General features: G+C 71.4%; 101 protein-coding genes and 1 riboswitch (2 of these 102 only partly in view). Of the genes, 60 read left to right on the forward strand and 41 right to left on the reverse strand.

Features of this window, described 5'->3' with window-relative positions; all coding sequences use genetic code 11:
• A protein-coding gene (locus tag K4B79_RS06375; RefSeq protein ID WP_232025258.1) for an SRPBCC family protein crosses the window boundary here: on the forward strand, window positions 1–428 show its 3' portion. 316 nt of this gene lie to the left of the window's left edge; 428 of the gene's 744 nt are visible here — the last part of the coding sequence; its start codon lies beyond the left edge, outside the window; it ends in the stop codon at window positions 426–428.
• 11 nt (window positions 429–439) lie between these two features.
• Here the strand turns inward: K4B79_RS06375 and K4B79_RS06380 are convergent, their stop codons facing one another.
• Window positions 440–2,269 carry an endonuclease/exonuclease/phosphatase family protein gene (locus K4B79_RS06380; protein WP_232025259.1) on the reverse strand — a complete coding sequence of 610 codons (1,830 nt, stop codon included), beginning with the start codon at window positions 2,267–2,269 and terminating at the stop codon, window positions 440–442.
• Window positions 2,270–2,545: 276 nt separating this feature from the next.
• Between K4B79_RS06380 and K4B79_RS06385 the strand changes: the two genes are divergently transcribed.
• The 16 genes from K4B79_RS06385 to K4B79_RS06460 all read left to right on the forward strand — a co-directional run bounded on the left by K4B79_RS06385 (window position 2,546) and on the right by K4B79_RS06460 (window position 22,736).
• Window positions 2,546–3,973, forward strand: coding sequence for a hypothetical protein (locus tag K4B79_RS06385; RefSeq protein ID WP_232025260.1), 1,428 nt, complete (start codon window positions 2,546–2,548; stop codon window positions 3,971–3,973).
• A gap of 126 nt (window positions 3,974–4,099) precedes the next feature.
• Entirely contained in the window at window positions 4,100–4,867 is a 768-nt protein-coding gene (locus tag K4B79_RS06390; protein ID WP_232025261.1) for a Crp/Fnr family transcriptional regulator, read from the forward strand.
• A gap of 117 nt (window positions 4,868–4,984) precedes the next feature.
• Complete coding sequence (locus K4B79_RS06395) at window positions 4,985–6,268, forward strand: hypothetical protein (protein WP_232025262.1); 1,284 nt, start codon at window positions 4,985–4,987, stop codon at window positions 6,266–6,268.
• 67 nt (window positions 6,269–6,335) lie between these two features.
• On the forward strand, window positions 6,336–6,821 hold the full coding sequence (locus tag K4B79_RS06400) for a hypothetical protein (RefSeq protein ID WP_232025263.1): 486 nt from the start codon (window positions 6,336–6,338) through the stop codon (window positions 6,819–6,821).
• Between the two features lie 164 nt (window positions 6,822–6,985).
• Complete coding sequence (locus K4B79_RS06405; protein ID WP_232025264.1) at window positions 6,986–8,428, forward strand: alkaline phosphatase PhoX; 1,443 nt, start codon at window positions 6,986–6,988, stop codon at window positions 8,426–8,428.
• 100 nt (window positions 8,429–8,528) lie between these two features.
• A complete protein-coding gene (locus K4B79_RS06410) occupies window positions 8,529–9,080 on the forward strand; it encodes a hypothetical protein (protein WP_232025265.1) in 552 nt (183 codons plus the stop codon).
• 21 nt (window positions 9,081–9,101) lie between these two features.
• A complete protein-coding gene (locus K4B79_RS06415) occupies window positions 9,102–13,184 on the forward strand; it encodes a hypothetical protein (RefSeq protein WP_232025266.1) in 4,083 nt (1,360 codons plus the stop codon).
• Between the two features lie 435 nt (window positions 13,185–13,619).
• Window positions 13,620–15,200 carry a TROVE domain-containing protein gene (locus K4B79_RS06420; protein ID WP_232025267.1) on the forward strand — a complete coding sequence of 527 codons (1,581 nt, stop codon included), beginning with the start codon at window positions 13,620–13,622 and terminating at the stop codon, window positions 15,198–15,200.
• Window positions 15,201–15,322: 122 nt separating this feature from the next.
• A complete protein-coding gene (locus K4B79_RS06425) occupies window positions 15,323–15,970 on the forward strand; it encodes a GntR family transcriptional regulator (protein WP_232025268.1) in 648 nt (215 codons plus the stop codon).
• A 13-nt stretch (window positions 15,971–15,983) separates the two neighbouring features.
• Window positions 15,984–17,018, forward strand: coding sequence for a 1-aminocyclopropane-1-carboxylate deaminase (locus tag K4B79_RS06430; protein ID WP_232025269.1), 1,035 nt, complete (start codon window positions 15,984–15,986; stop codon window positions 17,016–17,018).
• A gap of 224 nt (window positions 17,019–17,242) precedes the next feature.
• Window positions 17,243–18,289 carry a LacI family DNA-binding transcriptional regulator gene (locus K4B79_RS06435; RefSeq protein ID WP_232025270.1) on the forward strand — a complete coding sequence of 349 codons (1,047 nt, stop codon included), beginning with the start codon at window positions 17,243–17,245 and terminating at the stop codon, window positions 18,287–18,289.
• A gap of 265 nt (window positions 18,290–18,554) precedes the next feature.
• Window positions 18,555–19,862: an ABC transporter substrate-binding protein gene (locus K4B79_RS06440; protein ID WP_232025271.1), complete on the forward strand. Its 1,308-nt coding sequence runs from the start codon at window positions 18,555–18,557 to the stop codon at window positions 19,860–19,862.
• Window position 19,863: 1 nt separating this feature from the next.
• A complete protein-coding gene (locus K4B79_RS06445; RefSeq protein ID WP_232025272.1) occupies window positions 19,864–20,886 on the forward strand; it encodes a carbohydrate ABC transporter permease in 1,023 nt (340 codons plus the stop codon).
• On the forward strand, window positions 20,876–21,748 hold the full coding sequence (locus tag K4B79_RS06450; RefSeq protein WP_232025273.1) for a carbohydrate ABC transporter permease: 873 nt from the start codon (window positions 20,876–20,878) through the stop codon (window positions 21,746–21,748). The genes K4B79_RS06445 and K4B79_RS06450 overlap by 11 nt, the downstream gene beginning before the upstream one ends.
• Before the next feature lie 43 nt (window positions 21,749–21,791).
• Window positions 21,792–22,094: a hypothetical protein gene (locus K4B79_RS06455; protein WP_232025274.1), complete on the forward strand. Its 303-nt coding sequence runs from the start codon at window positions 21,792–21,794 to the stop codon at window positions 22,092–22,094.
• 72 nt (window positions 22,095–22,166) lie between these two features.
• Complete coding sequence (locus tag K4B79_RS06460; RefSeq protein WP_232025275.1) at window positions 22,167–22,736, forward strand: TetR/AcrR family transcriptional regulator; 570 nt, start codon at window positions 22,167–22,169, stop codon at window positions 22,734–22,736.
• A 213-nt stretch (window positions 22,737–22,949) separates the two neighbouring features.
• On the opposite strand, the gene K4B79_RS06465 is transcribed toward K4B79_RS06460, so the two are convergent.
• The 8 genes from K4B79_RS06465 to K4B79_RS06500 all read right to left on the reverse strand — a co-directional run bounded on the left by K4B79_RS06465 (window position 22,950) and on the right by K4B79_RS06500 (window position 31,304).
• On the reverse strand, window positions 22,950–23,459 hold the full coding sequence (locus K4B79_RS06465) for a GNAT family N-acetyltransferase (RefSeq protein WP_232025444.1): 510 nt from the start codon (window positions 23,457–23,459) through the stop codon (window positions 22,950–22,952).
• 264 nt (window positions 23,460–23,723) lie between these two features.
• Entirely contained in the window at window positions 23,724–24,962 is a 1,239-nt protein-coding gene (locus tag K4B79_RS06470) for a TerD family protein (RefSeq protein WP_232025445.1), read from the reverse strand.
• A 199-nt stretch (window positions 24,963–25,161) separates the two neighbouring features.
• Window positions 25,162–26,151 carry a zinc-dependent alcohol dehydrogenase family protein gene (locus tag K4B79_RS06475; RefSeq protein WP_232025276.1) on the reverse strand — a complete coding sequence of 330 codons (990 nt, stop codon included), beginning with the start codon at window positions 26,149–26,151 and terminating at the stop codon, window positions 25,162–25,164.
• The gene (locus K4B79_RS06480; protein ID WP_232025277.1) at window positions 26,148–26,999 is read right to left on the reverse strand and encodes a carbohydrate ABC transporter permease; all 852 of its coding nucleotides are present in this window, start codon (window positions 26,997–26,999) and stop codon (window positions 26,148–26,150) included. The genes K4B79_RS06475 and K4B79_RS06480 overlap by 4 nt, the downstream gene beginning before the upstream one ends.
• Window positions 26,996–27,934: a carbohydrate ABC transporter permease gene (locus K4B79_RS06485; protein WP_232025278.1), complete on the reverse strand. Its 939-nt coding sequence runs from the start codon at window positions 27,932–27,934 to the stop codon at window positions 26,996–26,998. Before K4B79_RS06485 ends, K4B79_RS06480 begins: the two co-directional genes overlap by 4 nt.
• Window positions 27,931–29,301: an ABC transporter substrate-binding protein gene (locus tag K4B79_RS06490; RefSeq protein ID WP_232025279.1), complete on the reverse strand. Its 1,371-nt coding sequence runs from the start codon at window positions 29,299–29,301 to the stop codon at window positions 27,931–27,933. The genes K4B79_RS06485 and K4B79_RS06490 overlap by 4 nt, the downstream gene beginning before the upstream one ends.
• 99 nt (window positions 29,302–29,400) lie before the next feature.
• On the reverse strand, window positions 29,401–30,168 hold the full coding sequence (locus K4B79_RS06495) for a DeoR/GlpR family DNA-binding transcription regulator (RefSeq protein WP_232025280.1): 768 nt from the start codon (window positions 30,166–30,168) through the stop codon (window positions 29,401–29,403).
• A 326-nt stretch (window positions 30,169–30,494) separates the two neighbouring features.
• A complete protein-coding gene (locus tag K4B79_RS06500; RefSeq protein WP_232025281.1) occupies window positions 30,495–31,304 on the reverse strand; it encodes an NAD-dependent epimerase/dehydratase family protein in 810 nt (269 codons plus the stop codon).
• A 211-nt stretch (window positions 31,305–31,515) separates the two neighbouring features.
• Between K4B79_RS06500 and K4B79_RS06505 the strand changes: the two genes are divergently transcribed.
• The gene (locus tag K4B79_RS06505) at window positions 31,516–32,457 is read left to right on the forward strand and encodes a 5-dehydro-4-deoxyglucarate dehydratase (RefSeq protein WP_232025282.1); all 942 of its coding nucleotides are present in this window, start codon (window positions 31,516–31,518) and stop codon (window positions 32,455–32,457) included.
• A 33-nt stretch (window positions 32,458–32,490) separates the two neighbouring features.
• Entirely contained in the window at window positions 32,491–33,651 is a 1,161-nt protein-coding gene (locus tag K4B79_RS06510; protein ID WP_232025283.1) for a hypothetical protein, read from the forward strand.
• Here K4B79_RS06510 and K4B79_RS06515 read toward each other — a convergent pair.
• Window positions 33,588–34,832 (reverse strand): MFS transporter, encoded by a 1,245-nt coding sequence (locus K4B79_RS06515; protein WP_232025284.1) that lies wholly within the window; start codon window positions 34,830–34,832, stop codon window positions 33,588–33,590. The two genes, K4B79_RS06510 and K4B79_RS06515, sit on opposite strands and share 64 nt — an antisense overlap.
• A 204-nt stretch (window positions 34,833–35,036) precedes the next feature.
• Here K4B79_RS06515 and K4B79_RS06520 point away from each other — a divergent pair, with 204 nt between their 5' ends.
• The 22 genes from K4B79_RS06520 (at window position 35,037) to K4B79_RS06625 (ending at window position 59,594) form a co-directional block, all read left to right on the forward strand.
• Window positions 35,037–35,627: a TIGR03086 family metal-binding protein gene (locus K4B79_RS06520; RefSeq protein WP_232025285.1), complete on the forward strand. Its 591-nt coding sequence runs from the start codon at window positions 35,037–35,039 to the stop codon at window positions 35,625–35,627.
• A 102-nt stretch (window positions 35,628–35,729) separates the two neighbouring features.
• On the forward strand, window positions 35,730–36,512 hold the full coding sequence (locus K4B79_RS06525) for an MBL fold metallo-hydrolase (protein ID WP_232025286.1): 783 nt from the start codon (window positions 35,730–35,732) through the stop codon (window positions 36,510–36,512).
• 148 nt (window positions 36,513–36,660) lie between these two features.
• Window positions 36,661–37,329 carry a GntR family transcriptional regulator gene (locus K4B79_RS06530; RefSeq protein ID WP_232025287.1) on the forward strand — a complete coding sequence of 223 codons (669 nt, stop codon included), beginning with the start codon at window positions 36,661–36,663 and terminating at the stop codon, window positions 37,327–37,329.
• Entirely contained in the window at window positions 37,326–38,234 is a 909-nt protein-coding gene (locus K4B79_RS06535; protein ID WP_232025288.1) for a dihydrodipicolinate synthase family protein, read from the forward strand. The genes K4B79_RS06530 and K4B79_RS06535 overlap by 4 nt, the downstream gene beginning before the upstream one ends.
• Window positions 38,231–39,967: an L-arabinonate dehydratase gene (gene araD / locus K4B79_RS06540; protein ID WP_232025289.1), complete on the forward strand. Its 1,737-nt coding sequence runs from the start codon at window positions 38,231–38,233 to the stop codon at window positions 39,965–39,967. The genes K4B79_RS06535 and araD overlap by 4 nt, the downstream gene beginning before the upstream one ends.
• A 188-nt stretch (window positions 39,968–40,155) precedes the next feature.
• The gene (locus tag K4B79_RS06545; RefSeq protein ID WP_232025290.1) at window positions 40,156–41,091 is read left to right on the forward strand and encodes a carbohydrate ABC transporter permease; all 936 of its coding nucleotides are present in this window, start codon (window positions 40,156–40,158) and stop codon (window positions 41,089–41,091) included.
• Window positions 41,088–41,987 (forward strand): carbohydrate ABC transporter permease, encoded by a 900-nt coding sequence (locus K4B79_RS06550; protein WP_232025291.1) that lies wholly within the window; start codon window positions 41,088–41,090, stop codon window positions 41,985–41,987. The genes K4B79_RS06545 and K4B79_RS06550 overlap by 4 nt, the downstream gene beginning before the upstream one ends.
• Entirely contained in the window at window positions 41,984–42,244 is a 261-nt protein-coding gene (locus tag K4B79_RS06555) for a hypothetical protein (protein WP_232025292.1), read from the forward strand. Before K4B79_RS06550 ends, K4B79_RS06555 begins: the two co-directional genes overlap by 4 nt.
• Window positions 42,241–43,530 carry a pectate lyase family protein gene (locus tag K4B79_RS06560; protein WP_232025293.1) on the forward strand — a complete coding sequence of 430 codons (1,290 nt, stop codon included), beginning with the start codon at window positions 42,241–42,243 and terminating at the stop codon, window positions 43,528–43,530. The genes K4B79_RS06555 and K4B79_RS06560 overlap by 4 nt, the downstream gene beginning before the upstream one ends.
• Window positions 43,527–44,690, forward strand: coding sequence for a Gfo/Idh/MocA family protein (locus K4B79_RS06565; RefSeq protein ID WP_232025294.1), 1,164 nt, complete (start codon window positions 43,527–43,529; stop codon window positions 44,688–44,690). Before K4B79_RS06560 ends, K4B79_RS06565 begins: the two co-directional genes overlap by 4 nt.
• Entirely contained in the window at window positions 44,690–45,535 is an 846-nt protein-coding gene (locus K4B79_RS06570) for a DUF6807 domain-containing protein (RefSeq protein ID WP_232025295.1), read from the forward strand. The genes K4B79_RS06565 and K4B79_RS06570 overlap by 1 nt, the downstream gene beginning before the upstream one ends.
• A 14-nt stretch (window positions 45,536–45,549) precedes the next feature.
• Window positions 45,550–47,049: a glycoside hydrolase family 43 protein gene (locus tag K4B79_RS06575; RefSeq protein ID WP_232025296.1), complete on the forward strand. Its 1,500-nt coding sequence runs from the start codon at window positions 45,550–45,552 to the stop codon at window positions 47,047–47,049.
• A gap of 29 nt (window positions 47,050–47,078) precedes the next feature.
• Entirely contained in the window at window positions 47,079–49,067 is a 1,989-nt protein-coding gene (locus K4B79_RS06580; protein WP_232025297.1) for a pectinesterase family protein, read from the forward strand.
• Window positions 49,068–49,183: 116 nt separating this feature from the next.
• A complete protein-coding gene (locus K4B79_RS06585; protein ID WP_232025298.1) occupies window positions 49,184–50,527 on the forward strand; it encodes an ABC transporter substrate-binding protein in 1,344 nt (447 codons plus the stop codon).
• Between the two features lie 180 nt (window positions 50,528–50,707).
• Entirely contained in the window at window positions 50,708–51,508 is an 801-nt protein-coding gene (locus K4B79_RS06590; RefSeq protein WP_232025299.1) for a rhamnogalacturonan acetylesterase, read from the forward strand.
• Window positions 51,509–51,558: 50 nt separating this feature from the next.
• Complete coding sequence (locus K4B79_RS06595; protein WP_232025300.1) at window positions 51,559–52,881, forward strand: pectate lyase family protein; 1,323 nt, start codon at window positions 51,559–51,561, stop codon at window positions 52,879–52,881.
• A 78-nt stretch (window positions 52,882–52,959) separates the two neighbouring features.
• A complete protein-coding gene (locus tag K4B79_RS06600; protein ID WP_232025301.1) occupies window positions 52,960–54,081 on the forward strand; it encodes a pectinesterase family protein in 1,122 nt (373 codons plus the stop codon).
• Between the two features lies 1 nt (window position 54,082).
• Window positions 54,083–55,144 (forward strand): pectinesterase family protein, encoded by a 1,062-nt coding sequence (locus K4B79_RS06605; protein ID WP_232025302.1) that lies wholly within the window; start codon window positions 54,083–54,085, stop codon window positions 55,142–55,144.
• A 4-nt stretch (window positions 55,145–55,148) separates the two neighbouring features.
• Complete coding sequence (locus K4B79_RS06610; RefSeq protein ID WP_232025303.1) at window positions 55,149–56,396, forward strand: pectate lyase family protein; 1,248 nt, start codon at window positions 55,149–55,151, stop codon at window positions 56,394–56,396.
• On the forward strand, window positions 56,389–57,543 hold the full coding sequence (locus tag K4B79_RS06615; RefSeq protein ID WP_232025304.1) for a dienelactone hydrolase family protein: 1,155 nt from the start codon (window positions 56,389–56,391) through the stop codon (window positions 57,541–57,543). Before K4B79_RS06610 ends, K4B79_RS06615 begins: the two co-directional genes overlap by 8 nt.
• Before the next feature lie 49 nt (window positions 57,544–57,592).
• Complete coding sequence (locus K4B79_RS06620; RefSeq protein ID WP_232025305.1) at window positions 57,593–58,702, forward strand: right-handed parallel beta-helix repeat-containing protein; 1,110 nt, start codon at window positions 57,593–57,595, stop codon at window positions 58,700–58,702.
• A gap of 94 nt (window positions 58,703–58,796) precedes the next feature.
• Complete coding sequence (locus tag K4B79_RS06625; protein ID WP_232025306.1) at window positions 58,797–59,594, forward strand: HAD family acid phosphatase; 798 nt, start codon at window positions 58,797–58,799, stop codon at window positions 59,592–59,594.
• A 3-nt stretch (window positions 59,595–59,597) separates the two neighbouring features.
• Here the strand turns inward: K4B79_RS06625 and K4B79_RS06630 are convergent, their stop codons facing one another.
• Window positions 59,598–61,796 carry a family 43 glycosylhydrolase gene (locus K4B79_RS06630; protein ID WP_232025307.1) on the reverse strand — a complete coding sequence of 733 codons (2,199 nt, stop codon included), beginning with the start codon at window positions 61,794–61,796 and terminating at the stop codon, window positions 59,598–59,600.
• A 202-nt stretch (window positions 61,797–61,998) separates the two neighbouring features.
• Here K4B79_RS06630 and K4B79_RS06635 point away from each other — a divergent pair, with 202 nt between their 5' ends.
• A complete protein-coding gene (locus K4B79_RS06635) occupies window positions 61,999–63,114 on the forward strand; it encodes a right-handed parallel beta-helix repeat-containing protein (RefSeq protein ID WP_232025308.1) in 1,116 nt (371 codons plus the stop codon).
• Window positions 63,115–63,237: 123 nt separating this feature from the next.
• Here the strand turns inward: K4B79_RS06635 and K4B79_RS06640 are convergent, their stop codons facing one another.
• The 3 genes from K4B79_RS06640 to K4B79_RS06650 form a co-directional block, all read right to left on the reverse strand.
• Entirely contained in the window at window positions 63,238–64,068 is an 831-nt protein-coding gene (locus K4B79_RS06640; protein WP_232025309.1) for a pectate lyase, read from the reverse strand.
• A gap of 83 nt (window positions 64,069–64,151) precedes the next feature.
• Window positions 64,152–65,000 carry a hypothetical protein gene (locus K4B79_RS06645; protein WP_232025310.1) on the reverse strand — a complete coding sequence of 283 codons (849 nt, stop codon included), beginning with the start codon at window positions 64,998–65,000 and terminating at the stop codon, window positions 64,152–64,154.
• Window positions 64,997–65,563, reverse strand: coding sequence for a SigE family RNA polymerase sigma factor (locus tag K4B79_RS06650; RefSeq protein WP_232025311.1), 567 nt, complete (start codon window positions 65,561–65,563; stop codon window positions 64,997–64,999). Before K4B79_RS06650 ends, K4B79_RS06645 begins: the two co-directional genes overlap by 4 nt.
• Before the next feature lie 249 nt (window positions 65,564–65,812).
• Here K4B79_RS06650 and K4B79_RS06655 point away from each other — a divergent pair, with 249 nt between their 5' ends.
• On the forward strand, window positions 65,813–67,270 hold the full coding sequence (locus K4B79_RS06655; RefSeq protein WP_232025312.1) for an NCS2 family permease: 1,458 nt from the start codon (window positions 65,813–65,815) through the stop codon (window positions 67,268–67,270).
• A gap of 82 nt (window positions 67,271–67,352) precedes the next feature.
• On the opposite strand, the gene K4B79_RS06660 is transcribed toward K4B79_RS06655, so the two are convergent.
• The 5 genes from K4B79_RS06660 to K4B79_RS06680 are packed head-to-tail and all read right to left on the reverse strand — an operon-like array spanning window position 67,353 to window position 72,084.
• Window positions 67,353–68,804: a peptidoglycan D,D-transpeptidase FtsI family protein gene (locus K4B79_RS06660; RefSeq protein WP_232025313.1), complete on the reverse strand. Its 1,452-nt coding sequence runs from the start codon at window positions 68,802–68,804 to the stop codon at window positions 67,353–67,355.
• Between the two features lie 54 nt (window positions 68,805–68,858).
• Entirely contained in the window at window positions 68,859–69,512 is a 654-nt protein-coding gene (locus tag K4B79_RS06665) for a response regulator transcription factor (RefSeq protein ID WP_232025314.1), read from the reverse strand.
• A 10-nt stretch (window positions 69,513–69,522) separates the two neighbouring features.
• Window positions 69,523–70,791: a sensor histidine kinase gene (locus K4B79_RS06670; RefSeq protein WP_232025315.1), complete on the reverse strand. Its 1,269-nt coding sequence runs from the start codon at window positions 70,789–70,791 to the stop codon at window positions 69,523–69,525.
• Window positions 70,792–70,836: 45 nt separating this feature from the next.
• Window positions 70,837–71,307 (reverse strand): GNAT family N-acetyltransferase, encoded by a 471-nt coding sequence (locus K4B79_RS06675; protein ID WP_232025316.1) that lies wholly within the window; start codon window positions 71,305–71,307, stop codon window positions 70,837–70,839.
• Between the two features lie 3 nt (window positions 71,308–71,310).
• Window positions 71,311–72,084 (reverse strand): IclR family transcriptional regulator, encoded by a 774-nt coding sequence (locus K4B79_RS06680; protein ID WP_067430247.1) that lies wholly within the window; start codon window positions 72,082–72,084, stop codon window positions 71,311–71,313.
• 121 nt (window positions 72,085–72,205) lie between these two features.
• Between K4B79_RS06680 and K4B79_RS06685 the strand changes: the two genes are divergently transcribed.
• Window positions 72,206–73,735: an aldehyde dehydrogenase (NADP(+)) gene (locus K4B79_RS06685; RefSeq protein ID WP_232025317.1), complete on the forward strand. Its 1,530-nt coding sequence runs from the start codon at window positions 72,206–72,208 to the stop codon at window positions 73,733–73,735.
• Window positions 73,736–73,853: 118 nt separating this feature from the next.
• Complete coding sequence (locus K4B79_RS06690; RefSeq protein WP_232025318.1) at window positions 73,854–74,462, forward strand: DUF1349 domain-containing protein; 609 nt, start codon at window positions 73,854–73,856, stop codon at window positions 74,460–74,462.
• Here the strand turns inward: K4B79_RS06690 and K4B79_RS06695 are convergent.
• Window positions 74,428–75,804 carry an MFS transporter gene (locus tag K4B79_RS06695; RefSeq protein ID WP_232025319.1) on the reverse strand — a complete coding sequence of 459 codons (1,377 nt, stop codon included), beginning with the start codon at window positions 75,802–75,804 and terminating at the stop codon, window positions 74,428–74,430. The genes K4B79_RS06690 and K4B79_RS06695 overlap by 35 nt on opposite strands.
• Window positions 75,805–75,874: 70 nt before the next feature.
• Here K4B79_RS06695 and K4B79_RS06700 point away from each other — a divergent pair, with 70 nt between their 5' ends.
• The 5 genes from K4B79_RS06700 to K4B79_RS06720 all read left to right on the forward strand — a co-directional run bounded on the left by K4B79_RS06700 (window position 75,875) and on the right by K4B79_RS06720 (window position 80,869).
• A complete protein-coding gene (locus K4B79_RS06700; protein ID WP_232025320.1) occupies window positions 75,875–76,846 on the forward strand; it encodes a GlxA family transcriptional regulator in 972 nt (323 codons plus the stop codon).
• A gap of 418 nt (window positions 76,847–77,264) precedes the next feature.
• Window positions 77,265–77,981 (forward strand): DsbA family oxidoreductase, encoded by a 717-nt coding sequence (locus tag K4B79_RS06705; RefSeq protein WP_232025321.1) that lies wholly within the window; start codon window positions 77,265–77,267, stop codon window positions 77,979–77,981.
• 117 nt (window positions 77,982–78,098) lie between these two features.
• Window positions 78,099–79,151 carry an aminotransferase class V-fold PLP-dependent enzyme gene (locus K4B79_RS06710; RefSeq protein ID WP_232025322.1) on the forward strand — a complete coding sequence of 351 codons (1,053 nt, stop codon included), beginning with the start codon at window positions 78,099–78,101 and terminating at the stop codon, window positions 79,149–79,151.
• A 58-nt stretch (window positions 79,152–79,209) separates the two neighbouring features.
• Window positions 79,210–79,815 carry an RNA polymerase sigma factor gene (locus K4B79_RS06715; protein WP_232025446.1) on the forward strand — a complete coding sequence of 202 codons (606 nt, stop codon included), beginning with the start codon at window positions 79,210–79,212 and terminating at the stop codon, window positions 79,813–79,815.
• Between the two features lie 34 nt (window positions 79,816–79,849).
• On the forward strand, window positions 79,850–80,869 hold the full coding sequence (locus K4B79_RS06720; protein WP_232025323.1) for a maleylpyruvate isomerase family mycothiol-dependent enzyme: 1,020 nt from the start codon (window positions 79,850–79,852) through the stop codon (window positions 80,867–80,869).
• 54 nt (window positions 80,870–80,923) lie between these two features.
• Here K4B79_RS06720 and thpD read toward each other — a convergent pair whose 3' ends face one another.
• The 5 genes from thpD to K4B79_RS06745 all read right to left on the reverse strand — a co-directional run bounded on the left by thpD (window position 80,924) and on the right by K4B79_RS06745 (window position 85,590).
• Window positions 80,924–81,820, reverse strand: a complete 897-nt coding sequence (thpD, locus tag K4B79_RS06725) for an ectoine hydroxylase (protein WP_232025324.1) — start codon at window positions 81,818–81,820, stop codon at window positions 80,924–80,926.
• A 7-nt stretch (window positions 81,821–81,827) separates the two neighbouring features.
• Window positions 81,828–82,232 (reverse strand): ectoine synthase, encoded by a 405-nt coding sequence (locus K4B79_RS06730; RefSeq protein ID WP_067430215.1) that lies wholly within the window; start codon window positions 82,230–82,232, stop codon window positions 81,828–81,830.
• Between the two features lie 74 nt (window positions 82,233–82,306).
• Complete coding sequence (gene ectB, locus K4B79_RS06735) at window positions 82,307–83,578, reverse strand: diaminobutyrate--2-oxoglutarate transaminase (protein ID WP_232025325.1); 1,272 nt, start codon at window positions 83,576–83,578, stop codon at window positions 82,307–82,309.
• 28 nt (window positions 83,579–83,606) lie between these two features.
• Window positions 83,607–84,125: a diaminobutyrate acetyltransferase gene (gene ectA, locus K4B79_RS06740; RefSeq protein ID WP_232025326.1), complete on the reverse strand. Its 519-nt coding sequence runs from the start codon at window positions 84,123–84,125 to the stop codon at window positions 83,607–83,609.
• Between the two features lie 343 nt (window positions 84,126–84,468).
• Window positions 84,469–85,590 (reverse strand): pyridoxal-phosphate-dependent aminotransferase family protein, encoded by a 1,122-nt coding sequence (locus K4B79_RS06745; protein WP_232025327.1) that lies wholly within the window; start codon window positions 85,588–85,590, stop codon window positions 84,469–84,471.
• Between the two features lie 218 nt (window positions 85,591–85,808).
• Here K4B79_RS06745 and K4B79_RS06750 point away from each other — a divergent pair, with 218 nt between their 5' ends.
• The 7 genes from K4B79_RS06750 to K4B79_RS06780 all read left to right on the forward strand — a co-directional run bounded on the left by K4B79_RS06750 (window position 85,809) and on the right by K4B79_RS06780 (window position 92,159).
• On the forward strand, window positions 85,809–86,666 hold the full coding sequence (locus K4B79_RS06750) for an ABC transporter substrate-binding protein (protein WP_232025328.1): 858 nt from the start codon (window positions 85,809–85,811) through the stop codon (window positions 86,664–86,666).
• A complete protein-coding gene (locus K4B79_RS06755; protein ID WP_232025329.1) occupies window positions 86,663–87,520 on the forward strand; it encodes an amino acid ABC transporter permease in 858 nt (285 codons plus the stop codon). Before K4B79_RS06750 ends, K4B79_RS06755 begins: the two co-directional genes overlap by 4 nt.
• Window positions 87,517–88,320 carry an amino acid ABC transporter ATP-binding protein gene (locus K4B79_RS06760; RefSeq protein ID WP_232025330.1) on the forward strand — a complete coding sequence of 268 codons (804 nt, stop codon included), beginning with the start codon at window positions 87,517–87,519 and terminating at the stop codon, window positions 88,318–88,320. Before K4B79_RS06755 ends, K4B79_RS06760 begins: the two co-directional genes overlap by 4 nt.
• Window positions 88,321–88,387: 67 nt before the next feature.
• Entirely contained in the window at window positions 88,388–89,179 is a 792-nt protein-coding gene (locus K4B79_RS06765) for a PIG-L deacetylase family protein (protein ID WP_232025331.1), read from the forward strand.
• Window positions 89,180–89,229: 50 nt separating this feature from the next.
• A complete protein-coding gene (locus K4B79_RS06770) occupies window positions 89,230–90,321 on the forward strand; it encodes an amidohydrolase family protein (protein WP_232025332.1) in 1,092 nt (363 codons plus the stop codon).
• Window positions 90,322–90,464: 143 nt separating this feature from the next.
• Window positions 90,465–91,370, forward strand: a complete 906-nt coding sequence (locus K4B79_RS06775; RefSeq protein WP_232025333.1) for an SCO1860 family LAETG-anchored protein — start codon at window positions 90,465–90,467, stop codon at window positions 91,368–91,370.
• Window positions 91,371–91,508: 138 nt separating this feature from the next.
• Complete coding sequence (locus tag K4B79_RS06780; protein ID WP_232025334.1) at window positions 91,509–92,159, forward strand: hypothetical protein; 651 nt, start codon at window positions 91,509–91,511, stop codon at window positions 92,157–92,159.
• Here K4B79_RS06780 and cobC read toward each other — a convergent pair.
• The 6 genes from cobC to cobM are packed head-to-tail and all read right to left on the reverse strand — an operon-like array spanning window position 92,083 to window position 98,472.
• The gene (cobC, locus tag K4B79_RS06785; protein WP_232025335.1) at window positions 92,083–93,168 is read right to left on the reverse strand and encodes an Rv2231c family pyridoxal phosphate-dependent protein CobC; all 1,086 of its coding nucleotides are present in this window, start codon (window positions 93,166–93,168) and stop codon (window positions 92,083–92,085) included. The genes K4B79_RS06780 and cobC overlap by 77 nt on opposite strands.
• Window positions 93,158–94,090, reverse strand: a complete 933-nt coding sequence (locus tag K4B79_RS06790) for a sirohydrochlorin chelatase (protein WP_232025336.1) — start codon at window positions 94,088–94,090, stop codon at window positions 93,158–93,160. Before K4B79_RS06790 ends, cobC begins: the two co-directional genes overlap by 11 nt.
• Window positions 94,087–94,722, reverse strand: coding sequence for a precorrin-8X methylmutase (locus K4B79_RS06795; protein WP_232025337.1), 636 nt, complete (start codon window positions 94,720–94,722; stop codon window positions 94,087–94,089). Before K4B79_RS06795 ends, K4B79_RS06790 begins: the two co-directional genes overlap by 4 nt.
• Entirely contained in the window at window positions 94,719–96,410 is a 1,692-nt protein-coding gene (cobJ, locus tag K4B79_RS06800) for a precorrin-3B C(17)-methyltransferase (RefSeq protein WP_232025338.1), read from the reverse strand. The genes K4B79_RS06795 and cobJ overlap by 4 nt, the downstream gene beginning before the upstream one ends.
• Window positions 96,407–97,657 (reverse strand): precorrin-6y C5,15-methyltransferase (decarboxylating) subunit CbiE, encoded by a 1,251-nt coding sequence (gene cbiE / locus K4B79_RS06805; protein ID WP_232025339.1) that lies wholly within the window; start codon window positions 97,655–97,657, stop codon window positions 96,407–96,409. Before cbiE ends, cobJ begins: the two co-directional genes overlap by 4 nt.
• The gene (gene cobM, locus K4B79_RS06810) at window positions 97,654–98,472 is read right to left on the reverse strand and encodes a precorrin-4 C(11)-methyltransferase (RefSeq protein ID WP_232025340.1); all 819 of its coding nucleotides are present in this window, start codon (window positions 98,470–98,472) and stop codon (window positions 97,654–97,656) included. Before cobM ends, cbiE begins: the two co-directional genes overlap by 4 nt.
• Before the next feature lie 144 nt (window positions 98,473–98,616).
• Here cobM and K4B79_RS06815 point away from each other — a divergent pair, with 144 nt between their 5' ends.
• A complete protein-coding gene (locus K4B79_RS06815; protein ID WP_232025341.1) occupies window positions 98,617–99,345 on the forward strand; it encodes a ZIP family metal transporter in 729 nt (242 codons plus the stop codon).
• A gap of 17 nt (window positions 99,346–99,362) precedes the next feature.
• Here the strand turns inward: K4B79_RS06815 and cobI are convergent, their stop codons facing one another.
• From cobI to K4B79_RS06865, 10 genes are all read right to left on the reverse strand, one after another.
• Window positions 99,363–100,109, reverse strand: a complete 747-nt coding sequence (gene cobI, locus K4B79_RS06820) for a precorrin-2 C(20)-methyltransferase (protein WP_232025342.1) — start codon at window positions 100,107–100,109, stop codon at window positions 99,363–99,365.
• On the reverse strand, window positions 100,094–101,563 hold the full coding sequence (locus K4B79_RS06825; RefSeq protein ID WP_232025343.1) for a cobyrinate a,c-diamide synthase: 1,470 nt from the start codon (window positions 101,561–101,563) through the stop codon (window positions 100,094–100,096). The genes cobI and K4B79_RS06825 overlap by 16 nt, the downstream gene beginning before the upstream one ends.
• The gene (gene cobO / locus K4B79_RS06830; RefSeq protein WP_232025344.1) at window positions 101,563–102,162 is read right to left on the reverse strand and encodes a cob(I)yrinic acid a,c-diamide adenosyltransferase; all 600 of its coding nucleotides are present in this window, start codon (window positions 102,160–102,162) and stop codon (window positions 101,563–101,565) included. The genes K4B79_RS06825 and cobO overlap by 1 nt, the downstream gene beginning before the upstream one ends.
• Window positions 102,162–104,189, reverse strand: coding sequence for a putative cobaltochelatase (locus tag K4B79_RS06835; RefSeq protein ID WP_232025345.1), 2,028 nt, complete (start codon window positions 104,187–104,189; stop codon window positions 102,162–102,164). Before K4B79_RS06835 ends, cobO begins: the two co-directional genes overlap by 1 nt.
• A complete protein-coding gene (gene cobN / locus K4B79_RS06840) occupies window positions 104,186–107,839 on the reverse strand; it encodes a cobaltochelatase subunit CobN (RefSeq protein WP_232025346.1) in 3,654 nt (1,217 codons plus the stop codon). Before cobN ends, K4B79_RS06835 begins: the two co-directional genes overlap by 4 nt.
• Window positions 107,836–109,347, reverse strand: coding sequence for a cobyric acid synthase (locus K4B79_RS06845; protein WP_232025347.1), 1,512 nt, complete (start codon window positions 109,345–109,347; stop codon window positions 107,836–107,838). Before K4B79_RS06845 ends, cobN begins: the two co-directional genes overlap by 4 nt.
• On the reverse strand, window positions 109,344–110,285 hold the full coding sequence (locus K4B79_RS06850) for a cobalamin biosynthesis protein (RefSeq protein ID WP_232025348.1): 942 nt from the start codon (window positions 110,283–110,285) through the stop codon (window positions 109,344–109,346). The genes K4B79_RS06845 and K4B79_RS06850 overlap by 4 nt, the downstream gene beginning before the upstream one ends.
• Before the next feature lie 101 nt (window positions 110,286–110,386).
• Window positions 110,387–110,525: riboswitch (cobalamin riboswitch) on the reverse strand.
• Between the two features lie 153 nt (window positions 110,526–110,678).
• Entirely contained in the window at window positions 110,679–110,900 is a 222-nt protein-coding gene (locus K4B79_RS06855; RefSeq protein WP_232025349.1) for a hypothetical protein, read from the reverse strand.
• A gap of 54 nt (window positions 110,901–110,954) precedes the next feature.
• On the reverse strand, window positions 110,955–112,190 hold the full coding sequence (locus K4B79_RS06860) for an inorganic phosphate transporter (protein ID WP_232025350.1): 1,236 nt from the start codon (window positions 112,188–112,190) through the stop codon (window positions 110,955–110,957).
• A gap of 153 nt (window positions 112,191–112,343) precedes the next feature.
• A complete protein-coding gene (locus K4B79_RS06865; protein WP_232025351.1) occupies window positions 112,344–113,093 on the reverse strand; it encodes a lysozyme in 750 nt (249 codons plus the stop codon).
• Between the two features lie 196 nt (window positions 113,094–113,289).
• Between K4B79_RS06865 and K4B79_RS06870 the strand changes: the two genes are divergently transcribed.
• Both K4B79_RS06870 and K4B79_RS06875 read left to right on the forward strand, forming a co-directional pair.
• Complete coding sequence (locus K4B79_RS06870; protein ID WP_232025352.1) at window positions 113,290–114,021, forward strand: class II aldolase/adducin family protein; 732 nt, start codon at window positions 113,290–113,292, stop codon at window positions 114,019–114,021.
• Between the two features lie 433 nt (window positions 114,022–114,454).
• Window positions 114,455–115,343 carry the 5' portion of an alpha/beta hydrolase gene (locus K4B79_RS06875; protein WP_232025353.1) on the forward strand. It continues 290 nt past the right edge of the window, so 889 of the gene's 1,179 nt are visible here — the first part of the coding sequence; it begins with the start codon at window positions 114,455–114,457; the stop codon falls past the right edge of the window.

Here is a 115,343-nt window from a genome sequence, read left to right on the forward strand (position 1 = left end):
TCGACGACTGGGACAACCAGTACGACGGCGCCGCCAAGCACACCGACTTCTACCTGCACACCCTGCGCGAGTACCTGGTCCACTTCGCGCCCCGCCCGGCCGCCTTCGCCACCTTCGACGGACCCGAGGCGTCCAAGGCCGCCGACGCCCTGGCCGCCGTGGGACGGGCGCTCGGCGTCGGGGAGGACGTGGCCGCGGGCACCCGCGTGACGGTCCACGGGCCCGACGCGTTCGAGGCCGTGGTCGACTACCGCGACCCGTACTTCATCGGCCTGCGCACCGACCGGGGCCTCACCCGGATCTTCGGCCGCAACCACTGGGGCCACCCGGTCGGCATCTCCCTGCACGACTTCACTCCGGGCACCGACATCAAGGAGTGCGAGTCGGAGTGGCAGGGCTGGCTGAACGGCGTGTTCAGCCGGCCCTGACCGGTCCCTGCCTACGGCTCGAAGCGCAGCACCTGCGGGTCGTGGTCGCTGATCTGGTCGTGGAACTCCGAGTTGACGTGCACGCTGTCGTACTCGAAGTCGCAGGACGTCCGGATCGACGGGCTGACCAGGATCTGGTCCAGGACCTGCGCGTTGCCCTGGTAGACGTAGGAGTAACGCTCGCTCTTCGGCAGCGACTTGATCGCCGACCAGAGCGCGCCGTCGGACTCCAGGATCTTCGCGGTGTCGGAGAACTCGAAGTCGTTGATGTCGCCGAGGGTGACGACGTCCGCGTTCTTCTGGGTGGCCAGGATGTCCTTGACGAAGGCGTTCACCAGCGTCGCCTGCTGGTGGCGCTGGACCTCCGAGCTGCGCGCCACCGGCTGGTACTGCGAGGTCAGCCCCTGGTCGCCGCCCTTGGAGTTGAAGTGGTTGGCGATCACGAAGACCGTCCGGCCGCGGAAGACGAACTCGCCGGCCAGCGGCTTGCGGCTGTTGGCCCAGGCGGCGTTCGCCGGCTCGATACGGCCGGGGGAGACCGTCAGCGCGGCCTTGCCCTTCTCCTTGGTGACCCCGACGGCGGTGGTGGCGTCGCCGCCCGCGCGGTCGGTGAAGGAGACCCGCTCCGGGTTGAACAGGAACACCTGGCGGATGTTGCCGCCCGGCTCGCCGCCGTCGGCCTTGTCGACCGGGTCGATCGAGCGCCAGTCGTACGTCGGGCCGCCGGCGGCCGCGATCGCGTCGATCAGCTTCTGCACCGTCCGGTCGGCGGCGACCGTGCCGTCGTTCGTCGCGCCGTTGTTGTCCTGGATCTCCTCCAGGGACACGATGTCGGGCGCCTGGAGGTTGTGGACGATCGCGGCGGCGTGCTCCTCGAAGGTGGCGTCGCCCGGGTCGAGGTTCTCGACGTTGTACGTCGCGACCGCCAGCTCGCCCCTCTTCTGCTTCTCGGTCGTCTCGCGCGCGAGACCGGCGCTCCTGAGCGTGCCGACCTTGTTGGCGACCAGGGTGTAGCCGCCGAACTGGTTGTAGTCCAGCGGGCCCGCCGTGGTGCCGGTGAGGGTGTCCCCGACGTTCGCGGCGGGGAAGTCCGCGGTGGCGCCCAGCGACTGGATCTGGATCCGGCCGGTGTTCTGCGAGGCGTAGGAGCCGTAGACCGTGCCGCCGCGCCGGTTGGCGTTCTCGCGCGGCTTCACCGTGACCCACAGCTCGGTGAACGGGTCGGTGGCGCCCACCACGCGGGCGTCGGCGACCTGGACGTTCATGCCCTCCAGGGACTCGTAGTAGTCCAGGGCGTACTGCGTCGGCCGCAGGGGCAGGCCGTTGATCGAGTTGCCCGCGGCGGGGTCGCCGGCCGGGGCGTAGGCGCTCGGCACCGACCGCGCGGAGACGACGGTGGCGGCCGGGACGGGGTTGCCGCTGGAGACGACGGTCACCGTCGGGCGCACGATTTCGGTCAGTGCCTGGTTGCCGGAGGAGGTGCCGCCCGGGACGTACTCCGAGACGGTGCCGGAGACCGTGACCGCGTCACCGACCGCGACGCCCTTCGGCGTGGAGCTGGTGAAGACGAAGACGCCCTCACTGGTCGCCGGGTTCGCGTCCGGGTTCGGATCCTGGATCCAGAAGCCTCTGGAGGAGCCGTAGGTGCGTATACCGGTGACGATGCCGGTCACGCCCGTGACCGCCTGACCGGCGTACGGGGATATCCGGGTGGTGCCCTGGATGTCGTGAACGGCGACGTCAGCGGCGTGCGCGGGCGAGGTGAGGACGACGGTGGACGCCGCGGAACAGACGGCGGCGACGGTGAGCGCGGCGAGACGCGCGGAAGACTTGCTCGGCAACGGGATCCCTCCGGGGACGTACATGGGCGCCGGGACGAGGGTGGAACGTGGAACCGTGGGAGCCGCACCTGTGGGGCGGTGACGACGCGCGTAGACAATACGGTGAACAGATGTCCGCCAGATTTCTACGCGCGTCAATCTCCTGCCTGGTCAGCCCACTTGTCAAGGTTTCAGCCATGTACGCGGGCCGACCGGGAGATGAACCGGGCGGCATGGGTGGAAATCCGTCTAGGCTGAGCGGCTGAGTGGTAGCACGCGCCCTAGGAGAACCAGCCGATGACAGACAGCTCCCCCTTGCCGCCGGTGCGACTGCACCCCGAAGCGGAGCTGGCGCGGGATGCGCTGTCCACGCCCCTGCTGTCCCGGGCCGCGCGACTGGCTCGCTGGGCCGGCCCGGACACCCGCGTCGACGCCGGGGGCGGACTCGTCGAGGAGCAGCTGCCCGAGGCCGCCGAGGCCCTCGGACTGAGCGGGGACGAGGCCGCCGCGTACGCCAGTGAGGCCTGGCGGGTCGCCGTCGACACCGGGCTCGTCGAGATCGCCGACGAGGAGGCGGGCACCGTGGCGGCCGGCGAGGACCTGGCCCTGCTGACCGGGGGCGCCCCGCACGACGTGCTCGGGGTGTGGCTCGGCGCACTGGAGACCGTGCTCGCCGACGCGAGCGTGCCCGACCTGGACGACATCGTCGGCGCCATGGAGGCGGGCGGCGAGGTCGACCTCTCCGAGCTCGACTGGGACCCGGAGGCCGAGTCCGAGTTCCTGGACGGCGTGCTCGGCAACCTCTACCTGCTCACCGTCACCGAGGACGGACCGGGCGAGGGCCCCGTGCCGCTGCCTGCCCTGGCCGCCTCGATGATCGTGCCCAGTGACATGGGGGAGCCCACCAACGACGTGCTGGAGCAGGTGTCCGACGCGATGATGCGCCTGGACGACCAGTTCCGGCTGCTGGAGCCGGTCGGCCTCGTGGAGTACCAGCCGGTCGACGAGGCGCTGATGGCGGACGCCGACGAGGAGCCCGCGGCTCCGGTCGACGACACCGACGTCTCCCGCTACGGCATGGTCCGGCTGACCCCCCTCGGCCTCTACGGCCTGCGCGCGCGGCTGCTGGACGCCGGCTTCGAGGCGCCCGCCGTCGGAGACCTCGCGGACAAGGGCGCCGACGCGCTCCTCGACGGCACGGCCGGCTTCCCGCCCGCGGCGGCCCAGGCCGAGACCGAGCAGTGGCTGGCCCGCCGCGAACCCCTCGCCGCCACCCGGGAGCTGCTGGCCGCGGCCAAGGGCCTGGACGCCGGGGCGCCGCTGCGCCGACTGCGCTGCCAGCAGGCGCTGTCCCTGGTGGGCGCCGAGGCCGAACCCGCCCTGCGCGCGGTGCTCGACGACCCCGAACTGGGCGGACTGGCCCGCGTCTGGCTCACCGAGCGGGGCGCCTCCGACGTGCCCGCGCCCTCCGAGGACCTGGTGTTCTGGCTGACCGTCGACACGGTCGCCGCGCAGCTCGCCGCCGAGGGCAACTCCGACGAACTGCGGGGCCTGGTCGAGGGGTTGGCCCAGCAGCACAGCGGCTTCTTCACGGCGGCCTGGCGGGTGGACCACCCGGCGACGGCGGACGTGCTGGAGGCGATGGGACGGCTGCACCCGGACAAGCGGGTGGCGAAGGAAGCCAGGAAGGCGGCCTTCAAGGCGCGTTCCCAGCAGGGGAGTTGAGGGAAACCGTGGCCTGACGGTGCCTCAGTCTCTGGACGAGGCACCGCGATTGACCTGTTCCTCCGTCTCCCGACGAGGCACCGCGATTGACCTGTTCCAGGCCCGGAGGTGACACGGACCCGCCGGGTGGGCACCATCCCGGTGCGGGTCACCCTTCGGATCGGCGGAGTGCGCATGGACGCGGCTGCTGCTGAGCGACTGCTCCGGGAGGCGCGCCGCCATTGGCGCGGCGGCAGCTTCCTCGGCGGCCTGGGTCCGGCCGACCAACTCGCCCTCGTCGGACGCGGACAGCGGGCCGTCTATCCGCGCGGCACCCTGCTGATCAGGGAGGGCGAGCCCGCCTCGGACGTCTTCCTGCTGCTCTCCTCCTACGTCAAGGTCACCGCCGCCCTGCCGGGAGGCGGCCGGAGCCTGCTCGCCGTCCGGATCGGCGGCGATCTCGTGGGCGAACTCGCCGGCATGGCCGGGGTGCCGCGCAGCGCGTCGGTGATCGCCTGCGGCAGCGAGCCGGTGACGGCCGTACGGCTCGCCTGGGGCGACTTCGACGAGGTGAAGGACGCCCGTCCGGCCGTACAGCACCGCCTCCAGGAGTCCGTCGGCCGGAAACTGGCGGCCGCCACCCGGCGCCGTATCGACCACAACCGCAGGAGCCCCAAGGGGCGGTTGGCCCGAGTGCTGGTGGAGATGGCCGACGACTTCGGTCAATCGGTGCGCGGGCACGACGTCATCCTTCCGGTGGACCTGAAACAGGTGGAGTGGGGCGACCTGATCGGGGTCTCGGAGAGCACGGCGTACCGGACGCTCAGGGAGCTGCGCGGCCTCGTCGACGCCCAGCACCGGCGGATCATCGTCACGGACCTGCCGGGGCTGCGGACGGTGGCCGGGACCGAGTGACCGGCCGGGGCGCGTCCGGTGGGCCGATCGGCGGAATGACATGGGCCCTGTGCTCGTGCTATCACCGACAGTTACCGAGCTTCATTCCGTCTCCTGCCATGGAGAGGTCCGACGACCTTGACCGACAACCTGTCCGACTCCGCCGCGGGAGCCGGATCCGGCCAGCCCTCCGACCGGGTCTTCCTGGGTGTGGATCTGTGCGCGTACAGCCAGTTGACGGTCCATGAGATGCGCCAGGCGCAGGAGGCGCTGCATTGTGCCCACGAGACGGCGGCCGCGGTGAGCGCCGACCCGCTCGGGGTGCAGCCGCTGGGTGACGGGTTCCTCGCCCAGTGGATCAGCCACCGGGTGAACGACGTCCTGGCGAAGTACGTTCCGGCGTTCTGCGACAGCCTCGCCGAGGAGAGCCGCAAACAGGGCTTCGACCGGCCGCTGCGGGTCCGCCTCGCGGTCGTCACGGGTCTGGTGGCCGACAGCAGGTTGGGGATCGCGGGCCGGGCGGCCGTCGAAGCGGAACGGCTGGTCAACTGCGCCCAGGCGAAACGGGTCCAGCAGGTGCTCACGGAGCAGCCGGTGGTGCTGATCATCAGCAAGCATGTCTTCGAGCAAACGATTCGGCAGGGGTGGACCGACATCGACCCGGGCGGCTTCGCCCCGGTCGACGTGCGGGCCAAGGGCGACGTCGACGAGACGTACAAGGCCTGGATCGGGATGCCCGGGCACTCGGCGGACGAGGTCGCCAAAGCGATGCGGCCGGAGGGGCTCCTCGCCCGGTTCACGCGCTTCCTGGGCCGGACCGTGACGCCCGGGGCCCGCCGCGCCGCCCGGGTGGTCGGGCGGACCCCCAAGCTGCTGGTGGCGACCCTGGTGCCCGCGGTGGCGATCGCCGCGGCCGCCGTCCTGCTGCCCTCCATGGCGTCCTGGTCGTCGGGCAAGGACACCCCGCGTGAGGCCTCGGCCTGGGCCACCGCCACCCTCGCCCCCGACCCCGACCGGCCCGAACCGTCGACCTCGCGCTCCTACGACCGGCCCGGCCTGACCCCCTCGCCCGCCACGGGTCCGGCCGCGACGCCCGCACCGGACACCGGCGTCGGGGGCACGTCCAGGACAGGGGTTCGGGACACGGCCGGGACCGCCCTCCGGGACACGGCCGGTAATGGCGTCCGGCAGGGAGCGGCGGCGGCCCAGGCGCCCGGCACCAGCCACGCGGCACCGCTCACGGGAGGCGGCGTGGCCTGCCGCGGGTTCCTGGTCCAGCGGTACACGACGGTCGTGCACGGCTACGGCACCGCCGTGTTCGGCTCCGGCGTGTTCAGCTCCGACGGGACGCACGTCCGGTGTCCGCGCCCCGCGGGCGCGCCGCCGTACGCGTCCGCGCTCCGGCGCCATCCCGTCACCTGACGGGCGACACGGGACCGTGCCGCCGGCGCCCCGATCCTGGGAGCAGGGGAACGACCAGGGGGAGCCGATGACCGACCACGGGGACGGACGGACCGTCGAGATGGCGCTGGCGGCGGGACTCGGGGCGCTGACCGCGTTCCAGGGATACGTCCAGGAGGCCGACGCGAAGATCAACAGCATGCTCGTCGCGCACACCGGGGGAGTGGTCGCCGTGGTGACCACCCTCGGGGCGCCCGGTGGCCAGCGGTTCGGAACAGTGGGGCGGATCGTGCTGGCCGCGTTCGCCTGTGCCTTCCTCGTCTCCGGCTTCCATCTCGGGCGGGCGATGCGGCCCCGGCTGCACACCCCGCTGCCGCGCAGCCCCTTCGGCTTCATGGGCCTGGACATCCCACCGGCCACCGACCCCCGCAAGTTGTGCGCCCAACTCTGGGACATGGCCCGCCTGTTGGGCTGCATCGCGCACGCCAAGAACCGGCACCTCACCCGGGCCATGCCCTGGACCGGCCTGATGCTGTGCCTGGGCGTGGCGGTGTCCGTGCTGGGCGTCGGCTAGACACTGTCCCCACGTCGACGTCACCCGCCGCCCTTACGGATTAACGCAAGCGGGCCCGGGGACGTCGCCCGGAGTTCAACCGCCGTTCAGCCGCGGGCGGGACGGTGGCGCGGACCGAGGTCCGCCACCCTCCACACGGCATACCCCCCGTCACAGGAGACAGCATGTCGCTCACCCGCAGGGACTTCGCCAGAACGTCCGCGATCACCGGTGCCGGTGTCGCGCTGGCGGGCAGCGTCGGCGCCCTCGCCACCGCTCCGAACGCCCTCGCCTCCGCCGAGACCGAAGGCGCGGACACCTCCGCGGAGACCTACGGCGGCGTCGGCTACGGCCCGCTGCTCCCCGACCCCGACGGCATCCTCGCCCTGCCCGCCGGGTTCCGGTACCGCGTCATCACGTACAGCGGAAGGACCAAACTGGAGTCGGGCGAGTTCACCCCCTCCAACCACGACGGCACCGGCACCTTCGACGGTCCGCGCGGCACCACCCTCCTCGTCAACAACCACGAGCTGAAGGGCCCGCGCGCGAACTGGAAGTACCCCGTCCCGCTCACCGAGGGCCTCGTCTACGACCCCGCCGCGTCCGGCGGCTGCACGGTCGTCGAGGTCCGCCCCGACGGACGGGTCGCCGAATGGGTCGGCATCGCCGGCACCTCCACCAACTGCGCGGGCGGCCGCACCCCCTGGGGCACCTGGCTCACCTGCGAGGAGAACTCCGACCGCGCCGGTACCAACGGCATGACCAAGGACCACGGCTACGTCTTCGAGGTCGACCCCATCGACCGGCGCGCCAACAAGAACCCCAAGCCCCTGAAGTTCTTCGGCCGGTACGACCACGAGGCCGTCGTCATCGACCCCAGGCGCGGCCACGCCTACCTCACCGAGGACGACAGCGAGCCCAACGGCCTCTTCTTCCGCTGGACCCCGCCCAAGGGCTTCGAGCACGGCCGCGGAAAGCTCCGCACCCTCGCCGACGACGCCGGCGTCCTCCAGGCCCCCAAGTGCTTCGACTCCGGCGGCAAGTACGTCGACGACCTCTCCCGCGCCACGAAGACCGGCACGGTCTACGGCGTCGACTGGGTGGACGTACCCGACCGGGACGGCAGGACCGTCGAGGTGCGCAAGCAGTTCGGCGAGGGCGAGATCACCCGCGCCCGCAAGCTGGAGGGCATGTGGTGGGGCGACGGCGGTGCCTACATCGTCTCCTCCTACGCCCGTGACGAGAGCCCCGTCCAGCACGACGGCCAGGTCTGGTTCTACGACCCCAAGCGCCGCACCCTCACCCTGAAGGTGCTCCTCGGCGTCAACCCCGACCCCTCCGTCGACGGTGCCTTCGACGGCCCCGACAACATCACCGTCTCCCCCTACGGCGGCATCGTCCTCGCCGAGGACGGCGAGGGCGTCTCCCACCTCTTCGGCGCCACCGACAGCGGCCGCACCTACCCGATCGCCCGCAACGACCTGAACATCGGCACCGAAGAGGAGCCGGAGTACAGCGAGTTCGCCGGCGTCACCTTCTCGTGCGACGGAAAGACCCTCTACGCCAACATCCAGGACCCGGGAATCCTGGTCGCCATCACGGGGCCGTGGAAGCGGCAGCGCCGCTGACACCGGCCGCCCCGCCCCGGCACCCGGCGCGCGACGGGTGCCCGGGCGGCCCTCCGCCACTACAGTGAGAGCGTCCGCGTCGGACATCGGGGGGTTTCACATGATCGAGGGCGCGATCGCCGGAGTGGTCACCACGACGCTGACCGAAGGGGTCCGGTTCCTCTACCAGCAGGCACAGGAACTGATCAGCTCCTGGCGGCGGGGCAGGACGGCCGAGACCACGGGCACCCCGCCGGAGGGGGTGTTCCTGGGGGAGCTGCGGCTCGTCCCCGACGACCCTTCCGTCCTCGACGAGCACGCCGACGCCTTCGTCGCGCTGCTGTCCACGCCCGGACTCGTCCGGGTGCACGTGGGGGAGTCGGTGGACCCCGAGGACGAGGACCAGCTGCGGGCCGTGGCCGAGCTGCGGGCCCTGCTGGAGCGGGTCTCCGGCCGCCGGATCACCTTCGCGGGCGAGCCGGGCCGGGAGCCCTCGGGCACCACGGTCGTGCGCGGCACCGCCACCGCCGACGTCGTCCACGGACGTCAGGCCGGAGTCGCCGCCGACGAGATCGGCGCGGGCGCGGATGTGACAGGGGAGAGCAGCGCGAAGGACGTGGGGCCGGGCGGAGAGTCGTACGGCGTCCGCGCACGGCGGATCGGCGGCCGGTAGGCACGGGCCCGGTGCCCCGCCATGGAGGACCTGGCCGACTTCGCGGGCCGTACGGATCTCTTCCGTGCCGTCGCCGACTGGCATGCGCACGGCGGTGAACGCTACTTCGTGCTCGGCGGCGGTGTCGGCACCGGCAAGACCACCGCCATGGCCCGCCTGGTCGCTCGCGAACCCGCGGTCACCGCACGGCACTTCTGCGACCCGCGCGACCTGACGACCCGTAACCCGGTCGAGGCCGCCCGCAGCCTGTCGGTCCAACTCGCCGCCCGCATCGGCGGGTTCACGGCCGCGCTGATCGGGCTCGACGCGGCGCCGAGCGCCCCCGTCAAGGTCACCGGCACCGCGCTGGCCGACGAGGTGCACCCCGAGGGCGTCAACGCGGGCGTCTTCATTTCGACGCTCGTGGTCGACGCCCCCTCGGACGAGGCCGCCTGGTTCCGCACGGTCACCGGCCCCCTGCGCAGACTCGTCGCCGACCACCGGCTGCCCCCGGTCCTGATCGCCGTGGACGCGCTCGACGAGGCCGACTTCTACGACGGACGCACCAAGCTGACCGACCTGGTACTGGGCACCGGCGGCGAACTCGCCCCGGTGCGCTGGCTGCTGTCGACCCGTTACCCGGACCTCCTCGCGGAACGGCTGCCCGAGACGGACGTACGGCAGTGGCACCTGTCCCACGGGCCCGGCGGCGACGAGACGCGCAGGGACGTACGGGTCTTCCTCCAGGGCGAGTTGAAGCTGCCGGACGGCCCCGTCCTGGACCTGTCCGACCAGCGCACCGGCGGCAACTTCCTGCACGCCCGTCTGCTCGTGGAGACCGTCCGGGCGGCCGGCGCCCTCGAACCGGCACAGGTGCACAGAGTGGTGCGGGACACCCCGCCCGACCTCGACGGCAGCCAGTACGGCTATCTGCTCAAGATCGTGGACGGCGATCCGGAGATCGGCTGGCAGCACGGCTACCACCCGGTGTTCTCGGCGCTGGTCGCCGTCCAGGAACCCCTCGACCTGCCGACTCTGGTCCGTCTCAGCGGAGTTCGCCCCTCGGTCGCCGCCCGCGTCCTCGAACGCATCGGCCCGCTGCTCAGCCCCGAGGCCGCCACCGCCGGGGAGCGCCACTCCCTCTACCACGCCCAGTTCCGCGCGTTCCTCGCCGACCGCAACCGTGCCCGGCGCTGGTGGTGCGACCCGGAGGAGGCCCACCAGCGCGTGCTGGACGCCTACTGCGAGCGGACCGCCGACTGGACCCGCTGGCAGCGGCTCGACGACTACGGCGCCCGGCACCTCCTCACCCACGCCCGCCTCGCGGGCTGGACGGCGGCCGACTTCGACCGCCTGCTCGTGCCCGGTTGCGCGGCCCGGATCGCCGAGGGACCCGACGCCGCCGCGGCCGTCCTGCGGGCTCTCGACGCCCCGATCGCCGTGGCCCTCGCCGAACCGGACCTCGTCCGGGCCGTCCTGTGGTCCTGGACGGCCCGGAGGATCAAGGGGGCACTGCTCGAACTCCTCGGCGCCGACATGCCCACCCTGCTGGTCAAGGCCGGACACGAGGACCTGGCCCTGGCGGGCCTGAGCCTCACCACCGGCACCGGGCTGTACGGCGGCAGCCGCCTCGCCCACGTGCTGACCGCCCTGGCGGGCGAAGGGCGGTCCGCCGCCGTCCGTACGGTCCTGTCCCTGGCCGGACCGGACGAGCGCCCGCACCTGCTCGCCGTGGCCGCCACGGCCCTCGCCCCGACCGACCCCGACCAGGCCTGGGCCCTCGCCGAGGAGGCCCTGGCCCCGCACGGCGACCCGGACCCGCTGTACCGCGGCGACCGGCCGGTCCTCCTGACGGCCCTGGCGGCGCAGCCCGCTCTGGCCGACCGGGCGCTCGCGCTCGCCGGCGACCGGCGGGAACTGCTGGACGCCGTGGCTGTCGGCCGGGCCCGCTGGGACCCCCAGCGAGCGGCGGACCTGGCCGACGAGGTGAGCGGGCCGGTCCGTGCGACGGTGCTGGAGGCGCTGGCCGCGGTGGACCCGGCACACGCCCACCGGCTGCTCGGCTCCTCGGCGGCGGACGACTGGATCAGGACCCGGCTGAGCTACCGGCAGGCCCTGGCGACGGGCCTGCCCCTTCGCCGGATTCCGGAGAAGACGGCGGACCCGGACGCCCTCCAGGACATCGACCTCCTGCTGCTTGCGGCGGCCCTCACCCACGACCCGGACGAACGCGCGCTGCGAGCGTCCACCGACGTTCTCGCCGGGCTGTCCCGCCCCACCGCCGGAGCACTGGGCGACCTGCCCAGCCCGTGGCCGCGCCTACGGGCCGTCGACCTGGTCGAACTGGACCTCGCAGCCCTGCGGCGGCACCCCCTGGCGGCGCGGCTCGGCGCGTCCGTGGTGTTCCGGTTCCTCCAGGCGGAGAACAACTACCTCCGGGACCCGCCGGACTGGGAGAGGACCGTACTCAACGGTCGTCTGTGCGCCGCACTCGCCGCTCTCGACCCCGACGCGGCGGCCGAGATCGTCGGCGCGCTGACACCCGAACCGAACCCCGGTCGCGACACCTTCGGCGAGGCCGTCGTCGCCCACCTCTGCCCGACGGACCCGGAGCACGCCTGGCGTGTCGCCGAGTGGTTCGACACCCACGGCGTCTACCGGGCCTGGGCCGAGGCACTGCCCGCGGACTGTTCCCGGCAGGGCGTACGCAAAGTGGCCTCCATCGGGGCCGAGTTCAGTGCGACCCGCGCTCAACTGGCCGGACTGCTCGCGCGAAAGCTGCCCCGCGGCGACCGGCAGGGCGCGAGCGAACTGCTCCGACTCGTCTCGCCCATCGCCGAAGGAGCCGCCTTCCGGGCCGAGTACGACGCGATGCGTGCCGCCTTCTCCCCCTCGCCCCCGGACAGCCTCGCCGAGGCTCTGCGGCGGCGCGTCGAACTCCGGCCGGCGGACGAGGCGACCACGGACCCGCCCGAGGGCCCGGGTCTCCGAGCGGCCGCGGAACTGCTGGCCGCCCGGGCCCGGCACCCCGGAGCGGCCCTGCTCGCGGCGACCGCCCTGGCTCTGGATCCCGAGGTGGCGGAGGGCACCGACGGCCCCGCCCGCGATCTGCTCCGGTACTGCCTGGATCCGTCCTACGACAGGAGGGTGGCCCGCCCGCCGACCTGGCCCGGCGTCGCACGGGCGGTGCGGCGGACCTATGGGCTGCTGTCGCCGGACGCGTTCGTGGACGTGGTGACCGGGCGCCTGAGGGGCGAGGACGCGGTCGAGGTCTTGGCGCTGCTCCTGACGGAGCTTCCGGGCACGGATCGCGTCGCCGAGTCCGCCGTGCGACGACAACCCGCCCTCGGTACGGCCCTGGAGGGGGTACGGATGGTCTGCCGGACCGGGCGGTCTCCGTCCGACTGGCTGCGGCGGCAGAACGTTGAGGACCCGTCAGATTCCCTGCAGTGGAAGGCAGTTCACGCAACCATGCTGGCCCTGGCGCGGGTGAACCCGCGGGCCGCCCTCGATGTGCCGGCCGACCCGCCGGGGGAGTGGCCGGCCTGGCTCTTCCCCGTCGTCGAGCGGTCCCGTCTGCTCCTCCACGTCCTCCCCGCCGTCGCGCGCGCCGACCCGGACCTGGCCGTCGCCGCCGCGCGGGACCTCTGCGAGCGGCAACCGGAGGACGCGGTGGGTCGGGACGCCCTGCGCGGGGTCGCCCTGGCCGTGGCCGAGGACGACTGGCACGCCGGGATGCGGATCGCCCGGGCCATCGACGCGGAGGACGTCAGGGGACCTGCCGTGGGAAGGCTCGTCCTCGCGGCGACCCGGCTCGCCCCGGCCGGCGAGCGCCGGCGCGCCTACGCGGTGGCTCTGGAGGAAGTGGAGGGCACCACGCTGGACATCGGCCTCCCCGACCTTCTACAGGACTTCGTCCACGCTCTGGCGGTGGACCCCGATCCGCCCGCCGACATCGTCGCGCGGCTGATTCCCCCGGTGGCGGCGAGGCTCGGCACCGTACGGGAGGACCGGCGGTTCGGGAAGCTCGCGCGAGTCGTGGCCCGTCATTTCCCTGACGGGGACAGCGCATTGCCGGCGCTGCGCACGGCCGTTTCCTTCGTCACCGACGCATGGCGCCTGTAAAAACCCTTGGCGCCCACCGAGGTTCGGCTTCTAAAGTCATTCCTGTCCAGGTGCGAAGGCAGGACCTACTTCCACTCATAATGGGGCGGCCGCGGGTTCGAATCCCGCCACCGGTACAACGCGCCGGTGTAGCTCAGGGGCAGAGCACCTACGTCGGTTCCGCCGGCCTGAACTCTGGACACCACAACTTCACGCACCTCCCGGTGCGACGATTCGATCTCGGGAGGCGCGGCTCATGGTGGGTGCCCGGTGCGCAGGCAACGGTTACTTCACGGGATCTGGCGGTTGCGGGTTCGAGTCCCGTCATCGACTTAGGGTCGGTGCAGCTCAATTCGGTAGAGCACCAGGATAAAGTCCGTCGCCGACTCCTGATCTCGGGCACCCTCCTTCTGTCGCGCCTCCTCCGAAAAGGAAAGGAATTCGGGGGAATTCACCATGGCACGATTCAACACCCGGGCCGCCAAGGCGCAGCCCACGTCGCGTGTGACGTCGACGGGACGGGTGCTCCGTACCTTCGAGGGCGGCCGCGGCCGTGAGCGCGACGCGCGCTCCGAGCTCTTTTTGCTGGCTGTCTCGAATTTCGTCTCCCAGCAGACCTTCTACGAGTCCGGCGACAGCCGTGACGAGCGGTTCGCGCGCCTCGTGCGCGACCTCGCCGTCACCGACGCGGAGTGGACGGCCGGCCTGCTCGGCTGGCTGCGTGCCGAGGGCAACCTGCGCACGGCCGCGGTCGTGGGAGCCGCCGAGTACGTGAAGGCCCGCCTCGACGCGGGCGTCACCGACGGCCCGTCGAACCGGCAGGTCGTCGACTCCGTGCTCCAGCGGCCGGACGAGCCCGGTGAGTTCCTCGGGTACTGGACGGCCACGTACGGCCGTGCCGTCCCGAAGCCGGTCAAGCGCGGCGTCGCCGATGCCGTACGACGGCTCTACGGTGGCAAGTCGCTGCTGAAGTACGACACCGCGTCCAAGGGCTACCGGTTCGGCGACATCCTCAACCTGGTGCACGCGGCGCCGGACCCGGACAAGCCGTGGCAGGGCGAGCTGTTCCGGTACGCCCTCGACCGCCGGCACAACCCGGAGACGGCCGTGCCGCCCGCGTCGAACCGGGTGCTGACCGCGCACCGCGAGCTGATGGCGCTGCCGGTGGCGCGGCGGCGCGCGGTGCTCACCTCGGACGGCGGCGCCGAGCGGCTGGCCGCGGCCGGGATGACGTGGGAGGCGCTGGCCGGCTGGCTCCAGGGGCCGATGGACAAGGCGGCCTGGGAGGCCGTGATCCCGTCGATGGGCCCGATGGCGCTGGTCCGCAACCTGCGCAACTTCGACGAGGCCGGGGTCTCGGACGAGGTGGCGGCCCGGGTCGCCGCCCGGATCAGTGATCCCGCGGAGGTCGCGCGCTCGCGGCAGTTCCCGTTCCGGTACCTCGCCGCGTACCAGCACGCGCCTTCGCTGCGGTGGGCGTACCCGCTGGAGCGGGCGCTCGGCCACTCGCTGGCCAACGTGCCCGCGCTGCCCGGCCGGACGCTGGTGCTGGTGGACCGCTCGGGCTCGATGTGGGCGCGGCTTTCCGACCGTTCGCAGCTCAACCGGGCCGACGCGGCGGCGATCTTCGGTACGGCGCTCGCGCTGCGGGCGGCGGACGCGGATCTCGTCGAGTTCGGCACCACGAGCCGGCGTCTGACGTTCGGCGAGGGCGAGTCGGTGCTCAGGGTCCTCGGCCGCTTCGGCGACCTGGGCGGCACCGACACCACCTCGGCGGTGCGCGCGCACTACCGGGGCCAGGACCGGGTGCTGATCGTCACCGACGAGCAGTACGCCCACAACCACCACGGCGACCCGACCGAGCAGGTTCCGGCCGGTGTGCCGGTCTACACCTGGAACCTCGCCGGCTACCGGGCGGGTCACGGCCCCTCGGGCAAGGCGAACCGGCACACCTTCGGAGGTCTCTCGGACGCGGCCTTCCGCATGGTTCCGCTGATCGAGGCCGCCCGGGACGCCGACTGGCCCTGGGCCGCCTGAGCGGGGTCGGGCCGGACTGGCCGGACCTGGCCGAGCCGGCCGTGAGCGTGGCCCGCACTTCTACGGGGGGTGCGGGCCACACCCTTGCCCGCGTCCAGGATTGACATCTAACATGTCAGTCCATGGAAGCCCTTCGCCCCGTCAGCCGCACCCTGCTCAGGGACCGCGCCTACACCTCCATCCGGGACGCCATCGTCACCGGGGAGATCGAGCCCGGTGCGGTGGTGCGGGACGCCGAGTTGGCCGAGCGGCTCGGGTTGTCGCGGGCGCCGGTGCGGGAGGCCTTCGCGCGGCTGGTGGACGAGGGGCTGCTGGAGAGCAAGCCGCAGAGCTACACCCGGGTGACGCAGGTGGTCGCCGCCGAGGTACGGGACGCCGCCGCAGTGGTCGGGGCCATGCACGAGCTGGTCACCCGGGTCGCCGTGCCGCGGTTGTCCGCCGCCGACATCGACGCGATGCGCGCGGCCAACGAACGGTTCGCGGCCGCCGTCGGCGCCGGTGACGTGGACTCCGCCCTGCACGCCGACGACGAACTCCACGACGTCCTGGTCCGCGTCAGCGGCAACCGCGCGGCAGCCGCCACCACCGCCCGCTACACCCCCCTCATCCGCCGGCTGGAGCGACGGCGCTTCGGCGAGGGCGGCAACTGCCGCTCGACCGGTCTGCACGAGCGACTGATCGAGGCCTGTGCGGCCGGTGACGTGGACGAGGCCGTCCGGGTCACCGCGGAGATCTGGCGAGGCCTGGCCGAGCTCGCCGACAGCGACTGATCCGGGAGGATCCATGGCAACCGCAGCACCCAAGTCCCTCTCCTCGTACGAGCGTTACCCCCTCCTCTTCGGCCCCTCGCCCGTCCACCCCCTGGAACGGCTCACCGCGCACCTCGGCGGCGCCTCCCTGTGGGCCAAGCGCGAGGACTGCAACTCCGGTGTCGCGTACGGCGGCAACAAGACCCGCAAGCTGGAGTACCTGGTCGCCGACGCCCTCGCCCAGGGCTGCGACACCCTCGTCTCGATCGGCGGCGTGCAGTCCAACCACACCCGTCAGGTCGCCGCCTGTGCCGCCCGCGCCGGGCTCAAGTGCGTGCTGGTGCAGGAGAGTTGGGTGGAGTGGCCGGACGCCGTGTACGACAAGGTCGGCAACATCCTGATCAGCCGGCTCGCCGGGGCCGACGTACGGCTGGTGAAGGCCGGGTTCGGCATCGGGTTCAAGGAGAGCTGGGAGCAGGCGCTCAGGGAGGTCGAGGAGGGCGGCGGCAAGCCGTACGCCATTCCCGCCGGTGCCTCCGACCACCCGCTCGGCGGTCTCGGCTTCGCCGGCTGGGCCCATGAAGTCGCCGAGCAGGAACAGGAGTTGGGCGTCTTCTTCGACACCGTCGTGGTGTGCTCGGTGACCGGGTCCACCCAGGCCGGCATGGTCGCCGGCTTCCGGGCGCTGGAGGAGGCCGGCGGGCGGCCCCGGCGCGTGCTCGGCATCGACGCCTCCGCCAAGCCCGCCACCACCCGGGAGCAGATCGCGCGGATCGCCGACCGCACCGGGCAACTCATCGGCGTACAGAAGGAGTTGACGGTGGCCGACGTCGAACTCGACGAGCGCTACCACGCGGGCGTCTACGGCATCCCCGACGAGACCACCCTGGAGGCGATGCGGCTCGCCGCCCGTACCGAGGGCATGGTCACCGACCCGGTGTACGAGGGCAAGTCGATGGCCGGGATGGTCGACCTGGTCGCCCGTGGCGAGATCGACACGGGTTCCACCGTGCTCTACGCCCACCTGGGCGGCCAGCCGGCGCTGAACGCGTACAGCGCGCTGTTCTGAGCGGGGCGGACGGGAGCGGCGACGCTGCCCGCAGCTCGACCGACGTGAGTGCACCAACCCAAGGGGCGCGGGGAACTGCGCGACCAGCCACAGCGCTACCCGCACCCGGCATCGCACAGACCCCCTACGGCGCGACCCCCACCGCCCCCCGCCCGGCAGGGATACCGCACTGTTCCGGCCGCCGCGCCGATCCGCTCTCCCGACGGCCGGATACAGTGCACAGCGTGTGGGCCGACAACGAGCAGCGGGCGCCGCGTGGCGACGAGTCCGGCGGCGGACTCCGTCGGCGGGCGACGATCCATGACGTGGCCCGGCTGGCCGGGGTGTCGCGGCAGACGGTGTCGCGGGCGGTCAACGACAAGGGCGAGATCGACCCGGCGACCAAGGAGCGGGTGCTGGAGGCGGCCCGCATGCTGGACTACCGGCCGAGCCGGTTCGCGCGGGGGCTGGTCCGCAAGGGCACGGTGACGGCGGGGCTGGTGATCCCGGACCTGATGAACCCGTTCTTCCCCGAGGTGGCCGCCGGGGTGCTGGAGGCCGCCGAACAGCGCGGCTGGCAGGTCGTGGTGTGGGACATCCGTACCGACGACGGCCGCGAGCGCGAGGCGCTCGACGTGCTCTCCCACCAGGCGGACGCGGTCGTCGGCTACTTCAAGAACGACGACGACGTCCTCGCCCGACACCTCGGCGGCATGCCGCTGGTGCTGCTGGAACGCGGCCCGCAGCAGACCCGGTTCGCGGCCGTCGGCATCGACGCCGCCGCCGGTCTGGAGCAGGGCATCGCCCACCTCGTGCGCACCGGCCACCGCAGGATCGGCATGCTGGACGGCGACCGGCTCGACGCCCCCGGACCGCGACGGGAGGCCTTCCTGGCCGAGGCGCGGCGGCACCGACTGCCCGTCGACGGGAGCTGGGTCGTCAAGTGCCCCGAGCACAGCGTGGCGGGCGGCGAGGCGGGCATGGAGCGCCTGCTCGCCGCGCGGCCGGAGGTGACGGCCGTCTTCGGCTTCAACGACCTCATCGCCATCGGCGCGATCCGGACCGCCCGGCGCCACGGCCGCCAGGTCCCCGGCGACCTGGCCGTGATGGGCTTCGACGGGCTCTCGCTCGGCGAACTGGTCGAGCCCGCCCTGACCACGCTCCACCTCGACAAACGGCGTCTGGGGCGACTGGCCGTCGAGCAGGTGGCCCGCCTGCGCGCGGGCGAGGAACCGCTGACCGGCGCGGACGCGTGGGTGATCCCCGAGCTGGTGGTACGCACCTCCGCGTGACCGGCCGATCTCCGTCGGCAGCCGCTCGCCGGCAGCCTCCGCTCACCGGCCTGCACCCGCCTCCACCCGCCTTCACGCACCCCACACGCCCCCTGACACGTCGTCGCGACATCACCGATGTACGTGTCTTGACAGTGGTTTTCGGCCGCCTCAATACTCGACGTGAACGTTCCCGTGAACGTTCACGAGCCGCCCCACCGACATCGTTGTCCGCCGTTCTGCGCCTCCCTCCGCTTCCCCCTCCCCGTAAAGCGAGTGCCGCGTGATGGAACACCGAAGGCTGTCCCGCCGACGTCTGCTGGGGGTCTCCCTCGGTGGCGTGGGCGGAGCCCTGCTGGGTCTGTCGGGATGCGGGGCGAGCAGTGGCTCGGCCTCCGCGGGTACCGACCATCTGAGCCTGTGGTACTGGAAGGGCTCCCTGAGCGACAAGCTCCTCGCCACCGCCCGGCGGGGTGTCCCCGGCCGGGCGGGACTGCGGGTGCGGGGTTCGCAGATCCCCGACGGCGACATCGACTCCAAGGTCCGCACCAGCCTCGCCGCCCGCGCCTACGTCCCCGACATCACGGTCGCCAACTCCGACAACCTCGCCACCTTCTTCCCCGACGAGCACGAGTTCCTCGACCTCAGGGAACTCGGCGCGGAAAAGGTCCGCGACCGGTACCTCGACTGGAAGTGGAAGAGCTGCTTCACCCCGTCGGGCCGGATGATCGGCTTCCCCCTCGACGCCGGTCCCACCGCGCTGTACTACCGCAGGGACCTCTTCGAACAGGCGGGTCTGGCGTACGAGCCCGCGGACATCGCCGAGGCGGTCCCCACCTGGGAGAAGTTCATCGCCGCCGGGAAGGGGCTGCGGGCGAAGGCCCCCGGCAAGCCCTACCTGGTGAGCAACATCGGCAACGTCTTCCAGCAGATCCTGCTCCAGAGCACCCGGCAGTTCGTGGACGCCGACAACCGCTTCATCGGCGACCAGGAACACGTCCGACGCGCCTGGGACATCTCCGTGGAGATCCTCCGCCAGGGCCTGAGCGCCCGGATCACGGACGGCACCCCCGACTACAACGCGGCCATGAGCGGCAGCCGGGTCGGCACGATGACCACGGCGGTGTGGGCCGTCAACAGCCTGAAGGAATCCGCGCCGAAGACCTCCGGGGCCTGGCGGCTGACCACCATGCCGGACGGCCCCGGCAACTACGGCGGCTCCTACATGACCCTGACCCGCTACTGCCGGGACCCGGAGGCGGGCTTCGCCTTCCTGACCTGGCTGCTCAGCCCGGAGAACCAGCTCAGGAGCTATCAGGAGATGTCCCTGTTCCCCACCACTCCGGTCGTCTACGCCGACCCCGCGATGCGCACGCCCGACCCCTTCTTCGGCGGCCAGCGGCCCATCGACGTCTTCGGCCCGGCCGCGCGGAAGGCCCCGGTCGTCTACTTCAGCCCCTACGAGGAGAGCGCCAACACCCCGTTCTTCCAGGAGCTGACCAACGTGGAGATGCTCGGCAAGAACCCCGGCCGGGCCTGGCGGGACGCCGTGAACACCGCCGAGACCACGGTGTCCCGGCTGGGGGTGAGCTGACATGGCCACGGTTCTCGACCCGACGGGCGCGCCGGCGGCCGAGGAACGGCGCCCCGACCGCCGTAGCCGGTCCACCGCACCGGGCGGACGCAGGCGGCATGTTCCGCCGCTGCTCGCGATCTCGCCGTTCTATGTGCTGTTCGCCGTCTTCGGGGCCTTCCCGGTGGTGTTCTCGCTGTACCTGTCCTTCCAGGACTGGGACGGCATCGGGGAGATGCGTTTCGTCGGCCTCGAACAGTACGGCTGGCTGCTCGAGGACTCGGTGTTCTGGCACTCGGTGCTCAACACCTTCGAGATCTGGTTCCTGTCCACGGTGCCGATGCTGTTCCTGGCCCTGGTGCTGGCGTTCCTGCTGCACTCGCAGGTGCGGTTCACCGGCGCCTACCGGGTGGCGTACTTCATCCCCAACGTGACCTCGATGGTCGCCATGACCATCGTCTTCGGCTCGGTCTTCGCCCAGTCGGGTCTCGCCAACTCGGCGCTCAGGGCGATCGGGATGGACGGGATCGGCTGGCTGTCCTCCGAGTGGGGCATCAAGTCGTCCGTCTCCCTCATGATCATCTGGCGCTGGGTGGGCTACAACGCGCTGATCTTCCTCGCGGGCCTCCAGGCCATCCCCACCGAGCACTTCGAGGCCGCCCGCGTGGACGGCGCCAACAGTTGGCAGACCCTCTTCCGGGTCGTGGTGCCGCAGCTGCGTCCGGTGATCCTCTTCGCCGCGATCACCTCCACCATCAACGGCCTCCAGATCTTCACCGAGTCGCAGGTGCTCTTCCAGTCGGACGACGTCGGCACCACGGGCGGACCGGGCCAGGAAGGGATGACCATCGTGCTCTATCTGTGGCAGAAGGCCTTCAAGGAGCACCAGTTCGGCTACGGCGCCGCGATGGGCTGGCTGCTCTTCGCGATCATCGCGGTCTTCACGATCATCAACTGGCGCCTGGTGTCCGGCTCCGACCGCGACGAGGGCCGCCCCGGCCTGGCCGGACTGCTGCGCCGGAAGGGGGCCCGCGATGGCCGCTGAGGACAGGACGACCGGCAGCGCGGGCCTGGCCATCGGCTCCGGCAGCAGGCTCACCCGGATCTGCGTGCGGGCGGCACTGCTGCTCGGGGTGCTGATCTCGCTGTTCCCCTTCTACTGGCTGGTGGTGCTCGCCTCCGGCACCACGCAGGACATCTACCGCTACCCGCCCAAGCTGGTGCCGGGCCCGCATCTGCTGGACAACATGGGGCGGGTGCTCGACACCGTCGACTTCTTCGGCTCGCTGTTCAACACGGTCGTGGTCGCCGTGCTCGGCACCGTGCTGGTGCTGTTCTTCGACTCGCTGGCCGCGTTCGCCTTCGCCAAGTACGAGTTCCCGGCGAAGAAGTTCCTCTTCGGCATGCTGCTCGTCACCTACATGATTCCCGCCCAGCTCTCCCTGGTGCCGCAGTTCGTCACCATGGCCGAGTTCGGCTGGGCCGGGTCCCTGAAGGCGCTGATCATCCCCAGCGCCGCCAACGCCTTCGGCATCTTCTGGATGCGCCAGTACGCCCAGAACTCCCTGCCCGACGAGCTGCTGGACGCGGGCCGGATCGACGGCGCCGGCTTCTTCCGCCTCTACTGGACGGTCGCGCTGCCGCTGTTCCGCCCTGCCCTCGCCTTCCTCGGCATCTTCACCTTCATCGGCCTCTGGAACGACTACATCTGGCCCCTGGTCGTCCTCATCGACCCCGACAAGGTCACCCTCCAGGTCGCCCTGGCCAACCTCAACACCCTCTACAACACCGACTACTCCCTCGTGATGGCCGGCTCCCTCATGAGCGTCGTCCCGCTGATCCTCGTCTTCCTGCTGGGCGCGCGGCACTTCCTGCGGGACCTCGCGGCGGGGGCGACGAAGATGTGAGAGGGCGCCGCGAGGGGCCGCCACGACGAGGAGGACTCCGTACATGAACGCACCGGACCCGCAGACGGTCCCCGACCTGCCCGGGGCGCTCGTCCGCTCCGTCGCCGAGAGCATCGCGCGGCGGTCGGCGGGGGAGAAAGGGCCCGTCGGGGCGCTTCAGTCGGTCGTCCACATGGTCGACAACGACGAGGCGGACCTGGCCGTGGACGACCTCGTGCGCGTGATCGCCCACTTCCGTATCGGCGTTCGGCGCGCGGAGTACGACGACATCGTCGCGGCCGCCTCTCGGCTGGACGCCCTGGACTCGCTGGCCGAGGTCGGAGTGGAGCGGTTCGTCGTGGACTGAGGTGCGCCGACACTCGGGGACGCCCGCTGGGTAGGGTGCGGACAGGGGCCCCGGGGTGCGAGGAGTGACGGGATGGCGCAGGTCAGGTCCATGCGTGCGGATGCCCGGCGCAACCATGAGCGGTTGCTGGAGGTGGCGGCGCAGGCGTTCGCCGAGCACGGGGAGGGGGCGTCGCTGGATGAGATCGCGAGGCGGGCGGGGGTCGGGGTCGGCACGCTGTACCGGCACTTTCCCACCCGGCAGGCGCTGCTGGAGGCCGCCTATGTCGACCGTATCGAGGCGATCGCGGGGCGGGCGGAGGTGTTCGCCCGTGCGTTGCCGCCGGGGGAGGCGCTGGTGGCGTGGCTCTACGAGCTGGCCGTCGGGACGATCCAGGTGCGGGGGATGAAGGCGTTGCTGGGGTCGGCCGTCGCGGACGGGGGATCCGCCGCGGCGACGGTGTGCGCGGACCGGATGCGCGCGGCGGCCACGGGGCTGGTGGAAGCGGCGCAGGGGGAGGGGACACTGCGCGGGGATGTCGAGCCGATCGAGGTCCTGCGCCTGACCCACGGGGTGGCTGTGGCCGCCGAGTTGGCGGGGGCGGGGGAAGAGGACGTACGGCGGTATCTGGCGCTGCTGACGGAGGGGCTACGGCGGGGGTAAGCGGTACGGGCTGTTGAGGGTTCGCCTGTTCCCGGTGCTGCGGCCGGGGCGGTGGAAGGCGCTCACCGGCGGTTGCCGGGTGCCGTCCGTCTTCGGGACGGGTGCTGCCCTGGGCGGCACGAACGCCCGCGGCCAGGGCAGCCAGGACAGCGAGTGCGGCCGGCGGCAGCTACGGCGGTTGTGGCCGCCGCGGCTGCCGTCGGCGCCGTCCCGTCAGATGCCGAACGGAGGTGCGTAGCGGATCGTGCCGCTCGGCAGGGGGTGGGCGGGGTCGAGCGTGAGGGCCATCAGGGCCTCGTCCGGGACGTCGAGCGTGACGGTGATGCCGTGGTCGGAGGCCCGGGTGAAGCCGAAGCGGGGGTAGTAGGCCGGGTGGCCGAGGACGGTGACGTAACGCTCGCCCTTGGCCTCGGCGGCCGCCAGCGCGGCGCGGATCACGGCGGAACCGGCGCCGGTGTTCTGGTGGGTGGGCAGGACGGCGACGGGGCCCAGGCAGAGGGCCGGGGTGTCGCCGATGTGGCAGCGGGTCAGGAGGGCGTGGCCGACGAGGCGGCCCTCCTGGTCGGCGGCGACGAGGGACAGGCCGTCGATCCAGGCGGCGTCGGCGCGCAGGGCGTCGACGAGGTCGGCTTCCAGCGGGGTGTCGAAGGCCGCCAGCTCGATCTCGCGGACGGCGGGGAGGTCGGCGCCGGTCTCGGCGCGGGTGATCCAGTCGGTGCGCATGCTCATGACGGGATGCGGATCCGTTTCGTGAAGGTGTTCGTGTGAGTGGACGGGTGTCGAGGTCAGACCCTCGCCCGGGACGTGAGGACGACTCGGGCGCAGCGCACGGCAGGGGCCTTGAACGCGGTCATCAACCTCACCTCTTCCACGGTCAGCACTCGGACGGACACGAACTCCTGGAATCTATCAGCCGGCCCGGGACCGCGGGGGCGGATGCGAACCCCCGCGACCGGACGATCCCGCGGCCACGGACCGGCCGTACGCCTAGAGCGCCTGCGCGGCCGGCTTCACCATGTTCCGTACGGTGCGGGCCTTGACGAAGTCGCCCATCGCCGTCATGTCCCACTCGCCGGTGAACTGCTTGATCAGCTTGGCCATCATCACGCCGGTCTGCGCCTCGGCGTTGGTCAGGTCGAAGCGGACCAGTTCCTCGCCGGTGGCGGCGTCGATGAGACGGCAGTAGGCCTTGGCGACCTCGGTGAACTTCTGGCCGGAGAAGGAGTTCACCGTGAAGACCAGCCCGGTGACCTCCTGGGGCAGCCGTCCGAGGTCCACGACGATCACCTCGTCGTCGCCGCCGCCCTCGCCGGTGAGGTTGTCCCCGGAGTGCTTGATCGCGCCGCCCACGATGGACAGCTTGCCGAAGTAGCAGCTGTCGATGTGGTTGCGCTGGGGGCCGTAGGCGATGACCGAGGCGTCGAGGTCGATGTCCTTGCCGCGGTACGCCGGCTCCCAGCCGAGGCCCATCTTGACCTGGGAGAGCAGCGGGCGGCCGCCCTTGACCAGGGAGACGGTCTGGTTCTTCTGGAGGCTGACCCGGCCCTTGTCGAGGTTGATCTTCCCGGCTCCGGGGGCCGGGGCGGCCGGCGGTGCCGGGGGAGCGGCGGGGGCCGGGGGCGCGGCCAGGCGCGGGTCCACGGGCGGGGCGGGCGGCGCGGCCGGGGGCTGCATGGCGGGCGGCGACGGGGGCGGGGCGACCGGCTGGGCGACGGGCGCGGGGGCCGGGGCCGGTTCCTCCACCGTGACGCCGAAGTCGGTGGCGATGCCGGCCAGGCCGTTGGCGTAGCCCTGGCCGACCGCGCGGGCCTTCCAGGCGCCGTTGCGCAGGTAGACCTCGACGATCACCAGGGCCGTCTCGCTGCCGAGCTGCGGGGGTGTGAACGTGGCCAGGACGCTGTTGTCGTCCGCGTTGCGGATCGTGGCCGTGGGTTCGACGCCCTGGAAGGTCTGGCCCGCGGCGTCCGGGCTGGCGGTGACGACGATCTTCTCGATACCCGGGGGTACGGCGGCCGTGTCGACGGTGATCGCGTCGGGGGCCGTGCCGCCGCCCGAGCGGTAGGTCACGCCGGGGCCGGTGGGTTGGTTGTAGAAGATGAAGTCGTCGTCGGAGCGCACCTTGCCGTCGGCGGTGAGCAGCAGGCCCGATACGTCGAGCCGCACGGGCGCGGCGACGTCCACCGTCACGCGGGCGGCGGAGAGGGGGATGTTCGAGCCGGGGGTCATAGCTGTCATGCCCGGTGAACGAGCGGGGGCGCTTTACCGTTCCCTTACCCGGGACCATTCGGTGGGCGCATGGGTTTCGCCCCCGCCGCCCCTACCCGTCCCATCCTTGAAAGGGCGCTGCCCCTTCGACCCCGCCAGGGGGCTCTGCCCCCTGGACCCCCGCTCCTCAAACGCCGGAGGGGCTGATTTTCAGGAACCCCTACGGCACCACCACGATCTTCCGCCCCACCCCTGCCGCGAACTGCTCCAGAGCCTCCGGGTACCGGTCCAGCGGGATCCGGTCGCTGATGAAGACGTCCGGGTCGAGGACGCCGTTCGCGAAGAGTTCCGCCGCCCGCTCGAAGCTGTGGAGGACGGCCATGGAGCCGGTGATGGTGATTTCCTGGTTGTAGATGCGGTACGGGTCGATCGTCACGCGGGTCGCGTAGTCGGCGACGCCGAACTGGAGGAACGTGCCCGCCTTGGCCACGCGCTCCAGGCCGTCCTGGATGGCCGCCGCGTTGCCCGTCGCGTCGATGACGAGGTCCCAGCCCTGGGGACGGTCCAGTTCGTCGGGGTTCGCGGCGGATGCCGAGACACCGAGGGTGCGGGCCGTTTCCAGGCGGGCGGGGTTGACGTCCACCATGTCCACGCTCGCCGCGCCGGTCCGCTTGGCCAGCTCCAGCATCATCAGGCCCATCGTGCCCGAGCCGTAGATCAGGACGTGGGCGCCCAGGCGGGACTGGAGGACGTCGTAGCCCCGGACCGCGCAGGACAGGGGTTCCACGAGGGCCGCGTCCTGGGTGCGGACGTGCTCGGGGAGGCGTACGCAGTTCGCGACCGGGGCCACCGCGTACTGGGCCGCGCCGCCCGCGGTCGTCACCCCGATCGCGGCCCAGCGTTCACAGAGGTTGTTGTGGCCCGTACGGCAGTACCGGCACTCGTAGCAGTACAGGGACGGGTCCACCGCCACCCGGTCGCCGACCGAGACCTCCGTGACCTGGGTGCCGACGCCGACCACCTCGCCCGCGAACTCGTGGCCCGGCACGATCGGCAGCTTGGGCGCGAACTCGCCCTGGAGGATGTGCAGATCGGTGCCGCACAGACCGCACGCGGCGACCTCGACGACGACCTCGCGCGGACCCGGCGTCGGGTCCGGGACCTCGGCGACGACGGCACGGCCCACGGACTCGATGACGGCGGCCTTCATTTCACGGCTCCCAGTGACAGGCCCTGGACCAGTTTGTCCTGGGCGGCGAACCCCGCGGCGAGCACCGGCAGGGAGATGACGAGCGACGCGGCGCACACCTTCGCCAGGAACAGGCCCTGGCTGGTGATGAAGCCGGTCAGGAAGACGGGGGCGGTCTCGGCGACCACGCCCGTCAGGACACGGGCGAACAGCAGCTCGTTCCAGCTGAAGATGAAGCAGATCAGGGCGGTCGCGGCGATGCCGGGGAGCGCGATGGGGGCCACCACGCGCGCCAGGATCGTCGGCAGCCGCGCGCCGTCCACCCGGGCCGCCTCGATGACCGCGACCGGGACCTCGGCGAGGAAGGACTGCATCATCCACACCGCGATCGGCAGGTTCATGGAGGTGTAGAGGATGACCAGCAGCCAGATGTTGTCGAGCATCCCGGCGTTCTTGGCGAACAGGTAGATCGGCAGCAGGCCCGCCACCACCGGCAGCATCTTCGTGGACAGGAAGAAGAACAGGACGTCCGTCCACTTCTTCACCGGCCGGATCGAGAGCGCGTACGCGGCCGGCAGGGCCAGCAGCAGGACGAACAGGGTCGACACCACCGACGCCACGGTCGAGTTGATCAGGGCCGGCCAGGGGCTCGCGCCGCCCCCGGTGCCGAAGAACTCGCGGTAGCCGTCCAGGGTGAGGGCGGCCCCGAAGGAGGGCGGGTTGGTGGCCGCGTCCGCCTCCGAGTGGAAGGACGTCAGGGCCATCCACGCGATGGGCAGGAAGAAGACGATCCCCAGCAGCCAGGCCACCAGCCCGAGGCCGGCGCCCTTCCCACGGCCGCTGCGACGTCGTACGGCGATACTGCTCATGCCCGGCCCACCTCCTCGCGGAACAGGGACGACACCACGCGCAGGGCGAAGGTCGCGATGATGATCGAGCCGATGACCACCAGGACGCCCGCGGCCGAGGCGAGGCCGTTCTCGTGGGCCTGGTAGAAGCTCTGGTAGACGGTGTAGGGGAGATTGGCGGTGCCCAGGCCCCCGGACGTGATCGTGAAGACCGCGTCGAAGTTCTGGACGATGTAGATCGAGCCCAGCAGGGCGCCCAGCTCCAGGTAGCGGCGCAGGTGCGGGAGGGTCAGATAGCGGAAGATCTGCCAGTCGCTCGCGCCGTCCACCCGGGCGGCCTCCATCTGCTGCTGGTCGCGGCTCTGGAGGCCGGCCAGCAGGATCAGCATCATGAACGGCGTCCACTGCCAGACCAGGGAGGCCTCGACCGCGAGCAGCGGGGTGTTGGAGATCCAGTCCGGCTGAGGACCGCCCACATAGTGCAACAACCCATTGAGCAGGCCGTATTCGGGGTTGTAGAGCACATGTTTCCAGAGCAGCGCGGCCGCCACCGGTACCACCAGGAACGGGGCGATCAGCAGCGTGCGGACCACGCCCCGGCCCTTGAACCTCCGGTCCAGCAGCAGCGCGAGGACCAGTCCCAGGACGAGGCTGACCACGACCACCGCGACGGTCAGCAGGATCGTCGTCCAGACCGACCGGCGCAGGTCGGCGTCGGTCAGCACCTGCTGGTAGTTGTCGATGCCGGTGAAGCTGCGGGCGTCGGGATAGAGGGAGTTCCAGTCGAAGAAGGAGATCACCAGCGTGGCCACGAACGGGAGCTGGGTGACCACGATCATGAAGATCAGGGCGGGGAGCAGGGGGGCGCGGGTGGCCCAGGCGCGCAGGCGGGCGGAGGGCTGCCGCGTGCGCTGTACGGGTGCGGTGGCCACCGGGGCCGTTGTCGTCGCGGTCATCGTCCCTCGTACTCCTCGGAGATCCGCTCGGCGAGCTGTTGCGACTTCTTCAGGGCCGCGTCGACGGACTGGCGTCCGGCGATGGCCGCGCTGATCTCCTGGGAGACCTTGGTGCCGAGATCGGTGAACTCGGGGATGCCGACGAACTGGATGCCGGGCGCGGGGCGCGGCTGCACGCCGGGGTCGTTCGGCCGGGCGCCCTCGATGGCCTCCTTGGTCATCTCCTGGAAGGCGGCGGCCTCCTTGCGGTACGCCGGGTTCGTGTACGTCGACGCGCGCTTGCCGGCGGGCACGTTGGACCAGCCGATCTCGTCGCCCACCAACTGCTCGTACCGCTTGCCGGAGGCCCAGGAGACGAACTTCCAGGCCTTGTCGGGGTTGCGGGAGGCGTCCTGGATGCCCCAGGCCCAGGTGTAGAGCCAGCCGGAGGACTTCGTCTCCTCGACGGGGGCGGGGGCGTAGCCCAGCTTGCCCTTGACGGGGGAGTTGGCCGCCTCCAGGGAACCGGCGGCGCTGGTGGCGTCGTACCACATGGCGACCTTGCCCTGGGTGAGGTTGTTCAGGCACTCGGCGAAGCCGGACTGGGCGGCGCCGGACTCGCCGTGCTCACGGACCAGGTCGACGTAGAACTTCGCGGCCTTCTCCCACTCGGGGGAGTCCAGGCGGGCCTTCCAGTCCTTGTCGAACCAGGTGCCGCCGAAGGTGTTCACGACGGTGGTCAGGGGAGCCATCACCTCGCCCCAGCCCGGCAGTCCGCGCAGACAGATGCCCTTCATGCCGGGCTCGGCCCCGTCCACCTTCGCCGCGAGGTCGGCCACCTGGGTCCAGGTGGGGTGGGCGGGCATGGTCAGGCCCTCCTTGGCGAACACGTCCTTGCGGTACATCAGGAAGGACGACTCGCCGTAGAAGGGCTGCCCGTAGAGCTTGCCGTCGTCGCCGGTGAGGGACTCGCGCATCGGCTTGAGCACGTCCTGCTCGTCGTAGGCCGGGTCCTTGGCCACGTAGGAGTCCATCTCGTGCAGCCAGCCGTTGCGGGCGTAGATCGGGATCTCGTAGTTGGACAGGGTGGCCACGTCGTACTGGCCGGCCTGGTTGGCGAAGTCCTGGCTGATCTTGTCGCGGACGTCGTTCTCGGGCAGGACGGTGAAGTTGACCTTGATGCCCGTTTCTTTCGTGAAGTGGGGGGCGAGCTTCTGGAGCTCCGTCATCTGGGGGTTGTTGACCATGAGGACGTTGATCGAGTTGCCGCCCGCTCCGGCCCCGCCCGCTCCGACCCAGCAGCCGGAGAGCAGCGGGGCGAGCAGCGTCCCTGCGGCGGCCATGGCGAGCGTGGCTCGCGGGGGCCGTCGTCGGCTCTGGGTTCGCATGGATCGCTCCTGGACGTATGGGGAGATAAGGGGCACGCCAAGGTGGGGCGCGGCCCTGTGGGTGGTGAGGAGTGGCCCTACAGGGGGTGAGGTGGATGGTCAGACGCGGATGACCTGCGGCCCGAGCAGGGAGTAGCGGTGGGCCTCGGCCGTGGGGAGCAGGGTGCTCGTCACGATCGCCTCCAGGGTGCCGATCTCGGCGAACCGGCAGAAGCTGACCGCTCCGAACTTGGTGTGCACACCCGCGAACACCGTGCGGCGCGCGGCCCGGATCGCCTGCGCCTTGACCTCGCTGACCGCCGGGTCGGGGGTGGTGAGGCCGTGTTCGCGGGAGATGCCGTTGGCGCCGATGTAGGCGAGGTCGACGACGAAGCCGGCCAGCATCTTCGTCGTCCAGTGGTCGACGGTGGCGAGGGTGCCGGGGCGGACCCGGCCGCCGAGGAGGAGAACGCTGGTGTTCTCGGACTCGGCGAGGGCGCCCGCGACCGGCAGGGACGCGGTGACCACGGTCAGCGGCCGGTCCCTGGGCAGTGCCTCGGCGATGAGCTGCGGGGTGAAGCCCTCGTCGACGAAGACCGTCTCGGCGTCCTGGAGGAGCTCGGCCGCGGCGGTCGCGATGCGGCGCTTCTCGGGGACGTGGCTGGTGGCGCGGAAGGCGAGCGTCGTCTCGAAGCCGGCGCTCTCCACGGGGTAGGCGCCGCCGTGGGTGCGGCGGATCAGGCCGTGGTCCTCCAGGGCGCGGAGGTCTCTTCGGACGGTTTCCTTGGCCACGCCGAGTTGGGCGGCGAGGGTGTTGACGTCGACGGCGCCGGTGGTGCGGGCGGCGCGCACGATTTCCCGCTGGCGTTCTTCCGCGGTACTGGTCATTCGGTCACCCGCCTTCCTGTCGTGCTGCCCGTTCGGGCCGTATGCAGGAAGTTGTACAGCGGGTGTGGGGTGGTGACCAGGTCTGTTCCGTGACCGATGTTGACCGCGTGTGCCCGTTCGGGCGGGGTGGGCCTACGCGCTCGGGGATTTCTGTTGTGCGGCGGCTGCGGGTTTGTCGTGGCTGGTCGCGCCCCGCGGCGGAGCCGCAAATGTCACGGCCCGCGCCCCTGGGTGTGGCGCTTGCGCGCCTGCACCCAGCATTGTTGTGCTGCCCGGATGTGCCCGCGGGCGGGCCCGTTCGGTGCCCGCCCGCTCTTGCGCGAGTGTCAGTACGGCCAGACCGGTGGGTCCGTCACGAACTGGCCGCCCAGGTAGGCGTGGGCCTCCACGCCGTCCTGGAGTTCGCCCTGCTCGGCGATCAGCTTCTCGGCGTAGGGCTCGGAGTCGTCCTGGGGGTCGTAGCCGAGGGCGCGGGCGGTGGTCAGGTCCCACCACAGGCGGGTGTTGGCGGAGGAGCCGTAGACGACGGTGTGGCCGACGTTCTCGGCGGTCAGGGAGGCGTGGAGGAGGCGGGCGCCGTCGGCCGGGCTCATCCAGAGGGAGAGCATGCGCACGCTGGTGGGTTCGGGGAAGCAGGAGCCGATGCGCACGGAGACCGTCTCCAGGCCGTGCTTGTCCCAGTAGAACTGCGCGAGGTCCTCGCCGAAGGACTTGGACAGGCCGTAGAAGGTGTCCGGGCGGCGCGGGGTGTCGATCGGGATGAGGGGGTCGGTGCCCCGGGGGCGGGGGGTGTAGCCGACCGCGTGGTTGGAGGAGGCGAAGACGATGCGGCCGACGCCCTCCTCGCGGGCGGCCTCGTAGAGGTGGTAGGTCCCCTCGATGTTCGCCTTGAGGATCTTCTCGAAGGGGGCTTCCAGGGAGATGCCCGCGAGGTGGATGATCGCGTCGACGCCCCGGACGGCCTCGCGCACGGCGTCCTTGTCGGCGAGGTCCGCGACGACGGCGTCCGGCTCGCCCTCGATCGGCCGCAGGTCGAGCAGCCGCAGCCGGTAGCCGTACGCGGGGAGCAGGTCCCGCATCAGGGTGCCGAGCCCGCCTGCGGCGCCGGTGAGCAGAACGGTGCGGGGCGCTGGCATCCTCGGTTCTCCTTGGGTCGATGGCCGCATGAATGCACAGTATTCACACTCGTGGACAAGCTAAGGATCATTTCCTTGGCTCGTCAAGGGTGGCGCTGCCCATGTTCATAACCATAAACTTCGATCAGAAGCCTGCACGTCCTGATGCTGCGCGTCCTGAACCGCACGTTCCGAAGCCTGCACGTACTCGTCCTCGTTCTAGGGAGAGCTTGTGACGCCTGCCGACCTCGCCACTCGACTCGGCATCCCCAGCGGGCCCCTGTTCTTCCCCGTCACCGCCTACGGCCCCGACGGCTCCGTCGACCTCGACGCCTACCGCACCCACGTGCGCCGGGGGGTGGAGGCCGGGGCGGCCGCCGTCTTCGCGTGCTGCGGCACCGGCGAGTTCCACGCACTGACGCCCGAGGAGTTCGAGGCGTGCGTGCGGGCGGCCGTGGAGGAGACGGCGGGCCGGGTGCCGGTCGTCGCGGGCGCCGGCTACGGCACCGCCCTCGCCGTGCGGTACGCGCGGCTCGCCGAGGCGGCCGGGGCCGACGGACTGCTCGCCATGCCGCCCTACCTCGTGGTCGCCGGGCAGGAGGGCCTGCTGCGGCACTACCGCGAGGTGGCCGCCGCGACCGCGCTGCCGGTGATCGTCTACCAGCGCGACAACGCCGTCTTCACCCCCGAGACGGTCGTGGAGCTGGCCCGCACCGACGGGATCATCGGCTTCAAGGACGGGCTCGGCGACCTCGACCTGCTCCAGCGGATCGTCAGCGCCGTCCGCACCGAGGTGCCCGGCGACTTCCTCTACTTCAACGGACTGCCGACCGCCGAGCAGACCCAGCTCGCCTACCGCGGTATCGGCGTCACCCTCTACTCCTCGGCCGTCTTCTGCTTCGCGCCCGAGATCGCCCTCGCCTTCCACACGGCCCACCACACCGGCGACGACACCACCGCCCACCGGCTGCTCGACGGCTTCTACCGGCCCTTCGTGGAACTGCGCGCCAAGGGCCGCGGCTACGCCGTCGCCCTGGTCAAGGCCGGCGTACGGATGCGGGGCCTCGACGTCGGGGAGGTCCGCCCGCCGCTGCACGAGCCGGCCGAGGATCATGTCAAGCAGCTCGCCCAGATCATCGAGCGCGGCTACGCGCTGCTGGACGAGGGCAAGTGAACGCACAGCACCAGCACTGAAGGCGGAGGACAAGTGAAGGCCTCGACGTTCGTCTACCCCTGGGACGTGAACGGCGACCCGGAGGCCGCCGGGCGGATCGCCGCGCTCGGCGTACGACAGGCGACGCTCGCCGCCGCCTACCACTCCACCCGCGCCCTGACCCCGCGCCACCCGCGCCACCGCATCGTCACCGCCGAGCACGCCGCCGTGCTCTACCCCATGGACGACCGGTGGAAGGGGCGCGAGCTGCGCCCCTACGCGGCCGGGGACTGGGCTCCCGGGGACGCCTTCGGCGAGGCCGCCGAGGCGCTCGCGCGGGCCGGTCTGGAGGTGCACACCTGGGTCGTGCTCGCGCACAACTCCCGCCTCGGCGCCGACCACCCGGACACCTCCGTCGTCAACGCCTACGGCGACCGCTACGCGTGGGCCCCGTGCATCGCGCGCCCCGCCGTCCGCGAGTACCTCGTCACGCTGGCCGCCGAGGCGGCGGTCCGGCCCGGGGCGCGCGGCACCGAGCTGGAGTCCCTCGGCTGGTACGGGCTCCAGCACCTGCACGCCCACGACAAGACCGGCGGGGTGCCGCTCGGCGACGCGGGCTTCTACCTGATGGCCCTCTGCTTCTGCGCGGTCTGCCGGGAGGGCTACGGCGCCCAGGGCGTCGATCCCGACGAGCTGGCCGCCGCCGTCCGGGCCGCGCTGGAACCGCTGTGGCGGGGCGCCCCTGACGAGGGCTGGGCCGGGGTCGAGAAGCTCCTCGGGGAGGCGAACGCGGCCGCCACGCGCGCGTGGCGCGACGAACGGGCCCGCACGCTCCAGGAGGAGGCGGTCGCCGCGGTCCGCGCGGCCGCGCCCGAGGACTTCCAGGTGCTGCTCCACGCCGACCCCGTCACCTACCACGTGGGCGCCAACCCGGGCGTCGACCCCGCGCACATCCTGTCCGTCGCCGACGGCGTGGTCGTCCCGTGCGCGGGCGGTCCCGCCCTGCTGACGCCCTTCGCCGAACAGCGGCGTGAGGGCGCCGTCGTCGCCGCCAACTTCGGGGTGGTCTCCGGCATGGGCGGCAGCCCCGGCACGCTCGCCGCGGACGCGGCCCGCGCCCAGGGCCTCGGAGCCACCGAACTGCGGTTGTATCACGCCGGGTTGGCGTCGGACGGCGACCTGGAGTCGGTGCGCGAGGCACTCGCCGGCCGCTGAAGCAGGGGGAGGGCGACGGTGAGCCAGACCCCGCCCAGCACCGCCAACAGGGGCCGCTGATCGACCAGTTCGACCAGGGCCGCGCCCGCCGCCAGTCCGAGGACGTTCGGCGTGAACACCAGGGTGTTGGCGGTCGCGGCCGTGCGCCCCAGCAGCGCGTCCGGCGTCTCGCGCTGCACGGCCGTCAGCGTGGCGATCAGGACGCAGGGCAGCCCCGCGCCGATCGCCGCACCGCACACCAGCGCCACCGCGTCGGACGGGACGGCACGCAGCCCGGTCGCCACGGCCGCCAGGGCGATGCCGTACGCGGCGAACCGGCGCTCGCCCAGGCGCCGCAGGGCGGCACCGGAGACCAGCCCGACGGCCACCGAGCCGGCGCCCTGGACGGCGTAGAGCACACCCGCGTAGGCGGGGGAGCGCCCGAGGTCGTCGACGACGGCGTAGGTCATGGCCCCGTTGAGGCCCGCGCAGAGCATGGTGGCGCCGCCGGCGAGGACGAGGGGGCGCAGCCGGGGGTGGTGCCGGAGGTGACGGGCGCCCTCGGCGGTGCGGGTCCGCCAGCCGGTGGTCGGCGGCTCGGGGCGGGGCTCGTGGACGCGGAGGCAGGCGTACAGGCCGGTGGCCGCCACGAAGGTGAGGGCGTCGAGAAGCGCGACGCCCGGGCCGCCGTACACCGTGTACAGGCCCGCGCCCGCCAGGGGGGCGAACAGTTTCATGCCCTCGGTGGCCGTCATGCGCAGGCCGTTGAAGTCGCCGAGCAGGGAGCGGTCGACGGCGCTCGCGATCAGGGCGGCCTCGGCCGCGTCATGGACGACGCCGGCCGCGCCGTACACGAACAGGACCGCGTACAGCAGCCAGAGCCGGTCGGGGGAGTCGACGGTGAGGAGGGCGAGCAGCAGCGCCGCCAGCAGCAGGTTCGTGCCGATCAGCAGCGGCCTGCGGCGGACGCGGTCCGCGAGGGTGCCGAGCAGGGGGCCGGCCAGGGTGGGCGCCCACATCGCGAGCAGGCAGAGCGCGGCCAGGCCGTCCGAACCGGTGAGGTCCTTCACCCAGACACCGGAGGCCAGCCACAGCGCGGACGTGCCGAAGCCGGAGACCACGACTCCGGCGAGGTAGAGACCGGCGTTGCGGTCGCGCAGGACCCGCACGAGCGTCCACGGGGTGCGTGGTGTGGTTGTCATGCCTGGTCATCGTGGGCCTAAGGCGGGGGCGCGGGGATCGGGCAGGTGCCTTAGAAGTCATGCGGGAGGGGCGGGTGCTCGGCGGAGGGGCTGAGGTGGCGGGCGTCGGGGCCGGGGTGGCGATGAGCGGTCGCCGGGGTGGCGATGAGTTTCGGTGCCGGGGGCGGTCTGCACCTCAGGAACCGACCTCTGAGGAGCCTTCGCATGACCGACACGATGCTCGACCTGGGACCGCAGACCCGGGTCATCGCCCACCTCGCGGCCGCGGTCACCGACGAGCAGTTGGCGGACCCGACCCCGTGCCCGGACCTCGCGGTGCGGAATCTGCTGGGCCACCTGCTCGGGCTCTCCGTCGCCTTCCGGGACGCCGGGCGCAAGGATCTCGGCGCCACGACCGACACCGACCCCGGTTCCTCCGTCCCCGACATCGGTCCCGGCTGGCGCGAGGAACTGCCCAAGGTCCTCGACGAACTCGCCGGCGCCTGGCGCGACCCGGCCGCCTGGACCGGCATGACCCGGGCCGGCGGTGTCGACCTGCCCGGCGAGGTCGCCGCCGCCGTCGCGGTCGACGAACTGGTCGTCCACGGCTGGGACCTGGCCCGCGCCACCGGCCAGGAGTACGAGCCGGACCCGGCCGCCCTGCGCGCGTCGTACGCCTTCCTCCAGGCCTGCGTCGGCGACCCGAGCCGGGACGAGATCTTCGGCCCGATCGTCCCCGTGCCGGACGACGCCCCGCTCCTCGACCGCGCGGCCGGCCTGAGCGGGCGCGACCCGGGGTGGCCCCGGACGTCGTAGCGAACGAATCCGGCGACGGAGAACCGGCGACGGAGAACCGGCGACGAAGAAGACGCGGAAAACGGGTGCGGGGAGGTGCGAACAGGCGCATACGCTCCCCGCATGTCGCTCACCCCTGCCCTCGCCGCCCCCTTCCCGCTCACCCTCACCGTCCTCGGTACCGCCTCCCCGCACCCCGGGCCGGACCGCCCCTGCTCCGGATATCTGCTGCGCGGCGGGGGCGCCGAGGTGTGGGTGGACGCCGGGCCCGGGACCTTCGCGGAGTTGCAGCGGCACAGTGATCCGGCGCGCCTCACGGCCGTATGGATCTCGCATCTGCACGCGGACCACAACGCCGACCTGCTGTCGGCCGTATACGCCCTCGCGTACGGCGGGCTCACTCCGGACGCGCCCATTCCGGTGTACGCCCCCGCCGGGTGCGCGGAGCGGCTCGCCGGGTTCTTCGGGCGGGCCGACACCGGGTTCCTGAAGGGTGTGCTGGACTTCCGGACCCTGCACGACGGCCACACCGTCCGGTACGGCGGCCTGACGCTCACCGCCCGCGCCGTCACGCACGACGTCGAGGCGTACGGGCTGCGCGCCGAGGCCGACGGGAGGGTCCTCGCGTACTCCGGGGACAGCGGGCCCTGTGCCGCGCTCACCGAACTCGCCGACGCCGCCGACCTGTTCCTCTGCGAGGCCGACATCGACGCGCATCGCGAAGGCGAACAGGTGCACCTGACGCCCGAGGACGCCGGACGCACGGCCCGCGCGGCGGACGCGCGGCGGCTGCTCGTCACCCATGTCGGGCCCACCCTCACTCCCGGGACGGCCACCGCGCGGGCCGCCGCCGTCTTCGGCGGACCGACCGCCACCGCCCGGGTGGGCGACACACACGCCGTGTGACGGCAATCTTCACTTCCTCTGTCAGAAGCATTGACGAAACACAGCGGCCCTCCTACCTTCAACGCGTCGTACTTCGTACGTCATATATGAGACGCGATACGCGAGATCAGATACGCAAGATCCGATACGCGAGATCCGAGAGGCGCGCATGACCTCTGTGCCCACGCCGATCCCCTCCCGCACGCAGTACGTGCTGGAGGAGATCAAACGCCGCATCCTCACCGGGCGGTTGACGCCGGGTCAGGCCCTGGTGGAGACCGAGCTCGCCGCACAGTTCGGGGTGTCCAAGACCCCCGTGCGGGAGGCGCTCAAGACCCTGGCCGGCACCGGTCTCGTCGTGATGAGCCAGTACAAGGGCGTCACGGTGCGCATGGTGGACGCGGACATGGCGCGCGAGGTCTACGACGTGCGGCTGCTGCTCGAACCGGAGGCGCTCAGGCGCGCGGTGCACAGGGGAGCCTCCCTGGCCGCCGCCCGCGACGCGCTGACCCGGGCCGACGCCGCCACCGACACCGCCGAACGCTCCCTCGCCAACCGCGAGTTCCACCGCGCCCTGTACCTGCCGTGCGGCAACCCGCTGCTCGGCCGGATGCTGGACGAGGTCCGCGACCAGGCCGCCCTCGTCTCCGCCGTCGCCTGGGCGGCCTCGCCCTCGTGGGAGCGGGAGGCCGGCGAGCACCGGGAGATCCTGCGGCTCGCCCTCGACGGTGACGCCGACGGCGCGGCCCGCGCGCTCCACGCCCACATCGGATCCTTCGTCGAACGGGCCTTCCCGCAAGCGGAGTCCGAGGCCCAGGGAGAGGACGGTCAGGCATGACTACGACGTTCGAGACCCAACGGGCGGCCCTGGCCGACGTGGTGGCGATCCCGGTGACCCCGTTCGCCGAGGACGGCACCGTCGACCAGGACGCCCACCGGGCCCTGCTGCGTCGTCTGCTCGACGGTGGCATCCGGACCCTGACGCCCAACGGCAACACCGGTGAGTTCTACGCCCTGACGCCCCAGGAACGGCAGTTGGTCACCGAGCTGACCATCGAGGAGGCGGGCGACAGGGCGGTGATCCTCGTCGGTGTCGGCCACGACGTGCCCACCGCGATCGCCTCCGCCCGCCACGCCCGCGAGCGGGGCGCCGCCATGGTGATGGTCCACCAGCCCGTCCACCCCTACGTCTCCCAGGCCGGCTGGGTCGACTACCACCGGGCCATCGCCGAGGCCGTGCCCGAGCTGGGCGTCGTCCCGTACGTCCGCAACGCGCAGCTGCTCGGCGCCCGTCTCGCCGAACTCGCCGACTCCTGCCCGAACGTCATCGGCGTGAAGTACGCCGTCCCGGACGCCGCCAAGTTCGCCGCCTTCGCGCGGGACGCCGGCCTCGACCGCTTCGTGTGGGTCGCCGGGCTCGCCGAGCCCTACGCCCCCTCGTACTTCTCCGCGGGCGCCACCGGCTTCACCTCGGGGCTGGTGAACGTCGCCCCGTCCGTCTCGCTGGACATGATCGAGGCGCTTCGGTCCGGCGACTACCCGGCCGCCATGAAGGTCTGGGAGCAGATCCGCCGCTTCGAGGAACTGCGCGCCGCCAACGGCTCCGCCGACAACGTCACGGTCGTCAAGGAGGCCCTCGCCTCCCTCGGCCTGTGCCGCCGCGATGTACGCCCGCCCAGCCGGGAGTTGCCCGAGACCGAACGCGCCGAGGTCGCCTCGATAGCCGCCGGGTGGTCGATATGACCGACAGAGAGCGCCTGAGCCCGGAGGAGCTGCGCAGTCACCAGTGGTACGGCGCCGAGGGCCAGTTGCGCACCTGGTCGCACAACGCCCGGATGCGCCAGCTGGGTTACGAGGCGGAGGAGTACCGGGGCCGCCCGGTGATCGCCGTCCTCAACACCTGGTCCGACATCAACCCCTGCCACGTCCATCTGCGCGAGCGCGCCGAGGCCGTCAAGCGCGGGGTGTGGCAGGCGGGCGGCTTCCCGCTGGAGTTCCCGGTCGCCACGCTGTCGGAGACCTACCAGAAGCCGACCCCGATGCTCTACCGCAACCTCCTCGCCATGGAGACGGAGGAGCTGCTGCGGTCGTATCCGATCGACGCGGCCGTGCTGCTCGGCGGCTGCGACAAGTCGACGCCCGCGCTGCTCATGGGCGCGGCCTCGGCCGACACACCGTCGCTCTTCGTGCCCGCGGGCCCGATGCTGCCGGGACACTGGCGCGGCGAGACCCTCGGCTCCGGCACCGACATGTGGAAGTACTGGGACGAGCACCGCGCCGGCAACCTCACGGACTGCGAACTGCGCGAACTCCAGGGCGGGTTGGCCCGCTCGCCCGGCCACTGCATGACCATGGGGACCGCGTCCACGATGACCGCGGCGGCGGAGACCCTCGGCATGACCCTGCCGGGCGCCTCCTCGATCCCGGCGGTCGACTCCGGGCACGAGCGGATGGCCGCCGCCTCCGGGCGCCGCGCCGTGGAACTCGCCTGGACCGGCCTCAAGCCGTCCGAGATCCTCACCCAGGAAGCCTTCGAGGACGCCGTCACCGCCATCCTCGGCCTCGGCGGCTCCACCAACGCCGTCATCCACCTGATCGCCATGGCGGGCCGCGCCGGCGTCAAGCTCACCCTGGACGACTTCGACCGCATCGCGCGTACCGTGCCGGTGCTGGCGAACGTCCGGCCCGGCGGACAGACGTACCTCATGGAGGACTTCTACTTCGCCGGCGGCCTGCCCGCCTTCCTCTCGCGGATCACCGACCTGCTCCACCTGGACCGGCCGACGGTCAACGGCACCCTCGGCCGGCAGATCGAGGGCGCCGAGGTCCACAACGACGAGGTCGTCCGGCCCCGCGACAACCCGGTCGCGAGCGAGGGCGGGGTCGCCGTGCTGCGCGGCAACCTCTGCCCCGACGGCGCGGTCATCAAGCACATCTCCGCCGAGCCGCACCTGCTCAAGCACACCGGACGCGCGGTCGTCTTCGACGACTACAAGACCATGCAGCGGACCATCAACGACCCTTCCCTGGACATCACCGCCGACAGCGTGCTGGTGCTGCGCAACTCCGGACCCAAGGGCGGACCCGGCATGCCCGAGTACGGCATGCTGCCGATCCCCGACCACCTGCTCAAGCAGGGCGTGCGGGACATGGTCCGCATCTCCGACGCCCGTATGAGCGGCACCAGTTACGGCACCTGCGTCCTGCACGTGGCCCCCGAGTCCTACGCCGGCGGCCCCCTCGCCCTGGTCCGCACCGGCGACACCATCACCCTCGACGTCGAGGCCCGCTCCCTCCAACTCAACGTGGACGACGATGAGTTGGAACGCCGCCGAACCGAATGGACCCCACCCCCGCTCCGCTACGAGCGCGGCTACGGCGCCCTCTACAACGACCACATCACCCAGGCCGACACAGGCTGCGACTTCGATTTCCTGGCAAGGCAGGGCAAGACCGCAGATCCTCACGCCGGTTGACCATCCCCACCTAAGGGGCGCGGGGAACTGCGCGACCAGCCACAAAGAACCCGCAGCCGCCGCACAACAGCAAGAGGCACCCCGTACCGCGAAACCGCAACCGGGGCCGACCCACGCAACCAGAGAAAGCGCTTCCTGCACCACGAGAGCAAGCCGAAGGCACCCGCACCGAGATCGGAGACCCTGTCATGGCCCAAGCCGCAGCCGTGGCGAAACCGCCCGCGCCACCCCGGCGGCGCCGTACCTCCGCCACGCCACGCAGGCTCCCGTACCTGCTGATCGCGCCGGCCGCCCTGCTCATGCTGGGCTTCATCGCCTACCCGGTGCTCAGCGTCTTCTACTACAGCCTGCAGAACTACAACCCCACCAAGCCGTGGCGCAACGGATACGCGGGTTTCGACAACTTCGTCCACGCCTTCACCAAGGACCCCATCTTCTGGGACACGCTGGTCTTCAGCGCCAAGTGGGTCTTCGTCGAGGTCGGCCTCCAGCTGCTGTTCGGTCTGGCGCTGGCGCTCATCGTCAACCAGACCTTCGCGGGCCGGGCGCTGGGACGGGCCATGGTCTTCTCCCCGTGGGCCGTCTCGGGCGTGCTGACCTCCGCGATCTGGGTGCTGCTCTACAACTCCCAGACCGGCATCACCCGTTACCTCGCGGACATGGGGATCGGCAGCTACGGCACCAGCTGGCTGTCGGACACCTCGACCGTCTTCCCGGCTGCGATCGTCGCCGACCTGTGGCGCGGTGTCCCCTTCTTCGCGATCCTCATCCTCGCCGACCTCCAGTCCGTCTCGAAGGACCTCTACGAGGCCGCCGAGGTCGACGGGGCCAGCCGGATCAAGCAGTTCTGGCACATCACGCTGCCGCACCTGAAGGACGCCATCGTCCTGTCCACGCTGCTGCGCGCGGTGTGGGAGTTCAACAACGTCGACCTGCTCTACACGCTCACCGGCGGCGGTCCGGCGGGGGAGACGACCACGCTCCCGCTCTACATCGCCAACACATCGGTCGACGCCCACAACTTCGGTTACGCGTCCGCCCTGACCACGGTGGCGTTCGTCATCCTGCTCTTCTGCTCGATGGTCTATCTGCGGCTGAGCAAGTTCGGAGGTGAGGACAAGTGATCACCAAGGAGGCCACCAAGGTGGCGCCCGCTCCCGCGCGCAGGAGGACCACCGAGCCCCCGCGTCCGCTGAAGGCGGGGCGCAACTGGGACGAGGTCCCGCGCTGGCAGATCTATCTGCCGCTGTCGATCTATCTCGTCTTCACCCTGATCCCGTTCTACTGGATCCTGCTCTTCGCGGTCCGCCCGCCCGGCTCGACCTCGCTGCTGCCCTGGCCGATGACCTTCCAGCACTTCGAGAAGGTCTGGACGGAACGGTCCTTCGGCACCTACTTCGAGAACAGCGTGCTCGTCGGCGTCGCCACCCTGCTGATGACGACCCTGGTCGCCCTGGCCGGCGGCTACGCCCTGGCCCGGTTCAACTTCAAGGTCAAGCGGGCCTTCATGCTCGGCCTGCTGTGTTCTCAGTTCGTGCCGGGCGCGCTGCTGCTGGTGCCGCTGTTCGAGATCTTCGCCGAGCTCCAGATGATCAACTCGCTGGGCAGTGTCATCCTCGCGGAGACCGTCTTCCAGCTCCCCCTGTCGATCATCCTGATCAGCAACTTCATCAAGAACGTGCCGTACTCCCTGGAGGAGGCGGCCTGGGTCGACGGCTGCAACAGGTTCACGGCCTTCCGGATCGTGGTGCTGCCGCTGCTGCGGCCCGGCCTGATCGCCGTCGGCTCCTTCGCCTTCGTGCACTCCTGGAACCACTTCCTGTTCGCCCTGATGTTCCTCAACAACCAGGAGAAGCAGACCATCCCGGTCGGCCTCAACACCCTGATGAGCGCGGACAGCGTCGACCTCGGCGCGCTCGCCGCGGGCGGCATCATCGCCGCCGTACCCGTGGTGATCGTGTTCGCCTTCATCCAGAAGTGGCTGATCACCGGGTTCAGCGCGGGGGCGGTGAAGGGATGAGACTCCGTCGGACGAGCGCGGGGACGGGGGCGGCCGGGTCCGAGGGTCTGGATCGCCTGGCCCACGCCGGTGCCCGGGGCGGCTCCCGTGACACCTCGGCCGCGCCGCACGGCCGGATGTTCAAGGGTGCGAGCGCGGGCGTCGGTGCCGGCACCCGCGTGGCGGGTGGCCGTCGGCCCGGCAGGCCCGTCCGTCGGGCGGCGGGCCGTCGCGAGCGGTCGGTCCTGCGCCGCGACGCCGAGGCGGTGAGGATATGAGGCTCCGTCACATCGGCGCTGTGGGAGCTCTGTTGGGGATCCTGAGCGTCCCCGCCCACGCCGAGGCCCGTGACATCGGCCGCGACACCCTGCCCGCGAACGACGGGTGGGCCGCCGCGGGCGGGGGCACCACCGGAGGCGCGGCCGCCGACGCGGACCACGTCTTCACCGTGAGCGACCGCGCCGGGCTGGTCCGCGCCCTCGACGGCGGCAGCGACACCCCGAAGATCATCAGGATCGCCGGGACCATCGACGCCAACACCGACGACGACGGCGACCACTTGGACTGCGCCGACTACACCACCGGCGGCTACGGCCTCAAGAAGTACCTGGCCGCCTACGACCCCCGCACCTGGGGGTCCGCCAAGCCGAGCGGCGAGCAGGAGGTGGCCCGCCAGGCTTCCGCGAAGAAGCAGGCCGAGCGGGTCGAACTGCTCGTCGGCTCGAACACCACCCTCGTCGGACTCAAGGGTGCCGTCCTCAAGGGCGCCGCCCTCCAGGTCAAGAACGCGGACAACGTCATCGTCCGCAACCTCGACCTGCGCGACGCCTACGACTGCTTCCCCGTCTGGCAGCCCAACACCGGCGGCCTCGGCGACTGGAAGACGGCCTACGACACCCTGTGGCTGGCCGGGGCGACGCACGTGTGGATCGACCACGTGACCTTCAGCGACAAGGGCCACCCCGACGCCGCCGAGCCCACCCACCTCGGCCGCAACTACCTGCGCCACGACGGCCTGCTGGACATCACCAACGGGTCCGACCTGGTCACCGTCTCCTGGAGCCGGTTCACCGGCCACGACAAGGCGATGCTCATCGGCAACGGCGACACCGCCACCGGAGACCGGGGCAGGCTCCGGGTGACCCTGCACCACAACGAGTTCGAGTCCGTCGTCCAGCGCGCGCCCCGCGTCCGCTTCGGGCAGGTCCACCTCTACAACAACCGGTACGTCGTCCCCGAGGACGCCCACGACTACCGTTACTCGATCGGCGTCTCCACCGAGTCCGCGATCCACGCCGAGAACAACGCCTTCCACACCCCCGGCCATGTCGAGGCCGCCGACCTGGTCAAGAGCTGGAACGGCACCGCCCTGCACCAGAGCGGCACCCTCTTCAACGGCTATCCGGTGGACCTGCTCGCCATCCACAACGCCTACAACTCGGGCAGCGAGCGCGATCTCACGGCGGACGTCGGCTGGACGCCTACCCTGCACACAAAGATCGACAGCGCCGCCACGGCCGACCGAGAGGTGGCACGCGGCGCGGGCGCAGGGAGGTTGCTGTGAGCTCTACGACCATCGACATCGTCCTGGCGGGCGCGCGCGGACACGGCCGCTGGCACCTGGACAACATCCGCAGGCTCCAGGACAAGGGCATCGTCCGCCTCGCCGGCATCTGCGAGCTGACCCCGCTGACCGGGGACGAACTCCCCGAGGGTCTCGGCACGCCCGAGCAGTCCGCCGACTTCGGCGCGCTGCTCGACTCCACCGGCGCCCGGATCGCGGTGATCTGCACCCCGATCCCCACCCACACCGACCTCGCGCTCACGGCCGCCGCCAAGGGCGTCCACGTCCTGCTGGAGAAGCCGCCGGCGCCCTCGTACGCCGAGTACCGGCGGATGGCCGACGGGGTCGCCGCGGCCGGCGTCGCCTGCCAGATCGGCTTCCAGTCGCTGGGCTCGCACGCCGTGCCCGCGATCCGCGAGATGATCGCCGAGGGCGCGATCGGCGAGATCGCCGGCGTCGGCGGGGCCGGTGCCTGGGCGCGCGCCGAGGACTACTACCGCCGGGCCCCCTGGGCGGGCCGGCGCCGGATGAACGGCGTCGACGTGATCGACGGAGCGCTGACCAACCCGCTCGCGCACGCCGTCGCCACCGGCCTCGCCCTGGCCGGCGCCGCCCGCGCCGAGGACGTCACCGGCATCGAGACCGAGCTGCTGCGCGCCAACGACATCGAGTCCGACGACACCTCCTGCGTCCGCGTCACCACCGCGGGCGGCCTGCCGGTGACCGTCGCCGCGACCCTGTGCGCCGAGCACCCCGACGACCCGTACGTCCTCGTGCACGGCAGCCGCGGCCGGATCACCTTCTGGTACAAGCAGGACCGCGTTCTGCTCCAGCGCGCCGACCACGGCCCCGAGGAGTACGAGTTCGGCCGCACCGACCTGCTGGAGAACCTGGTCGACCACCTCACCGACGGCGCCGACCTGCTGGTCACCCCGGACGGGACCGGCGCCTTCATGAAGGTCGTCGAGGCGATCCGGCTGGCCCCCGACCCGGCCGCGCTGCCGGAGCAGGCCTGGCATCTGCTCCCCGAGGAGAACCGCCGGGTCGTGCCCGGCATCGACGGCCTCGTCGCGGCCGCCGCCGACACCCTCTCGCTCTACTCCGAGCTGGGCGCCCCCTGGGCGCTCGCTGCCGCGCCACCGAAAGAGGTGAGCACCTGATGACGACCAACGACTCACCGGTCCTGCGGATCGCGGGCCGCCCGGTCGGCCGCTACATCACCCGGCCCGAGCTGCCCGCCCGGCTCAGCCCTCGCCCCTACCTGCACCCCGTCACCACCCTGGCCGGCACGGCGGTCACCGAACTGAGCCCCGCCGACCACCTCCACCACCTCGGCGTCGGTGTCGCCGTTCCCGATGTCGAGGGGTTCAACTTCTGGGGCGGACGCACCTACGTCCGCGACCAGGGCCCGACCGAGCTGGACAACCACGGCGCCCAGCGCCACACCACGTTCCAGCTGCGCGACCCGGACGGCTTCGTGGAGGAGCTGCGCTGGGTCGCCGCCGCGGCCGAGCTGCTGCGCGAGCGCCGCACGGTCGCGGCCACCGAACTCACCGACACCGCCTGGGCGTTGGACTTCACCTTCTCCCTCACCAACGTCACCCCGGACCCGCTGTCGATCGGCAGCCCGGCCACCAACGGCCGCCCCGGCGCGGCCTACGGCGGCTTCTTCTGGCGGGCCCGCAAGGAGCGGGACGCGCCGGAGGTGTTCAGCGCGGACACCGAGGGCGAGACGGCCCTGCACGGCACCCGCGCCGACTGGCTGGCCCTGACCGGCTCCGCCTGGACGCTGGTCTTCGCCGGCGCCACCGAGCAGACCCGCCGGGACCCCTGGTTCGTGCGCACCGCCGAATACCCGGGCGTGGGCTCGTCGTTGGCGTTCGACACGCGGCTGCCGATCCCGCCCGGCGAGACCGTCGTACGGCGGATCGTCACCGTGGTCGCCGACGGCCGCCTGGGCCGGCACGAGGCGGCGGCCCTGGTGCGGAAGGCGGTCGGCCAGTGACGTACCCGGACCCCATGACGTATACGAACCCGGTCCTGAACGCCGACTGGTCCGACCCGGACGTGATCCGTGTCGGCGACGACTTCTACCTCACCGCCTCCAGCTTCAGCCGCGTGCCCGGGCTGCCGCTGCTGCACTCGCGCGACCTGGTCAACTGGACCCTGGTCGGCCACGCCCTCGAACGGCTGGAACCGGCCGCGGAGTTCGCCGGTCCGCGCCACGACTGCGGTGTCTGGGCACCCTCCCTGCGCCACCACGACGAGCGCTTCTGGATCTTCTGGGGCGACCCCGACCAAGGCATCTTCCAGATCAACGCCCCCGGGATCAGGGGACCTTGGACCCGCCCGCACCTCGTCAAGGCGGGCAAGGGGCTCATCGACCCCTGCCCCCTGTGGGACGACGAGACCGGCGAGGCGTACCTGGTGCACGCCTGGGCGAAGTCCCGCTCGGGCGTCAAGAACCGTCTCACCGGGCACCGGATGCACCCTGACGGGACGTCACTTCTCGACGAGGGCAAGGTGATCGTCGACGGGGACCGCATACCCGGCTGGTTCACCCTCGAAGGCCCCAAGCTCTACCGGCACGACGGCTGGTTCTGGATCCTGGCGCCCGCCGGGGGAGTGGAGACCGGCTGGCAGGGCGCCTTCCGCTCGCGCGGCTTCTTCGGGCCGTACGAGGAGCAGATCGTCCTGGAGCAGAAGGACACCGACGTCAACGGCCCCCACCAGGGCGGCTGGGTGCGCACCCCGTCCGGCGAGGACTGGTTCCTGCACTTCCAGCAGAAGGGCGCCTACGGCAGGGTCGTCCACCTCCAGCCGATGCGCTGGGGCACGGACGGCTGGCCGGTGCTCGGAGCCGACGGCGCCCCCGTCGCCGTACACCGGAAGCCGGACCTGCCGGAGCAGACGGCCGCCGCCCCGGCCACCGACGACGACTTCCCCGGCGGACGCTTCGGACGGCAGTGGCAGTGGACGGCCAACCCCCGGGACGGCTGGGCCACCCAGCACTCCGGGGACGGCCTGCGCCTCGCCTGCGTCCGCTCGGCCGACGCGCACGACCTGCGCAAACTGCCCCACGTCCTCACCCAGCGGCTGCCGGGCACCCCGTCCGCCGTCGAGGTCGACCTGACCCTGCACGGCGAGGAACCGGGCGCCCGCGCGGGCCTCGTGGTCCTCGGTGACGCCTTCGGCTGGATCGGGCTCCAGCGGGGCGCCGACGGCGCGGTCCATCTCGTGCACCGCTTCGCCGAGGGGGTCGCCGAGCGGGAACGGGACGCCGATCATCCGCGGCTCGCCCCCGAAGGACGGGCCCGGCTGCGGATCGAGATCGGCGCCGGGGCACGCTGCCGGTTCTTCTACGACATCGGCGAGGGCCCGGTCCCGTCCGGTCCCGTCTTCGCCGCGACCCCCTGGCGCTGGGTAGGCGCCCTGCTCGGACTGTTCGCCCTCGCACCCGCCGGACCGGGACACGCCGGCGCGGCGAGCTTCACGCAGTTCCGGATCACCCCGCTGTAACCCACCCCGTCCGCCTGTTGGGAGCCGCAATGACGCACTTCCGTAGCAAGCGCTTGCCGAGACCGGGCCACGGCAGAGTCGTGGCCGCTGTGTTCGCCCTGGTGGGTGCCCTGTGCCTCGGGTCGCTCGGGGAGGCCGGTGCCGCGACCCCCGCGCCGGCCACCTCCGGTTCGGCCGACCGCTGGAGCGACCGGCCGCACGGTTTCGCCTCCCTGGCCGGCGGTACCACCGGCGGGGCGGGCGGCAAGGTCGTGACCGTCACCGACCAGGCCTCGCTGGCCGCGTACGCGGCGGCGCCCGAGCCGTACGTCATCCGCGTCCAGGGCACGATCACCGCCCAGCCCTTCGGCGCGAGCATCACCGTCGCCTCGGACAAGACGATCGTCGGTGTCGGCACGAGCGGTGAACTGGTGCAGGGCGAGTTCCACCTCGCACCCGGCACCCACAACGTGATCATCCGCAACCTGACGATCCGCGACTCGGCGGTCGAGGGCAACTGGGACTGCAAGGACACCGACTTCGACGGCATCCAGATGGACACCGTCCACCACGTCTGGGTCGACCACAACCGCTTCTCGAACATCTGCGACGGGCAGCTCGACGTCCGCAAGGACAGCGAGTACGTCACCGTCTCCTACAACCGCTTCGAGAACAACAACAAGACGTTCGGGCTGGGTTGGACCACCAACGTCAGGACGCAGATCACGATCGACCACAACTGGTTCGCCAACACCAAGCAGCGCAACCCGTCCGTGGACAACGCGGCCTACGCCCACCTCTACAACAACTACCTGACCGCACAGGCCGATCCCGGCGACCCCGTCTGGACGTACGGCAACTGGTCGCGCGGCAGGACGAAGATGGTCATCGAGAACAGCTACTACCAGGACGTCCAGCACCCCTACCAGGCAGACACCACCGCCGAGTTGGTGCAGCGCGGGTCGATCCTGAAGCGCACGACCGGACGGCACGACACGTGGGGTTCCGCCTTCGACCCCCGGGAGTTCTACGCCTACCGGCTGGACCCGGCGGCCGCCGTCCCGGCGCTGGTGAAGAAGTTCTCCGGGCCGCAGCAGAGGATCGGGACCACGCTGCGGGTACCCGGTGACCTTCCGACCGTGCAGGCCGCCGTGGACGCCGTGCCCGCTGGGAACACCGTGCCGGTGACGATCGCGGTGGCTCCGGGGACGTACCGGGAGAAGGTGTTCATCCCCGCGAGCAAGCCGAACATCGTGCTCCAGGGGACTGGACAGGACCGGTCCGACACCGTCATCGTCTTCGACACGCCCGCCGCGTACGGGGGTTCGACCGGCAGCGCGACGGTTCGGATCGCCGCGAACGACGTCACCGCCCGCAACCTCACCTTCAGCAACGACTTCGACGAGGCCGCGGTCGAGCTCAGCGGCGAGCAGGCCCTCGCCATGAAGACGACCGGCGACCGGATCGTCTTCGAGGACACGGCGTTCCTGGGCAACCAGGACACCCTGATGACCGACAGCCCCAAGCTGGACGTGATCAGCCGGGTCTACGTCCGCGACTCCTACATCGAGGGCGACGTCGACTTCGTCTACGGACGGGCCACCACCGTGGTGGAGCGCTCCGTGATCCGGGCGCTGAGCCGGGGCTCGGACAGCAACAACGGCTACATCACGGCCGCTTCGACCTGGACCGGCAACCCGTACGGCTTCCTGATCACCGACTCCAGGATCGTGAGCGACGCGCCGGCCGGCACCTTCCACCTGGGGCGGCCGTGGCACCCGGGCGGGGAGCCGAACGCCGTCGCCCAGGTGCTGATCCGCGACACCTGGCTGCCCGCCGCGATCAAGTCCTCGCCGTGGACCGACATGAGCGGCTTCTCGTGGAAGGACGCGCGGTTCAGCGAGTACGGCAACCGCGGACCGGGGGCGGCCGTGACCGCGGACCGGCCGCAGATGAGCGAGGCCGAGGCCCGGGACCACACCGTCGCCGACTACCTCGCGGGCACGGACGGCTGGGCGCCGTACGCCGCCCGCCACTGACCCCCACAACTCCATAGCCCCACAGCTCCATGGCCCCACTGCTCCATAGCTCCACAGCTCCCTCGCGGGCTGCGCTCGACCAAGAAGTGTTTGGACCAGAAGAAGAGAGCCGACCAATGAAGATCAGCATCCGCAGAAGCAGGCGCGCCGCCGTGGCCGTCGCTCTGGGCTCCGTCCTCGCCCTGACCGCCACCGCCTGCGGTGACGACGGCAGCGGCACCGGCGGTGACAAGGGCGAAGAGGGCAGCGGCAAGGGCGAGATCGTCTTCTGGGACAACAACGGCGGTGTGCGCACCGACATCTGGAAGGAGATCATCGCCGACTTCGAGAAGGCGAACCCGGACATCAAGGTCGAGTACGTCGGCATCCCCTCCACCGACTACCAGTCCAAGGTCGACACCGCCCTCCAGGGCGGCGGTCTGCCGGACGTCGGTGGCGTCGGCGCCGCGATGCTCGCCGGTTTCGCCGCCCAGAACGCGCTGGAGCCGCTGGACGACCGGCTCACCAAGTCCTCGCTGAACGGCAAGCTCAACGAGGACATGGTCAAGTCGCTGAAGGCCGCCGGCGGCGGTGACGGCACGCTCTACTCCGTCCCGACCTCCGCCAACAACGGTGTTCTCTACTACCGCACCGACCTGTTCCAGAAGGCGGGCCTGGACGCGCCCACCACCTGGGACAAGTTCTACGAGGCCGCGGACAAGCTCACCAACGCCAAGAACAACGAGTTCGGCTACACCATCCGCGGTGGCGCCGGTTCCATCGCCCAGGCGCTGGACGCGATGTACGGGCAGAGCGGGATCACCTCGTTCTGGAACGGCGACAAGACGACGGTCAACGACCCCAAGAACGTCGCGGCGCTGGAGAAGTACGCGGCCCTCTACAAGAAGGCCACCCCGGCGGCCGACCTGAACAACGACTTCACCAAGATGGTCGCCCAGTGGGATTCCGGCACGATCGGCATGCTGAACCACAACCTGGGTTCCTACCAGGACCATGTGAAGGCGCTCGGGGTCGACAAGTTCCGGGGCATTCCGCAGCCGATCGGCTCCGCCGGTAAGCGGGTGCAGGTGTCCAACCCCGTGGACGGGCTCGGGCTGTTCAAGAGCTCCAAGAACAAGGAAGCGGCCTGGAAGTTCATCGAGTTCGCCACGACCGCCGCGGAGAACTCCAAGTTCAACAAGTCGGCCGGGCAGGTGCCGTCCAACAACGACGCGGCGAAGGACGCGTGGGTGTCGGAGGCGGAGCCGACGAAGCTGGCTGCTGCCGCGCTCAGTGACGGGTCCACGACGATCGTTCAGTTGCCGTACTACCTGCCGGACTGGAACACGATCTCCAAGGCCGACAACGAGCCGAACTTCCAGAAGGTGTTGCTCGGGGACATGAAGGCGAAGGAGTTCCTGGACACGCTGGCCGATCAGTTGAACACGGCTCAGGCGGAGTGGAACGAGCGGAACGGCTAAGAGCTCGGTCGTGAATGTCTGAGGCCGGCTGCGGGTTAATCGTGGCTGGTCGCGCCCACGCGGCGGTAGCCGCACATTGAGCACGGCCCCGCGCCCCTTTGGGGGCGCGGGGGTTACCCCCCACTTGAAAGGCACCGCCGCACAGATCTCTTTCGTACGCCTTTGAGAAAGGCACCCCCCGTGTCACTTTCCCGCAGACAAGTAACTTCCGCGGCGTTCGCGGCCGTTCCGCTCGGTCTTGCCGCGAGCGGTACCGCTCAGGCCTCCGGGGGCCGTCGTACCCGGACCCTCTACATCGCCGGTGATTCCACGGCGGCCCAGAAATACGCTGCCGCCGCCCCGGAGACCGGGTGGGGGATGGCGATTCCGTTCTTCCTGCGCAAGGGGCTGGCCGTCGCCAACCACGCGGTGAACGGGCGCAGTTCGAAGAGCTTCGTCGACGAGGGGCGGCTCGATGTCGTCCTCGGTGCGATCAGGCCGGGTGACTACCTGGTCATCCAGTTCGCGCACAACGACGAGAAGGCCGAGGATCCCGCTCGGTACACCGAGCCCTGGACGACGTACCAGGACTACCTGCGTCTGTATGTCGAGGGCGCCCGTGCGCGTGGCGCCCGGCCGGTGCTGGCGACGCCGGTGGAGCGCCGCAGGTTCGACGCGGGCGGCAACGCCGTGACGAGCCACGGCGACTATCCGGCGGCGATGCGTGCGCTCGCCGAGAAGGAGCGCGTCGCGCTGCTCGACGTCCAGGCCCTGTCGATCGCGCTGTGGCAGGAGCTCGGGGTCGAGGGGACGAAGACGTACTTCAACTGGACGCCGACCGAGCAGGACAACACGCACTTCAACCCGCCGGGCGCGATCGCCGTGGCCCGGCTGGTGGCGCGCGAGCTGCTGCGCACCCGTGTGCTGGCCCCGCAGGACGTCCGCCGGCTCGACCAGGAGATCCCCGAGGCGTGGATCACCTGGCCGGAAGCCGCCGCGTAACCGTCCCGACCGCGCGTAACCATCCCGACCGCAGAAAAGAGAGCCGCACCATGAACACACAGGTATGGCATGGGCATGCCATGAAGAAGTCCGCCGTGCTGATCGGCTGCACCGCGCTCGTCCTCGGTCTCACCGGCGCCGCCACCGACGCCGAGGCGGGTTCCTCCCGTGACCTCGGCCGCCAGGTCCTCGGCGCGAACGACGGATGGGGCTCCGAGGGCGCGGGCACGACCGGCGGTTCGGCCGCCGACGCCGAGCACGTCTACACGGTCACCACCTGGGCGGAGTTCAAGGCCGCGCTGGCCGCCGGCGGCGACGCGCCGAAGATCATCAAGGTCAAGGGCATGATCGACGCCGTCGCCCAGGGCTGCGAGGCCTTCGTCACCGACGGCTACGACCTCCAGCAGTACCTCAAGGACTACGACCCGGCGGTCTACGGCAACGACAAGGTCGCCATGGGCCCGCAGGAGGACGCCCGGGTGGCCTCCGCGGCCAAGCAGAACGCCGAGATCAAGGCGTTCATCCCCAGCAACACCACGATCGTCGGCGTCGGGAAGAACTCCGGCATCCTCGGCGGCAGCCTCCAGGTCTTCGGTGTCTCGAACGTCATCCTGCGCAACCTCACCATCGAGGCCCCACTCGACTGCTTCCCCAAGTGGGACCCGACCGACGACGACAACACCGGCAACTGGAACTCCGAGTACGACACCGTGGTCGTCTACGGCACCGACCACGTCTGGCTGGACCACAACACGTTCACCGACGGGCGCTACCCCGACAGCGAGCGGCCGGTCTACTTCGGCAAGGTCTTCCAGCAGCACGACGGGCTGACGGACATCGTGCGCGGCTCCAACTACGTGACGGTGTCCTGGAACCGCTACGAGAACCACGACAAGAACATGCTCATCGGCAACGGCGACGGCCTCGCCGCCATCGACGCCGGCAAGCTCAAGGTCACCATGCACCACAACCGCTTCGACGGGATCCTCCAGCGTTCCCCGCGCGTGCGGTTCGGGCAGGTCGACGTCTACAACAACCACTACGTGGTGACCGAGGAACAACAGGACGACTACTACATCTTCGGTGTCGGCATCTCCTCGCAGCTGTACGCCACCGACAACTCGATCTCGCTGCCGCCCGGCGCGAGCGTCGGCAAGGCCCTGAAGAAGTGGAACGAGTCCCCGCTGACCGCCGAGAACAACTACGTCAACGGCAAGCGGACCGACCTGATCGCCGTCCACAACGCCGAGATCCCGTCGGAGACCCTCCAGTCGGGCGCCGGATGGAAGCCGACCCTGCGGACCAAGGTCGACCACCCCAAGGCGGTCCCGGGAATCGTCGGGTACAACGCGGGCGCCGGCCGCCTGCGCTGACGTTCCTCTCCTGACCGGGCCGGGGCGCACCGCCGCCCCGGCCCGCACCCCCGAAAGAGCCAGCGAAGGAGCACCCGCATGCCCTCGCCCCACCACCGACTCCCCTTCTCCAGAAGGGGGTTCCTGACCGCGACCGCCGCCCTCGGCCTCGCCACGCTCCCCACGCCCGCCGCCGCCCGCCCCCGCCCCTTCGGCCGCTACGGCTCCCCGGCCGCGCGCCTCACCCCGACCACCCTCTACGTCGACCAGGGCGGCCGGGGCGACTTCACCACCGTCCAGGCCGCCGTGACCGCGACCGGCGGGAGCGGCTGGACACTCGTCATCGCGCCGGGGACGTACCGGGAGACGGTCGCCGTCGACGCGAGCCGTACGGAGATGACCTGGCTCGGCGCAGGCACGGACGCGCGCGATGTCGTGATCGTCTACGACAACGCCGCCGGCACCCCGAAGCCCGACGGCTCCGGCACCTACGGCACCACCGGCTCCGCCACCACCACCGTGAAGGCCGACGGCTTCACCGCCCGTCACCTCACCTTCGCCAACGACTGGCTGCGCGCCGACCACCCCGGCGTCAGCGGCACCCAGGCCGTCGCCATCAAGGTGCAGGGCGACCGCTCGGCCTTCCACCACTGCCGCTTCCTCGGCCACCAGGACACCCTGTACGCCGACTCCATGGCCCTCGGCGTCTTCGCCCGCCAGTACTTCTCGCACTGCTACGTCGAGGGCGACGTCGACTTCGTCTTCGGCCGGGCCACCGCCGTGTACGAGAACTGCCACTTCCGGACCCTGATCCGGACCGACCTGGCCTCGGCCCCGTACGGCTTCGTCTTCGCCCCCTCCACGGCGGGCGCCAACCCACGCGGATACCTCGTCACCCGGAGCCGGGTGAGCAGCGAGGCGCCCGACGGCTATTACAAGCTCGCCCGCCCCTGGGTGCCCAGCTCCGACACCACCGCCCGCCCCTCGCTCGTCGTCCGCGACACCAGGCTGGGCCCCGGCATCGACGCGGTCGCGCCCTACGCCACCATGTCCGACTCCTTCCCCTGGCAGAACCAGCGGTTCGCCGAGTACCGCAACAGCGGTCCGGGCGCCGCGATCACCGTCCCCGCGAACCGCCCCCAACTCACCGCCGAACAGGCAGCGTCGGCGACCCGCGCGGCCTACCTCGGCAACTGGGAGCCGTGGAAGGAGGCGTGCTGACATGCGCAGACGCACCCTGCTCACGGGCATCGCCGGGGGACTGGCGGCCGTCGGCGCGGGAACCGCTCCCGCCCTCGCCGTTCCCGCGCCCGCCCTCTCTGCTCCCGCCTCCGGCCGCCGTGTCCTGCATGTCCGCCCCGGCGACTCCGTCCAGGCGGCCGTCGACGCGGTGTCCGGACCGGGCTGGACGATCGTCGTGCACCCGGGAACGTACCGGGAGGTCGTCAACATCGCGGTCTCGAAGGCGGAGTTGACTCTGCGCGGAGCGACCCGCGACCCCCGCCGCACGGTCATCGTGTACGACAACGCCAACGGCACTCCCAGGCCCGACGGTTCGGGCACCTACGGCACCGCGGGCTCCGCCACCTTCACCTCGGCGGCCCCCGGGCTCACCGTCCGCGACCTCACCCTCGCCAACGACTGGCTGCGCGCCGACCACCCCGAGATCACCGGCACCCAGGCGGTGGCGTCCTACACCTACGGGGACCGCACCCACTTCGAGAACGTCCGTCTGCTGGCCCACCAGGACACCGTCTTCGTCGAGACAAGCGCGCTCGACGCCTTCGACCGGCAGTACTTCCACCGCTGCTACATCGAGGGCGACGTCGACTTCGTCTTCGGCCGGGCCACCGCCGTCTTCGAGGAGTGCCACTTCCACACGCTGCGACGGGACGTCGACTTCACCCCCAAGGGCATGGTCTTCGCCCCCTCCACGGCCCGCGCGAATCCCCACGGCATCCTGGCCGTCCGCTGCCGCATCACCTCCGGCGCGGAGGACGCCGCGTACAAGCTGGCGAGGCCGTGGGTGCCGTCGTACGAGACGACCGCCTGGCCGTCCCTCGTGGTCCGCGACACCCGGATCGGGCCCGGGATCGACGCGGTGACGCCGTACACCAACATGCGCGAGGCGTACCCCTGGCAGACCATGCGCTTTCGGGAGTACGGCAATTCGGGGCCCGGCGCGGTGATCACGGTCCCGGAGAACCGGCCGCAGCTGACGGCGGCCGAGGCCGGGGTACACACCAGGAGGACGTATCTGGGCGATTGGCGCCCCCGTGTTTAGGGCCGTGGCCGCTCTGGTCGCCGGCGCCTTCCTGTGCTGGCCCACGCCTGCCTCGGCCGCCACCGGTTGGGGCGCCACCGGTTGGGGCGCCGGTACGACCGGAGGCGCAGGCGGCCCGACCTGGACAGTGCACACCCGCGCCGAGCTCAAGGAGGCGCTGGCGGTCACGGGACCGAAGACGATCCGGGTCGTCGGTGACATCAACGGCCATGAGGCGGACGACGGTTCACTCCTCGGCGAGCAGGACTACGCGCCCGGCTACGACCTCGCGAAGTACATGTCCTGCTTCGGCGAGGACGGCGCCGGCTGGTCCGACACCCGCCACGACTACTGCAGGCAGCAACGCCAGTTGCGGCAGACCGGGTCGAACAAGGAGAAGGCGCAGATCCAGCTGACCGTGCCGAGCGACACCACGCTCGTCGGTGTGGGGGACAGGGCCCGGCTGCTCGGGGTCTTCCTGACGGTCAACACCGGCACGAACATCGTCATCCGCAACCTCCACCTCGAAGCGCCGGTCGACCACTTCACCACCTGGTCGCCCGGCGACAGCACACGCGGCAGCTGGAACGCCCGCTTCGACGCGCTGACCGTGATCACCGGCAAGAACATCTGGATCGACCACTGCACCTTCACCGACGGCCGCTTCCCGGACCGCGAGGCACCCCTCGGCTTCCACGGCGAGCGGGTGGGGCGGCACGACGGACTGCTGGACATCGAGGACGGCTCGGACTTCGTCACCGTCTCCGACAGCCGGTTCACCGACCACGACAAGGCGATCCTCATCGGGTCGGGCGACGGCCGCGGCGACCGCGACCGCGGCCACCTCAAGGTCACCCTGATCCGGAACCTGTTCACGGACATCGTGCAGCGCGCGCCACGCGTCCGCTTCGGCCAGGTGCACGTCGTCAACAACGTGTACCGGGGCCGGACCACCCCGCTCTACGCCCTCGGCGTGGGCATGGAGTCCGCGATCTTCTCCGAACGCAACGTGTTCCGGTACCGGAGCGGCACCCCCGCCCTCGCGGTCGCCGACTACGGCGGCGAGCACTTCCACGACACCGGGTCCTGGTTCAACGGCCGCCCCGCCGGGCTGAACGCCATGGCCGGCGCCCTCGGACTCGGCGACGAGGTCGGCTGGGATCCGGCCGAGGTCTACGACTACCGGGTGCTCACGTCCCCCTCGGCGGTGGAGCGTCAAGTGCTGCGGCATGCCGGGGCGGGTCGTGCGAAGGAAGGGAGGCCGCATGAGTGAGTCGCTCGGCCGCCGGACGTTCGTGGCGGGAGCCGCGGCGGCGGCCTTCGCCGGGGCGGGCACCGGGAGCGCGGAGGCCGCCGACCTGGTGGGAGGGAATCTGCCCGACTTCTATCCCGCGCTCAAGAACGAGCTGAACTTCCCGCTCGCCTGGGGCACTTCACCCGTCCGTGACTTCAAGGCCTGGCGCCGGGCCGCCCGGACGGTGGTCGAGGAACACCTCATCGTCCCACGCCAGCACAGCACGCGGTACACGCCGGAGTTCACCTCCGGCCCCCAAGGTGACGGCTACTCAAGGGAGTTGGTCACCCTCTCCCTCACCCGCCACGAACGCGTCCGCGGGGCCCTGCTCACCCCGCACGGCCCCGGCCCCTTCCCCGCCGTGCTGCTGCTGCACGACCACGGAGCCCGGTTCGACATCGGGAAGGAGAAACTGATCCGCCCCTGGTACGACGACACCCGGCTCGCCTCCGCACAGGCCTGGGCGGACAAGTACTTCAGCGGCCGCTTCGTCGGCGACGAACTGGCGAGGCGCGGATACGTCGTCCTCTGCCTGGACGCCCTCGGCTGGGGCGACCGCGGCCCGCTCGCCTACGACCAACAGCAGGCGCTGGCCGGCAACTTCTACAACCTCGGCTCCTCGCTCGCCGGGCTCATGGCCCGCGAGGACGCCCGCGCCGCCGGGTTCCTGGCCGGCCTGGACCGGGTGGACGCCCGCCGGGTCGCCGCCCTCGGTTTCTCCATGGGCGCCTACCGCGCCTGGCAGACGGCCGCGCTGACCGACACCGTCGCGGCCACCGCCGCCGTCTGCTGGATGACCGGCCTGAAGGAAATGATGGTGCCCGGCAACAACACCCTGCGCGGGCAGTCCAGTTACTACATGCTCCACCCCGGGCTCCCCCGGTTCCTCGACTTCCCCGACGTGGCGAGCATCGCCGCACCCAGGCCGATGCTCTTCTTCAGCGGCGCCCTGGACACCCTCTTCCCTGCCGACGGCGTACGGGTGGCCCACGACAAGCTGACCGCCGTCTGGCGCTCGCGCCACGCCGAGGAGCGGTTGCGCCTCAAGATCTGGCCCGACCTCGGCCATGTCTTCGTCGACCGCATGCAGGACGAGGTCTTCGCCTGGCTCGACAGCGTCCTGTGACCGTCCCCGCGTTCATCTCCCCACAGCACGACGAAAGGACCCGCACTCCATGTCTCGTCGTACCGCTCTCCTCACGGCCGCCGTGGCCCTCGGCTCCGGCCTCGCCGTCCTCCCCACCCAGGCGCAGGCCGCGACCGTGGTCGTCAGCAACTCCACCGACCTGTCCAACGCCATCAAGAACGCCACCCCCGGCACCGTCATCCAGGTCCGCGGCGGCACCTACTACCCGACGGCCACACTCCAGTCGACGGCCAACGGCACGTCCTCGGCGCCGGTCACGCTCACCGCGTACGGCTCGGAGACGGTGAAGATCGACGGCTCGTCCCTGCCCTCCGGCTCCTGGATCCTGAAGCTGACGGCCGACTACTGGAACGTCTCCAACATGACCTTCCAGAACTCCCCGGACAGTGCGGTGGTCTGCCAGTCCTGCACCGGCACCAACTGGAACAACATCAAGACCATCAACGGCGGCGACTCCGGCTTCACGCTCACCGGTGACGGCACGGTCAACAACACGGTGAGGAACATCGACAGTTACGGCCACTACGACGCCGCCACCCACGGAGAGAACGCCGACGGCATCGCCGTGAAGTTCGGCTCCGGCTCCGGCAACCTCATCACCGGGGCCCGCCTCTACAACAACTCCGACGACGGCCTGGACTTCTGGTCCTTCTCCTCGCCCGTCACCGTCGAGCACACCTGGGCCATGGGCAACGGCAAGAACCGCTGGTCCGACTCCGCGTTCGCGGGCGACGGCAACGGCTACAAGCTCGGCGGCGACGGCGAGGTCGTCGCGCACGTCGTCAACAACTCGGCCGCCTGGGACAACGCCGGCAACGGCTTCACCGAGAACAGCAACAAGGGCGCCATCGTCATCAACCGCACCACCGCCTACGCCAACGCCAAATGGGGCTACTACTTCGCCACCGGCACCGCCAAACTCGGCAAGAACCTCGCGGTGAGCAACGGCGGCGGCTCGGTCAGCAAGAGCTCCTCGGTCACCTCGTCCGGCAACAACTGGGACTCCGGCATCCCGACACCCGCCTTCCGATCGACGGACGCGAGCAGCACGTACAACGCCCGCAGCTCCAGCGGCACGCTCCCCGCCACCACGTTCCTCACCACGGGCAGCACCACCATCGGCTCGACCATGAACTGACCTGACGCCCGCCACCCCGGTCCCGGGGCGCTTGACCCGTTTTTTGCCCGGCGGGTCTCGCGCCCGCCGGGGTGACGCGCGTAGAACGTCTGTCATGCATAAGCCACTGCGTCTCGCAGCCCTCACCGCCGCCTGTGCCGTCGCCGCCGGTGCCCTCTACGGGGCCGGTATGGCGACCGCCGGTCAGTCCACGGCGAGCTCCACGCACGAGCCCTACAACATCGGGCTCCTGGTCAAGGACATCGACACCTACTACGGCACCGCGGCCGACGCGAACGGCGTGTACCAGGCGTCCCCGGACAGCCCGTACGCCAAGGATCTCGCGTCGATCGACGCCGCGGCGAGGACGTACATCGACAAGGCCGCCCGCAAGGCCGTCCACCAGGGCGAGAAGCCCGCGGTCGTGTTCGACATCGACGACACACTGCTGCTCAGCCTCGACTACGAGAAGCGGTACAACTACACCTACAACTCGGCCACATGGGCCGCCTACGTCAACAAGGCCGACCGGCCGGCCGTCTTCGGCAGCCCCGAACTCCTGCGGTACGCCGAGAAGAAGGGCGTCGAGGTCTTCTACAACTCGGGGCTCAGCGAGGCCCAGCGCTCCGCTGCCGTCGAGAACCTGAAGAAGGTCGGCGCCGAGGTGAACCTCGACGCCGACCACATGTTCCTGAAGAACACCGCCAACCCGCCCTCGTACCTGAGCGGTTGCGCCACTCCGGGCACCTGGACCTGCACCACCGTGCAGTACAAGTCCGGCACCCGCAAGCACATCGAGCGGGACCTCGGGTACGAGATCATCGCCAACTTCGGCGACCAGTACTCCGACCTCGACGGCGGTTACGCCGACAGGACGTACAAGCTGCCGAACCCGACGTACTTCGTCGGCTGAGCGTCAGCGCCGGACCGGCCTGATCGACTCCAGTGTCGGCACCACCGGCTCGATCGAGCCGTCCGCCGCGAACTCCATCCGGTCGATGGTGGTTTCGCGGTGCATGCCGTCGCCGCCGGACTTACCGGGCCCGTTCAGGGCGAAGCGGTGGTAGACGATGTACCAGTCGTCGGTGCCGGGCACGTTCACCACGGAGTGGTGGCCGGTGCCGAGGATGCCGTACTCGGGACGCTTCGACAGGATCGTCCCCTGCTTGGTCCACGGGCCGAGCGGGGACGGTCCCGTCGCGTAGGCGACGTGGTAGTTCTCGCTGCGGGTGTCGTCCTCGGACCACATGAAGTAGTAGGTGCCCTCGCGCTTGATCACGAAGGACCCCTCGCGGAAGTTGTCCGGGGTGATGTCCTTCACCTGCGAGGCGTCGAAGGACACCATGTCGTCGTTGAGCGGCACGACGTATCCGTGGCCGTTGCCCCAGTAGAGATACGACTGCCCGTCGTCGTCGGTGTAGACCGCGGGGTCGATCATCTGGCCCTTCAGCGAACCGCCCTTCGCCACCAGGGGCTTGCCCAGCGCGTCCTTGAACGGGCCCGCGGGGGAGTCGGCCACCGCCACGCCGATCTGCTGCTCGGCGCAGAAGTAGAAGTAGTACTTGCCGTCCCGCTCGGCGATCGCCGGCGCCCACGCGTTCTTGTCCGCCCAGCTCACGTCCGGACCGAGGTCCAGGATGACGCCGTGGTCCTTCCAGTGGACCAGGTCCTTCGACGAGTACGCCTTGAACTTCGTCCCGCTCCAGCCCTGGAAGCCGTCCGTCGTCGGATAGATCCAGTACTCGCCGTTCAGATAGTGCACGTCCGGGTCGGCGTTGAGACCGGGCAGGGTCGGGCTGCCGGTGCGCACCGCCTCGACCGTCCAGGCGCGTTTCGTCCCGTCCGCGGCCGTCACGGTGTACGTCTGCGGCGTGCGGAAGTCCCGGCGGGTACCGGACCGGGGGCTCACGGTCGAGCCCTCGCCGGCCCACAGCTTCGGGGCGAGGCGGCTCAGGTCGGTGCCGGGCGTCATCGGCAGCACGACCTTCGAGGCCGCCTCGGTGACGATCGCGTACCCCTTCTGGCCGGTCGCCGTCGCGTCCACGACCGAGGTGGGCGAGGCGGGATACGCGGCGAGCAGCCGGTCGTACTCCTTCCGCGTCACCGGGAGCACGGTGCCGTGCCGGGGGCTGGCCGGCAGCTGGTAGTTCGTGGACGGGGTCCACTTGCCCGAGTCGAGGTCGGTGGTCTCGAAGGGGACGTAGCCGCGGCCGCCGTACTCGTCGATGAAGAGGTACCACTTCTTCTCGGTGTTGGACTTGAACACCGTCGGGCCCTCACCGCGCTCCATCGCGCCGCTGCCGATGCAGTCCGCGACGAAGTCGTACTTCGTGGAGGTCAGGCTCGTCGACTTCTCGCCGGTGATGAACTTCGCGCAGGGGGAGCTGGAGGCCGGGTCCCGCTCGTCCTTGGTGTAGCGGTAGTAGGTGTCCTTGTACTTCACGACCGTCGAGTCGATGACCGAGTAGCCCGGGTCGTTCCAGACCTTCGGCGCGCTGAAGGTGCGGAAGTCCTCGGTGGTCGCGTACATCATCTTGTTGTACGTCGATCCCGTGTGCCCGGGGTCGTCCTCGGCGTACAGCTTCGACGCCCAGAAGACGACGTACTTGCCGAGGGAGTCGTCCCAGTAGGCCTCCGGCGCCCAGGTGTTGCCCGCGTTGTCCGGGGAGACCTTCACCAGGCGCTGGTCGGTCCAGTGGACCAGGTCGGTGGACTCCCACACCATGATCGACTTGCTGCCGTGCCGCTGCACGTCGTCCCAACTGCCGCTGCTGTTCTGGTACATCCTCAGATCGGTGGCGATCAGATAGAACTTGTCACCTTCGGGGGAGCGGATCACGAACGGGTCGCGCAGCCCCTTCTCGCCGATCGTCGAGGTGAGCACCGGCTTGCCCTGGTTCAGCTCACGCCAGTGCAGCGCGTCGTTGCCACGGCTGAGGGCGTAGCGGATCTGCTCGCCGTCGGCCGTGCCCTCGCCGGTGAAGTAGGCGAACAGATAGCCGGCGTACTGGGGCTGCTTCACGGGTGGTGCTCCTGGATGGGCGGACGCCGGTGGGGCGGTGAACAGAGAGAGGAGGAGGGCGAGACAGGCGAGGAGCAGGAGTCGGGGGCGCATGCCAGTCCTCTGTGTGAGTGTGGGGGTTTCTGTTGAGTAGTGCGCGCCTTCGGAGTCTCACCAGTGGGAAACAGCACGTCAATCGGTGAGTACGGGATGAGAGCCAGCGAAAGTTTCGACTGTTTTCGCAGGGGCGCGGCAACTCTTCCGGGGACGGTGACGACTGCATGCCGTCTCACGTCCCCGAGGAAAGGAACGCCCCGTGCGGCTCAGCACCGGACGCCACCGCAGGACCCGTACCCTCTCCATCGCCGCGGCGATCGCCGTCGCCGCGGGAGCGGGCGGCGTCCACCTCGGCCTCTCCGACGGCGGAGCCCAGGCCGCGGCGACGACGGTCACCGTGTCCACCACCGCGCAGCTGGAAACGGCCGTCAGGAACGCGACCGCCGGCACCGTCATCGAGATCCGCGGCGGCACCTACACCCCGGCGGCCACCCTCAAGTCCACGGCGAACGGCACGAGTTCCGCACGGATCGTGCTGCGGGCGCACGGCGGCGAGAAGGTGCGGATCGACGGGTCGAAGCTGGCGGACGGCTCCTGGCTGGCGGGGATCGACGGCGACTACTGGACCGTGCGGGACCTCACCTTCCAGAACTCGCCCGCGCAGGGGTTCGTCGCCACCTCGTCCGTCGGCGGTGTCTTCGATAACCTCGTCACCGCGCACAACGGGGACTCCGGGTTCACGCTGCGCGGCGACGGTACGACCGACAACCTCGTGCGGAACCTGGACAGTCACGCCAACCACGACCCCTCCGGGCGCGGGCACAACGCCGACGGGATCGCGGTGAGGTTCGGCTCGGGCACGGGGAACCGCATCACCGGGGCGCGGCTGTTCGACAACTCCGGCGCCGGGCTCGATCTGTGGCAGTTCTCGTCCCCGGTCACCATCGAGCACGTGTGGGCCTTCGGCAACGGGAACGGGTTCGAGCTCGGTGGTGGGGGTGTCGCGGTCGGGCATGTCGTCAACAACAACGCGGCGTGGGACAACAGGGGGGATGGGTTCACCGAGAGCTCCAATCTCGGGGGGATCGTGCTGAACCGGAACACCGCGTATGGCAATGGCGGGGTGGGGTTCTCTTTCGCGGCCGGGAAGGCTCGGCTCGCTCGGAATCTTGCGGTGGGCAACAAGGGTGGGATGTCGAAGGTGGGGGTCTCGACGGTGTCCGCCGCGAACAACTGGGACGCCGGGGTGGTGACGCCGTCGTTCAGGTCGACGGATGCGGCGGCGGCTTCTGGGGTGCGGAGGTCGGGTGGGGGGCTGCCTGTCACCGCGTTTCTGACTACTGGGTCCTCCGTTATCGGATCCACCATGGGCTGACTGTTGTATGCGGGCTGCCGGTCCGTTGTGGCTGGTCGCGCAGTTCCCCGCGCCCCTATAGGGGCGCAAGCGCCCCGTCGGTCGTTGCCGGCGGGGCGCTTTACGCGTACCGATCGAGGGGGATCAGCGGTACGTGATGTCCGAGGACTTGAACTTGCAGGTCTTGCCGTCGGGGCCGGTGCCGAGTTCCTTGGGCTCCTTGCCGGTGTTGTTGCCCTGGAAGCGGACGCAGGTCTTGGTCTTCTTCTTGGGGTCGCCGTGGACGCGGATCCTCGACAGGGTGGCGGTGTCGCCGTAGTTGGCGTTGACGCCGACGACGGCCTGGAGGGGGGCCGTGATGTCGATGTCGCTCAGGACGATCGTCCGCTTGTACTGCGTCTTGCAGTTGCCGCAGGAGCGGACCAGCTTGCCGGAGTTGTGGACCTGGAAGCCGGTCACGGTGAGCTTGCCGGCGCCGTTGAACTGGAGGACCTTGTCGGAGCCGTTCTTCGCGCCGCCGCCGATGACCTTGTAGACGGCCGACGACGACTTGCCCTTGAAGCTGGCGGCGTCCTCGCCGACGTCCAGCCACCACACGTTCTGGAGCGTGCAACTGCCCTTGCAGTGAACGCCGTCCGCGGCCGGGGTGCCGATGACCACGTTCTTGAGCACGGCGCCGTCGGCCAGCTCGAAGACGGGGTCCTGGCCCTCCTCCTGGCCGCTGCCGCCCAGCGCGCCGGCGCCGTAGAACTTCTTCAGTCCGCCGTCGTAGGTGCCGGAGACCTTGATCGTCGATGACACGGCCTTGCTGCCCTTGGCGGTCGGCCAGGACGGGGCGGCGCCCGCGGAGGACAGGAGCGTCGAGGTGACGATCGCCGCGCCCGTCACGCCCAAGGCGGCTGTCCCGGCGATCACCGCCCGCCGCTTGGTGACCCGGCGACGGTGGCGGACGCGCTGTTCGGCTCGTGCAGTCATGCCCATTCCTTGCGTGGGAGAGGAACCTTGCGCTTCCTGGTCGCCACACGTGAGGAAAGGGTTGCCGCCCCTTCAGGACTCCGCTACGAGTCGTCCTCGTCGTCTTCACGGGCCGCGAAGTCGCCCGCCACGGCGCGCTGTTCGCCGCCCGCCGTCGTCGTGACCGCGTAGCGGTCGTCCCGGGCGTCCCGGCCACCGCGGTCGTGGTCGTACTGTCCGGCGAACACCCACTCGCCCGGCCACACCGTACGGCCCTGCTTGAGCACCCAGGTGTAGACGAGGTAGCCGTCCTGCTCGGCGACCGTCGTGGTGAAGTCGTCCTCGGGTGCGGACCGCCAGGCGCCCGCCGAACTGACCCCGCCGGTCTGGCGGATCCTCAACTGGACGGTGAGCGCGGTGAGTTTCTCGCTCGTCTTCACGGTCACGTTGCTCTGCGCCCAGAACTCGTTGCTGTGCGGGTCCACCGAGCCGTCCGACCACACCGGACCGTCCTCGGGACCGGCCCCCGGAGCCACCGGGGTGACCGACGCGCTCGGCGACCGCTCAGGGCTGCCGCTGGGGTCGGGGTCGGGGGAGTCGGGCGGGGTGCTCGGCGCCGGGTCCACCGGCGGCACGGGAGCGCGGCTCGTCGCGTCCGGGGACGGGGAGGGCGTCGGTGAGGCCGTGACGTTCTGCGGGGCGGCCTCCTCCTTCACCGCGGACGCCACCGCGTAGCCGCCGACACCCAGGACGCCCGCGACCGCCGCCGTGGCGGCCACCACCCGCACCCAGCCGAACACCGGCGGACGGGTCGCCCGGTGGTCGGAGCGCGTCTCCTCGGCCATGCCGCGTTCGACGCGGGCCAGGATGCGCGCGCGGTCGGGCTGGTGGGCTCCGGCCGCCTCGTGCAGCCGGGAGCGCAGTTCGTCGTGCACGTCCCGCTGCATGGTCATCGGTCCCTTCCTCCGGCGTCACCGGTGCGCGCCATCGCCGCGTGCACCTTCCGCGGAACCGCCTGTGTCCCGAGCAACCGCTGGAGTTCGGCCATTCCCTTGGAGGTCTGGCTCTTCACCGTACCGACCGAGACGCCCAGGGCGAGCGCGGTGTCCTTCTCCGAGAGGTCGAAGGCGTGTCGCAGCACCACGCAGGCGCGTTTGCGGAACGGGAGTCTACGCAACGCCTCCTGGACGTCGACGACCCCCGCCACGTCCGGGTTCTCGGTCTTCTCCTCGCGCTGCGACCAGAACAGCGCGACCCGCCGCCGTTCCCGGACCGCGCTGCGGATCCGGGTGCGGGCCAGGTTGGCGACGACGCCTCGCGCGTACGCCGCCGGATGGTCGGCCGCGCGGACCCGGTCCCAGCGGTGCCACAGGGCCAGCAGGGCGTCCGCCGCGAGATCGTCGGCGGCGTCCGCCTCGCCCGTCAGCAGATGGGCGAGGCGCGACAGTTCGGCGTAGTGGCGCTCGAAGAAGGCGTGGAACTCCACGGAGGCGGCGTCGTCGACGACAGTGCCCACGGGCGACCTCTCCCAGCTGTGCGTGTCATGTGTCTGACATGTGATCATCCGGGGGTGCCCGGACGGAGATCCGGAAGCGTAGCAGTGATCGTGAAGCGCATTCGTACGGTACTTCGAACAACGTGTGGCAGGCCGTACGGTGAGCAGCTCTGATTCCGTAACACGGAGAAAACCTGTAACGCGTTCAACGCGGGAACAATCCAGCCAGCATCCGCACACCGAAACATCAGGCAACTAGGAGCGACAGGCATGTCCGAGACCGACAAGGTGGCCGACCGAACCGCTGGTCCGCCGCCCGCGGCGAACGGGGTCGACCGGTTCTTCCGGATCACCGAGCGGGGGTCCACTTTCGGCCGGGAGATACGCGGCGGCTTCGCCACGTTCTTCACGATGGCCTACATCCTGGTGCTGAACCCGATCATCCTCGGCAGCGCGAAGGACAAGTTCGGCGAGCAGCTCGACGCGGTCCAGCTGACCACCGCCACCGCCCTGGTGGCCGCGGTCATGACGATCATCATGGGCGTCGGCGGCAATCTGCCCCTCGCGCTCGCCGCCGGTCTCGGACTGAACGCCGTCGTCGCCTTCCAGATCGCCCCGCTGATGAGCTGGGACGACGCGATGGGCCTGGTCGTCCTGGAGGGCCTGCTGATCTGCGTGCTGGTGGTGACCGGGCTGCGCGAGGCGATCATGCACGCCATCCCGCAGTCCCTCAAGCAGGCCATCAGCGTCGGCATCGGCCTGTTCATCGCCTTCATCGGCTTCGTGGACGCCGGGTTCGTCAGCCGGATCCCGGACGCGGCGAACACCACCGTGCCGGTGCAGCTCGGCGGCACCGGCACCCTCACCGGGTGGCCGATTCTCGTCTTCTGCCTCGGCGTGCTGCTGACGATCGGACTGCTCGCCCGCAAGGTCAAGGGCGCCATCCTGATCAGCATCGTGACCATGACGATCGTCGCGATGATCATCAACTCGATCGCCGACATCAAGGCCTGGGGCCTGACCACGCCCGAGTGGCCCGACAAGATCGTCGACACCCCCGACTTCGGGCTGATCGGTCACTTCAGCCTGTTCGGTGCCTTCGACGCGGCCGGCGTCGGTGTCGTCACCGTCGTCCTGCTGATCTTCACGCTGATCCTGTCCGACTTCTTCGACACCATGGGCACGGTCGTCGGCATCAGCGCGGAGGCGGGCCTGCTGGACGAGGAGGGCAAGGTGCCCAACCTCGGCCGGGTGCTGCTCATCGACGGTGCCGCGGCGGTCGCGGGCGGCGCGGCCTCGGCCTCCTCGGCCACGTCCTACATCGAGTCGGCGGCCGGCGTCGGCGAGGGCTCCCGCACCGGCTTCTCCAACCTGGTCACCGGCGGCCTGTTCGCGCTGGCCCTCTTCCTGACCCCGCTGCTCACCATCGTCCCGCTCCAGGCGGCCGCCCCCGCCCTGGTCGCCGTCGGCTTCCTGATGATGACCCAGGTCAAGCACATCGACTGGGAGCGCTACGAGATCGCCATCCCGGCCTTCCTCACCATCGCCGTGATGCCGTTCACCTACTCCATCACCAACGGCATCGGCGCGGGCTTCCTCGCCTACGTCGTGATCAAGGCGGTGCTGGGGAAGGCCAAGGAGATCCACTGGCTGCTGTGGGGGACGGCGGCGCTGTTCCTGGTGTACTTCGCGATCGACCCGATCGAGCAGATCCTGGGCGCCAAGTAGCGCCGGGGACCGGAAGGCGAACCGCGCGGCCGACCACGAACCACCGGCGGCCGGCCGCGCGGCCCTCCTCAGCCCTCAGCCCTCAGCCCTTCAGCGCCGCCTCCATCATCGCCTTCGCGACCGGCGCCGCCAGCCCGTTGCCGCTGACCTCCGACCGGGCCGCGTCCGACTGCTCGACCATGACCGCCACGGCGACCTCCTTGCCGTCGGCCTTCGCATAGGACGTGAACCAGGCGTACGGCGTCTGGCTGTTGTTCTCGCCGTGCTGCGCGGTACCGGTCTTGCCGCCCACCGTCGCGCCGGGGATCTGCGCGTTCGTGCCCGTGCCGTCGTCCACGACCGTCTGCATCGCCGACTGCAACTGCTCGGCCGTGGAGGAGCTGACGATCTCCTTGGTGTCCGCCCCGTCGTCGTAGTTCTCCAGGACGTCGCCGCCACTGTTGGTGATCTGCGACACCATGTGCGGCGAGACCAGCTTGCCGCCGTTGGCTATGGCCGCCGACACCATGGCCATCTGGAGGGGCGTGGCCGTGACGTCGAACTGGCCGATGCCCGACAGCGCCGTCTGCGCGTCGTCCATGCCCTTGGGGTACACGCTGGCGTAGGCGCGCACCGGCACGTCCTGCTTGCTGTCGTTGAAGCCGAACTTCTCCGCCATCGCCCGGACCTTGTCCTGCCCCAGCTGGACGGCCATGTGTCCGAAGACGTTGTTGCAGGAGTACCGGAGCGCGACCCGGATCGTGGCGTTCTCGCAGGGCGCGGACGCGTTCTCGTTGTCCAGGGTCCGGGTGCTGCCCGGCAGTGGGTACGGGTTCGGGCTGTCGGTCCGCTCGTCCACCGACGAGTACAGCCCGTCCTCCAGCGCGGCCGCCGCCACGACCAGCTTGAACGTCGACCCCGGTGGCAGCGGCTGCCGCAGCGCGCGGTTGGTCAGCGGCTTCTCCGGGTCCGCGTTGAGCTTCTTCCAGGCGGTGCCCGCGGTGTTGGCGTCGGTGAGCGAGGACGGGTCGTACGACGGGGTCGACACCACCGCCAGGATCCTGCCGGTCGTCGGGTCGATCGCGACGGCCGCGCCCTTCTTGTCGCCGAGCGCGTCGTAGCCCGCCTTCTGCACGTCCGGCTCGATCGTCGTCACCACGTTGCCCGGCTCGGCGCGCTGGTTGGTGACGGTGTCCATCACGGTCTTCAGCTTGCTGTCGGTGCCGTTGAGGAGGTTCGTGTAGATGCCCTCCAACTGCGTGGGCGCGTACGCCTGCGAGGCGTAGCCCGTCACCGCCGCGTACAGCTCGCCGTCCGTGTACGTGCGCTTGTACGCGAGGTCGCTCCCCTCGGTCCGTGCCGAACCGGTGACCGCCTTCCCGGCCACGATGATGTTCCCGAGGGGCGAGGAGTACGTCTCGATCGCGTTCCGTCGGTTGTCTTTGTCGTCCGCGAGCGCCTGGCCGTCGTAGAACTGCACCCAGGTCGCCCGCACGAGGAGGGCGAGCACCAGGAGCAGCGCGAAGACGGAGGCGCGCCTGATCGTCTTGTTCATCCCGCTGAGAAGACGATCGGGGCTGATCGGAACGTTCCCTTCCGCCCCGCTTTCTCATCGGTTGTTCATGAAACCCGCCTCGTACGCGGCGATCACCGCCTGGGTGCGGTCCCGGGAGCCCGTCTTCGCCAGAACCGCCGCCACGTGCGACTTCACGGTCGCGGCACCGACGCCCATACGCCCGGCGATCTCCGCGTTGGTCAGCCCGGCCGCCATCAGCCGCAGCACCTCGCCCTCCCGCCCCGTCAGCCGCGCCACCCAGTCCGGCGGCGCCGGGTACGCGCGCGCGTGCTCGGCCGCGAGCCGCCGTACGGCCGACGGGAACAGCAGGGTGTCGCTGCGCGCGACCAGCCGTACGGCCTGGACCAGCGCGTCCGCGTCCGCCCGCTTCAGCAGGAACCCGGCGGCGCCGGCACGCAGGGCGTCGTACACGTAGGAGTCGTTCTCGAAGGTGGTCACGACGATGATCCGGGGCGGGTCGTCGAGCGTGGCGAGGATCCGCTCGGTGGCCCGGATACCGTCGACCTCGGGCATGCGGACGTCCATGAGGACCACGTCGGGCGCGAGCTCGCGGACGGCCGACACCGCCTCCGCCCCGGTCGTCGCCTCGCCGACGACCTCCAGGTCCGGCTCCGCGGAGAGGATCGCGCGCAGGGCGGTGCGGACCATGTGCTCGTCGTCGGCGAGGACGATCCGGACGGGTGTCATACGCGTCCCTTCAGGTGCTGTCACGTGGACCTCTCATCGGCAGCCGGACACACAGCCGCCAGATCTCCGGGCCCGCGCCCGCCTCCACCGCTCCACCCAGCAGCCGGACCCGCTCGGCGATCCCGTTCAGCCCGTGACCGCCACCGGGCCGGCCGGGAGAGGAGCCGTCCACCGGGTTCTCGACGGTGATCTCCAGATGCCCGTCCGCCTGCCCGATCCGAACGCTCACCGCGCCCCCGTCGCCCGTCCCGCCCGCGTGCTTGAGGACATTGCTCAGCCCCTCCTGCACGATCCGGTACGCCTCCCGGGACAGCACGGGCGGCAGCGCCCCGGGATCGACGGCGACCGTGGCGGTCACCCGCAGGCCACCCGCCCTGGTGCGCCGCAGCAGTCCGTCCAGATCGGCGTCGAGCGTCGGCGCGGGCGCCGTCCCCGGTGCGTCGCCGTCCCGCAACACGCCCAGGACGGTGTCGAGTTCACCGACCGTGCGCCGGGCGGTGTCCTCGATGGCGGCGAGCGCCGCACGGGCGAACCCGGGATCGCTGTCCAGGACCCGGCGGGCCGCGCTCGCCTGAAGGGTGACCGCGCTCAGGGCATGCCCGACCGAGTCGTGCAGCTCACGCGCGAGGCGATTGCGTACGGCGAGATCGGCGGCGCGTGCCTCGGCCGCCGCGAGCCGGTCCTCGGGTCCGGGACCCAGCAGCGCGGGCGCCCACCGGGCCAACAGCGCCCCCGAGCCCGCCGCGCACCCGGCCAGCGCGAGGAGCGACAGCACACCCACGACCGGAGCGAGCGCCAACGCCCAGGTGTGGTCGAGGACCTCGGGCAGCCCGAGCCGCGAGTCCCGCAGGGCCGCGACGAGCGGCAGCACGATCAGGACGACGGCGAAGGGCGGCACGGCCAGCGTCATCCCGGCGACGATCCCGCCGAACCCCAGGTGCAGCGTGAACCAGGCCGCCGTCCGCGCCCGAGCGCCCCGCGTCCGGGCGGGCCCGAAGGCGAGCCGCTCCTCCGCCACCCCGCACAGCCACCGCACCGCCGCCGCCTCCAGCGGCCGGGTCAGCGGAAACAACGAGGTGAGCGCGGCGAGCGGCAGCCCGACGCCGAAGGACGCCAGTTGGAGCGGAAAGGACCCGAACACGTTCGTGGAGCCGCTGACCGGCCCGATCACCGCCTCGCCGACCAGGACGTACGGTGTGGCGAGCGCACCGCCCAGCACCAGATGCACCCACCGCAGCCGGGCCCGCCGACCGAACAGCAGGCGGACGAAACCGCTCATGCCGCCCTTCCCCAGGGCTCTCGACCCACCCGGGACCGAGCCCTCTCAGCCCTCCAGCACCAGCACGACCTCGTCGATCTCCTCGCCGCGGGCATTGGCGTACCCGCTGGCCCGCGCGGTCAGACGGAAGCCGCACTTCTCCAGCACGCGCCGCGAACCGGCGTTGTCGGCGGCGGCCCGGGCGTACAGCGGCCGTTCGGGCACCTCCGCGAGCAGCGCGCTCAGCGCGGCCGTGGCGACACCCCGGCCCCAGTACGCGCGGTCGACCCAGTAGGTCACCTCGCGCTCGCCGGGCTCGCCGTAGACGGCCGCGTTGCCCACCACGTCACCGTCGGCGAGGACCGTCCGCAGGACCGCGTCCGACGAACGGATCCGCTTCCAGTGGGCCTCGAAGGCGTCCCGGTCGGCGGGATCCTTGGCCGTGAAGGCGGCCATGCGCACGGCCTCGGGGTCGTTCATCTGCCGGAAGAAGACCGGCAGGTCGCTGTCATGGACCTCACGAAGGACGATCTGCATGCCTCAGAGCCTACGGGTGGCCAGGGTCAGCCGGTCCCGCGCGTCGAACAACGCGTCCTTGACCATCTGCTCGTGCGCGGGCGTCAGCCGCGCCACCGGCACCGAGCAGCTGATCGCGTCCCGCGCGGGCGTGCGGTACGGGATCGCCACACCGAAGCAGCGCAGCCCCAGCGTGTTCTCCTCACGGTCCACGGAGAAGCCCTGCTCCCGGATCTGGTGCAGCTCCTCGATCAGCTTCTCCCGGTCGGTGATCGTGTGCTCGGTGAGCGCGGGCAGCGTCTCCGGGAGCATCTTGCGGACCTGCTCGTCGGAGTAGGTGCTCAGCAGCGCCTTGCCGAGGGAGGTGGAGTGCGCCGGCAGCCGGCGCCCGACCCGGGTGAAGGGCCGCAGATAGTGCTGGGACTGCCGGGTGGCGAGGTAGACGACATTGGTGCCGTCGAGCCGCGCAAGGTGGATGGTCTCGGTCGTGTCGTCGGAGAGCCGGTCCAGGGTCGGCCGGGCCGCCGCGACCACCTCGTCGCCGTCGATGTACGAGGTGCCGACGAGCAGCGCCCGCACCCCGATGCCGTACCGCGTGCCCGTCGCGTCCGTCTCCACCCAGCCCAGCTCCACCAGCGTGCGGAGCAGCATGTAGAGGCTGGACTTGGGGTACCCGACGGCCTCCTGGACCGCCGCGAGGGAGTGCATACCGGGGCGTCCGGCGAAGTATTCCAGCAGCTCAACCGTCCGTACCGCGGACTTGACCTGCGCACCGCCCGCCGTCTCGCCAGCCGACATCGCCCTTGACCCCTTCGTTCGACGGGAAATAGTCTCCAACAGCATATTCATCATCAGAGACAGCGTTCAGCATATCGAACGACCCTGGTGAATGACCCCGTTATACGTGGAGGGACCTGCGGTGGCAGCAGCACCAGTCTGGAGTGTCGACCCCCGAACCGGGAAGCAGCGGGAACAGGTTGCGGTGGAGGCCACAGCCCAGGAGGTCGACGCGGCCGTCCGCGCCGCGCACGCCGCGCGCGCTTCCCTCGCGGACCGCGCCGTGCGTGCCGCCTTCCTGCGCGCCGCGGCCGACGGCCTGGAGGCGTCCAAGGAGCACCTGGTCGAGGCGGCCGACGCCGAGACCGCGCTCGGCCCGGTCCGCCTGACCGGCGAGCTCGCCCGCACCTGCTACCAGTTGCGGGCCTTCGCGGACATCGTCGACGAGGGCGCCTTCCTCGACGTAGTGATCAACCACCCCGACGACACCGCGACCCCGCCCATCCCGGACCTGCGCCGCTACAAGGTCCCGCTGGGCGTCGTCGCCGTCTACTCGGCCTCGAACTTCCCCTTCGCCTTCTCCGTCGCCGGCGGCGACACCGCGAGCGCGCTGGGCGCGGGCTGCCCGGTCGTCGTCAAGGCCCACCCCGACCACCCCGGCCTGTCCGAGCTGGTCGCCTCCGTGCTGCGCCGGGCCGCCGCCGCGCACGGCATCCCCGAGGGCGTCATCGGCCTGGTGCACGGCTTCGAGGCGGGCATCGAGCTGATCAAGCACCCGCTGGTCTCCGCGGCCGGCTTCACCGGCTCCATCCGCGGCGGCCGCGCCCTCTTCGACGCGGCGGCGGCCCGTCCGGTGCCGATCCCGTTCCACGGCGAGCTCGGCTCCCTGAACCCCGTCGTCGTCACGGAGGCCGCCGCCACCGAGCGCGCCGAGGCGATCGGCGCGGGCCTGGCCGGCTCCATGACCCTGGGCGTCGGCCAGTTCTGCGTCAAGCCGGGCCTGGTACTCGTCCCCTCCGGCGAGGCGGGCGACGGCCTCGTCAAGTCCCTGACGGCCGCCGTCAGCGACACCGACGCGGGCGTCCTCCTCGACCACCGCATGCGCGACAACTTCATCGCGGGCGTCGCCGAGCGCACCGAACTCCCCGACGTCGACTCACCGGTGACCCCGGGCGCCGGCGGCGAGCACACCGTCAGCCCCGGCTTCCTCACCGTGCCGGCCGCCAGGCTGGCCCAGGAGGGCGAGCACGACCTCCTCCTTGAGGAGTGCTTCGGCCCGGTCACCGTGGTCGCCCGCTACGACGACGACACCGAGGTCCGCGGCGTCCTCTCCCGCCTCCCCGGCAACCTCACCGCCACGGTCCAGCTCTCCACCGAGGAGGCCGCCGGCGAGGGCCGCGGCGCGGAGATCCTGGCCGAGCTGACCCCCCTCGCGGGCCGCGTCCTGGTCAACGGCTGGCCCACGGGCGTCGCCGTGGCCCCCGCCCAGCACCACGGCGGGCCGTACCCGGCCACGACCTCCACGTCGACCTCCGTGGGCGGTACGGCGATCGAGCGGTGGCTGCGGCCGGTGGCGTACCAGAACGCGCCGGAGGCTCTGCTGCCGGCGGAGCTGCGGGATGGGAACCCGTTGGGGCTGCCGCGCAGGTTCAACGGCCGTTTGGAGCGGTAGCGCTCCGCGGGGTGCGCGGTAGGGGTGCGGGTGCGTTTCGGGCTGCTGGTAGTCGGTGGCTTGTCGCGCAGTTCCCCGCGCCCCTGGGTGGGGCATCTGAACCTGAGAAGATCAGCGCATGGATCTCGAAATACCCGAACTGCCCTTCCTGCTCCGTACATACGGGCCCGATGGTCACTGGCTGTACGAGGACGGGGTGTTGAGTGGCTGGGCCGGGTCGCGGCAGGACCGATTCGTGCCGCCGACGGGGGACGGGCTGGACCCCGCATCGGACGCACCCAGGCTGCTCGGGGCGCCGGAGGGGGACTTCCAGCTGATCGCCCGGGTGACCGTGGGATTCGGTGCCGCGTTCGACGCGGGGGCGCTCTACGTGCATGTGGGCGAGCGGGCCTGGGCGAAGCTCTGTCTGGAGTACTCCCCGGACGTGGCGACGGTCTGCACCGTCGTCACCCGGGGACACTCCGACGACGCCAACGCCTGGACGGTCGACGGCAGTTCGGTGTGGCTGAGACTGAGCCGGACCGGTCGCGCCATAGCCTTCCACGCCTCGCGCGACGGTGAACGCTGGGTGTTCGTGCGGCTGTTCACCCTGGGCGAGGAGAAGGAGACCGACGCGGCCCTGGTCGGCTTCATGGCGCAGTCGCCGATGGGGGAGGGCTGTGTGGTGACGTACGACCACATCGAGTACCGCCCTAGCTGGCCGAACGACCTCCGAGACGGCAGCTGAGCGCGAAGGTCACGGTGAGCAGACCCGCGCTGACGGCGAGGCTCACCCGCATCCCCCCGACGAACCCGTCGGCCACCAGCGCCCCGAAGGCGGCGATCCCCAGACCTCCCGCCACCTGACGTGCCGCGTTGAGCACACCGGCCGCCAGACCGGCCCGCTCGGCGGGCACGGCGTCCATCATGGCCGCGGTCAGCGGCGGCACCGTCAGAGCACACCCCAGAGCCATCGGCACCAAAAGCACGGCCACCAGGCCCGACGACGTCCCGGCATCGACGTACAACAGCACCAGCAGTCCTACGACGGCCAGGGCCTGCCCCACCAGCATGGGCAGCCGGGGCCCGTACCGGCCGGCGAGCTTGCCGGCCACCACGTTGGTCACGGCGATCAGCCCGGTCATGGGCAGGAACAGCAGCCCCGCGTACAGCGCGGACCGTCCCTGCACCTGCTGGAAGAAGAGCGAGAAGACGAAGACCAGACTGTAGAAGGCGACGCTCACAGCCGCCCCGGCGGCAACGGCGGCGGTCACCGTCCGGCTGCGAAAAAGATCCAGCGGCACCACCGGATGCGGACTGCGGGCCTCGACCCGGAAGAAGACCACGGCCGCCACCACGGCAACAGCCAGCGCGACCCACCCCTCCACACCCCCTTCGATGACCGCGAAGGCCACGCCCGTGAGGGCGAGCACGGCCGTCACCTGACCGGGCAGGTCCAGCGGCGCCGGACGCCGCTCCGAACGCGGGGCGCGCACCAGCAGGACCAGGATCACCACCCCCACCGGCACATTGACGAAGAAGATCCCGCGCCAGTCCCAGGCCGTGGTCAGCACACCGCCCAGCACCGGCCCCAGGGCCACGGCGACCGACCCACCGGCCGCCCACAGGGCGACGGCACGGGCCCGCCGCGCCGGATCGACGTAGGCCTGGCGCACCAGGGCCAGTGAAGCGGGCAGCACGGCGGCGGCAGCGACGCCCTGCACCACCCGCGCCCCGATCAGGGTCGGCAGATTCGGCGCCAGACCGCAGGCCACCGAGGCGAGCGTGAACACGATCGTCCCGAGCACATAGGCACGGCTGGCCCCCGCCCGGTCGGAGAACGCCCCGGTGGAGAGCATCAGCGAGGCGAAGGCCAGCGTGTAGGCGTCCACCACCCACTGGAGCCCGGACATCCCGCTGCCCAGCGAGTCACCGATCGCGGGCAGCGCCACGTTCACCACGGAGGCGTCGAGGCAGATCAGCGCGAAGCCCAGAAGGGCGGCGGTGAGCGTCAGTGCGGGGGTTCTGGGCCCCAACACACGCTCGGGAGCGGCGAGTCCGTCGCCGAGAACAGTCCCGTTGGTCGACATGACTCCATCCTGCGGATCATCGCCGCCGTACAGTAGTGGCCGGAACGCCACACGTCCGGAGGTTCTGGCCATGCCCACGCCGCACCGCGTCGCCGTCATAGCGCCCTCACCCGTCTCGATGTTCAACCTCGCGATCCCGGAGATGCTCTTCGGCAAGGTCGTCAGCGACGGGCAGCCGGGCTACGACGTGATCGTCTGCGCGGCCGAACCGGGCCCCCTGCCCACCTCGGCCGGCCTCGACCTCCAGGTACGGCACGGCCTGGACGCCCTGCGCGAGGCGGACACGGTGATGGTGGCGGGCACCGGAGCGCCCTACGAACCGGACCCACGGATCGTGGCCGCCGTCCGCGACGCTGCGGCCGACGGCAAGCGCATCGCCGCCCTGTGCACCGGCACGTTCCAACTCGCCGAGGCGGGCCTGCTCCAGGGCCGCAAGGCCACGACGTACTGGGCACACGCCGACGAACTCCGTCGGCGGTACCCGGAAGTCGACCTGTGCGGAGACGTCCTCTACGTCCAGGACGGCCCCTACCTCACCGCCTCCGGCTACGCGGCGGGCATCGACCTCTGCCTCCACATCATCCGCACCGACTACGGCGCCGCCGTCGCCAACGAGGTCGCCCGCCTCGCCCTGGTCGCCCCCGTCCGCCCCGGCGGCCAGACCCAGTTCACCCACACCCCCCTGCCGCCCGAACGCGGCATCACCTGCGCCGACACCCGCGGCTGGGCCATGCGCAACCTCGACAAGCCCCTCACCCTCACGGACCTGGCCCGCCACGCCGGCGTCTCCATCCGCACCCTCACCCGCCGCTTCCACGCCGAGAGCGGCGTCAGCCCCCTCCAGTGGCTCCTCCACCAGCGCATCGAACGAGCCAAGGAACTCCTCGAAACAACCACCCTCCCCATGGACCAGATCGCCCACACCAGCGGCCTGGGCACAGCGGACTCCCTCCGCGGCCACATGATCCGCCGAACGGGCCTGACCCCCACGGCCTACCGAGCGCAATTCACTCACGGAGGCGCTTCGCGGGGTGCGGCGTGAGAGTGCGGGTGGGTGGGGTTGCCGTGCGCCTATGGGGTGCCTCGTGCGGTCGTAGAGCGTCTACAGGCCCGTTGTGGCTGGTCGCGCAGTTCCCCGCGCCCCTGAGGTGAGGACAGGCGCCCGGTGATGACGCAGTCGCCCACGGCGGTGAGGGGACGGGGCGGGGGGTGTCCGCCCGCAGCGGCCGGCGTCCGACACGCAGGACCTCTTGCCGGAACAGTTCCGCCGGACCGAGGACGGAGACCCCCCGCCCCGGCCCCGACCCACAACGCACCCGTAGGCGCTACGCGCACCCCCACCGGAGCCGCACAGCGCGCCGCAGGCATCACGCATCTCACGGGAATGAACGACGACTGCTTGAATGTTCACCCACCGGCGGAGGGACCCCCCGCACCCGCACGACCGAGAGAGCCGAGACATGCGCGTCGAGATCTGGAGCGACATCGCCTGCCCCTGGTGCTACGTGGGCAAGGCCCGCTTCGAGAAGGCCCTGGCCGCCTTCCCGCACCGCGACCACGTCGAGGTGGTGCACCGCAGCTTCGAGCTGGACCCCGGCCGAGCGAAGGGCGACGTCCAGCCCGTGATCCAGATGCTCACCAAGAAGTACGGCATGAGCGAGGCCCAGGCAAAGGCAGGCGAGCAGAACCTCGGCGCACAGGCCGCCGCCGAAGGACTCGCGTACCGGACCGAGGACCGCGACCACGGCAACACCTTCGACATGCACCGCCTCCTCCACCTCGCCAAGGAGCACGGCAAGCAGAACGAGCTCATCCAGCTCCTCTACCGGGCCAACTTCGCCGAGGAACGCTCCGTCTTCACGGAGGGCGACGACCGCCTCGTGGAGCTCGCCGTAGCCGCAGGCCTGGACGAGACCGACGCCCGCAGGGTCCTCACCGACCCCACGGCCTACGCCGAAGACGTCCGCACGGACGAGCGCGAGGCCGCCGAACTCGGCGCCAACGGCGTCCCGTTCTTCGTGCTGGACCGCAAGTTCGGCGTCTCCGGCGCCCAGCCCGCCGAGGTCTTCACCCGGGCACTCACCCAGGCCTGGGGCGAACGCCCCCCGCTGAAGCTGATCGAGGACACCGACGCGGAGGCCTGCGGCCCCGACGGCTGCGCGGTCCCGCAACACTGAGCACACCTGAGCACACACCCAAAAACCCAGCTCAGCACGGACGTATAAGGATCGCTTGGCGAAACCGCGTAGAAATTCGCAATGGACGAGAGAAGACCGGCCCCCCACAGTGGTCCCATGGAGACCTTCGAGAGCCTCGTCCGTTCCGAGTTCGCCCCGAAGAACACGTACCTCAACACAGCGAGCAGCGGCCTCCTCCCGGCCCGCACCATCAAGGCCCTCACCCGATCCGCACAGATCCGCGCGGAGGGCAGCCCCCTGGACCCGCTGTTCGCCGACGTGGAGGCGTCCCGGGCGGCGTTCGCCCGGCTGGCCGGCGTCCCGGTCGGCCGGGTCGCGGCGGGGGCCTCGGTCTCCAGCCAGTCCGCGCTGGTGGCGGCCTCGCTGCCGGCGGGTGCGGAAGTCCTCACGGCGGAGGACGACTTCACGTCGGTGGTGAACCCGTTCCACGCCCGGGGCGACCTCAAGATGCGGATCGTCCCGCTGGAGCGGATGGCCGAATCCGTCCGCCCCACCACCGCACTCGTCGCGGTCAGCGCGGCCCAGTCCGCCGACGGCAGGATCGCCGACCTGCCCGCGCTCCGCGAGGCGACCCAAGCCCACGGCGCCCGCACCTACGTGGACTTCTCCCAGGCGGCAGGCTGGCTCCCGATGGACGCGAACGCCTACGACTACACCGTGGCGACGACGTTCAAGTGGCTGCTGGCCCCGCACGGGGCGGCCTTCCTCGTCGTCCCGGAGGACTTCGGGGACCTGACACCGCTGCTGGCCGGCTGGGTCGCGGGGGAGGACCCCTGGAAGAGCTGCTACGGCCCGATCGCCGAACTGGCCCACTCGGCCCGCCGGTTCGACGTGAGCCCGGCCCTGTTCACCTACGCCGGGGCGCGTACCTCACTCGAACTCATAGAGGAACTGGGCGTCCACACCATCCACGCCCACAATCTCACCCTCGCAGACCGCTTCCGCACGGGAGTCGCCGCGCTCGGCCACGAGCCCGTGCCCGCCCCGGGTTCGGCGATCGTCTCGGTGCCGGGCCTCGGCCACCGGCAGCCCGAGCTGAGCAGGGCGGGCATCGAGCTCTCCGACCGGGCGGGCAACCTGCGGGTGTCCTTCCACCTGTACAACACATCCGACGACGTCGAACGCCTGTTGGAGGCCCTGTCTTCGTGAACCGCTGGCGCGGGCCCGTCGAGGACGCTAGGAAGGGCACCAAGGGGTGGTGGTGTCGTTGGAGTCCACGGGCAACACGTCCGTCGAGCCGTCCGCCGACGCGGAACTGCACCGGCGGCTGGTGTACGGCGACGAGTCCGCGCTGGCGGAGGCGTACCGGGCGTACGGCGCGCTGGTGAAGGCGGTCGCGGTCCGGGTCACCCACAGTCCGGGCGCCGCCGAGGACGTGGCGCAGGAGGTCTTCGCCCAGCTGTGGAGCAGGCCGTACGCCTTCGACGCGGACCGCGGCACCCTGCGCACCTGGCTGTCGGTGCTGGCGCACCGGCGGGCGGTGGACTGGGTGCGCAGCGAGGCCCGGCACCGCAAGGACGCCCGCGCCGACGACGACGCGCTGCACACGATCCCGGACGCCGCGCCCGGTCCCGACGAGGCGGTGGTCGACCGGGAACGCTCCCTGCTCCTGCACTCCGCGCTCGCCGAACTCCCGCAGCCGCAACGGGAGGTGGTGCACCTCGCCTACTTCGCGGGCCGCACCTACCGGCAGGCCGCCGTGGAACTCGGCATCCCCGAGGGCACCGCCAAGACCAGACTGCGCACCGCGTTACGGACCTTGGCCGAGTCGTTGGCCGACCCGCCCGACCCGGCGTGGGGACAGGGCGCATGATGGCAGGCAGGGAAGCCAGGAAGGGAGGCATCCGGTGACCGAGCACGACGATGTACGCGACCTGCTGGCCGCCTGGGCCTTCGGCGCGTTGGACCCGTCCGAGGACAAGACGGTCCGGCGGCACCTGGCAGAGTGCGAGACCTGCGGAACAGAGGCGGAAAGCCTCAAACGGACCATAAGCCTCCTGGACGGCCCCCCGTCCACGACGGCACCCTCCGCCCCCGCGCCTGAAGACGGCGTCCTGTCCGCAGCCCGCCGCACCCGCCGCCCCGCCACCCCGCATGTCGCCGCACACGCGACCCCCTACGCCGCCGCGGTGGCCGGCCTGAGGGCACTGCTGCCCGAGGCGGAAGCCCGCTGGTCCACCCCGGTGGTCCACGACTGGGACGTACACGCGACGCTGGCGCACCTGCTCGCGGCGGACGAACCCCTCGCGGCCAGGCTGGGCATCGCCCCGAGAGTGCCCCCCTCGCGCACCGCCGCCCCCACGCCCCCCGCGCCCTGGCAGGAAGCCTGGAACCGCCGTACCGCCCACGTCATCGACCACGAGTACGGCCGTACCCCCCAGGAGTCCGCCGCGGACTGGTCCGCACAGGCGGACGAGCTGCTCGCCACGGACGAGGCACGCGACCCCGAACGGGCCGCGAGGGCAGCGGAGTTGATGGGAATGCGGCTGCCGATCGCCGACCACTTCCTCGTGCGGGCCTTCGAGACATGGATCCACACCGACGACATCGGCCGCGCCCTCGGCCTGTCCGTCCCGCCGCCGCCCGAGGCGCACCTGCGGCAGCTGATCCGCCTGGCCGTCCGCGTCCTCGGCCTCGCGCTGGGCCCCACCGCGCCGCCGGTGCTGTTCGAGGTCACCGGTGGCGACCGGTGGGTCCTGGGCTCCGACGCGGAGCCTGTCCGGGCGGAACTCGCCCTGGAACCAGTCGACTTCTGCCTTTTGGTCGGCGGCCGGTACCCGCCGGACGAGATCCCGCGCTCCGCATCCGGCGACGAGGACGCCGTACGCAACGTACTGGAGCGGGCGGCGTCACTGTCCTGGCTGTGACACCACCCGCTCTGCACACCGCGTAGGCCCGAAAGCCCACGGCTCAACTCGGCCCTACCTCACCGGCGTGAAGTCCCGGGCCCCGATGAACTCCGGCCGCCGCACAGGCGCCGCGAACGGCTCCACGGCCGCGTTCTCCACACTGTTGAACACGATGAACACGTTGCTGCGCGGGAAGGGCGTGATGTTGTCGCCCGAGCCGTGCATGCAGTTGCAGTCGAACCAGGTCGCCGAACCGGCCTTGCCCGTGAAGAGCTTGATGCCGTACTCGGAGGCCATGGCGGTCAGCGCCTCGTCGGAGGGCGTGCCCGCGTCCTGCATCTGGAGGGACTTCTTGTAGTTGTCCTTCGGCGTGGCCCCCGCACACCCGAGGAACGTCCGGTGCGACCCCGGCATGATCATGAGACCGCCGTTGGTGTCGTAGTTCTCGGTGAGCGCGATCGAGACGGACACCGTGCGCATGTTGGGCAGGCCGTCCTCGGCGTGCCAGGTCTCGAAGTCGGAGTGCCAGTAGAAGCCGCTGGCCCCGAAGCCCGGCTTGACGTTGATCCGCGACTGGTGGACGTACACGTCCGAGCCGAGGATCTGCCGCGCCCGTCCGACGACCCGCTCGTCGCGCACGAGGTTGGCGAAGACCTCGCTGATCTTGTGCACCTCGAAGACGGAGCGGATCTCCTGGGACTTCGGCTCGACGATGGAGCGCTCGTCGGCGCGGATCGCCGGGTCCGTGACGAGGCGGTCCAGCTCACGCTTGTACGTGGGGACTTCGTCCGGCGTGATGAGCTGGTCGACGGCGAGGAAGCCGTCCCGCTCGAAGGCCTGGAGATCGGCGCCGGGGATCGGCCCGGCGGCGCCGGGCGCGGACCAGACGACCGGGTCCTTGCGCGGGGTGGACACCTCGGTGGCGCCGCGGCTGGGGTAGAGGTCGGGAAGCCTGGTGGCGGTGGTCATGGTGATCTCACACCTCCTCGGGTTCGGTGAGCAGCGGGTAGACGCCGTTCGCGTCATGGTCCTCCCGGCCGGTCACGGGCGGGTTGAACACACAGATGCAGCGGAAGTCCTCCTTGATCCGCATCGTGTGCCGCTCGTGGCCGTCGAGCAGGTACATGGTCCCGGGCGTGATCGTGTACTTCTGCCCGGTCTCGTCGTCGGTGAGCTCGGCCTCGCCCTCGACGCACACGACGGCCTCGATGTGGTTCGCGTACCACATCGACGTCTCCGTACCGGCGTAGAGGATCGTCTCGTGGAGCGAGAAGCCGACCCGCTCCTTGGCGAGGACGATGCGTTTGCTCTCCCAGGTCCCGGACGCGGCCTTCACATGCCGGTCGGTGCCTTCGATGTCCTTGAACGAACGGACGATCACGGTGCTGCGATGCCTCCTAGATAAAGGTGCTGCGAAAGATTCTGTGAGAGGTGCTGTCGGTGTTCAGGTGGCGTTCAGGCGGTCTCCCGGACGGCACGGGCCAGCACGCTGAGCCCGGCGTCCAGTTCCTCGGGCGTGATGGTGAGCGCCGGCAGCAGCTTCACGACCTCGCTCTCCGGCCCCGACGTCTCGATGAGCAGCCCGAGTTCGAAGGCACGCTTGGCGATCCGGCCGGCCCGCTCCTTGTCGTGGAACTCCATGCCCCACACGAGCCCGCGGCCGCGGTACTCCTTCACGTCGTCGGCGTTCTCCTCGGTGATGGAGATGAACGCCTGCTCGACCTGCTCGCCGCGCTTGCGGGTCTGCTTCTCCATCGCGGAGCCGTCCGCCCAGTACGCCTCCAGCGTGGCGGTGGCCGTGACGAAGGCGGGGTTGTTGCCGCGGAAGGTGCCGTTGTGCTCGCCCGGCTCCCAGATGTCCAGCTCGGGCTTGAACAGGCACAGCGACATGGGCAGGCCGTAGCCGCTGATGGACTTGGACACGGTGACGATGTCGGGCGTGATCCCGGCCTCCTCGAACGAGAAGAAGGCCCCGGTCCGCCCGCACCCCATCTGGATGTCGTCGACGATGAGCAGCATGTCCTGGCGCTCGCACAGTTCGGCGAGTGCCCGCAGCCACTCGGGGCGGGCGACGTTGATGCCGCCCTCGCCCTGCACGGTCTCCACGATCACCGCGGCGGGCTTGTTGAGCCCCGACCCCTGGTCTTCGAGCAGCCGCTCGAACCACAGGAAGTCCTCGACGGTGCCGTCGAAGTAGTTGTCGAACGGCATGGGCGTGCCGTGCACGAGCGGGATGCCCGCGCCGGCCCGCTTGAAGGCGTTGCCGGTGACGGCGAGCGAGCCCAGCGACATGCCGTGGAAGGCGTTGGTGAACGACACGATCGCCTCGCGTCCCTTCACCTTCCGCGCCAGTTTCAGCGCGGACTCCACGGCGTTGGTGCCCGTGGGGCCGGGGAACATGACCTTGTAGGGCAGGTCGCGCGGGCGCAGCACCAGGTCCTGGAAGGTCTGGAGGAAGGACCGCTTGGCGGTGGTCGACATGTCGAGCCCGTGCGTGACGCCGTCACGCTCCAGGTAGTCGATCAACGCGCGTTTCAGGACGGGGTTGTTGTGCCCGTAGTTCAGTGAGCCGGCGCCCGCGAAGAAGTCCAGGTACTCGTGGCCGTCCTCGTCGTACATGCGGCTGCCCTGCGCGCGGTCGAAGACGGTGGGCCAGCCGCGGCAGTAGCTGCGCACCTCGGACTCGAGGGTCTCGAAGACGCTGAGGTCGGGCTGGGTGATGGTCACGACGAATCGCTCCTCGTTGCGTGGGGGGTCAGGCAGAGGGAGTCGGGGACAGGGGGCCGATGCGGTACAGGACCTCGGGGTCGTGCGGCCCGTCGGGGAACACGGCCGTCTCGAACAGCACCTCGCGCTCCAGCCGGGCGCCGTGACGCTCGGCGAACGACGTGAACAGGCGCTCGGAGGCGATGTTGCCCGGCGTGATGGTGGTCTCGACGGCGTTGGTTCCGTGCTCCCGGGCGGTCCGTGCGACCAACCCGTCCAGCAGGGCGGCGGCGAGTCCGCGGCCGCGGTGGGTCTCGTCCACCGCGACCTGCCAGACGAGCAGGGTGGCCGGGCTCTCCGGCCGGAGGTATCCGGTGACGAAGCCGACCGGCTCGCCGTGCTCGTCGCGCGCCACGGCGGACGTGGCGGCGAAGTCGCGGCACCACAGCAGATAGCTGTAGGACGAGTTCAGGTCCAGGACCTTCGAGTCCCTCGCCATCCGCCACAGCGCGGCTCCGTCGGCCACCGATGGGCGGTCGATTTGCAGGTCTGCTTGTGCGGCAGTCATGCGGATTGAATTTACCGAGGGAAATTCAAAATTGCATCGCCGGGTGGGGTTACGTCGGAGCGCCCTTTGTGTTATCGCGCGAGCGCGTGCGTCCGCACGAAAGAGGACCTGTATCTACCGATTTGACCGCCACATACCACTCAAATCGCCCGTGATGTGTAACGCGTCACAGGCATGTAACCCCCACGAGATCTACCCGACTTACGTCGCCTCGCGTCCGCAGAATCTTTGCGTTTAACTCGATGAAAACCGGGCAGAAGAATACGGGAAGCTGCGCTCGAATGAATTCCTGAATTACGTCGGAATTTATACCGGAATTAGGCTCCTGGTAAGCGCAATGCCTCTACCGCCAGGCGTCCTCCGCCGCGCGCAGCGCACCCGCCACGTCCACCGTCAGCCCCTTGGCGGTCAACGCGGCGCCGAGGGTCGAGAGGCAGGCGCGGACGGCGTCCGGGGTGGCGTCCGGGCCGTAGTGGTTGACGCGGATCATCTCCTTGGCGAGGGCGCCGCCGCCCGCGGCGAGGGGGAGGGCCGGGTCCGACTCCAGGGCGCGGGCCACCAGCTCGGAGGCGTCGACGCCCGAGGGGGTGCGCAAGGTCGTGGCGACCGGCGCCGCGTCCGCCGCGTCGTACACATACGGCTCCAGGCCCCCGCCACCCCCGCCGACGCCTCCGCCCAGCGCCACCGCACCCGCCCGAGTCGCCACCGCCGCCGACGCGTGCCGGGCCATCACGCTCTCCAGACCCACCGCCTCGATCCGCTCCACGCACGCCTCCAGCGCGAGCATCTCCAACTGCGCGGGAGCGTGCAGCAGCGCCTTGCGCCCGCCGTCGACCCACCGCTCCTTCCAGTCGAGCAGGGAGAGGTAGGACCGGCGCGGCGCCCGCGGGTTGGCCGCCATCCGCGCCCACGCCCGCTCGCTCACCGACACCGCCGAGACCCCGGCGGGCCCGCCCATCGCCTTCTGTGCCCCGATCACGCACAGGTCCACGCCCCACGCGTCCGGCAGCACCGGCTCGGCCCCCACGGAGGCGACGGCGTCCAGGTAGAAGAGGGCGCCGTGCTCCCGTGCGACTTCGCCGATCTCCGCGACCGGGTTGGTGTTGCCCGTCGCGGCCTCCGCGTGCACCAGCGACACGAAGTCGATCTCCGGGTGCTCGGCGAAGGCGTCCCGGATCTGCGTGGCCGTGACCGCCGTGTGGAAGGGCACCGCCAGGTCGATCACCGTGGCGCCGCAGTCCCGCAGCCAGTCCCCGAAGGTCTGCCCGTAGGGGCCGGTGATGACGTTCAGCGCGGTCGTACCGGGGCCGGCGGTCCCCCGGATCGCCCCCTCCAGCGGCAGCAGCGCCTCGCCCTGCATGATCACGACGTCCTGCTCGGTGCGCAGCAGCCGCGCCACCCGGTCCTCGATCGACGCGAAGCGCGCCGCGGTCAACGGGGCCAGATCCAGAAACGGGTGCGTCACGGCGGTGCTCACTTCACTCACAGGGCCACTCACGGACCACTCACGGGGTAACGAGTCTCACTCACGGGGTAGAGGAGACGAGGGTAACCGGCACCCCACCCGCCCCAGGGACCGGTGACTTCCTAGGCCATACGGCACCAGAACCATCGGATTGATTTGAGAGCCTCAAACTTCTCCTTATAATCGGAAGCCACAGCTCACCCATAGGAAGGCCCGCCGTGAACACGCCCCTCGGTCGCCGGACCCGCGTCCTGGCCGCCACCACCGCGACGGCCGGGCTGCTGCTCGTGGCTGTCTCCGGCTGCACCTCCAGCGACGACGGCGGCAGCGGCTCGAAGACCGCGGCAGGCGGTGTCGAACTGGTCAAGGCCGGGCAGCTGACGACCTGCACGCACCTGCCGTACCCGCCCTTCCAGTCGGAGATCGACGGCAAGGTGCAGGGCTTCGACGTCGCGCTGATCGACCTGGTCGCCAAGGACCTCGGCGTGAAGCAGGAGATCCTCGACACCCCCTTCGAGAACTTCAAGACCGGCGCCTTCCTGAACTCCGGCGAGTGCGACCTGGCCGCGGCCGGCATGACGATCACCGACGAGCGCAAGAAGAACGTCGACTTCTCCGACCCGTACTTCGACGCCACCCAGGCCCTCCTGGTCGCCAAGGGCAGCGGGATCACCTCGCTCGCCGACGCCAAGGCCAAGAAGAGCAAGCTCGGCGCCCAGGCGCAGACCACCGGCGAGGACTACGCCAAGGGCCAGGGCTTCGACCCGGTCTCCTTCGAGTCCTCCGACGCCGTCCTCAACGGCCTGCGCTCCGGCCAGGTCAAGGCCGTCATCATCGACTACCCGGTGGTCCAGGGCTGGCTGAAGACCAAGGCCAACGCCGACGCCTTCGAGGTCGCCGACAACATCAACACCGGTGAGCAGTACGGCTTCACGGTGAAGAAGGGCAACACCAAGCTGCTCGCCGCCATCGACAAGGCGCTCTCCGACGCCCGCGCCGACGGCACCTACAAGACGCTGTACGAGAAGTGGATCGGCCCGTACGACGAGACCGCGGCCTCCCCGTCCGCCTCATGAGTGATCCCGCCAAGGCCGAAAGCGATCCCGCCAAGACCGAACCCGCGCCCCGCAGAAAGGGACTGACCCGGCGTCAGAAGCGCGGTCTGTCCCAGGGCATCCAGTACGCCCTCTTCGTCGCCGCCGTGATCGCCTTCGCGGTCTCGGCGGACTGGGGCCGGCTGAAGAACCAGTTCGCGCAGGCCGACATCGCCGAGCAGATGTTCCCGGACGTCATCACGCTGGCGCTGAAGAACACCGTGCTGTACACGCTCTCCGGCTTCGTCGTCGGACTCGTCCTCGGCATGGTCATCGCGCTGATGCGGCTGTCGTCGGTGGGCCCGTACCGCTGGTTCGCCGGGGTGTACATCGAGATCTTCCGCGGCCTGCCCGCCCTGCTGATCTTCATCTTCATCGGCGTCGCCGTCCCGCTCGCCTTCCCGGGCACCGAGATCGTCGGCGGCACCTACGGCAAGGTCGCCCTCGCGCTCGGCCTGGTCGCCGCCGCCTACATGGCGGAGACCATCCGCGCGGGCATCCAGGCGGTGCCCAAGGGGCAGATGGAGGCGGCCCGTTCGCTGGGCTTCTCGCCCGCGCGGGCCATGATCTCGATCATCATCCCGCAGGCGTTCCGCATCATCCTCCCGCCGCTCACCAACGAACTCGTCCTGCTCTTCAAGGACTCCTCGCTGGTGCTGTTCCTCGGCGTCACCCTGGAGGAGCGCGAACTGTCCAAGTACGGCCGCGACCTGGCCAGTACGACCGCCAACTCCACGCCGATCCTCGTCGCCGGCCTGTGCTACCTGCTGGTCACGATCCCGCTCGGCTTCGTCGTGCGCCGCATGGAGGCGAAGGCCCAGGAGGCCGTGAAATGAGCCGCCCCGAGATTCAAGTGAAGGGCCTGCACAAGTCGTTCGGCGACAACGAGGTCCTCAAGGGCATCGACCTGGAGATCGGCCAGGGCGAGGTCGTCTGCGTCATCGGCCCGTCCGGCTCCGGCAAGTCGACCCTGCTGCGGTGCGTCAACCTCCTCGAAGAGCCCACCAAGGGCCAGGTCTTCGTCGGTGGCACCGAACTCACCGACCCGGACGTCGACATCGACGCCGTACGCCGTCGTATCGGCATGGTCTTCCAGCAGTTCAACCTCTTCCCGCACCTGACCGTCACCGAGAACCTCACCCTGCCCCAGCGCAGGGTCCTCGGGCGGGACAAGGCCGAGGCGGCGAAGGTCGCGGCCGAGAACCTGGAGCGGGTCGGGCTGGCCGAGAAGGCGGGCGCCTATCCGTCCTCGCTCTCCGGCGGCCAGCAGCAGCGCGTCGCGATCGCCCGCGCCCTGTCGATGGGCCCCGCGGTGATGCTCTTCGACGAGCCGACCTCCGCACTCGACCCCGAACTGGTCGGGGACGTGCTGGCCGTGATGCGCAGGCTCGCGAACGAGGGCATGACGATGATGGTCGTCACCCACGAGATGACCTTCGCGCGCGAGGTCGCCGACCGGGTCGTCTTCATGGACGGCGGAGTGGTCGTCGAGGACGGCACCCCCGCCGAGGTCATCGGCAACCCCCGCCACGAACGCACCCGCCACTTCCTCTCCCGCCTGCTCGACCCCGCGATGGCCGAGGTGGAGGAGGAGACGTCGGACCAGGTGGGCGGCGGCGACCCGAAGACCGACTGAGAAGGCTCCCCAAAAGGGCATACGCACCCCTGTCGCCCAGAGCGCGCCGACCGCCATCATTCGGTGCATGACGACTCTCGACGACGTGAGCGGTTTCGGAGCCGGCACCACCCTGCCCCCGCTGCCGGAGGACTGGCAGCGGTGTCTGGCCGTGGCGGCGCACCCGGACGACATCGAGTACGGCACCGCGTCCGCCGTGGCCCGCTGGACGGCCCGGGGCAAGCAGGTCACGTACCTGCTGGCGACCCGCGGCGAGGCGGGCATCGACGCCCTGCACCCCGACGAGGCGGGCCCGCTGCGCGAGGCCGAGGAGCGGGCCGGGGCCCGTGAGGTCGGCGTGGAGACGGTCGAGTTCCTCGACCACCGCGACGGCGCCATCGAGTACGGCCCGGCCCTGCGCCGCGACATCGTGCGGGCCATCCGCCGGCACCGCCCCGAGATCGTGGTGACCGGCGCCTACGACGTCCGCATGGTCGCCGGGGTGATCAACCAGGCCGACCACCGCGTGGTGGGCCTGGCCACCCTCGACGCGGCCCGGGACGCCGGCAACCGCTGGATCTTCCCGGAACTCGCCGACGAGGGCCTCGAACCCTGGGGCGGGGTGCGCCGCGTGTGCGTCGCGGGCACCGACCGGCCCACCCACGGCGTCGACGTCACCGGCGAGCCCCTGGAACGCGGCATCGCCTCCCTGGCCGCCCACGCCGAGTACACCAAGGGCCTCGGCGCCCAGGGCTTCGACCCCGCCCCCTTCCTGACCTGGGCGGCCAGGCAGGGCGGCCCCGCCCTCGGCGTCGAGGCCGCGGTCCTCTTCGACGTCCACCAGCTCGCCTTCGAAGGCCCCCCGCCCTGGGAGCAGTGACACCCCGGCCCCCTGCCCGGCGCCCCGGTCCGCTCACTAAGGTGCGGTGCATGAGCGATCACGCGGTGCTGCACGTGAAGGGCCGGATCCTGGCCGGCCCCGAGGACGTACAGGACGACCTGTGGGTCGTCGACGGCCGGATCTCCTACGACCGTCCCGTCGGCGCCCACGACGTCCGAACCGTCGAGGGGTGGGCGCTGCCCGGACTCGTGGACGCCCACTGCCACGTGGGCCTGGGCGCGCACGGCCCGGTCGACCAGGACGTGGCGGAGAAGCAGGCGCTGACCGACCGGGAGGCGGGCACCCTGCTGATCCGCGACGCCGGCTCGCCCTCCGACACCCGCTGGACCGACGCCCGCGAGGACCTCCCGAAGATCATCCGGGCGGGCCGGCACATCGCCCGCACCCGCCGCTACATCCGGGACTTCGCCCACGAGATCGAGCCGGACGACCTGGTCGCGTACGTCGCCCAGGAGGCCCGGCGCGGCGACGGCTGGGTCAAGCTCGTCGGCGACTGGATCGACCGCGACCTCGGCGACCTGTCGGCCTGCTGGCCGCGCGGGGCCGTGGAGGCGGCGATCGCGGAGGCCCACCGCCTGGGCGCGCGGGTGACCGCCCACTGCTTCGCCGAGAGCTCGCTGACGGACCTGGTCGAGGCGGGCATCGACTGCATCGAGCACGCCACGGGCCTGACGGACGAGCTGATCCCGCTGTTCGCCGAGCGGGGCGTCGCCATCGTCCCCACCCTGGTGAACATCGCGACCTTCCCCGCCCTCGCCGAGGGCGGCGAGAGCAAGTTCCCTCGCTGGTCCGCCCATATGCGACGGCTGTACGAGCGCCGCTACGACACGGTCCGCAACGCCCACGACGCCGGCATCCCGGTCTACGTCGGCACCGACGCCGGCGGCACGCTCCCGCACGGGCTGGTCGCGGCCGAGGTCGCCGAACTGGTCACCGCCGGCCTCACCCCCGTCGAGGCCCTCTCGGCCACCACCTGGAACGCCCGTACCTGGCTCGGCCGCCCGGGCCTGGACGAGGGCGAGGCGGCCGACCTCGTGGTGTACGAGACGGACCCGCGCGCCGACGTACGGGTGCTGTCGACGCCGCGCCGGGTGGTGCTGAACGGGCGGGTCGTGGGGTGAACGAGTGACCGCACGTGCCGGGAGATTCGAAGGTGTGCGCGGGGGACTCACGTACGGGTGAACTCCCGTCACGGCGCTGACGGTTGCCCCGGGATACGTGATTCTTGCGGAGTCCCGAAGCGTCTCTTCTGGGGGTCCCACCCTTGAACAGCCACACCTTCCGCATGCCCGCACGCCGTCTGGCCACCGTCGCGACGGCCACCGCCCTGGCCGCCGGTCCCACGGCCCTGGCCGACGCGGGAACCGCCCACGCGACCCCCGACCAGGGCCGCGCGAGCGCCGTCGTCCTGCGCACCGGCCTCGACGTGGCCCTGCTCAACCGGACCGTGGACGTACCGCTCGCGGTCGCCCTCAACGAGGTCCAGGCACCCGACAGCGCGCGCGGCACCGCGCTCACCGCCCGCCTGGACGGTGTGGACGGCGGACAGCCCTTCAGCGTGCTCGCCGCGGAGGTCGCCGACGCGCGGGCGACGGTCACCGCCGACCGGGCCGAGGGCGGCACCCGCCTCGCCCACGCCAAGGTGCACGTCCCCGGCCTGCCCCTGCTGTCGCTGATCGAGCTCGAAGGAGTCACCTCCAAGGCGACCTGCGAGGTGGGTAAGGCCCCGCTCGCCTCCGCGAACCTGCTCGGCGCCGTGACCGTCCTCGGCAAGCGGGTGAAGGTCACCACCGGCGGCCCCACCCACGTCACGGTGCCCGGCGTCGGCGAGGTCCGCCTGGACCTGTCGAAGACGGCGACCACCTCCCGCACGGCCGCCGCCACCGCCCTCGAACTCGCCGTCTCCGTCAACCCGTTGAAGCTCAACGTGGCCGAGGTGACCGGCACCCTCACCCTGGCGCGGGCGACCTGCGAGACCCCTCCCGCGCCCGCCCCGGCCGAGGAGCCCGCCGCCGACGTAGAGCCCCAGGGCGCCCCCGCCGAGGCGAACCTCGCCGAGACCGGCGGCAGCTCCACCACCCCGTACCTCGCGGGCGGCGCGCTCGCCCTGCTCCTGGCCGGCGGGGGAGCGACGGCCCTGGCCCGGCGACGGACCCGGCGCACACGCTGAGTGACGGCGCCCGGACGCGGTGGTCGCGCACCGCTCGCGTCCGGGCGCCCGGGACTCACCTGAATGGCGGTGCACCGGGATGTCTGCCAGCGTGGGAGGCGAGAGGGTTCGGCCCCGCAGGGGGGTAGGAGGTTCCCCATGCGCGTCGCACCGCTGACCGGCCTGCTGGCCGTGGCGCTGACCGTCGTCGCCTTCCTGCTCTACGGCGACACACCCGACGTCGACGCCGCCGGCGCCGAGGTCGCGTCCTACTACGACGACCACCGGGCGCAGACCGCCGTCAGCCTGTATCTGCTGGTCCTTGCCTCGGTGTTCTTCGTCCTCTTCGCCGCCCACCTGGCCCGGGTGGTGCGGGCCGTCCCGGGCGGCGGCGACTGGCTGCACCGGGCGGTGGCCGCGGGCGGTGTCCTGATCGCCGTGGGCTTCCTGGTGGGCGCCTCCCTCAGCCTGGCCCTGCTCGACCTGTCGGACAAGGACTCCGCGGCCGAGGCCTCGCTTCAGGCGCTCAACGCACTCAGCGAGGACTTCTTCATCCCGTTCGTCGGCGGGATGGGCCTGATGCTGCTGGCCGCGGGACTGGCCACGGTCCGTGCCGAGGCCGCTCCCTGGCCCCGGTGGCTGAGCTGGACCGCCGTCGCCCTCGGCGTCCTGGTCTTCGTCCCCTGGGTCGGGTTCTTCGCCTTCATGCTGGCGGGCCTGTGGGTGGCCGCCGTCAGCGTGCTGCTGGCCCGCCGGCCGAGTGGTGCGCCAGCGTCGTCGCCCGGTCCAGCGCCTGAAGGAACGAGTTGACCGTCACCCGGTCCCGCACCGCCAGCCGCAGCCACTCCTCGCCCAGCCCCGGGAACGTGTCCCCGCGCCGCACCGCGAACCCGAGGGTGCGCAGATGCCGTCGGACAGCGGCGGCGCGCGGCAGCCGTACGAGGACGAAGGGGCCCTCGGCGGGGCCGGTCACCCTCAGTCCGTCGGAGGCGAACTCCTCCAGGCCCGCGACGAGATGGGCCCGGTCGGCGGCGACGCGATGCGCCGCGTGCGCGGCCTCGGCCAGGGCCCGCGGCGAGACGCACGCCTCGGCGGCCGTGAGAGCGGGGGTGGAGACGGGCCACAGGGGCTGGGCCCGCTCCAGCTCGGCGATCGTCTCCGGGGCCGCGAGGACATAGCCGACGCGTAGCCCGGCCAGGCCCCAGGTCTTGGTCAGACTGCGCAGCACCACGAGACCGGGCACGTCGGTGCGCCCGGCCAGCGCCTCCCGCTCGCCCGGCACCGCGTCCATGAACGCCTCGTCCACCACCAACGTCCGCCCCGGGCGGGCGAGTTCGGCGATCGAGGCGGCCGGGTGCAGCACCGAGGTCGGGTTCGTGGGGTTGCCGATCACCACCAGGTCCGCGTCCTCGGGGACGGCCGCCGGATCCAGCCGGAAACCGTCCTCCGCCCGCAGCAGCACGCGGTCGACGGTGTGGCCGGCGTCCCGTAGGGCCATCTCCGGCTCGGTGAACTGCGGGTGCACCACGACAGGGCGGCGCACCTTCAGGGCCCGCGCGAGCAGCACGAAGGCCTCCGCGGCGCCCGCCGTCAGCAGCACCCGCTCCACCGGCAGCCCGTGCCGCCGCGCCACCGCCGCCCGCGCGCCCCGCCCGTCGGGGTAGGCGGCCAGGCCGGCCAGCGACTCGGCGATCCGCTCCCGCAGCCACCCGGGCGGGGTGTCCGCGCGGACGTTCACGGCCAGGTCGACCAGGGCCGAGCCGTCGTCCCGCACCTCGGCGTCCCCGTGGTGCCGCAGGTCGTGTCCCTCAGTGCGCATGGGAGTGTGCGTGTCCTCCGTGACGGTGGTGCCCGTGGTGGTGGTCGCCGTCGTCGTCCGGGTGGAAGTGCGGCTGCTGCGGCAGGCCCACCTTGTCCTCGAAGCCGGGCAGCGCGATCCGGTACACGCAGGAGTCGCAGTTCATCCGCAGATCGCCCTTCAGGGCCTCCTCGTACCGCTCCATCACCAGGTCGAGCAGCTCCGGCTCCGGCCCGATCACGTCCGCCGAGCGCACCTCGACCTCGGGGTGCGCGGCCGCCCAGCCCTCGGTCTGCTGGCGCACCCGGTCCGGCAGGATCCCGGTGAACAGGAAGTACGGCAGCACGACGATCCGCCGCGCGCCGAGCTTCACGCAGCGGTCGAGCCCGCTGGGCACGTCCGGCGCGGCCAGCGACACGAACGCCGTCTCCACGCCCGCGTATCCCCGGCCCTCCCACAGCAGCCGCGCCGCCTTGTGCACCTCGGCGTTGGCGTCGGGGTCGGTCGACCCGCGCCCCACCAGCAGCACGGTCACGTCGGACCGGTCCTCGGGGGTGCGGGAAGCACCGCCGAGCGCCTCGTCCAGGCGCCGCTCCAGCACCGTCAGCAGGGCGGGGTGCGGGCCCAGCGGACGGCCGTAGGTGTACGAGATGCCGGGGTGCCGTTCCTTCTCGCGGGCCAGTGCCGCGGGGATGTCCCCCTTGGCGTGCCCGGCGGACACCAGCATCAGCGGGACGGCGGCGAAGCGCCGCACGCCCCGCTCCACGAGCTCGGTCACCGCGTCGCCCAGCGGCGGCGGCGACAGCTCGATGAAGCCGCCCGCGACGGGCAGATCCGGGTTGCGGCGCCCCAGTTCCCGGACGAAGTCGCGGAATGCCTCGGCCCCGGCGTCGTCCCGGGTGCCGTGGCCGGCGATGAGCAGGGCGGGCCGGTGGGTGGTCACTGTTTCTCCTCGGATGTTTCGGACGACAGGGATGTTTCAGACGACAGGGATGCTTCGGATGATGAAGCGGGGTGGTACAGAAGGGCGTTGAGGGCGGCCGAGGCGACCGCCGACCCGCCCTTCTCGGACACGTTGCTCACGGCGGGCAGCCCGCTCTCGCGCAACGCGGCCTTCGACTCGACCGCGCCGACGAAACCGACGGGCAGGCCGATGACGAGCGCCGGATCGGCGTCCAGGGTCAGCAACTCCTCCAGCGCGGTGGGCGCGTTGCCGATCACCCAGAGCGCGCCGGGGCCGACCTGCTCGTACGCGAGGCGGATGCCGTGGGCCGAACGGGTCAGCCCCGGCCCGGCGACGGCGTCCCGGAGCCGGCAGACGGTCTCGCGCCGGGTGATGCCGGCCCCGACCATCTCGACGTCCACGACGACGGGCGCCCCGGCGTGCAGAGCGGCATGGGCCCGCTCCAACTCGGCCTCGTCCATGACGAGATCGGCCGCGTAGTCGAGGTCGGCGGCGGAGTGCACGACCCGCTCGACGACGGCCCGGGTCAGGGGCGGCAGGTGCGAGGTGTCCAGGCGGGCGCGCATCCGCCGGTAGGACTCCACCTCGATCGGATGGATCACACGGTTCACCGGGGCTCCTCCTGCCAGCGGTAGCCGCGCGGGGTCACCATGCGCCCGGCGATCCGCCGGGTGGCCGTGTTGCCCACGGTCACGACCGTCATCATGTCGACCGTCGCGGGGTCCAGGGCGCCCAGTGTCGTGAGCCGACTGCTCTCGTCCGGCCGCGACGCGTTCCGTACGACCCCGACCGGCGTCGTCGGCTCCCGGTGCTCCGCGAGGATGGTGAGCGCCTTGGGCAGCTGCCAGTCCCGGCCCCGGGAGCGGGGGTTGTAGAAGGTGACCACGATGTCCGCCTCGGCCGCCGCCCGCACCCGCCGCTCGATGACCTCCCACGGCGTGTGCAGGTCGGACAGGCTGATCGACACATGGTCGTGGCCGAGCGGGGCGCCCAGGACCGCGGCGGCGGCGAGAGCGGCCGTGACACCGGGCACGCCGATCACGTCGATGTCGTCGGACGCCTCGGCGAGCGCCGGGGAGGCCATGGCGTACACGCCCGCGTCCCCGCTGCCGATCAGCGCGACCGCCCGGCCGCGACGGGCCTCCTCGACCGCGGTCCTGGCCCGCTCCTCCTCGGCCCCGAGACCCGACTCCAGGATCCGGGTGCCCGGACGCAGCAGGTCGCGGATCTGGTCGACGTACTGGTCGAGCCCGACGAGCACGGAGGCGCGCCGCAGCTCCGCCTTCGCACGCGGGGTGAGCAGGTCCCGGGCGCCCGGGCCGAGCCCGACCACCGCGAGCCGCCCGCGCGCGGGACGCCGTACGACGGCACAGGTCGCCATGGCGGGCAGGCCGTCCGTGCGCTCGGACTTCCGCTTGGGGACGAGGAGTTCGCCGCCGCGCACGAGGGCTGCGGCCTCGGCGACGGAGGGGGTGCCGACGGCCGCGAGGGGCGCGTCGGAGGGGTTGGGCACCGTGACGGAGGCCAACTCCTCGGCGGAGTACGTGACCAGGGGAACGCCCAGCCGCCCGGCGGCCTCGACGATCCCCGGCTCCTCGGCCTTGGCGTCGACGGTGCCGAGTTCGGCCACCGACCGCACCGACAGCCCGGCGTCGGCCAGCGCGGCCCGGACCAGCCCGAGCACCTCCTCCACCGGCGCGCCCTTCGAGGCACCGACGCCGACGACGAGGGACGGCGGCCGCAGGACGACCTCACCCTCGGCGGGCTCCACGAGCCGGTCGGTCAGCCGGACCGCGTACGCGCCCTCGGCGGAGACCTTCAGCGCGGGCAGCGGCCAGGCCACCTCCGCCTTCAGCGCGACCGGCACACCGTCGAGCAGGGCCCGCGAGACGGCGGCGACATCGCCCTCCACCGGGAGACCGAGCGTGTCCAGGCCGGGCAGATCGACGGCGTCCGTCGCCGTCGTCACCACGGGCTCGGCGCCCAGCACCTCGCCCACCGCCACGGCGAGTTCATTGGCCCCGCCGCCGTGCCCGCCGACCAGCGACACGGCGAACCGCCGGCCCTCGTCGACGCACACCACACCCGGGTCCGCGGCCTTGTCGCCGAGCAGCGGCGCCACCAGCCGGACGACCGCCCCGGTCGCCAGAAAACACACGAGCTGCTCGCACTGCGCGAACGCGGCCCGTACGGCGTCCCCCACGGGACCCTCGTACACGCGGGTGCGGTCCGGCCACGCGGCGGCCAGCCGGTCCCGCGCGACCGCCCCCGCCGCGGTGGCGGAAATGAGGCCGATCACTGAGCAACTCCTTCTCGATACACGGGACGCACGGGGTTCCGTACGCCCCACAGCAGGAAAACCGGATTGGTGGCCGCGAGCCGAGTCACATCGCCCGGCAGCGGCGCGAGACGCGAGGACTGCACCAGCACGCCGTCACAGTCGAACCCGGCGCCGGTGAGCGCCGCCCGCGCGGCCGGCACCCGGTCCAGCGCGGCCATCGCGACGACGACCGTCCGCCGGGCGCGCGCGGCGCACGCGGCGACGACGGCGGGCAGTTCGCGCCCCCCGCCGCCGACGAACACCGCGTCGGGATCGTCGAGTCCGGACAGCGCGCCCGGCGCCTCGCCGTGCACCACCCGTACGTCCACACCGTGCGCGACCGCGTTGGCGCGGATCCGCTCGACACCGTCGGGGGCCTTCTCGACCGCCGTCACGGCAGCGCCGAACCGCGCGCACTCCACGGCCACGGACCCCGAGCCCGCGCCGACGTCCCAGACCAGCTCGCCCTGCCGGGGCCCGAGCCGGGCCAGGGCGAGCGCCCGCACCTCGAACTTGGTGATCATCGAGTCGCGGTGGGCGAACTCCGCCTCGTCCAGGGCCCACCCGGCCGGCCCGGCGGGCGCCCCGGCGACCGTCCGTACGGCACCCAGCACCCGAGACTCGTCCAGACACAGCACGACACTCACCGCCGCGCCCCAGTCCCGCCCGGCGGCCTCGGCCGGGGTCACCCGCTCGACGCGCTCCTCCGGCGAGCCCAGCGCCGAGGCGACGACGAGAACCCGGGCGTAGCCGTCGAGCGCCGCCCCCAGCTCGGCGGGCCCGGCGCCCGGACCGGTCAGCACGGCGACCTTCGGCCGCGCCCGGCACACATTGACCGCCGTCCGCAGCGCCCGCCCATGAGCGCTCACGACCACGGCGTCGTCCCAGGTCAGCCCGAGCCGGGCGAAGGCGGTGGCCACGGAGGAGACCCCGGGCCGGACATCCAGCGCCTCGGCGCCGAACCGCTCGGCCAGCACCCGCACGATCCCGAAGAACCCCGGATCCCCCGAGGCCAGCACCACGACCGGACTCCGCTTGTCCACATGCCGCTCGATGACGTCCAGCGCGGGCCCCAACGCACCGAGGACGACCCGCTCGGCATCCGCCGGGACAGGCGCCGCCTCCAGATGCCGCCGCCCGCCCACCACGAGCCGCGCCCCGGCCACGGCGGCCGCCGCCTCCGGAGCGAGCGGCGCCCCCGTCCCCGTACCGACGACCGTGATCACGTACTCGCCCCTCGCTCGCGCAACGCCCGACGGGCCGCCGGATCCGCCTTGCGGAAGCCGTGGAAGTGACCGGGGTGGTAGAGATGCGAACGCGTGCCGTGCGCGTCGAGGGCCGGTCCGACGAGGAAGAGGGTGTGCTTCCAGAGCTTGTGCTCCTTGACCGTCTCCTCCAGCGTCTCGATCGTGCACCGCACGATCAGCTCCTCCGGCCAGGTCGCCTGGTACGCCACCACGACCGGCGTGCCGGTCGGATAGCCGCCCTCCAGCAGCTCCCGCACCAGCTGCCCGCTGCGGGCCGCCGACAGGAAGACCGCCATGGTCGTGCCGTGCTTGGCGAACTCCCGCACCTCCTCCCCGGGTGGCATCGGCGTCTTGCCGCCGCCGAGCCGGGTCAGCACGACGGACTGCGCGACCTCGGGAATGGTCAGCTCGCGCTGCGCGAGCGCGGCGACGGCGGAGAAGGCGGAGACACCGGGGACGACCTCGGTGGCGATCCCGATCCGGGCACACCGGTCGAGCTGCTCCTGCGTACCGCCCCAGAGAGCGGGATCACCGGAGTGAATGCGGGCGACGCGCAGATTCTCGGTGACGGCCCGCTCGTAGACGGCGACGACGTCCTCGAGGGACATGGTCGCCGAGTCGAGGATCTCCGCGTCCTCGCGCGCGTGCTGGAGGACCTCCTCCTGGACCAGGCTGGCCGCCCAGATCACCACGTCGGCCTCGGCGATCGCGCGCGCGGCGCGGAACGTCAGCAGGTCGGCGGCGCCGGGGCCGGCACCGACGAAGGTCACCTTGCCGGCGGGGGCATCGGCCATGGGTTCGGTCCTCTCGTACGGAAGTTCGGTGATGGGGTGGTTCAAGGCTCAGTGCCGTGGGATTCAGGGCCGTGACGGGCGGCCGTGGGCGGCCGGGGCTTGTCGGATGTGCGCGACGGGCCCTTGATCCGCTACCAAGGGCACATGGCCGTACTCGTCGCGCTCGGCGCGTTCCTGATGACGCTGGCCGGCGGCTGGACGGCACTGCGCGTGACCGACCGCCGCCATCTCGTCCTGGGCCTGGCCGGCGGCCTGATGCTGGGCGTCGTCGGCCTGGACCTGCTGCCCGAGGCACTGGACGCGGCCGGTACCGAGGTGTTCGGCGTCCCGGCCGCCCTGCTGCTCTTCGTGGCCGGCTTCCTGCTGGCCCATCTGGTGGAACGTCTGCTGGCCGCCCGTCAGGCCGCGCACGGCGCGGAGGAGAGCGACGGCCGCGCCCCCGAGGTGGGCCTGACCGCCGCGGCCGCGATGGTCGGCCACAGCGCCATGGACGGAGTGGCGATCGGCGCGGCCTTCCAGGTGGGCGGCGGCATGGGCACGGCCGTCGCGCTGGCCGTGGTCGCCCACGACTTCGCGGACGGCTTCAACACGTACACGATCACGAGCCTGTACGGGAACGCCCGCCGCCGGGCGATCGCCATGCTGCTCGCGGACGCGGTGGCCCCGGTACTGGGCGCGGCCTCCACCCTCCTCTTCACGATCCCGGAACAGATGCTCGGCGGCTATCTCGGCCTCTTCGGCGGCGCGCTCCTCTACCTCGCGGCGGCCGAGATCCTCCCCGAGGCCCACCACGAACACCCCGCCCGCTCGACCCTGCTGTGCACGATCGCCGGGGCGGGTTTCATCTGGCTGGTGGTGGGAGTGGCCGGCTGAGGCTCCGACGGAGGGTCTCACAGCTTGCCGCCCCGGCCACCGTCACGCCGGGCGGGCGCGATGAGCGTGGACAGATACGGCAGGGGAGTGCCGTCGAGCCCGTCGGCCGCCTGGATGGACTCACCGTCCAGCCCGAGCGCCGATCCCCACACCGCGTCCTCGATCCGCCCGGTCTCCCGCAACGCCTCGGCCACTTCCCCCGCCTGCCGCCCGAACTTGTAGGCGACGACGGTCCCGGGCCCGTTCAACGCGTCCTTGAGCACGGCGGCCCCCGCGGTGACCGGCACGAGCGTCAACGGCTCGGTGCCCTCGGTCAGCACGGCCCCCGACCTGGCCGCGAGATCCTGCATGGCGGTGATCCCGGGCACGGTCTCGACCACGACCCCCGGCACCAACTCCCCGATGGTCTGCGCGAGATAGGTGAACGTGGAGTACACGTTGGGATCGCCGATGGTCGCGAAGGCAACAGTGCCGTGCGTCTCCAACAGCTCGGCCACCCGAGCCCCGGCAGCATCCCAGGCCGCCTCCCGCCGAGCCCGGTCGGTCCGCTCGTTCAGGGCGAACACGACCCGCAGCACCTTCTCCTCGGGCACGTAGTGCAACACGGTGGCCTCCGCGCGCCCCCGTTCACCGGTGTCCATCACGGGGACGACCACGACGTCGGCGGCACGCAGGGCGTTGACACCCTTGACGGTCACCAGCTCCGGATCCCCGGGACCCACCCCGACCCCGATCAACCTGCTGCTGCTCATGACGTCCGGCACCTCTCCACGAACCGACGGGCCACACCGGGCTCGGACGCCCAGTGCGTGTGCAGATAACTCGCGTGCACACCTCGCTGTACAAAACCTTCGACCCGCCGCGGCGCCCGCAGCCCCCAGGCCGGCGCGCCCCCGGCCCCCGGCTCGACCACCGTCCGGTGAAACTCGTGCCCCCGCATCCGCGTCCCGACCACCGCGAGCGAACTCTCACTCACGGCGACGGCGTCCCGATAACCGAGCGTGAGCCGCTCACTCATCGCCGCCGTGGCATCGAGCACGCCGCACATGGGCAGCCCGTCGAGCTCCCGGCACAGATAGAGCAGCCCGGCACATTCGGCGGCGACGGGAGCGCCGCTCTCCGCGAGGGCGGCGACCGCCTTGCGGAGAGGTTCGTTGGCGGACAGCTCGGAGGCGTACACCTCCGGGAAGCCGCCACCGATGACCAACCCGTCGGTCCCGTCGGGCAGTTGCTCGTCCCGCAACGGATCGAACGTCACGACCTCCGCCCCGGCGGCGGCGAGCAACTCGGCATGCTCGGCATAGGAGAAGGTGAAGGCGGGCCCACCGGCAACGGCGACGGTGACTCGTGAGTCCCGCTCGGGTGTATTCAGCCCGTCCGGCGTTTGAGGACGAGGCCCTTTCAGGGCCGACAGCGGGGGTCTGGGGGCGGCAGCCCCCAGGTTCGGGTCGGGAAGGGGCGGAGGGGGCGAGAAACCCAACACCTCAGCCGCATCCCAAGCCGCACCCGACACAACACCCGCACTACGCGCCAGCCCCACCAACCCCGAAAGATCACACCCCGCCTCGACCTGCGCGGCCATCGCCGCGACGGAGGACACCGCGTCCCCCCGCCGCTCGGCGACCGGCACCAACCCCAGATGCCGAGAAGGCGTATCCACCTGAGCCACCCGCCGCAACACCCCGAACACCGGCACACCCGCCGCGTCCAACGCCTCCCGCAGCAACTCCTCATGCCGATCGGACGCGACCTTGTTCAAAATCACGCCCCCGACCCGAACCTCCGGATCAAAGGAAGCGAACCCATGCACCAACGCCGCCACCGACCGCGACTGCGACGACGCATCGACCACCAACACCACCGGCGCCCGCAACAACTTCGCCACATGCGCGGTCGACGCCAGCTCCCCCTCTCCCGCCGCCCCGTCGTACATCCCCATCACACCCTCGACGACGGCGATGTCACACCCCCGAGCCCCGTGCAGGAACAACGGAGCCACCAGCTCCGGCCCACACAGATACGCGTCGAGATTCCGCCCCACCCGCCCACTCGCGAGCGCGTGATACCCGGGATCGATGTAGTCCGGCCCCACCTTGTGCGGAGACACGACAAGCCCCCGCGCGGCGAACGCGGCCATCAACCCGGTGGCAACGGTGGTCTTCCCACTCCCCGACGAGGGCGCGGCGATGACCAGCCGAGGGACGGAGGACGAGGACATCACCACTCGATACCCCGCTGCCCCTTCTGCCCCGCGTCCATCGGATGCTTCACCTTGGACATATCGGTCACAAGATCCGCGAAGTCGACGAGCTTCTCGGGCGCGTTCCGCCCGGTGATCACGACATGCTGGTTCCCGGGCCGGTTCCGCAGCACGTCGAGCACCTCATCGGTGTCGACCCACCCCCAGTGCATCGGATAGGCGAACTCATCGAGGACGTACAGCCGATAGGTCTCGGCGGCAAGATCCCGCTTGACCTGCTCCCAGCCCTCCCGTGCCTTCTCCTCGTTGTCCATCTGGGCGTCCCGCTGAACCCAGGACCACCCCTCGCCCATCTTGTGCCACTCGACGGCCCCGCCCTCACCACTGGCCCCGAGCACCCGCAGCGCGTTCTCCTCGCCGACCTTCCACTTCGCCGACTTGACGAACTGGAACACCCCGATGGGCCACCCCTGGTTCCAGGCGCGCAGGGCGAGCCCGAAGGCGGCGGTCGACTTCCCCTTCCCGACCCCCGTATGCACAACCACCAAGGGCCGATTACGCCGCTGACGAGTAGTCAGCCCATCGTCCGGCACCACACTCGGCTGTCCCTGAGGCATTACGCGGCCCTCCTCTGTCCGTTCCTCTGCCCGTCCCTCTGTACGTCCTTCACCAGACCGGCGATCGAGTCGGCCCGCAGTTCATCGAGCGTCACCGCCGTACCACCGAGCTCACCCGCGAGCTGCCCGGCGAGCCCCAGCCGCACCGGCCCGGACTCGCAGTCGACGACCACGGAGGCCGTCCCGTCGGCGGCGAACAGCCGGGCGGCCCGCCCGGCGAGGGCGACCGGCTCGGGCCCACCGGTGGCCCGCCCGTCCGTCACCACGACCACGAGCGCCCGCCGCGCCGGATCCCGCAGCCGCTCCACCCGCAGCACCTCATGGGCCCTGAGCAGGCCCGCCGCGAGCGGCGTACGCCCACCCGTCGGCAGTGTCTCCAGCCGCGCGGCCGCCGCGTCCACGGACGACGTGGGCGGCAACGCGACCTCCGCCGCCGCTCCCCGGAACGTCACGAGCCCCACCTTGTCCCGCCGCTGATACGCGTCCAGCAGCAACGACAGCACGGCCCCCTTCACGGCACTCATCCGCTGCCGCGCCGCCATCGACCCCGAGGCGTCGACCACGAACAGCACGAGGTTGCCCTCACGCCCCTCCCGGGTCGCCTGCCGCAGATCGTCACGGCGTACGACGAGCCCGCGCCCGGCCCGCCCCCGCGCCCGCTGATGCGGCGCGGCGGCCTGCACGGTCGCCGCCAGGTGCAGCTTGGTCAGCGCGCCCCGGGGCCGTCGCGCACCGGTCGTCCGCCCGTGCTCGGTCCGCGCCCGGGACCGCCGACCGGCGGCACCCTCGCCCAGTCCCGGCACGCTCAGCACCTTGGTCCGGAACGGCTCCGAGGCCCGCGCGGCCTGCTGCTCCCCGGCACCGGAGGCTTGCGGCGGCCCGTCCTCGCCGGCCTCGGGACGGGCACCCGTGTCGCCACCCTGCGGCCCGTCCTCGGGCGACGGCTGCCCACCACCCCCGCCACCGGGCCCGTCGGGATCGGGATCGGGGTCGGATCCGGGGTCGGGATCGTCGTCCCCGGAGAACTCCTCCAGCGTCTCGTCCAGCTTGTCCTCGTCGAGCCCCGGCGCGTCGAAGGGATTGCGGCGCCTGCGGTGCGGCAGCGCGAGCAGCGCCGCCTGCCGCACGTCCTCCGCGAGCACCTCGGCCCGCCCGGCCCACGCGGCCAGCGCCGTCGCCGTCCGCGCCATCACGATGTCGGCCCGCATCCCGTCGACCTCGAAGGCCGCACAGGTCGCCGCGATCTGCCGCAGCGCTCCGTCCCCGAGCCGCACCGACGGCAACAACTCCCGTGCGGCGACGACCCGTTGCCGTACGGCGGCCTCCTCGTCCGCCCAGCGCGCGGCGAAGCCGGCCGGGTCGTCGTCGTAGGCGAGCCGCCGCCGGACGACCTCCACCCGCTGGTCGGGCTCGCGCGAGGCCGCGACCTCCACGGTCAGCCCGAACCGGTCGAGCAACTGCGGTCGCAGCTCGCCCTCTTCGGGGTTCATGGTGCCGACGAGCAGGAACTTCGAGGCATGCCGTACGGAGACACCCTCGCGCTCGACGTACGAGGCGCCCATGGCAGCGGCGTCCAGCAGCAGGTCGACGAGATGGTCATGCAGCAGATTGACCTCATCGACGTAGAGGATCCCGCGGTGCGCGTCCGCGAGCAGACCGGGCTCGAAGGCCTTCACGCCCTCCGACAGGGCCCGCTCGATGTCGAGGGCTCCCACGAGCCGGTCCTCTGAGGCCCCGACGGGCAGTTCGACCATCCGGGACGGCCGCTCCACCCCGTTCCCGCTCTCGTGCGGCCCGTCCGGGCACGCGGGATCCGGCGCGGCGGGATCACAGGAGAAACGGCACCCGGGGACGACCGGCACCGCGGGCAGCAGCACCGAAAGGGCCCGTACCGCCGTCGACTTGGCGGTGCCCTTCTCCCCGCGCACCAGCACCCCGCCGACCGCCGGGGACACGGCGTTCAGCAGCAGCGCGAGCCGCAGGTCGTCCTGGCCGACAACGGCCGTAAAGGGGAAGGGGGTGGTCACTGGTCGCCCTCCAAGTCGCCTTCGAGCTCCAGGTAGGTGGCGCGCAGCCGCTCCAGCGTGTCGGCGTCCGGCTCGGCCCACAGGCCCCGGTCGGCCGCCTCCAGGAGACGTTCCGTGATGCCCCGCAGCGCCCACGGGTTGGACTTCTTCATGAAGTCCCGGTTCTCGGCGTCGAAGACGTACTCGGCCGACAGCTTCTCGTACATCCAGTCGTCCACGACCCCGGCCGTGGCGTCGTACCCGAACAGGTAGTCCACGGTCGCCGCCATCTCGAAGGCGCCCTTGTAGCCGTGCCGCCGCATCGCCGCCATCCAGCGCGGGTTGACCACCCGGGCCCGGAAGACCCGGTGGGTCTCCTCGCCGAGCGTGCGGGTCTTGACCTGGTCCGGCGTCGCGGAGTCACCCACGTACGCCTCCGGACTCGCCCCCGTCAGATGGCGCACCATCGCGACCATGCCGCCGTGGTACTGGAAGTAGTCGTCGGCGTCGACCAGATCGTGTTCACGCGTGTCGACGTTCTTCGCGGCCACGGCGATCCGCTTGAACGCCGTCTCCATGTCCCCGCGCGCCGCCCGCCCGTCGAGCCCGCGCCCGTACGCGTAGCCGCCCCAGACGGCGTACACCTCGGCGAGGTCGGCGTCCGAACGCCAGTTGCGCGCGTCGATCAGCGGCAGCAGACCGGCACCGTAGGCGCCCGGCTTGGAGCCGAAGACGCGGGCCGTCGCGCGCCGCCGGTCGCCGTGCTCGGCGGTGTCCTCGTCGGCGTGGGCCTTCACGAAGTTCCGCTCGGCGGGCTCGTCCAGCTCGGCCACCGCGCGGACGGCGTCGTCGATCAGTCCGACCACGTGCGGGAACGCGTCCCGGAAGAACCCGGAGATCCGGACCGTGACGTCGATGCGGGGCCGGCCGAGCTCGGCGAGGGGCACGATCTCGAAGCCGGTCACCCGGCGCGAGGCGTCGTCCCACACCGGACGGCAGCCCAGCAGCGCCAGGATCTCGGCGATGTCGTCGCCCTGGGTGCGCATGGCCGAGGTGCCCCAGACGGTCAGGCCGACGGACTTGGGGTAGTCACCGGTGTCCTGGAGGTACCGCTGCACGAGGGAGTCGGCGAGGGACTGCCCGACCTCCCAACTCAGCCGCGACGGAATGGCCTTGGGGTCGACCGAGTAGAAGTTCCGGCCCGTCGGCAGCACGTTGACGAGCCCGCGCGTCGGCGAACCGGACGGCCCCGCCGGGATGTAACCGCCCTCGAGCGCCTTGAGGATGTGCCCGATCTCGTCGGTGGTCCGCGCCAGCCGGGGCACGACCTCGGTACAGGCGAACTTCACCACCGCGACGGCGTCGGGGAGTTCGGTGCCGAGGACGTCACGGACGAGGGCACGGCTCTCGCCGACGGCCCACTCCCGCTCCTCCATCCCCTCCGCAATCCGCCGGCACAGCTGCTCCAGCAGGTCGATCGCGTCGGCGGCCGTACGCGAGGGCCCCTCGACCAGATCCGAGAGCTCGACCGGCACCTTCACCGGCGCGCCCGGCTCGGCCAGCAACTCCTTCTCCACCAGCCCGAAGTGGGCCGCGAGACAGGCCCTGAGCCCCGGCAGCGCGTTCGCCTGCCCGCCCCACACCTGCGAGGCGCGCAGCACGGCGAGCACCAGGTTGACGCGGGGCTCGCCGACCGGACCGCCACCGAGGATGTGCAGCCCGTCGCGGATCTGCACGTCCTTGATCTCGCACAGATAACCGTCGATGTGCATGACGAACTCGTCGAACGCGTCGTCGTCCGGCTGGTCGTCCACATGCAGGTCGTGGTGGAGCTCGGCCGCCTTCACCAGCGTCCAGATCTGCGCCCGTACGGCGGGCGCCTTCGCCGGGTCCAGGTCGGAGACGAGCGCGTACTCGTCGAGGAGCTGCTCCAGCTTCGCCAGGTCGCCGTAGGTGTCGGCGCGTGCCATCGGCGGTACGAGGTGGTCGACCACGGTGGCGTGCCCGCGCCGCTTGGCCTGGGTGCCCTCGCCGGGGTCGTTGACGATGAAGGGATAGATCAGCGGGAGGTCGCCGAGCACGGCGTCGGGAGCGCAACCGCCGCCGAGCCCGAGGCCCTTGCCCGGCAGCCACTCCATCGTGCCGTGCTTGCCCATGTGCACGATCGCGTCGGCGCCGAAGGACTTGTCCAGCCAGCGGTAGGCCGCCATGTAGTGGTGCGACGGCGGCATGTCGGGGTCGTGGTAGATCGCGATCGGGTTCTCGCCGAAGCCGCGCGGCGGCTGGATCATCACGACGACGTTCCCGAACTGAAGGGAGGCGAGGACGATGTCGTCACCGTCGACGTAGAGCGACCCCGGCGGCTCGCCCCACGCCTCCAGCATGGCGTCTCGCAGCGCGGGGTCGAGCGTGTCGAGCCACGCCCGGTAGTCGGCCAGCGGCACCCGCGCGGGCGCGGCGGCCAACTGCTCCTCGGTGAGCCATTCGACGTCGTGACCACCGGCGTTGATGAGCCGGTGGATCAGCTCGTCGCCGTTGTCCGGATGCCCCTCGACGACGTACCCGGCGTCCCGCAGCGCGTCCAGCACCCGCACGGCCGACGCGGGCGTGTCCAGCCCCACCGCGTTGCCCACCCGCGAGTGCTTGGTCGGGTAGGCGGTGAAGACGAGCGCCAGCTTCTTCTCGGAGTTCGGCTTGTGCCGCAACACGGCATGCCGTACGGCGATCCCCGCGACCCGTGCGGCCCGCTCGGGGTCGGCCACGTACACCGGGACCTCGTCCGGGCCCTGCTCCTTGAACGAGAACGGCACGGTGATCAGCCGCCCGTCGAACTCCGGGATCGCGACCTGCATCGCCGCGTCCATGGGGGAGAGGGCGGCGTCCGACGCGTCCCAGGCCGCGCGGGACGACGTGAGGCAGAGCCCTTGCAGCACCGGCACGTCGAGGTCGGCCAGCGCCCCGATGTCCCAGGCCTCCTCGTCGCCGCCGGCCGAGGCCTGCGAGGCGTGCGTGCCGCCGGCGGCGAGGACGGTGGCGACGAGCGTGTCGGCCTTGCCGAGGATCTCGTACAGCCCGGCGTCCGCCCCGCGCAGCGAACCGCAGTACACGGGAAGGGCATTGGCGCCCTGCGCCTCGATCGCGTCGCACAGCGTGTCCACGAAGGCGGTGTTGCCGCTCAGTTCGTGGGCCCGGTAGAAGAGCACGCCGACGGTCGGGCGGCCCTCGACGAAGGCGCGCTCGCCGTGGACGCCGTACTCCGGCATCTTCTGCGGCTCGACGAACCCCTCGCCCGTCAGCAGCACGGTGTCGGACAGGAACCGCGCCAGCTCGGTGAGGTTGGCGGGCCCGCCCTCCACGAGATACCTCAGCGCCTCGGCGACGACACCGGCCGGCGCCGACGACTCGGCCATCAACTCCGCGTCCGGGACGGCCTCGCCACCGAGCAGGACGGTCGGGACACCGGAGGCCTTCAGCGCGGCCAGCCCGTCCTCCCAGGCCCGCTTGCCGCCGAGCAGCCGTACGACGGCGATGTCGGCGCCCCGGAGGAGACCGGGGAGTTCCCGCTCGACGTCCACGCGGGTCGGGTTGCCGATCCGGTAGGAGGCACCCTCGGCGGCCCGGGCCGCCAGCAGGTCCGTGTCGGCGGTCGACAACAACAACACAGTGCTCATGCGGGCGCTCCCGGTGGAATGAAAGGCAGTCCTTGCGGCGCGCCGGACTCGATGAGCCGCCACAGCGCGTCCGTGTCCGCGTGCTGTTCGATCAGGTCGCCGAGCCGGTCGAGCTGCTCCTCGCGCAGCGCGGCGAACGAGGTGTCGGGCGCCGTCACGAAGCGGCGGCCCGCGGCGGCGGCCACCTCGCGCAGGAAGGCCCGCCGGAAACCGTCGGACTCCAGCGAGCCGTGCCAGTGGGTGCCCCAGGTCTGCCCGACCCGGCAGCCGTCCAAGAAGGGGTCGCCCCCGTCGAGGGAGGCGATCCCGTGATGGATCTCGTACCCCGAGACGGGCTCGCCGAGGGCTTCCCCTTCCGGCCGGGTGAGGGTCTTCTCCCGCGCGAACCGCACCCGTACGGGCAGGACGCCGAGCCCGTCCACCTGCCCCCGCCGGCTCTCGACCTCGTCCTCGATGTGCTCGCCGAGGATCTGGAAGCCACCGCAGATGCCGAGGACCGGCCGCTGCTCGGCGGCCCTGCGGACGATCGCCTCGGCCAGCCCCCGCTCCCGCAGCCACTCCAGCGCGCGTACGGTCCCCCGGGTCCCGGGGATCACGACGAGGTCGGCGTCCGCCAGTTCCTCGGGCCGGTCCACGAACCGCACGACGACACCGGGTTCGGCGGCGAGCGCGTCCACGTCGGTGAAGTTGGACATCAGGGGGATCGCGCAGACGGCGACCCGCAGGACGTCCTCCCCGACGGGCGGGGCGGTGTTCGACTCCCGCACGGTCCCGCGCAGGGAGACCCTGAGGCCGTCCTCCTCGTCGATCCCGAGCCCGTGCCGGAAGGGCAGGACGCCGTAGGTGCGCCGCCCGGTGAGCCCGTGCAGCATGTCGAGCCCGGGTTCGAGCAGCGACACGTCGCCCCGGAACTTGTTGACGAGGAACCCGGCGACGAACTCCTGGTCCTCCGGCGACAGCAGGGCCACGGTCCCGAAGAAGGAGGCGAAGACGCCCCCGCGGTCGATGTCACCGACGACGAGCACGGGCAGCCCGGCATTCCGGGCTATCCCCATGTTCACGATGTCGGTCCGCCGGAGGTTGATCTCGGCCGGGCTCCCCGCCCCCTCACAGATCACCGCGTCATACGTGCCCCGCAACTCGGCGAGACAGTCCAGCACGGTCCCGAGCAGCTTCTGCTGCCGCCCCCCGTGATACCCACGCGCACTGAGCTCACCGACCGGCTTGCCGAGCAGCACGACCTGACTGCTCTGCTCGCCGCCCGGCTTGAGCAGGACGGGATTCATCAGCGCGGTCGGCTCGATCCGGCAGGCCTGCGCCTGCATGGCCTGCGCCCGCCCGATCTCCGCGCCCTCCCGCGTCACGAACGAATTCAGGGACATGTTCTGCGCCTTGAAGGGCGCGACCTTGACCCCTTGCCGCACCAGCCACCGGCAGATCCCGGCGGTGACGACACTCTTGCCGGCGTCGGAAGTGGTGCCGGCGACCAGCAGCCCGCCCCCGCTCATGAGACACGCCCCTTGAGGACGGCCCGCGCGGCGACACCGACGCCGAGCGCGAGCAGCCCGACCCGGCGCGACAGCCGTGCGGCCCGCTCGATGTCCTGGACCTCCACGAAACGCCCCTCCCCGTTCAGCACCGGCCGGTGCTCCACCCGCCCGGCGTACGACAACGTCCCGCCCAGCCGCACCCCGAGCGCCCCCGCGAAGGAGGCCTCCACGGGCCCGGCGTTGGGGCTCGGATGCTTGGCGGCATCGGCACGCCAGGCTCCTGCGGCCCCCCGGGGATCGTCCCCGGCGAGCGTGGCGAGAACGGCGGTCAGCCGCGCCCCCGGCCACCCGGCGACATCGTCCAGCCGGGCGGAGGCCCACCCGTACCGCCGGTATCTGGGCGACTTGTGCCCGACCATCGCGTCGAGCGTGTTCACGGCCCGGAACCCGAGCAGCCCCGGCACCCCGCCGACGGCGCCCCACACGAGCGCGCCCACGACGGCGTCGGAGGTGTTCTCGGCCACGGACTCCACGACCGCCCGTGCGATGCCGTCGGCGTCGAGGGCCTGCGGATCCCGGCCGCACAGATGCGGCAGCCGCTCCCGGGCCGCCTCGACGTCCCCCGCCTCCAGGGCACGCCCGATGGCCCGGGCCTCCCGGACGAGCGACGTGCCGCCGACCACGGCCCAGGTGGCGGCACCGGTGAGGGCGACGGAAGCGGTGGGGGAGCGGCGTACCGCACGGGCCGCCAGGGCCCCGAGCGTGACGGCGCCACCGGCGCACACGAGGGTGTGCAGCGCGCCCCACCCGCGGTGGTCACGCCACATCACCCGCTCCACGGCACCCGCGGCCCGCCCGAACACGGCGACCGGATGCCCGCGGCGTGGATCGCCGAGGAGCAGGTCACCGAGGAGGCCGACAGTGGCGCCGTACGCGAAGACGCGATCGGCACGCATGGACTCAGCCGACCGCTGTCACAGACGGGGTGCGGGTGGTACGACTCAAGCGGCAGCCGAGCATGGCGACATGTCCTCACTCAGGGTGTCCACGCCCTGGTTCGACGAGACCGGCGGCGAGAGTTCCTGGCTCCCGGGGCTTCCTACCCCGGTGACAGTGGCGGGACCGCGCCGGACTCGCACCGGCTTCCTCTCCTGCCGCCGTATTGGCTCCGGCAGTCCACCACGGGCCCGGAACAGCAGTCAACTTGCCGTTGACCTGCGGGAGCGGAGTGTGGACAAGCCCACATCGGCGCGTCGGCGAACGCCCACCGGGCGGGCCAGGACCGAAGTCCCGTGCCCGCCCGGAAGGTCTGAAGGAGCGTGGCCCGAGGCCACGACCGGATGGCGGCCTCAGGCCACGATCAGATAGATGCCGTACGCGACCGCCGCCGCGCAGGCGGCGAAGCAGGCGTACGCGCCCGTCACGGCCAGGGCCGCGGAGCCGCCCTGGGCGGTGGCCCGTTCCTGGCGGGACAGGCCCATGATGCCGAGGGTGAACAGGGCCACGAGGGCCACGGTGACGACGAGGCTGACACCGAAGACGGAGCCGAGCGCTTCCCAGTCGATCTTCATGCTTCTACTTCCTTCTCAGCCGGGCTGGACCGGACGTGACCGGGCGTGCCGGGCTCAGACGGTGGTGGCGGTCGACGGGGCGGCGTCGGCCGTGGGGGCGGGGATGGTGGCCGTGAGGTCCTCGGTCACCGTGCCCGCGGGCGGCGGGGTCACGGCGGCGATCGCCGTGGTCACCACGCCGGGCGTCTCGTCGGTCTCGTTGACGTTGGTGTGGTCGACGACCTCGCGCCGGGAGACCTTCCAGATCGCGGCACTGGAGGCGATCAGGAAGACGGCGACGACGGCCGTGCCCCACGCGCCGAAGCCCGTCACGTACTCGGCGAGCGCGCCCACCAGCGCGGCCGCCGGCAGGGTCAGGCCCCAGGCCACGAACATCCGGGTCGCGGTCGACCAGCGGACGACCCCGCCCTTGCGGCCGAGCCCCGCGCCCATCACCGCGCCGGAGACGGAGTGCGTGGTGGAGAGGGAGAAACCGAGGTGGGAGGAGGCCAGGATGACCGTCGCCGCGCTGGTCTGGGCGGCGAAGCCCTGCTGCGGCTGGAGGTCGGTCAGGCCCTTGCCCATGGTGCGGATGATGCGCCAGCCGCCGAGGTAGGTGCCGAGCGCGATGGCGATGCCCGCGGAGAGGATGACCCACATCGGCGGGTCGGAGTCCGGGGCGACGGCGCCGCCGGCGACCAGGGCGAGGGTGATGATGCCCATCGTCTTCTGCGCGTCGTTCGTGCCGTGGGCGAGCGAGACCAGGCCGGCCGAGGCGATCTGGCCGGTGCGGTAACCCTTCGCCGCGGCCTTTCCGTCGGCCTTCCTGCCCAGCGAGTACGACAGCCTGGTCGCGAGCATCGCGGCGAGGCCGGCGACGATCGGGGCCGCGATCGCCGGGATCAGGACCTTGGTGACGAGCACGTCGCCGTGGACCGCGCCCATGCCGGCCGAGGCGATGGTGGCGCCGATCAGACCGCCCATGAGGGCGTGCGAGGAACTGGAGGGGAGTCCGACCAGCCAGGTCAGCAGGTTCCAGAGGATCGCGCCGACCAGGGCGGCGAAGATGACCTCGGGACGGATGCCGCTCTCGTCGACGAGACCCTTGGAGATCGTGTTGGCGACCTCCACCGAGAGGAAGGCGCCTACAAGGTTGAGCACGGCGGACATGGCCACCGCGACCTTGGGCTTGAGTGCGCCGGTCGAGATGGTCGTGGCCATCGCGTTGGCGGTGTCGTGGAAACCGTTCGTGAAATCGAACGCGAGTGCGGTTACTACCACAATCGCGAGGATCAGCGAGAAGTTTTCCATTTACCCAGGCAATCGTTCGAGGTCATTGGCTGGACGAACGTAAGTAACCTGGATGAACGGAAGATGAACTGAGGCGGGCCGCACGGTGTATGGAATCGGCGGTTGTCACTCCGCCGGACGCCAAACGGAACGTGCGGCCCGTGCGGCGCGCGGTCAGGAGCCCCTGGCGAACTTCTTCAACTGGGCCTGGGACCCGTTGAAGAGATTCTGGTCACCCGGCAGACCGCCGCTGTTGTCGTACTGCCAGATGGTCCAGAACGACCAGCCGGCCGGCAGCGCCCCCGCGCTCGCGGAGCCGTAGCGGGCGATCCACAGCGCATGGTTGGACCCGAAGGCTCGACTGCTCCCTGTGCACGTGTTCCACCAATGGGTGGTCGTGTAGATCACCGGCCGGCGACCGGTCTGCCGCTTCACCTCATCGCTGAACGACTTGATCCAGCTGACCATCTTCGCCTTGCTCAGGCCGTAGCACTTGCGCTTCTTGTCGTACGGGTTGTACTCGATGTCGAGCGCGGGCGGCAGCGTCCGTCCGTCCGCGCTCCAGGCGCCGCCGTTGCGCACGAAGTGCGCCGCCTGGGTCCTGCCTGACGATCTGTTGGGCAGCGCGAAGTGGTACGCCCCGCGGATGATGCCCACCTCGCGCGCCCCGTTGTACTGCTGGCCGAAGTACGGATTGCGGTAGGTGTGGGACTCGGTCGCCTTGACGTAGACGAACCTGGCGCCCTTCGACCTGGCCTTCTGCCAGTCGACGTTCTTCTGATGGGAAGAGACGTCGTGCCCCTTCGGCAGGCTCGCCGCCGAGGCCGGAGTCTCGGCGAGGGCGATGCCCCCGACGGTCAGCGCCGCCACGGACGCGGCCAGCGCGCGCCTGCGACGGCGGGATGGATTGCGATCACGGGCCATATGTCCCCCCGGAATGGCTACGTGCACGACAAATCCCCCAGAGGCTACTGGAAGATCACCGAATCCCGGACGATCTCTGGCCAAGTGATCGAAGAGGCCCATGTATGCCCATATGTGCTCTTTCGGATCTAGGGATTCCGGCCTAAAGTGCCCCCGCCCGGCGCCAGGTCCACAGCGTCCCTGGCAGGATCGCGGCATGGCCGAGGAGCAGCGGGACACGGGGGGCGCGCGAGGCGTCCGGGACAGCGCGCGGGATGTGGGGGAGTCGTGCGGCCGGAGTGTGCGCCCCGAGGAGGCGCATGCCTGGGAGGAACTCGTCGCGACGGCCCGCCGGACCGTGTCCGACGGCCTGGTCGTCGGCACCTCCGGCAACGTCTCCGTCCGCGTCGACGACACCGTGCTGGTCACCCCGTCGGGCGTCCCCTACGACCGGCTCGCCCCGGACGACATCACCGGCGTCGACCTCGACGGCCGACAGGTGCTCGGCACGCTCGTCCCCACCAGCGAACTGCCCATGCATCTCGCCGTCTACCGCACCACCGACGCCCGCGCCGTCGTCCACACCCACGCCGTGCACGCCACCGCCGTCTCGACACTCGTCCAGGAGCTCCCGGCGATCCACTACATGTCCGGAGCACTCGGCGGAGCCGTCCGGGTTGCCCCCTATGCCACCTACGGCACCGACGAGTTGGCCGAGAACATGCTCCACGCCCTCACCGACCGCTCCGCCTGCCTCCTCCAGAACCACGGCACGATGGCCCACGGCCCGAGCCTCTCCCAGGCCTACGACCGCACGGCCCAACTGGAATGGATGTGCCACCTCTGGCTCACCGCCTCCTCCGTCCCGGGCCTCACCCCCCACCTGCTGACGGAGGCCCAGGTGACGGAAGCGGGGGAGCGGCTGCGGGGGTACGGTCAGCGGCCGTAGCCGCCCATTCCGGTGCCGCGGAAGGTCGTAGAGCGGCTGCGGCTGGGTGGGGGCTGGTCGCGCAGTTCCCCGCGCCCCTTAGGTGAGGAAGGTCGCCCGGCGATCGAGAGTGGCGGCCGCCGACGGCGGTGAGGGGACGGGGCGGGGGGTGTCCGCCCGCAGCGGCCGGCGTCCGACACGCGGTACTGCCCGGAGAGACAGTTCCGCCGGACCGAGGACGGAGACCCCCCGACCCGGCCCCGACCCACCACACAACCGTAGGCGCTACATCCGCCCCCACCGGGGCCGCACAGCGCGCCGCAGGCATCCAGGGGCGCGGGGAACTGCGCAGAACACCAGCCCCCACCGCCCCGCAGACACGCAACAACCCCACCCCACCACAGAAGGCCCCCGCCCACTGGCCCGCACCCAGACGCACCAGGACACTGGACAGGTGCGCACCGTCAAAGCAACAGCCGCTGTCGTCACCGCGACCCTGGCCGCCGCCGCGGCGAGTGTCGCCGCCGGACGGCTCGCCAGCAACGCCGCGCTCAAGGCGCCCCCGGGCCGCCCCCTGCCCACCGAACCCCGGCTCACCGTCCACGCCACCGCGGCCGGCCGCATCGCCCTCACCCGCGACCTGGCAACCCTGCGCCCCGGCACCTACGGCCTCGGCGGCGACGGCTCCCACGCGGTAGTGGGCGCAGTCCTCGGCACCGAGACCCACTCCGCCGACACGGTCGTCCGCCGCCTGGAACGCGTCACCCACGGCACCCTGAAACCCGGCGACAAGGTCTGGCTCACCCCGAACCTCCACGTCGGCGACCCCGCCTCCGCCCTCGGCCTGGACCACACCGACATCGACGTCCCCGGCGAACTGGGCCCCCTGCCCGCCTGGTTCGTACCCGGCGTGCGGACCACCTGGGTGATCGCGGTGCACGGCCTGGGCACCACCCGCGAACTCCCCCTGAACGTCATGGAGTTCCTGTACCACCACGGCTTCCCGGTACTCGCCCTCGCCTACCGCGGCGACCCCGGCGCACCCCACCCCCGGGACGGCCTGAACCACCTCGGCGAGACCGAGTGGCGGGACCTGGACGCCGCGATCCACCACGCCGTCGACAGCGGCGCCCGCCAGGTCGTCCTGCACGGCTGGTCCACCGGCGCCACCATGGCGCTGCGCGCGGCCGCCCACTCGGAGCTGCGCGACCGCGTCTCGGGACTGATCCTGGACTCCCCGGTGCTCAGCTGGGAGACGACCCTGCGCGCCCTCGCCTCGGCCCGCCGCACCCCGGGCGCCCTGCTGCCCCTGGCGGTGCGCGCCGCGCAGGGCCGCACCGGCC

The organism is Streptomyces lincolnensis (assembly GCF_021173675.1).
GTDB lineage: Bacteria > Actinomycetota > Actinomycetes > Streptomycetales > Streptomycetaceae > Streptomyces > Streptomyces lincolnensis_B.

Bases quoted from the DNA above. Each gene is read 5' to 3' on its own strand.
- K4B79_RS06385 (WP_232025260.1), top strand. From the start codon at position 2,546: ATGACAGACAGCTCCCCCTTGCCGCCGGTGCGACTGCACCCCGAAGCG.
- K4B79_RS06400 (WP_232025263.1), top strand. From the start codon at position 6,336: ATGACCGACCACGGGGACGGACGGACCGTCGAGATGGCGCTGGCGGCG.
- K4B79_RS06405 (WP_232025264.1), top strand. From the start codon at position 6,986: ATGTCGCTCACCCGCAGGGACTTCGCCAGAACGTCCGCGATCACCGGT.
- K4B79_RS06410 (WP_232025265.1), top strand. From the start codon at position 8,529: ATGATCGAGGGCGCGATCGCCGGAGTGGTCACCACGACGCTGACCGAA.
- K4B79_RS06415 (WP_232025266.1), top strand. From the start codon at position 9,102: ATGGAGGACCTGGCCGACTTCGCGGGCCGTACGGATCTCTTCCGTGCC.
- K4B79_RS06420 (WP_232025267.1), top strand. From the start codon at position 13,620: ATGGCACGATTCAACACCCGGGCCGCCAAGGCGCAGCCCACGTCGCGT.
- K4B79_RS06425 (WP_232025268.1), top strand. From the start codon at position 15,323: ATGGAAGCCCTTCGCCCCGTCAGCCGCACCCTGCTCAGGGACCGCGCC.
- K4B79_RS06430 (WP_232025269.1), top strand. From the start codon at position 15,984: ATGGCAACCGCAGCACCCAAGTCCCTCTCCTCGTACGAGCGTTACCCC.
- K4B79_RS06440 (WP_232025271.1), top strand. From the start codon at position 18,555: ATGGAACACCGAAGGCTGTCCCGCCGACGTCTGCTGGGGGTCTCCCTC.
- K4B79_RS06445 (WP_232025272.1), top strand. From the start codon at position 19,864: ATGGCCACGGTTCTCGACCCGACGGGCGCGCCGGCGGCCGAGGAACGG.
- K4B79_RS06450 (WP_232025273.1), top strand. From the start codon at position 20,876: ATGGCCGCTGAGGACAGGACGACCGGCAGCGCGGGCCTGGCCATCGGC.
- K4B79_RS06455 (WP_232025274.1), top strand. From the start codon at position 21,792: ATGAACGCACCGGACCCGCAGACGGTCCCCGACCTGCCCGGGGCGCTC.
- K4B79_RS06460 (WP_232025275.1), top strand. From the start codon at position 22,167: ATGGCGCAGGTCAGGTCCATGCGTGCGGATGCCCGGCGCAACCATGAG.
- K4B79_RS06465 (WP_232025444.1), bottom strand. From the start codon at position 23,459: ATGCGCACCGACTGGATCACCCGCGCCGAGACCGGCGCCGACCTCCCC.
- K4B79_RS06470 (WP_232025445.1), bottom strand. From the start codon at position 24,962: ATGACCCCCGGCTCGAACATCCCCCTCTCCGCCGCCCGCGTGACGGTG.
- K4B79_RS06475 (WP_232025276.1), bottom strand. From the start codon at position 26,151: ATGAAGGCCGCCGTCATCGAGTCCGTGGGCCGTGCCGTCGTCGCCGAG.
- K4B79_RS06480 (WP_232025277.1), bottom strand. From the start codon at position 26,999: ATGAGCAGTATCGCCGTACGACGTCGCAGCGGCCGTGGGAAGGGCGCC.
- K4B79_RS06485 (WP_232025278.1), bottom strand. From the start codon at position 27,934: ATGACCGCGACGACAACGGCCCCGGTGGCCACCGCACCCGTACAGCGC.
- K4B79_RS06490 (WP_232025279.1), bottom strand. From the start codon at position 29,301: ATGCGAACCCAGAGCCGACGACGGCCCCCGCGAGCCACGCTCGCCATG.
- K4B79_RS06495 (WP_232025280.1), bottom strand. From the start codon at position 30,168: ATGACCAGTACCGCGGAAGAACGCCAGCGGGAAATCGTGCGCGCCGCC.
- K4B79_RS06500 (WP_232025281.1), bottom strand. From the start codon at position 31,304: ATGCCAGCGCCCCGCACCGTTCTGCTCACCGGCGCCGCAGGCGGGCTC.
- K4B79_RS06515 (WP_232025284.1), bottom strand. From the start codon at position 34,832: ATGACAACCACACCACGCACCCCGTGGACGCTCGTGCGGGTCCTGCGC.
- K4B79_RS06520 (WP_232025285.1), top strand. From the start codon at position 35,037: ATGACCGACACGATGCTCGACCTGGGACCGCAGACCCGGGTCATCGCC.
- K4B79_RS06525 (WP_232025286.1), top strand. From the start codon at position 35,730: ATGTCGCTCACCCCTGCCCTCGCCGCCCCCTTCCCGCTCACCCTCACC.
- K4B79_RS06530 (WP_232025287.1), top strand. From the start codon at position 36,661: ATGACCTCTGTGCCCACGCCGATCCCCTCCCGCACGCAGTACGTGCTG.
- K4B79_RS06535 (WP_232025288.1), top strand. From the start codon at position 37,326: ATGACTACGACGTTCGAGACCCAACGGGCGGCCCTGGCCGACGTGGTG.
- araD (WP_232025289.1), top strand. From the start codon at position 38,231: ATGACCGACAGAGAGCGCCTGAGCCCGGAGGAGCTGCGCAGTCACCAG.
- K4B79_RS06545 (WP_232025290.1), top strand. From the start codon at position 40,156: ATGGCCCAAGCCGCAGCCGTGGCGAAACCGCCCGCGCCACCCCGGCGG.
- K4B79_RS06555 (WP_232025292.1), top strand. From the start codon at position 41,984: ATGAGACTCCGTCGGACGAGCGCGGGGACGGGGGCGGCCGGGTCCGAG.
- K4B79_RS06560 (WP_232025293.1), top strand. From the start codon at position 42,241: ATGAGGCTCCGTCACATCGGCGCTGTGGGAGCTCTGTTGGGGATCCTG.
- K4B79_RS06570 (WP_232025295.1), top strand. From the start codon at position 44,690: ATGACGACCAACGACTCACCGGTCCTGCGGATCGCGGGCCGCCCGGTC.
- K4B79_RS06575 (WP_232025296.1), top strand. From the start codon at position 45,550: ATGACGTATACGAACCCGGTCCTGAACGCCGACTGGTCCGACCCGGAC.
- K4B79_RS06580 (WP_232025297.1), top strand. From the start codon at position 47,079: ATGACGCACTTCCGTAGCAAGCGCTTGCCGAGACCGGGCCACGGCAGA.
- K4B79_RS06585 (WP_232025298.1), top strand. From the start codon at position 49,184: ATGAAGATCAGCATCCGCAGAAGCAGGCGCGCCGCCGTGGCCGTCGCT.
- K4B79_RS06595 (WP_232025300.1), top strand. From the start codon at position 51,559: ATGAACACACAGGTATGGCATGGGCATGCCATGAAGAAGTCCGCCGTG.
- K4B79_RS06600 (WP_232025301.1), top strand. From the start codon at position 52,960: ATGCCCTCGCCCCACCACCGACTCCCCTTCTCCAGAAGGGGGTTCCTG.
- K4B79_RS06605 (WP_232025302.1), top strand. From the start codon at position 54,083: ATGCGCAGACGCACCCTGCTCACGGGCATCGCCGGGGGACTGGCGGCC.
- K4B79_RS06615 (WP_232025304.1), top strand. From the start codon at position 56,389: ATGAGTGAGTCGCTCGGCCGCCGGACGTTCGTGGCGGGAGCCGCGGCG.
- K4B79_RS06620 (WP_232025305.1), top strand. From the start codon at position 57,593: ATGTCTCGTCGTACCGCTCTCCTCACGGCCGCCGTGGCCCTCGGCTCC.
- K4B79_RS06625 (WP_232025306.1), top strand. From the start codon at position 58,797: ATGCATAAGCCACTGCGTCTCGCAGCCCTCACCGCCGCCTGTGCCGTC.
- K4B79_RS06630 (WP_232025307.1), bottom strand. From the start codon at position 61,796: ATGCGCCCCCGACTCCTGCTCCTCGCCTGTCTCGCCCTCCTCCTCTCT.
- K4B79_RS06640 (WP_232025309.1), bottom strand. From the start codon at position 64,068: ATGACTGCACGAGCCGAACAGCGCGTCCGCCACCGTCGCCGGGTCACC.
- K4B79_RS06645 (WP_232025310.1), bottom strand. From the start codon at position 65,000: ATGACCATGCAGCGGGACGTGCACGACGAACTGCGCTCCCGGCTGCAC.
- K4B79_RS06655 (WP_232025312.1), top strand. From the start codon at position 65,813: ATGTCCGAGACCGACAAGGTGGCCGACCGAACCGCTGGTCCGCCGCCC.
- K4B79_RS06660 (WP_232025313.1), bottom strand. From the start codon at position 68,804: ATGAACAAGACGATCAGGCGCGCCTCCGTCTTCGCGCTGCTCCTGGTG.
- K4B79_RS06665 (WP_232025314.1), bottom strand. From the start codon at position 69,512: ATGACACCCGTCCGGATCGTCCTCGCCGACGACGAGCACATGGTCCGC.
- K4B79_RS06670 (WP_232025315.1), bottom strand. From the start codon at position 70,791: ATGAGCGGTTTCGTCCGCCTGCTGTTCGGTCGGCGGGCCCGGCTGCGG.
- K4B79_RS06675 (WP_232025316.1), bottom strand. From the start codon at position 71,307: ATGCAGATCGTCCTTCGTGAGGTCCATGACAGCGACCTGCCGGTCTTC.
- K4B79_RS06680 (WP_067430247.1), bottom strand. From the start codon at position 72,084: ATGTCGGCTGGCGAGACGGCGGGCGGTGCGCAGGTCAAGTCCGCGGTA.
- K4B79_RS06690 (WP_232025318.1), top strand. From the start codon at position 73,854: ATGGATCTCGAAATACCCGAACTGCCCTTCCTGCTCCGTACATACGGG.
- K4B79_RS06695 (WP_232025319.1), bottom strand. From the start codon at position 75,804: ATGTCGACCAACGGGACTGTTCTCGGCGACGGACTCGCCGCTCCCGAG.
- K4B79_RS06700 (WP_232025320.1), top strand. From the start codon at position 75,875: ATGCCCACGCCGCACCGCGTCGCCGTCATAGCGCCCTCACCCGTCTCG.
- K4B79_RS06705 (WP_232025321.1), top strand. From the start codon at position 77,265: ATGCGCGTCGAGATCTGGAGCGACATCGCCTGCCCCTGGTGCTACGTG.
- K4B79_RS06710 (WP_232025322.1), top strand. From the start codon at position 78,099: ATGGAGACCTTCGAGAGCCTCGTCCGTTCCGAGTTCGCCCCGAAGAAC.
- thpD (WP_232025324.1), bottom strand. From the start codon at position 81,820: ATGACCACCGCCACCAGGCTTCCCGACCTCTACCCCAGCCGCGGCGCC.
- ectA (WP_232025326.1), bottom strand. From the start codon at position 84,125: ATGACTGCCGCACAAGCAGACCTGCAAATCGACCGCCCATCGGTGGCC.
- K4B79_RS06755 (WP_232025329.1), top strand. From the start codon at position 86,663: ATGAGTGATCCCGCCAAGGCCGAAAGCGATCCCGCCAAGACCGAACCC.
- K4B79_RS06760 (WP_232025330.1), top strand. From the start codon at position 87,517: ATGAGCCGCCCCGAGATTCAAGTGAAGGGCCTGCACAAGTCGTTCGGC.
- K4B79_RS06765 (WP_232025331.1), top strand. From the start codon at position 88,388: ATGACGACTCTCGACGACGTGAGCGGTTTCGGAGCCGGCACCACCCTG.
- K4B79_RS06770 (WP_232025332.1), top strand. From the start codon at position 89,230: ATGAGCGATCACGCGGTGCTGCACGTGAAGGGCCGGATCCTGGCCGGC.
- K4B79_RS06780 (WP_232025334.1), top strand. From the start codon at position 91,509: ATGCGCGTCGCACCGCTGACCGGCCTGCTGGCCGTGGCGCTGACCGTC.
- cobC (WP_232025335.1), bottom strand. From the start codon at position 93,168: ATGCGCACTGAGGGACACGACCTGCGGCACCACGGGGACGCCGAGGTG.
- cobM (WP_232025340.1), bottom strand. From the start codon at position 98,472: ATGGCCGATGCCCCCGCCGGCAAGGTGACCTTCGTCGGTGCCGGCCCC.
- K4B79_RS06815 (WP_232025341.1), top strand. From the start codon at position 98,617: ATGGCCGTACTCGTCGCGCTCGGCGCGTTCCTGATGACGCTGGCCGGC.
- K4B79_RS06825 (WP_232025343.1), bottom strand. From the start codon at position 101,563: ATGTCCTCGTCCTCCGTCCCTCGGCTGGTCATCGCCGCGCCCTCGTCG.
- cobO (WP_232025344.1), bottom strand. From the start codon at position 102,162: ATGCCTCAGGGACAGCCGAGTGTGGTGCCGGACGATGGGCTGACTACT.
- cobN (WP_232025346.1), bottom strand. From the start codon at position 107,839: ATGAGCACTGTGTTGTTGTTGTCGACCGCCGACACGGACCTGCTGGCG.
- K4B79_RS06845 (WP_232025347.1), bottom strand. From the start codon at position 109,347: ATGAGCGGGGGCGGGCTGCTGGTCGCCGGCACCACTTCCGACGCCGGC.
- K4B79_RS06850 (WP_232025348.1), bottom strand. From the start codon at position 110,285: ATGCGTGCCGATCGCGTCTTCGCGTACGGCGCCACTGTCGGCCTCCTC.
- K4B79_RS06855 (WP_232025349.1), bottom strand. From the start codon at position 110,900: ATGAAGATCGACTGGGAAGCGCTCGGCTCCGTCTTCGGTGTCAGCCTC.
- K4B79_RS06860 (WP_232025350.1), bottom strand. From the start codon at position 112,190: ATGGAAAACTTCTCGCTGATCCTCGCGATTGTGGTAGTAACCGCACTC.
- K4B79_RS06865 (WP_232025351.1), bottom strand. From the start codon at position 113,093: ATGGCCCGTGATCGCAATCCATCCCGCCGTCGCAGGCGCGCGCTGGCC.
- K4B79_RS06870 (WP_232025352.1), top strand. From the start codon at position 113,290: ATGGCCGAGGAGCAGCGGGACACGGGGGGCGCGCGAGGCGTCCGGGAC.